The organism is Duganella sp. Dugasp56, assembly GCF_047304105.1.
GTDB classification, from domain to species: Bacteria; Pseudomonadota; Gammaproteobacteria; order Burkholderiales; family Burkholderiaceae_D; genus Rugamonas; species Rugamonas hordei.
Genome location: NZ_JBGLYQ010000023.1, coordinates 1 through 113,685 on the forward strand (window position 1 = coordinate 1; position 113,685 = coordinate 113,685).

The following is a 113,685-nucleotide window of genomic DNA, read 5'->3' on the forward strand; positions in this document are numbered from 1 at the left end:
GTGGGGGGGGGGGGGGGCGCGGGGGGGGGGGGGGGGGGGGGGGGGGGGGGGGGGGGGGGGGGGGGCGCCCCCCGCCCCGCCGGCGCCGCGCAGGCCGCGGCGCCGCTGCCGCCGCCGCTGCGCCTGGTGCTGGTCTTCTTCGTGCTGTCCTACCTGGGCTGGCAGGCGCTGTTCAGCATCTACCGCTACCTGGTGCCGCTGGAGCTGCTGGCGCCGCTGGTGCTGTGGCTGCTGGCGCACCGCTTGCTGGCGCCGCCGGCGGCCCGCCGCGTGGCCGGCGGCGCCGTGCTGCTGGCGGTGCTGCTGGCGCTGCCGACCCCGCACTGGGGCCGCGCGCGCTGGAACGCCGAGGCGTTCCGCGTGCAGACGCCGGTGCTGGCTCAGCCGGAACGCAATATGGTGTTGACCACGCAGGCGCCGGTGGGCTGGTACACGGCCGGCTTCCCGGCCACGCTGGCGTTCGCGTCGGTGGGTGGGGGCTTCCCGGCGTCGCCGGCCTACGATGAAAAAGTGGCGGCCATGCTGGCCGCGCGCGACGGCGCGCACTACGTGCTGCTGACCTCGGCGCAGCAGGATCCGGCCGAGAAGCCGCGCGCCGAGCGCCGGCGCCAGGGCGAGCAGGCCGACAGCGCGGCGCGCGCCGAAGCGGCCGAGCCGCTGGCCCGCCACGGCCTCAAGCTCGACGAGGCGGCCGGCTGCCGCATCTACGCGGCCTACATCGGCCGCAATTACCTGCCTTACCAGCTCTGCGTCATCACCAGCAAATAAGCCTCAGGGCTTGGCGGCCGCGTCGATCACTTCCAGGCTGTACAGGCCGAGACCGAGCTGGCGCTGGTCGTCGCCGGCGCCCATCTGTTTTGGCGAGGTCGGCTGCGGCACCTTGATGACGATGGCGTCGACGCTGCCGTCGGTGTCGAAGCGCAGCTCGCGCAGCTCGTGCCGGGCGGCGGCGCGCAGCGGCAGCGTCTGGCCGCCGGCGCTGACCTGGAAGTCCAGGCCGGTGTTCGGGCCGTAGCCGGCCACGTCCAGGCGCAGCAGCAGCTGGCGCGGCAGCGGCTGGTCGAACTTCAGCGTCACGGTGCCGCCCTCGGACCAGCGGCCCCAGTCCTCGATGGCCGACAGGCCGCTGCTGTGCAGGCCGTCGTCCTCGATGTCGGAGAACTGGTGGCGCCGGCTGCCCGGCTGCTTCAGGCGGGCCAGCGTGTACTCGCGCTGGCCGCTGTGGCGCACCGCGCCGTCCGGCAGCGGATAGTCGCCGACCACCAGCAGCCAGCCGTTCGGATACGGCAGCTTGGCGCGGTCGATGGCCTGGCCCGGCGCCAGCTGCAGCACCTCGGTGCCGACGTTGTCGAGGAAGTAGCGGGTCTTGAACAGGCTGATGATGTCGCCGCCGACCACGGTCAGGTGCGCCGCTTCCTTGTCGCTCAGGTACTGGTGCGCGTAGATGCCGGCCTTGACGTAGGCGTCCGCCCGCTGCGAATGGCGGGCGTGGATGTTGACGATGGTGCCGCCGACGGCCAGCAGCGCCGGCACGTAGACGAACATGAACAGGCGCGCGCCCCAGCGGCCGCGCACTATCCAGGCCAGCACCGACAGCGCGCCCAGCGCCGCCAGCAGCGGGTAGGCGGTGTCGTTGCTGCTCATGCCGAACAGCGTCGGGCTGTCGATGTGGTTGGCGGTGTAGGCCGCAGGAATGGTGAAGTAGGCCGCCGCCATCATCAGCAGCAGCGGCGCGCCGACCACCAGCTTGCGGCGCCAGCCGGGGCCCGGGCGCGACGGCATCAGCTGGGCGCCGGCCAGGATCAGCAGCAGCGGCAGCGCGAAATGGTAGTAGCGCATGTGCAGGCGCAGGTTGCTCTCGGTGCCGGCGCCGGATACCAGCGCGGTGAAGATCGCCGTCATCGCCACCAGCGCCGGCAAGGTCAGCGCCGCGTAGGCCAGCAGCGTGCCGCTGCCGGGCGCCTCGACGCCGCGCTGGCGGCGGCTGGTGCATTGCAGCGCGGCCGCCGCCAGCGGCAGGCCGAACAGCAGCGCCAGCGTCAGCAGGTGGCCCTGCAGGTTGAACAGCGCCAGCTTGATCAGCTCGGAGACGGCGGGCCGGGTCTGGGCCTGGTTGGCGTAGACGGTGCCGAGCAGGTACAGGCCGTTGCGGCCGGCGTACAGGTAGCCGACCGCGAAGCGCGCGGCGGCGGCGGCCAGCAGCGCCACCGCCACCAGCGTCAGCGCCTGGCGCAGCCAGCCGCCGGCGCCGGTCGCGCCACGGCGGGAGAACGCGCAGTACACCAGGTAGACCAGGTAGCCGGGCAGCAGGAACAGCGCGTGCACCTTGACCATGGCCAGCAGCCCCAGCAGGGCGGCGCTGAGCGCCACCGAGCGCGGCGTGGCGCGGCCGCGCGCGCGCAGCACGCTCCAGCTGAACAGCCAGAAGCCCCAGTAGTACATGGCCTCGGGCATGAAGTAGGCGGTGTAGGTGTTGCACGGCATCAGCACGGCCAGCACGGCGACCACCATCGCCAGCCGGCGCGCCATGTACTGGCGGGCGATCAGGTAGATGAACGGCGCGGCGCCGACCAGGAACACGGCGTTGAGCAGCCGCGCGCATTCGAGGAAGCCGTCGCCGCAACTGCTGGTGAGCCGGTACGCGGTGTAGTACAGGTAGGACGGCACCGGCGCGTCGCGGAAGCTGGTCAGCCGGGTGTAGGTGCTGTACGACCATTCGTCGCCGAACACGCTGGGGTACTGGCCGGTGTTGCGCAAGGCCAGGTAGGCCAGCACCAGCAGCAGGGCGCTCAGGAACAGCGTGGCGGGCGAGGGGCGCGGCAGGCGGCGGGGACGCAGGGACTCAAGCACGGCGGCTCCCCGGCAGGCCGCGCTTTTGCAGCGGGCGGCGCGGCACCGAACTGATGTCGTAGGCGAGGAAGGCCAGCAGCAGCTGGGTGCCCATCAGGATCGGCATGGCCGACAGCATGACGGTGCCGGCGGCGGTCGGCACGCCGGCGCGCGCCGAGTCGATCCAGTGCAGGCCGCCGTACACGGTGCCGGCCACCAGCAGCAGCGCGCCCAGCGGCAGCTCGATCGAGGCCAGCGACATATTGCGCAGATAGTAGTTGTAGAACACGCGCTTGAAGAAGTTGCGCACGTGCTTGGCCATGAACTCGGTGATGATCTTGGAAATCTTCAGGTTGCTGACCTCGTCGCCGTAGACCGCGTCCATCGGCACGTCCTGCACCACGGCGCCCAGCGTGTTGAGGCGGAACAGCATGTCGGTCTCGAAGAAGTAGCGCCGGCTGATCTTGCTGAACGGCAGGTGGCGCGCGGCGTCGCGGTGGATCGCGGTGTAGCCGTTGGTCGGGTCGAACAGGTCCCAGTAGCCGGACGACAGCTTGGTCAGCAGCGACAGCATGGCGTTGCCGAACAGGCGCATCGGCGGCATGCTGCCGATCTGCTCCAGGTCGAAGAAGCGGTTGCCCTTGGTGTAGTCGGCCTCGCCCGCCAGGATGGGCGCGATGAAGGCCGGGATCAGCGACGGATCCATCTGGCCGTCGCCGTCGACCTTGACGATGACGGTGGCGCCGTCGCCGATGGCGGCCTGGTAGCCGCTCATCACGGCGCCGCCCACACCCTGGTTCTCGGCATGGCGCAGCACCGTCACGCGCGGGTCGAGGTTGTTGGCTTCGACGAAGTCGCCGGAACTGTCGGGGCAGCGGTCATCGACCACGTAGATGCGCTGCACTTCGGGGCCGATCCGGGCCAGCACGCCGAGGATGTGGCGGGTCACCTTGTAGCTGGGGATGACGACGGCAACGATGGGGTCTTGGGTCTGAAGCATAGGGTCCGATGGGATAGGTGTTGATGTATAAGGCGGATAAGGCAGGTCAGGCCTGCGGCGCTGCCAGCAGCGCCAGCAGCGCCGCCGCGTTCTGTTCCCAGCTCATCCAGCGCATGCCGGTCGAGGCCGGCGCGCGGCCGGCGCGCTGCAAGTCCAGCCAGTCGCGCAGCGCGGCGGCCAGCGCGGCGCCGTCCATGCCGCTGAAGTAGTGCGCGTGCTGCTGCGCCACCTCGCGGAACACCGGCAGGTCGCGCGCCAGCACCGGCAGGCCGTAGCGCGCCGCCTCGATCAGCGGCAGGCCGTAGCCTTCGCCCTCGCTGGCGAACAGCAGGCAGTCGCTGGACTGGTAAACCTGCAGCAGCTGGGCGTCGTCTATGCCCTTGAGCCAGAACAGGCGGCGGCCCAGCTGCGGGTGCTGCTGCAGCCGGCGCACGATCTGCGGGATGGTGCGGCGCTCGTGCTGGGCCAGCGGGGTCCAGCCCTCGTGGCCGACGATCACCAGGTTGACGGCCACGCCGTCGCGCCACAGCTGCTCGAACGCGTCCAGCGCCTGCAGGTGGCCCTTGCGCGGCTCGATCGTGCCCACCATCAGGAAGGTCGGCGCGTCGTCGGCGCCCGGCACCGCCGGGGCGGCCTCGGAAGGCTGGGGTACGGCCTTGGCCGCCAAGGCGCCGTCGATGTCGGCGCCCAGGTGCAGCACCTCCAGCGCCGGCACGCGGCCGGACGGCACCGGGTGCTGCGCCAGCCAGGCGCGCAGGTCCTGGCGCACGGCGTCGGAAATGCTGATCAGGCGGTCGGCGTTGGCGGCCGCGACGGCCAGCCAGGCGGCATGGCCGGCGTCGGCGCCGGCGGGGAAAAATTCCGGATGCAGCACTGGCAGCAGGTCGTACACCGCGAAGTTGACGCTGATGCCGCGCGCGCGCCAGTGGCCGTACAGGCCTTGGGCGGCGGCCGCCATCATCGCGGCCGGCGACGAGTCGCCGCTGTAGAAGACGTCGCCGGCGCCGGCGTCGGCCACCGGGTCGCTGGCGTGGGCGGCCTCGATGCCGAGCAGGCCGAAGGCGTAGCGGCGGGCGTAGCGGTAGTGCCAGTGGCCGCCCTCGTCGCTGAGGTAGACCGGCTCGACGCGCCAGCCCGGGCGCGGCCGGCGCAGCAGTTCCAGCAGCTGGGTGCGCACCACGCGCTCGATGCCGGTCTTCAGGTCGTGGCGGGCGATCGCCGTCACGTCGACCAGCAGCTGGCGCGGCGCCAGCAGGTCCGGCAGGCGCGCCATGGTGGCGGCCAGCTGCTGCAGGTAGGCGTCGTCGGTGGGCAGTTGCGGCAGCGCCGCCAGCGCCGGCGCCAGCGCGCGCGGGCTGGACGCTTGCTCGGCCCAGGCCAGGTCGGCCGCCTCGGCGTACAGCGCGGCGCAGCGTTCCGGGCTGTAGTCGCGCGCCAGCAGCGCGCGGCCGGCCTGGCCCAGCGCCGCGCGGCGCGCCGGATCGCGGCGCAGCGTTTCCAGCGCGTCGACCAGCGCGGCCTGGCTGAACTGGTCGTCCAGCATCCAGACGGCATCGTCCGGCAGCTCGGCCAGCGAGCCGTTGGCGTTGACGATGGTCGGCACGCCGTAGCTCATGCAGTACAGCACCGCGCCCGAGGTCTCGCCGCGCGAGGTGCTGCGCAGCTGCACGCCGGCGTCGGCCGCCTGCAGGTACAGGTGGTAGACCGGATCGTCGGTCCAGCCGGCGATGCGGATGCGGCCGCCGGCGTCGGCGGCCTCGATCAGCGCGCTCAGTTCGGCGCCGTAGCCGCCGCCGTGGTTGGCGCCGACCAGCACCAGCTCGCAGTCGCGGTCGGCGTGCAGCGCCGACGCGGTCCAGGCCCGCACCAGCTCCTGCGTCAGCTTGGTCGGCGCGATGAAGCCGAAGCTGCACACGACGAAGGCGTCGGCGGCGATGCCCAGCGCGGCGCGGGCGGCGGCGCGGTCATGCCGCTGCGCCAGCGCGCGCGCGTGCGGCACCACGCTCCAGTCGCCGCCCGCCTGCGGGTGGTACCAGTGGCGCGCCAGCGTGCGCGAGTATTCGGAATGGACGATCACGCGGGTGGCGTTTTCCAGCACCGCCAGGTTGCACGGATAGCTGTCCTTGGCCTGCTCGACGCCGTCCGGCGCCTGGCCGGCCAGCAGCGCCGCGTAGCCGTGCGAATGGAACAGCGCCTCGGCCCAGGCGCCCGGCACGGCGCCGCTGAGCTGGTCGTACGAGACCACGCCGCTGAGGAAGAAATCGTGCAGCACCACCACCCCCGGATGCTCGGCCAGCAGCGGGAACATGTGGCTGTGGAAGGGGCTGTTGCCGAACTGGTACATGACCTGGTCGTAGTGGCCGGCGTTCTGGCGGAACCAGTCGACGCTGCGCTGCGGCAGGTGGGCCAGCGCCGGCGGCAGCGTGCAGCGGCTTTGCGCCAGGATCAGCTCGATGTCGAAATGGGCCGTCAGCGCCGGCAGGATTTCCAGCGCGTAGTCGGCGATGCCGGTGCGCTCGGGCGGCAGCGGCGAGACGAAGGCCAGCCGGCGCTTCGGCCTGGCGGCCGGCGCCGCCGCGGCGGCGGCGGCCAGCCGTTCGGCGTGCGCCTCCAGCGCGGCCAGCGCCTTTTGCGCGCTGGCGTCCCACGAGAAGCGCGCGGCCTGGCGCGCGCCGTGCTCGCGCAGCGCCTGCAGCCGCGCCGGATCGCCCAGCACGGCGGCGATCTTGTCGGCGATCGCCTGCGGCGAGCCGGCGTCGAACAGCGCGTCGGCGCTGCCGATCACTTCCGGGATGCTGGTGTTGTCGGCGCCGATCACCGGCGCGCCGCAGGCCATCGCCTCCAGCGCCGGCAGGCCGAAGCCCTCGTGCAGCGACGGGAACACGAACAGCGCGGCGGCGCGGTACAGCGCGATCAGCGTATCGTCGCTGACATAGCCGGTCAGGATCAGCTCGTCCGGCGCGAGGCCGGCGCGGCGCGCGCAGTCGAGCAGCGCGGCGCGGTCCTGCTCGCCGATCTTGCTGGCCACCAGCAGCTGGTGGCCGCCGCGCAGCGCGGCCGGCAGCAGCGCGTAGGCCTGGATCAGGCCGTCGATGTTCTTGCGCGCGTCGAAGCCGCCCGGCGCGTACATCACCAGCTCGCGCACGATGCCGAAGCGGGCCCGCAGCGCCGCCAGCGCGGCCGCGTCGGGCGGCGCGGGCCGGAAGCAGGCGTCGACGGCGGTCGAGATCGACACCACGCGCGCGGCGTCGAAGCCCAGCGCGTCGATGCCTTCCCGGCGCGAGTAGTCGGAGATGGCCAGCACCAGGCCGGCCCGCCGCAGCGAGGCGATCTTGCGTTCGTAGTGGGCGCGCTGGGCCGGCGAGCCCAGGTAGCGCGCCGGGTTCAGGTGCGGGATCAGGTCGTACAGGATGACGGCGGTGCGCTCGGCGCCGGCGTAGCTGCCGACCGAGGTGACGGCGTCGTCGACATAGCCTTCGAACAGGCTGGTGACCAGCACCGCGTCCGGCCGCAGCGCGGCGATGGCCGCCTCGCGCACCAGTTCGGCGGCGCGCGCGCGGCCGCCGTTGCCCGTGTCGTGCTCGGCCACGGGGCCGGCCACGTCGAACACGCGGATGCGCTGCTGCGGGATCAGGCCGTCGAAGGCGGCGCGCAGGTCGGCGATCGAATCGCCCAGCGCGCCGTTGAGCACCAGCCACAGCTCGTGGCGGCCGGGGTCGGCATTGCGGGCCAGGCCCAGCGCCAGCGCCAGCGAATAGCGGCCGATGCCGCGGAAACGGCTCTCCGACTGGGCCCCCTGCAAATCGATGACTATGCGCATCAGTGTTTTCTCGTCTCTAGCGATGATTTCAGATTCCGGTAGTGGCGCAGCGTGCGCGGCGACATGTCGCCCGGCGGCTGCGGCGGCTCGGCCGGCAGCACGGTCTGGGCGGCGGCCGACTGCTGCAGCAGGCCGGCCAGGCGCGCCTGCAGCGAGGGGCTGAAGCGCAGCAGCGCGCGCGCGGCGCGCTTGACGCGCGGCCGGCGCAGCGCGGCGCGCATCAGCGCCAGCAGCGGGCCGCGCAGGCGGCGCTTGACGCCGCTGAGCACGCGGCCCTCGCGCAGCGCGCCGCGCAGCCGGTGCGCGTAGTGGCCGGCCATGCGCCACGGCGCGGTGATGCGCCACGAGCTGCTGGCCAGCAGCTCGGCCACGTGGCGGGCGTGGGCGTCGGCGCGCGCGTCGGCGGCCTCGGCGCGCGCCTGCGCCTGGTCCAGCCGCGCCGCCAGCGCGTCCAGCGCGGCCTCGCCGCGGCCGGCGCGCTGTTCGAGCTGCGCCAGTTCGGCGTCGATGCCGGGCAGCCGCGCGCGCAGCGCGGCGGTGTGGCCGGCCAGCCCGGTCAGGCCGTCGCTGAGCCCGGCCAGACCGTCGTTGAGGCCGGCCAGGCCCTGGTTCAGGCCGTGCAGCTCGGCGTCATGGCGCGCCAGCGCGCCGTGCAGCTCGGCGTGCCGGCGCGCCTGCAGCTGTTCGTAGCGCTGCGCCATGTCGCCCAGCGCAAAGCCGTAGGGGCGGGCGAAGGCCGCGTCGAACGGCGCCAGCAGCGGCGCCGGCCCCGCCTTCTGCGCCACGATGGCGTAGTCGGGGCTGACCCCTTCGAGCACGTCGATCAGGCCGACGTCGGCGTCGCCGTGCAGCCGCGGCGCCTCCTGCAGGCGCACGGTGCGCTGGCGCGCGTAGCCGGAATACTCGGCCAGGAAGCCCAGCAGCAGCGGCGGCAGCGGGCGCTCGTGCGAGGGATCGAGGTAGAAGCTGGTCGCGCCCACCGACAGGTTTTCCGGATTGGGCGTCTCCATGATCAGCAGGCCGCCCGGGCGCAGCACCCGGCGCGCCTCGGCGATCAGCGTCTGCAGCACGTCGAACGGGATGTGCTCGACCAGGTGGAAGGCCGACACCAGGTCCAGGCTGTCGTCCGGCCGCGCGCGCAGGCTGGCCACGGCGTCGGCGTGCTCGGCGGCCAGGCCGCGCTCGCGGCAGGCCGCCAGCATGCCGTCGTCGAGGTCGACGCCGCGGGCGTCGACACCCTGTTCGCCCAGCAGTTCCAGCCACTCGCCGCGGCCGCAGCCGAGGTCGAGCGCGGTGGCGGGGCGGGCGGCGGCCGCGGCCTGCGCGGCCACGATGGCCAGGAACGGCTGGTAGGCCGCCAGGCGCTGCTTGATCACCTCGCGCGTGCCGCGGTAGCGGTCCTCGAAGGCGCGGTAGAAGCCGGCGCTCACCGCAGCACCTGCACGGCCGGTTCCAGCCAGCTGCTGCCGACAAATTCGTTGCGGTTCATATTCATCACGATAAACAGGAAGGCCAGGTCGCGCCATTCGTAGTTGTTGGCCAGGTGGGTTTCGCTGCTGGTGAGCGCGGTGGTCACCGAGTAGCTGCCGGGGCCGAGGTTGAGCGGGAAGCTGAAGCGGAATTCCAGCTGTTCGCCGGCGCGCACGTGCTCGAGCACCTGGCGCATGTGGTGGGTGTTGGTGCCGAACATGGGCTGGCCGAGCCGGTCCTTGATCATATAGCCCAGCACCAGGCGCGGCAGGTCGGCGTGCACCTGCACCCGGATCCGCAGCGTGACGGCGGCGCCGACGTTGGCCATCTCCAGCGGCGCGCCGTGCTCATCCTCGAGCGCGATGGCCGACACCACCGCCTCGCGGCTGCCCGAGGTGGTCTGCGTGCGGCCGTCGGCGGTCACCGTCTGGTCGATGGTCGAGCTCGCGCCCTCGCGTTCGGCGATCAGCGCGTTGTAGTAGTCCATCACCTGTTCCGGCGTGCCCTGGTAGGCCAGGCGGCCGCCGTCGAGCAGCAGCGCGCGGTCGCAGATCGACTGGATCGCGCCGCGGTCGTGGCTGACGATCAGCAAGGTCGTGCCCTGGCGGCGGAATTCGCGGATGCGTTCAAAGCTCTTGTGCTGGAAATAGGCGTCGCCCACCGACAGCGCCTCGTCGACGATCAGCACGTCGGGGCGCCTGGCGGTGGCCACGCTGAACGCCAGCCGCATCTGCATGCCGGACGAATACACGCGCACCGGCTGGTCGATGTAGTCGCCGATGTCGGCGAAGGCTTCGATCTCCGGCATCAGCGCGTCGATCTCGGCCATGGTCAGGCCCAGCAGCTGGCCGGCCATGTAGGCGTTCTGGCGGCCGCTGAAGTCCGGATGGAAGCCCATGCCCAGCTCCAGCAGCGCGGCCACGCGGCCGCCCAGGTGGACGCTGCCGGTGGTGGGCGTGGTGGTGCCGGTGATGAGTTTGAGCAGCGTGCTCTTGCCGGCGCCGTTGACGCCGAGGATGCCGACCGCCTCGCCCGGCGCCAGCTGGAAGCTGACGTCCTCGATCACCCACTTGAGGCGGTGGCGCGCGCCGAGTCCCGGCAGCGCCCATTCCGCCAGCCGGCCCCAGCGGTTGCCGTACTGCTTGTAGGCCTTGCCCAATCCCTTGACGAGGATGGCGCCCATCAGAGCTCGTCCACCATTTCGCCGGCGCGCTTGCGGAACAGCTGCAGGCCGAGCGCGCAGCAGCCCAGGCCCAGCACGGTGACCGGCAGCAGGCTGCCCCAGACGGGCGCCTGGCCGCGCACCAGGATGTCCTGGTAGGCGACGACGACGGCCGCCATCGGGTTCCACACCAGCAGCTCGCGCACCGATGCCGGCAGCGTGGCGACCGGGTAGACGATGGGCGTGAACCAGAACCAGAACTGCAGCAGGATGGTGAAGAACTGGCCGACGTCGCGGAAGAACACGTTGAGCACGCCCAATATCATGCCCAGGCCGATGGCGAACAGGATCTGCAGCAGCAGCACCGGCAGCAGCGCGGCGTAGATCCAGCCGGGGAAGTTGCCCGACAAGACCAGGAACACGCTGAACAGGCCGAAGATGATGGCGAAGTTGATCAGCGCGTTGAGCACGACGATCAGCGGCAGGCACAGGCGCGGGAACTGCAGTTTCTTGATCAGATTGGCGTGTTCGAGGAAGACCGACTGGCTGCGGCTGGTGATCTCGGCGAACAGGCCCCAGGTCAGCACGCCGGCGCACAGGTAGATGCTGTAGGCGAACGGCGAGCCGGAGCCGGGCAGGCGGTTGCCCATCACCTGCGAGAAAATCACCGTGTAGACCACGATCATGGCCAGCGGGTTGAGGACGGTCCAGGCCGCACCCAGCAGCGAGTTGCGGTATTTGCTCTGGAATTCGCGCTTGATGCTGCCGAGGACGAAGCCGCGGTAGCGCCAGACGCTGCTGAACATGGTCAGGGAAATCATGCGCGGGCGCTCACGGCCGCACACGGCGAAAACAGGGAAATCTTCATAGGGAATGCGGGACGGCGGCGCGATCGGCCGCCGGCGCCGGATCAGGCAATTGGCAATGGCGGCAGTATATCACGGCCCCCTTGTCGATATTGCTATCCTGCTAATCAGAAAATGTTTCCAGTTGTAAGGACGGCACGACGCTTTCCGGTTAGTCCAGCGTCGGCGGCCGCGGCGTGAAGCGCAGCGCGGCCTGGGCCGGGGCCGGCGCGCGGCCGGCCAGCGCGCCGGCCAGGCGCTGCCACAGCGACGGCTCGCGCAGGCCGAAGCCGGCCGGCAGCTGCATCAGGTCCAGCACCAGGCCCTCGTTGTCGAGCGTGATCTGGTGGCGCGGCGTCCAGTCGCGCGCGGTGACCAGCACCTTGCAGCTGCTGAAGTCGCGCGCCTTGCGTTCGAGCAGGCCGGATACGCCGATGCAGCGGCTGGCCGCGTCGAAGGCCACGCCGCGCGGGAAGCCGCCGGTTTCCAGCACGAAGCCGCGCTCGCCCAGCAGCCGGCTCTCGGCCGACGAGCAGGTCAGCAGTTCGCCATCCTCGCGCCACATGTTGTGGCCGCAGTTGCCCAGCATCTGGCGCCGCACCAGCTCGCGCGTCTCGAGCGAAAACGCCAGCAGTTCGCTGGGGCCGCGGTTGTGCGCCAGGATCCACACCAGGCCGTCCTCGAACATGAAGGAGTTCAGGTGGTTCTGGTCGCCGACGCCGGGGCCGCCCAGCGGATACCATTGCTCCCAGTTGCTGCCGTCGTAGACGGCGATCAGGTTGTCGTGCGAGGCGGTGGCCCACAGCTTGCCGCCGTGCCAGGCGATCTCGTGCAGGTCGCGCAGCGGGAAGGGCGCGCGCAGGCTGCCGCAGGGCTGCAAGTGGCGGTCGAAGATCAGGATTTCGCCGCGCTCGTCGGCCGGGGGCACGTCGGACGATACCAGCCGGTTGCGGGCCGCGACATACAAATGGTCACCCTCGCGCGCCAGGCCGTAGTACAGGCCGCGGCCGGAATCGAGCCTGGTCGCCAGGCCGCTGTCGGTGTCGAGCAGCAGCAGGGACTGGGAGGTGGTGAGCAGTAAGTCCATACGTAGGGTCTGAGAGGGGCCGCGGCAGTGCGGCAAACCGGCGATTATAGCGCGAACGGCCGCGGCGGCCGGACTTCGCTGTGTGCGATTTACACGTATTTACAAAGCGGGCGCCTGGCGCTGCAGTTCGCAGATCGGATCCAGGTTGCACACGCCGCTCCAGACGATGGCGTCCAGGTTGCGCAGCACGGTGAAGGCGCCGGCATCCTGCTGGCGGGTCAGCGTCTGGCGGAAGTCGCCGTCGCCGGCGCCGCCCTCGGCCACGCCGGCGGTGATGGTGTAGTCGCCGGGCGCCAGGCTGGCCTTGAACGAGAACTCGGCGCGCACCGATTCGCCGGCGCGCACCGGGCCGATGGTCTGGCGCATGCAATAGGTGTTGGTCATGAACACCGCCTCGCCGCGCGCGTTGCGGATCTGGAAGCCGATGTGGGGGTCGGCGTAGGCCTGGGCGAAGCGGCTGTCGACCCGCACCGTGGCGACGCGGTCGCTGATGACGGTGGCGGCCTGCTGGTCGTCGACGTACAGGCCGACCGCGTCGATGCGGGCGCCGCCGTGTTCGAACGAGCCGGCGACCGGCGCCGGCGCTGCCGGTGCCGCTAGCGCCGCTGCCGCCTCAGGCGCCGCTTCCGCCACCGCCGCCGGCGCGGGCGCCGGCGCGCCGACCGCCGCGCCGGCCGCCAGGTGGCCGTCGCGCAGCGCCAGCACGTGGGCGTTGTACAGGTCGATGACGGCGCGCGGCGTGCCGTCGAGGGCGATGCCGCCGTTGCTGATCAGGATGGCGCGGTTGCACAGCGAGTAGACGGCGTTCATCGCGTGCGAGACGAACAGCAGCGTGGTGCCGGCCTGGCAGTAGCCGCGGATGCGGTCGAAGCATTTCTGCTGGAAGAACACGTCGCCGACGGCCAGCGCCTCGTCGATGATCAGGATGTCCGGCCGCACGGCGGTGGCGACGCTGAACGCCAGGCGCACCTGCATGCCCGACGAATACACGCGCACCGGCTGGTCGATATAGTCGCCGATCTCGGCGAAGGCTTCGATCTGCGGCATCAGCGCGGTGACTTCCTCGACGCTCAGGCCGATCAGTTGGCCGGCCATCAGGGCGTTCTGGCGGCCGGTGAAGTCCGGGTGGAAGCCCATGCCCAGTTCCAGCAGCGCGGCCACGCGGCCGGCGCTGCTGACGGTGCCGGTGGTCGGCTGGGCGGTGCCGGTGATCAGCTTGAGCAGCGTGCTCTTGCCGGCGCCGTTGACGCCGATCAGCGCCACCGACTCGCCGGCGGCGATGTGGAAGTTAATGTCGCGCAGCACCCACTTGAGCCGGTGGCGCTGGCCGAGGAAGGGCGTCACCCATTCCAGCAGCCGCGACCAGCGGGTCGGGTATTGTTTGTAGGCCTTGCCCAGTTGCGCGACGTTTATGCTACCCATGTTGATCTGTCCTGTAGAAGCCGAGGCGCCCGATGCCGCGCCCGTCGGCGGCGGATTATAGCACCGGCGCCAACCGTGCCGAACTTGCGCGGGAGGGGGGCAGGTTGTATCATGCGGCGCTGCCATCTGGCCAGTGCGCTGAGGAAAAAATGGAAAAAGTACAAGTGTATTTGCGGTTTAACACCCGTAACGACAACGACAATCCGCTGCCGTGGCGTGTGATGCTGAGCCAGGGCGTGAAGGAAGGCATCCTGCAATACACGCAGGAGTACGCCGCCGAAGTGCGCTTCGAAACGCCGGTGCAGACCTCGCAGGACGAGATCGAACCGGGCGTGGTCAAATGGCATATCAAGTCGCTGGGCTACATCCACTGGCAGGGCGATGTCTGCCTGGTGACCGACCAGCCGCAGGCCTGAAAGTCCCTATGAGCAGCAACGTCGTCTGGCAGCAAATGAAGATAGACCGGGCCAGCCGCGCGCAGCACAAGCGCCAGCGCCCGTGCCTGCTGTGGTTTACCGGCTTGAGCGGCTCGGGCAAGACCACCGTCGCCGGCCTGGTCGAGCAGCGCCTGGCCGGCCTGGGCCTGCACACCTACCTGCTGGACGGCGACAATGTGCGGCACGGCCTGTGCCGCGACCTCGGCTTCAGCGCCGAGGACCGCGTGGAGAACATCCGCCGCGTCGGCGAGGTCGGGCGGCTGATGACGGACGCCGGCCTGATCGTGCTGAGCGCCTTCATCTCGCCGTTCCGCTCGGACCGCGCGCTGGTGCGCCAGCTGATGCCCGAAGGCGAATTCATCGAGGTGTTCATGGACACGCCGCTGCAGGAGTGCGAGCGGCGCGATCCGAAGGGCTTGTACAAGAAGGCCCGCGCCGGCGAAATCCGCAACTTCACCGGCCTCGACTCGCCCTACGAGCGGCCGGTGTCGCCGGACGTGCGGCTCGATACCGTGGCCTACACCCCCGAGCAATGCGCCGAGCAGGTGATCGCCTTGCTGGCGCAGCGCCAACTGCTGTCGCCGGCGCCTTGAAGCCGCCGCGGGCGCCCGCGCTGCACGGCGTCGAACTGCTGCGCTTTGTCTGCGCGTTCGCGGTGCTGATGTGGCACTACCAGCACTTTGCCTTCGTCGCCTACCAGGCCCACGACTTCGACCCGGCGCGCCAGCCCTTCCATGCGCTGCTGGGATTTTTCTACCGCTACGGCCTGTACGGCGTGCGGGTGTTCTGGTGCATCTCCGGCTGCATCTTCTTCTGGCAGTATGGCGCCGCCATCGCCGCGCGCGGGGTGACGGCCGGCCGCTTTTTCGTGCTGCGCTTTTCGCGCCTGTATCCGCTGCACCTGGCCACGCTGCTGCTGGTGGCGCTGCTGCAGGCGCTGTATTTCGGCGTCCACCAGTATTACTTCGTCTACCGCGACAACGGCGCCGCCAGCTTCCTGCTGCAGCTGCCGATCGCCAGCAACTGGTTCGACGGCGAACGCGCGGCCTCGTTCAACGGGCCGATCTGGAGCGTGTCGCTGGAGCTGCTGGCCTACCTGTTCTTCTTTGCCTGGACCCGGCTGGCCGGCGCCGGCGCGGCCGCCACCGCCGCGGTGGCGCTGGCGGCCGGCCTGGCCTGGCAGCTGGCCGGCTGGCCGGTGCTCGAATGCCTGCTGTATTTCTACCTGGGCGGGCTGGTGGCGCTGGGCCACGGCGCGTTGCAGTCGGCGCCGCGGCGCCGCGCGCTGAGGGCGGCGCTGGTGCTGTTGGCGACTCTGCTGGCGCTGGTGCTGGCGGCAGCCTGGCGCGGCGCGCTGGGCGTCACCGCCGTGCTGTTGCTGGGCACGCCGCTGGTGCTGGCGTTGCTGCTGGCGCTGCGGCCGCGCGGCGAGGCCGGGGCGCGCGGACTGGAAACACTGGGCAACCTGACCTATTCCAGCTACCTGCTGCATTTCCCGCTGCAGCTGGGCATCGCGCTGGCCTGCGGCTTGATCGGCGTGGCCGTGCCGTGGAGCTCGCCGTGGCTGTGGCTGCTGTTTGTGGGCGCCACGCTGGCGCTGGCCCACCTGTGCTACCGCTGGTTTGAAATGCCGGCGCAGCGCTGGCTGCGCGGCCGCTAGGAAAGTCTTCCGCCGTGCAGCCCTCCGGCCGAATCCGCAAGTCCGCGCCTTCTCTGCGCGAAGAAACGTACAATGCCGCCTTTACCATCTTTGATCTCATTCCATCATGCATGTAGTACCGCGCTACAAGCTGAAGCGCATGCCGGCGCTTATGTTGGTCTCCTGCGCGAGCCCATATGAACTCTAACGGTCAGCAACGCCTGCTGCTGGGCGACGCGCTGGACCGCCTCGCCGTCAACCCGACCGCCAACCATCTCTGGCTGCATCTGATGCAGCTGATGCGGGGCATTGCCGATGCAGAGTTGCTGGCGGAAGTGGTGCACGTGCTCACCACCCTGGTGCCGGACGAAGGTCTGGTGGGCTTTTACCGCGCCACCGTTCTCGATCTCGTCACCGGCGACCCGGTGTTCCTGCCGCAAGCCTGCGCCTGCCTGCAAACCATCGCACCGCCCGACCTGGACCGCTATGGCGCGTTCTACGACATGGCCTGGCAACGCGTGCTGCTGCATGCAAATAGCCGGACGGAATACATCCGACGACTGAAGGCGGTAGGCTTGCCTCAGCTTTCGCTGCTGACCGGCAGGCAACTGGCGCGCTACCTGCCGGCCGCGCCAGCGCAGGTTTCCGCCGAACCACAGCTTCGGCGCGTGGCGCTGGTGGCGCCGCATCTGGCTACGCCTCGGCATCCGCCGACGCAGATGGCGCTGGACCAGGCGCGTACGCTGATCCAGCAGGGCGTCGAGGTCAGCCTGTTCAGCTGCCAGGAAGCGATGGCCCCGGACCTGCGCCATTTGCTCGGCTCCGGCACCGACACGCCGCCGTTGCAAGCCGACCTGCAGGCCTGGCTGGATAGCGCTGGTGCCCCCGTAAAGCTGTATCTGGCCGACCAACGCATGTCGCTGTTGCGCCGCTGGCTGGACATGCAGGGCCAGATCGAGGCATGGGCCCCCGATCTGGTGTTGTTTGTCGGCCTGCACTCCGGGCTGGTTTCAGCGCTGTATCGGCGCTACCCTGTGCTGGGCATGTCGATCAATTCGATCGCGCCCATGGTGCCCGCCGATGCGTGGCTGACCGCGCAGAATGTGCTGGCCGATACCGTGTCGAGACCCTGGCATGAAGAATTTCCGGAAAGTCTGGCGTGTTTCCACCCGTTTCGCGTGCGACGCCAAGCGGCCGCCGCGGCGCTGCCGCGCAGCAGCCTCGGCATCGATGACGACGCCCTGCTGTGCATCACGATGGGAACGCACCTGGAGGTCAAAATCGGTGGTGAATGGGCGCAACGCATGGTCACCGCCATGCAGCGCCACCCCAAGCTGATATGGCTGCTGGTGGGCGGCGGCGGCAGTTTGCCGCCCGCGCTGGTCGAACTGGCGCCGGCACGGCTGCGCCTGCAAGCCTACACGCCGCAAGCTGCCCGATGGCTGGCCGCCAGCGACATCTATCTGCATCCCCCTATCATGGGGGGCGGTTTTTCGGTGGCGGAAGCGATGGCGCGGGGCATGCCTGTGCTGGCGCTGGCCGATGCGGATGGCGGCGACAAGGCGGGCGACGAGGCGGTCGCCGACCTCGACGACTACTTTACGCGCCTCGACGCGCTGGCCACCGATCCGACATTGCGCCGCGCCAGCGGCGAACGGATGCGTGCCCGTTTCGACCACGCGCTGGACCTGGCGGCGTCCGGCCCCAGCTTGCTGGCCGCGTGCCGGCAAGCGATGCAGCGCCACCGGCGGAGGATCAAACCACCTGACGCTTGAACTTGGCCGGTACCCCGACCACCAGCGCGCCGGCCGCCACGTCGCCGACCGCCACGGCGCCGGCCCCGACGAAGGCATCGTCGCCGATGACCAGGCGCTCCAGTGTGGTGGCGCCGATCGCCACCGTCACGCGGCAGCCGATGTTCGACAGCCCGCCGACATTGGCGCCCGGCTGCACGCGGGAATAAGCGCCGATCCGCGTGTCATGCCCGATGGTCACGCCGCGATTGACGAACACATGGTCCTCCAGCACCGCGCCCGGCCCGACCACGCTGTTGGCGCCGACAAACACGCCCTGGCCCAGCGTCGCCAGCGGCGACACGTAGGCGGTGGGGTGGATCAGCGTGGTGAACCGCAGCCCGAAGCGCTGCGTCAGTTCCAGCGCCAGTTGCTCGCGCGCCGGCGTGGTCGGGCCGAGCAGATAGACTTCTTCCGCGCCCGGCGCGAACTGCGCCAGCGTCTGTACCTGCGGCGGCGTGCAATGCTGGCTCAGCGCCTGCAGACGCTGAGCCAGGCTCAGGCTGCGCTCGTCAAGCACCTCGGCATGGTGCTCCACCACCTTGCCCAGCTGCAGTCCGTTGGCCAGGGCGCAGTCGAACAGGTCCGACAGGATATTGCTGATGCCGAAAATGACCAGCGACGCGCGTGGCGCCGCTGCTGCGGCTGCGGCCGTCATCGCGTAGGCTCCAGCCCCAGCAGGTCGCGGGTCTGGCTGGCGCTCGCCAGCGGACGCCCCAGCGCCGCCGCCTGCGCCGCGACCCGCCGCACCAGCTGGAGGTTGTCGGCCAGTTGCGTGCGCGCATCGTCGAGCCACAAATTGTCTTCCAGTCCGACCCGCACGCCATGGCCCATCACCACGCCCAGCGCGTTGGCCTGGGTCTGGAAGCGGCCGATGCCGCCCAGCGACCATACCGAGTCCGGCGGCAAGGAGCCGACGATGGCGGACAAATGCAGCAGCGTGGCCTGGGCCGTGCCCGGATTGCCGAGCAGGATGTTGAAATAATACGGCGCCTGGATCAGCCCTTTGTCGATCAGCATGTGGGCGACATTGACCATGCCCAGGTCGAACACCTCGAGCTCCGGCTTGATGCCGCGTTCCCGCATGATCTCCGCCAGCCGCATGATGGTCTGGGGCGCATTGACGCTGGCGTCGCGCGCAAAATTCATCGATCCCAGCGTCAGGCTGGCCATGTCCGGCTTCAGCCCGTCTTTCAGGTAGAGCGTGGCGGCACGCTTCTCGACGTCGGCAACCAGGCGGCCGCTGGTGGTGGTGACGATGACGGTCTCCGGCGCCCGCGCGCGAATGGCGCCGATGATTTCGGCGTACACGCCCGGGTCGTCCGTGGGCAAGCCATCGGCCGCGCGCGCATGCAGATGCGCCATCGACACGCCTTGTCCGACGCAGCGCGCCACATCGTCGGCAATTTCCCCCGGCGTCAGCGGGACGAAGGGTGATTGCGCGCGCGTTGGCATCATACCGGTGGGGGCAAGATTGACGATCAGCGGCGTTTGCAACAGTGTCATTGTGGATCAGGGATGGCTGAAAAAAATGGTCCACCCGGGCGGCTGGAGGATGCCGACGATGGAACACAGACGGAATTTTACTTGATTTACCTGGCCGCACGGGAGGCGACGTCACCGTCGCGTGTAATTTGCTCTGCCGCGCAGACGCCTAGCCCTGAGCCAGCTTCTGCAGGGCCTCGGGATTGACGATGATCAGGCGGTGCGTCCCCTTTTTGATGATGCCCTGCTGCACCAGAGTCAGCAGCGTGCGCGTCACCGTCTCGCGGCTGGTGTTGATCATGTTGGCGATATCCTGGTGGGTCGGCAGGTTCTCCACCACCTCCTGCTCGTCGCCCGGCTTCTTTTCCTTCAGCAGTTCGAGGAATGTGTAGATGCGCTTGGAGGTGTTGTGAATGCTGAGCAGTGCGCGGAATTCGGAATCGCGCTGCACCTTCTCGGCCAGGAAGCGCAACATCTGGTTGGCCACTGACGGCGAGTGCGAGAACAGGTGCAGCGCGGTGGCGCGCGGCAGCAGGGCCACCAGCACCGGCGTCAGCGCCACCACCGAGGCCGAGCGCATCGAACCGTTGATGACGGCGATCTCGCCGAAGAAGTCGCCCGGCGCCAGCATGCGCAGGCCGATTGCGCGGCCGTCCTCGGTCACATCGATCACCTGCAGCTGGCCGGTCAGCAGGAACAGCAGGCTGTCGCCGGTGGCACCCTTCTGCAGCACCACGTCGCGCTTGTTGTACTGGCGAATGCGGATGTCGGTGCGCACGCGCAGGATGTCCTCTTCACTCAGGTTGGCCAGCAAGGGAATCTTGCGCAAATGAATCTGGATATTCATTTGCTGGTTCGGATCGCTCGGATCGCGCTGCTCCGTCGCTGGCGTGGCCACGGCAATATCGCTGAGCACTGTGGTCGATGTCAGTGGCGCGGCGTCGGCCGGGACCGGAACGTCGGCGGTATCGGCAGCTGTCGGTTTACTGGTCGTCATGCAGGCTTTCAAAATCCGTCAAAAATTATCCCAGCGCCAGATCAGCTGAATGGTCCGGCTATTATATTGAAACAGCGAAATATTTTCCCGGTTGTGGACGTTACGCCATTCCAGTTGCAGAGTTTGATGTTCGCCCATTTCCATGGTCACTCCGGCGTTCAGCTGTCGGGTATCCTGGCGCCGTACCAGGTCGATCACGCCCGGGGAGTACAAGGTGCTGCCGCGCCACACCTGCCGCGCCCAGCCGCCTTGCAGACTGTAGCGGTCGCCGATGTTGGCGAACATCAAAAGATTACCATACCAGCCGTCGCGGTTGCCGCCGAGCCTGCCGGTCTGGCCGTGGTCGGACAGCACTCCCAGTCCGCCCAGCGCCTGCACCGGACCGGCACGCCAGGTCAGCGAGTTGCCCAGTTCGACCGTGTTGCCGTCGTACTTGGTGCGGGTCGGGTAAGTCACGTGGCTGAGGCCAGCCGTCAGCGCCCAGTCCAGCTTGTCGGACAGCTGCAGCGGCGGCGTCGCCCGCAGTTGCAGCTGCGCCTGGCGTTGGTAGTAGTGGCTGTCCAGCTGCAGCGCGCTGACGGCCGCGGTCGCCCGGCCGCGCCAGCCGCCGAGTTGCCATTGCTGTTCCACGCCCAGCAGCAGCGAACTGGTGTCTTGCTCATGGACATCATCGTGGCGTCGCGCGCGCAGCTGGACAAAGCCGAGCAGGCCCTTGTCATTCAGGTTGCGGCTGTAATCGCCCGACAGCATGGTGTAGCGGTCGGCCTTCGGCAGGTATTCCGGCCCCAACGTCCATTCATTGTAATTGGCGCCACTGCCGGTGCTGAAGAAGGCACTGCTGGCGCCCTGGTTGACGTTGGTATCGTAGCCGCGGGTGACGGAGAACGACATGCGCTCCTGCCTGCCCTTGGTTGGAATGCAGCCGCGTTTGCGGTAGCCGCTGATCACCTCGACGATGCCGGCCGGTGGCGCGAAGCGCTGCTCGATCTCGCTGAACAGCCGTTCGGCCTCGGCCGCATGGCCCAGTTCGCACTGGCTGATGGCCAGGTCCAGCCAGGCGCCCGCATGCTGCGGTTCCCGTTCCAGGAAGCGCATCAGCAGGTCGGTGGCTTGCTCGGGGTGGCCCTCGGCCAGCGCCCGCATCGCCTGCAGGTACAGCTCTTCCTGCTGCACCGGAGCATAGCCCGGACCGGGATCGTCGTCGGTGGCGCGGGCGGCCGGCACCTGGCCGGCCAGCAGCAGCGCGACCAGCAGCAGGCCCGGCGCCAGAGCGTGGCGGCGGGCCGTCATGCGGTCTCCTCCAGCGTGTACAGATGCGCGGTCTTTTCCTTGCCGCGCAGGCGTTGCTCGCCCAGCGACAGGAAACGGTGCCGCGTGGCGCGTTCGACCGTGCCGGCGCCGATGATGACGTCGTGCGGGAAGTCGCGCGCCGCCTGTTCCAGCCGCGACGCCGTGTTGACGCTGTCGCCGACGGCGGTATAGATGCTGCGGAACGAAGTGCCGTAGTCGCCGGCCATGGCCAGCCCGCTCTCGATGCCGATGCGCACCCGCAGCGGCGCCTTGCCCTGGCTGACGCGCAGCGCGCTCATGGCCCGCACTTCGCGCACGATCATCCGCGCCGCGTCCAGCGCCAGGTCGGCGTGGTCGGCGATCGGCAGCGGCGCGCCCCAGAACGCCACCAGGCCGTCGCCGGTGTACTTGTCCAGCGTGCCGTGCTTTTCCAACACCGGCCGCGTCAGGCAATCGAGGAAGTCGGTGGTCAGCTTGGCCGCTTCCTCCACCGGCAGCGACTCGACCTGGGTGGTGTAGCCCTCCATGTCGGCGATCAGCGTGGTCACCTGCAGCTGCTTGGGCCGCAACGGATCCTTCAGGTCGCTGCGCAGCAATTCGTCGACCACCTCCTTGGCCACGTACTGGCGCAAGGTGCCGAGCAGCTGGCGCGACTTCTGCTGCGCCAGCTGCCAGTGGAAGGGCACGGCCACCGCCAGCAGGAACAGGTTGGACAGCAGCGGGCCGGCCGGCGAGAAGCGGTCGTCGTGCGGGGCGATGGCGTAGGCCAGCGTCAGCCACAAGGCGGAACAGGCCGCCAGCAGCAGCACGTTGACCGCGGCCGAACGGCGCGCCAGCGTGTAGCTCACCAGCATCACCGTGGCGCCACAGCACAGCAGCGCCAGCCAGCGGCCCGGCCACGGCGCCGGCGCGCGGCCAGCCTGACGCTCCAGCAGCGTGTCCAGTACCGCCGCGTGCACCAGCAGGCCGGCGGTCGAGGCGCCCAGCGGCGTGGCCAGGCGGTCGCCGATGCTCAGCGCGGACGAGCCGATCAGCACCAGCTTGCCGGCCATCTGGTCGGGCGCCAGGTTTTGCTCCAGCACGTCGGCGGCGCTGGCGGCGCTGTAGGCCGACCAGTCGCGGCGGTAGGGCACCCGCAGCGGACCGGAGCCGAGCGCCAGCGGCGGGCCGCCGGCGCAGCAGTCGAACAGCGCGCGCGCCAGCGTGGGGTAATTCTTGCCGTCGAAAGTCGCGTACATCGGCACCCAGCGCAGCGTGCCGTCGGCGTCCGGCACGACGCCGATGTTGCCGGTGTGGGCCGCGCGCGCCAGGCCGGCGTGGTTGGCCAGGTAGCCGTGCGCCGCCACGCCGGGCGCGGCGCCGGCGGCGACGCCGCCGACCAGCTGGCCGCCCTCCAGCGGGCGCGGCTGTTGCGCGAAGTCGAACAATTGCGCCAGCACCACCGGGCCGTGCTGCGCCAGCATCGCCATGCGGGCATCGCCGTCGGCGTCGGCGGGCTTTTCCTGCAGGATGTCGAGCGCGACGCCGCGCGCGCCGCCGGCCAGCAGCGTCTCGATCAGGTCGGCCAGGCGGGTGCGCGGCCATGGCCACGGGTATTTGGCCAGGCTGCCCTCGTCGATGTCGACCACCAGGATGCGCGATTCCGGCGTGGGCTCCGCGCGCAGCGCGATGTAGCGGTCGCGCAACCACTCGTCCCCGGAGCGCACGGTGGCCGGTGCCGCCAGCCATTGCGACCACGCGGTCAGCAGGACGGCCGCGAGGGCGATGCCGGCGCGTAGCAGGGGAGTGGAAGGTATCAGGTGGCGCAAAATTAACTTCTGTTCAGTGTTCACCCGGCCAGTTGCCGAGTGCGGCTTTCCGGTTGGGGCGGGGTGTAAAATAGGCGCAAGTATAGCGCTTTGCCCTCTGTAGCACTATGTCTGGGGAAATATTTATTTTGCAACTATGCACTGTTGCGGCCGCGCCGCCCAATTTGTATCCAATTGAAATAATGTGACGCCAATCACATACTTTACCTCCAGAATGCGGAGAATGCTAGCTGAGGAGGAATTTATTATGTTGCGTCGTTTTTTAGTCTTGCTGGGTGCCTGCGCCAGTTTGTTCTGGTCCACAGGTGCGGCCGCCGGCGAGGCGGGAAAAATCGTGTTCGTCACCGGGCAGGTGCAGTTGGCCTCGCGTGCGGCGACGCTGGACGCGGCAGTGCTCGAGGGTGACGAGCTGACCACCGGTGCCGACGGCTATATATATGTCAAGACCGTCGACGAAGGTTTCCTGATCCTGCGCCCTAACAGCAAGGCGCGCGTGACCACTTACCATGTCGACCTGGCCAATCCGGGCAACACCCGCGTCAAGCTGGAATTGCTGGGCGGCGTAGCGCGTAGCATTTCCGGTAACGCTGTCAAGAAGGCACGCCAGAACTTCCGCTTCAATACGCCGGTGGCGGCGATCGGCGTGCGCGGCACCGACTTCATCGTCTTCACCGACCGCGAAACTTCGCGGGTGGCGGTGGTCTCGGGCGGCATCATCGTCAGCGGCTTTGCCGGCGCCTGCGGCCCCGAAGGCGGCGGCCCGTGCGAAGGCAACAACAGCCGCGAACTGTTCGCCGGCCAGGCCGACGTGCTGTTGCAGGTGCAGCGTGGCCAGAAGGCGCCGCAGTTGCTGCATGGCCCGAGCGTATCGCCGGACCAGGCATCGCCGCCGCGCAGTGACGAGCCGGTTGGCAAGCCGACCGCGGCCGTCAGCCCGGTGCCGGTGCAGGATGTCATCCTGGACGCCAAAAAGGAGCCTAGCTTGATCGGCGCCGGCAAGAGTTCGCTGGTAAACAATAACGGCGGTAATAGCGGCAGTGGTAGCGGCACTGACACCACGACCACCACGCCTCCGCTGGTGATCACGGACCCAGTGACCCCTGTGACCCCGGTGACTCCTGTGACGCCACCACCGGTTGTCGTACCGGTGGTGCCAAGTCCGCCTGAAATTCAGTGGGGGCGTTGGCAGCCGGTTGCCGGCGTGGTAGTCGACGCGGAGGCATTGGCCAAAATGCGTAATGGCTCATATGAGAATGGCTATACCATCGGCTCATACACGATCACCCGACTTAAGAACACCGAATTGGTACTGCCGAAAGAAGGTACAGCTTCGTTTGTACTGACCGGCAGCGAGGCATCTTTGCAGGAAACCGGCAAGGATGCGGTAACGGCTGCGGTTAAGGATGCGCAATTGAGCATGGATTTTGGCGCGCGACGATTTACCACCGGTTTGACGGTTTATACATCGGATGCATCGCTTAAAATGAATTCGCAAGGTTCGATTGGCGAAAAGGGCGTACTCACCAGTGATGGCAGTTCCGATGCGATGATCAAGGGCTACGTGGGCGGGAATCAGGCGGAGCAAGCCGGCTATGTATTCCGCAGTCTGAATAGTGCTAAATACACCGCCGAAGGGGCGACTAGCTGGAAGCGTTAATGACGGTTTCCGGGATTGAATGAAATGTGCCGCCTAGTGCGGCACATTTCATTTTTGATCATTACACAGGCATACCTAATATAGCGGCTGCTCCTATTAAATATGGTATCCGGATTTGCCTATAAAAGCGGCATTGAGGTTAAAACAACACCTTCGGCGTTTTAATTCGGTGTTTTCCGCAAAAAAAAACACAAAATATTACAAAAAAACGCAAATTTTGCCTGCGTTTGTGATGGCGGTCACAACATTGGTTCCCCCATCTGGCAATATACTCCCTGTTCTGCGAAAAAACGTCCATAGGCATGCAGCGCTGTGTGTCGTGGATGCAGAAATTCGGTTTAAACCAATCAACTAAAGGATACATATCATGGCCGTAGCAGCAGATTACATCGCAGTAGCTGAGCAACTTTACATTGCTTACTTTGGCCGTCCAGCAGACCGCACCGGTCTGGCTAACATGACCGCCACCCTGGCAGCTGCCAGCGCACCGACCGACATCGGCGGTTTCGCAGCAGCTTACCAAACCAACGCGACGGTTAAATCGATTCTGGACAGCTTCGGCAACAGCACCGAGTCCGCAGCTCTGTACACCGGCACCGATGCTCAGTTCATCGTTGCTATCTACCAGAACGTACTGAACCGTGACCCACTGCTGGCAGGCCTGGACTTCTGGACCGGCGCACTGGCAAACCACACGATGACCCGTGCTGAAGCAGCTACCCAGATCATGGCTGCTGCAACCAAAGACGGCGGCAGCGCAGCTGACGCAGCAACCGTGCTGGCTAAGACCACCGTTTCTTCGAACTTCACCGCTGCTATCGACACCGCAGCTGAAGTTATCGCTTACACCGGCAAAGCCGCAGCGCAAACCGCTCGCGACATGCTGCACACCGTTGACGGCACCACCGACACCACCGCGTTCAACGCCACCGTGACCGCAACCTTGGCTACCCTGGTAACCGGCAACTCGACCGGCACCACCTACACCTTGGCAACCACGACCGACCTGATCCCTGGTACCTCGGTCAATGACACCATCATTGCTGACAACACCACCCTGACCGCAGGCGATCAGATCAATGGCGGCGCTGGCGTTGACACCCTGAACTTCACCTATGCTGGCGCTGGCGCTGCTCTGCCTGCTGCTAACATCACCAACGTTGAAGTGCTGAACCTGCGTAACGTCGGTACCGGCGCCCTGACCCTGGACGCATCGACCATCACCGGCGTGACCGAAATCAGCGCCGACCGTTCGACCAACGACATCACCTTGACCAACGTCGATGGCGCCACTTCTGTCAGCATCATCGGCAACGGCACGGTTGTGAACGGCGCAGTCAGCGTCGGCTACGCTTCGACCTCGTCGACCGCGACCATCAACCTGAAAAATGGCGTGAACGACCCAGCTGGCGCTGCAACCGTGACCATCAGCACCGCTAACACCAAAGCTGTCGTGAACTCGACCGGCGCCGATAACACAATTGAATCGCTGGCTCTGGGCGGCGCCAATACCTCGCTGACCATCAACGCCACCACCGGCTTCGATGCATCGAGCACCGGCATCAGCGGTTTTGCTGCTAACGCTGCTGTCACCGTCACCGGCGCTGGCGCTGTTGCTCTGGGTACCCTGGACGCCAACATCGTTACCGTTGACGCTTCGACCGCCACTGGCGGCCTGAGCGCAGTTCTGGACGCTGGCATCACCTCGTTCAAAGGCACCACCGGCGCCGACACCGTGACTACCGCTGCTACCACCGCATCCGGCGCATCTATCGCCGGCGGCGCTGGTACTGACACTCTGATCCTGGCTGCAGTCAACGATATCACCACCTCCGCTAAAGGTGCTCTGTACACCGGCTTCGAAACCCTGCAAAGCAAGCAGACTTCGACCTTCGACGCATCGTTCATCGCTGGCGTGACCACCGTTCAGTCGGCAGCTAACGGCGCTGGTTTCTCGAACCTGACCGCTGGCCAGTCGGCTGCAGTGGCACTGAAAACCACCCAGACCACCGTTACCTACAGCCTGAAAGACGCAACCGGCACCGCTGACGTGCTGGGTCTGGTGGCCAAAGGCGGTTCCGCCTCGACGGTTGTGAACATCGGCACCGGCACCATCGCTGGTTACGAAACCCTGAACCTGACCGTGTCGAGCGGCCTGAATAACGTCAATTTCCTGGCTGACGGTACGACCGCTGCTGTTGCTAGCACCAACTACGACAGCTTCGCGTTCGCTGCTTCGACCGATCTGAAGACCGTCAAAGTCTCCGGTGCATACGGTGCTGCTGTGACCATCGCTGGCCAGACCAAGGTAACCAGCCTGGACGCTTCGACCAACACCGCAGGCGTTGACCTGACCACCGGCGGCCAAACCGGCGCCCTGGTTGTGACCGCAACCGCTGCCGCCGACAAGATCGTTGTTGGCGCTGTTGGTGCAGGTGGCACGCAGTCGATCGACGCTGGCGCTGGCAACGACAAGATCTCGGGCACCCAGGCTAACATTGCTGCCGCTACCATCAAAGGCGGCGCTGGCACCGATACCCTGACCCTGACCGACACCGGCACCGTTGTTATCGCTGACAACTCGTTCGTCAACCTGACCGGCGTTGAGAAGATCGCTCTGGGCGCTACCACCGGTCTGACCTGGACCGTTGGCGGCTACGCTAACGCCATCGCTACGGCTAACGCCGGCGTGCTGGACATCACCGCAACCTCGCTGGCTACCACCGCAGCTGTTGCTATCGATGGTTCGGGCCTGGGTGGCACGAACTCGCTGAAACTGACCCTGAAAGACACGGCAGGTACCGGCGCGTTCACCATCACCGAATCGGCTGGCGCTGACAACATCAAGATCACCACGGTTACCAGCGGTACCGGCGCGATCACCATCGGTGGCGGCACTGCTGCTCTGACCAGCACCGCAGTGAAAACCATCGACCTGTCGGGCGTTGCCTTCTCGGGCGCCGTATCGGTCACCACCGGTGCCGGTAACGACATCATCAAAGGCGGCGCAACCGCTGAAACCATCACCGCCGGTAAGGGCGCCGACGTTATCACCCTGCTGGCCGGTCACGCTGTTGTGAACGCACTGGTAGTGGCTGCTGGCGATTCGACCCAAACCTCGATGGATCTGGTTTCGAACTTCGGCATCGCTGCTGCTGGCGGTAGCGACACCCTGGCTCTGGGCACCACCGCCGTCCTGACCACCGCTCAAATGGGTGGTTCGGGCTGGACCCTGACCGCTGGTATCGCCACCAAAACCGGCGCGACCGTTGCTGACTTCCTGGCAGCAGCTACCACCTCCGGCACCGCTGGCGTAGTGGCCTTCACCGACGGCACCAACACCTACGTTGTTGCTTCGGAAGGTACTTCGGCTACCACCGATACCGTAGTTGAGCTGGTTGGCGTGACCACTGCAACGGCTGTGGCCAATGCTGCTGGTGCTACCACCATCCACATCGTTTAATATTCACGATGTCATCAGGGACGACAACGCATCGTTGTCCCTGTCGAAGGGCCAGACGCAAGTCTGGCTTTTTTTATTTCCGCAACAGATGTTACAAAGTGCTTGTGCTGTTTGGAATTTTTTGCTGGAAATGACTATTTTCATGTGTTAGAGTAGCGAATATGTGATTTGCATCACATTTTCGATAAAAGTCGGATTCGCCCAGCGCTTTCTTCACCCGGAGGCGACTGCTCAACGCTCCGCGCTATATCGCTGTAATCGTGCGATCTCCGAGCCGCTTGTCGTTGACCGGGTACCGCTTTTTGCATCTTCACGCCGTCGTGCATGCACACCAAATGAAAAACAAATTATTCAATTCCAAGAACGAGCTGGAGCAGGCGCTGCTTTCGTTCAAGAGCACCTTCTTCACCGTCGGTGCGTTCAGCGCCATCAGCAACCTGCTGATGCTGGTGCCGTCCCTTTATATGTTGCAGGTGTACGACCGTGTGCTGGGCAGCCATAACGAAACCACCCTGTGGATGCTGACGCTGATGATGCTGGGCGCCTACATGCTGATGTCGGGCCTGGAACTGATACGCAGCTTCGTGCTGGTGCGCGTCGGCGCCAAGTTTGATATGCAGCTCAACAAGCGCGTATACACAGCGGCGTTCGAACAAAACCTGAAGCGCGCCGGCGTCAACGCCGGCCAAGCTCTGTCCGACCTGACCAATGTGCGTCAGTTCCTGACTGGCAATGCACTGTTCGCCTTCTTCGATGCGCCATGGTTCCCGGTGTATCTGATCGTCATTTTTGTCTTCGAGCCGTCACTGGGCCTGTTCGCACTGGCGGGCACCATCGTGCTGGTGATCCTGGCTTACGTGAATGAGCGCGTCTCCAAGGGGCCGCTGGCTGAAGCCAACGCGATGGCTATCGCCTCGACCAACCTGGCCACCAACAACCTGCGCAATGCCGAAGTGATCGAGTCGATGGGCATGCTGCCGAATCTGATGGCGCGCTGGTACAAAATGCACGGCCGTTTCCTGCACCTGCAGGCCAAGGCCAGCGAGCGCGCGGGAACCGTCGGCGCGGTCACCAAATTCGTCCAGGTGTCGTTGCAGTCGCTGGTGCTCGGTTTTGGCGCCTTGCTGGTATTGGAAGGCAAGATCACATCGGGCATGATGATCGCCGCGTCCATCCTGGTCGGCCGCGCGTTGGCGCCGGTGCAGCAGGTGATCGGCGTATGGAAATCCTTCAGCGGCACCCGCAGCGCCTACCAGCGCCTGTCGCTGCTGCTTAGCGAAAATCCGGCGCGCGATCCTGGCATGGAATTGCCTAAGCCACTGGGCAACTTGGCCGTCGAAGGCGTCACTGCCGCGCCGCCGGGCAGCCAGCAACTGGTGATCAAGGGTCTGAGTTTCGCGATCGCCGCGGGCGATGTGCTGGGCGTGATCGGCGCCAGCGGCTCCGGCAAGTCGACGCTGGCCCGCCTGCTGGTCGGCGTATGGCCGGCTGCCATGGGCAAGGTGCGCCTGGATGGTGCCGATATCTATCACTGGAACAAGGGCGAGCTGGGTCCGAATGTCGGCTACCTGCCGCAGGATATCGAGCTGTTCGGCGGCACCATCAGCGAGAACATCGCGCGCTTTGGCGATATCGATCCGGAAAAAGTGGTGCTCGCGGCCAAGCGTGCCGGCGTCCACGAATTGATACTGCACTTCCCGGACGGCTATGACACCAAGCTGGGCGACGGCGGCGCAGGCCTGTCCGGCGGTCAAAAGCAGCGCCTCGGCCTGGCACGCGCCATGTACGGCGACCCATCGTTCCTGGTGCTGGACGAACCGAATTCCAACCTGGATGACGTTGGCGAGGCGGCGCTGCTGCAGGCTGTCAGCGATCTGCAGAAGCGTGGCAAGACCATCGTGCTGATCACGCACCGCACCAGCATCATTGGCGCCACCACCAAGCTGTTGCTGCTGGCCGACGGTGCGTTGCAGATGTTCGGCCCGACTCAGTTGGTGCTCAATGCGCTGCAGGAGAATGCCCAGAAAAACCAGCAGGCGCAGCAGGCTGCGCAACAGCAGGTGGCGCAACAACAAGCTGCGGCCCAGCAGCAGGCGCAGGCCGCCGCGCAGGCGGCTCCAGCCGCCGAGGCCGAACAGCAGGTCGCCGGCATGCAGGCCGCCACTGGCGCCACCACGGCAACAGAACAGGAATAATCATGGCTATTATCGTTAAGAAAAACTCCGAGCCGGCAACCGAGGTCATCTCGCATGACGTCACGCCGCTGACCGTCAATACCGATGCCGGCGCCTATGCCAGGGTCGGCTGGTTCATCGTCGTGTTCGGCGTGCTGGCGTTCCTGGTCTGGGCCGCGTTCGCGCCGCTGGACAAGGGCGTGCCGATGAGCGGAACTGTCGCCAAGGAAGGCAACCGCAAAGCGATCCAGTACCAGACTGTGGGCATCATCCAGGACATCCTGGTGCACGATGGCGACGTCGTCAAGGCCGGCCAAGTATTGGTGCGGATGAATAGCATACAGGCCAAGTCCGCGCTCGACACCTCCAAGGCGCAGTACTTCACGTCGCGTTCGATGGAAGCACGGCTGCTGACCGAGCTGAAAGGCGGAAAGTCGGTGCCGTTCCCGCCTACGCTGGAGCAATATAAGAACGACCCGCGCGTCGATGCGACCCTGGCCTTGCAACGACAGTTGTTTGACACGCGCCAGATGGCGATGTCCAGCGAGTTGTCGGCGATCGACCTGGGCTCGGCGGGATTGCGCGCGCAACTGCAGGGATTGACGGAATCGGTCGCCAGCAAGAAAGAGCAGGTAGTAATTCTGAAAGAACAGCTAGACAACCTGCGCGACCTGGCCAAGGACGGTTATGTAGCCCGCTCGCGCCTGCTGGACCAGGAACGCGCTTACGTGCAGTTGACCGGCTCGATCTCCGAGGACATCGGCAATATCGGCCGTGTCCGTTCGCAGATCGCCGAGACCGCCATGCGCCGCACGCTGCGCATGCAGGAATATCAGAAAGAAGTGCGTAGCCAGTTGTCCGACTCGCAACGCGAGGCTGAGGCATTGCAGAGTCGGATCGATGCCCAGGCCTTCGAGCTGGAGACGGTGGAAATCAAATCGCCAGTGGACGGCACGGTGGTCGGCAGCGCGGTCTTCACCAAGGGCGGCGTGGTTGGCGCCGGCGCTCACCTGATGGAAATCGTGCCGGCCGACGACGCGCTGGTAGTGGAGGGCAACCTGCCGGTGAACCTGATCGACAAGGTGCATCCTGGCCTGCCAGTCGAATTGATCTTCTCTGCGTTCAACGTCAACAGCACGCCGCACATTCCGGGCGAACTGACCACCGTTGCCGCCGACCGCATGATCGACGAGAAAACGGGTGTGCCGTACTACAAGGTACGCGTCAAGGTGACCAAGGAAGGCGCCAAGATCATCGCTGCCAAGAAACTGCATATCATCGCCGGTATGCCGGTGGAACTGTTTGTGAAGACCGGTGAGCGCACGATGATGAATTATCTGTTGAAGCCTGTGTTCGACCGCTCCAAGTCGTCGATGACGGAGGAATAAGTGAGAATCCCAACCATGTCATCGGCCGCTGCCAAGCGTCCCTTGCTGAAACTGCTGGCTGTGGCCTGCTGCGCCGGCACGCTGTTCCACAGCGGCAGCGCTTCGGCCATCGGCCTGCTGCAAGCCTATCAGGCTGCACTGGTGAACGACCCGACTTACCGCTCGGCGTTCTTCGACGCCGAATCCGGCAAGGAATACAAGGCGCTGGGCCGTTCCGGATTGCTGCCCAACATCTCGGGCAACTATTCGTTCAGCAAGAACCGCGCGGACCAGACCACCGAGACCGTCCTCGGGCCGGATTTGACCCACCCGCGATACCTGAGCCGTTCGGCATCGATCCAGTTGCGCCAGGTATTGTTCAGCCTGGACGCGCTGGCACGCTACAAGCAAGGTGTGGCGCAGAGCCAATACAGTGAGGCCCAGTTCTCCAGCCAGGGCCAGGACTTGATCCTGCGCCTTACTGGCGCCTACCTGGAAGCGGCATTGGGTACCGAGCAGGTGCGCCTGGCGACGGCCCAGCGCGACGCCCAGCGCGAGCAGATGGCTTCCAACAACAAGATGTTTGAAAAAGGCGAGGGTACCCGCACAGACATGCTGGAAACGCAAGCCCGGCTGGAACTGTCTGAAGCTCAGGTGCTTGAGGCGAAGGATGCCCAGCTGACTTCGATGAACACGCTGGAATCGCTGGTGGGCGAGCCGATCGAATCGTTGGATGAACTGGGCGCTACCTTCCGTCTGCGTCCGGTGCTGCCGGAGAGTTTCGAGGACTGGAAAGCGATGGCGCTGAAGAACAACCCTGACCTTGATGCGCAGCGCTTTGCGATCGAGTCAAGCCGGCAAGAGGTGAACAAGAACCGCGCCGGCCACACCCCGCGCGTGGATTTCGTCTCGTCCTATAGCAAGAGCACGGCGGAGTCCCTGAATACCTATAATCAGGAATCGACCAACCGCAGCATCGGTGTGCAGATCAACATTCCGCTGTACGCCGGCGGCGCGGTGAGTGCGTCGACTCGTCAGGCGGTGGCCAACTTCGAAAAAAACAAGTCGGATCTGGAGTTGAAAACCGGCAAGGTGATGGTTGAGCTGCGCAAGCAGTACAACGGCGTCATCAGCAGCGCGGCACGCATCGCAGCGCTCGATAAGGCGCTGGCGTCTGCCGAGTTGCTGCTCACAGCGACAGCCCAGAGCATCAAAGGTGGTGTGCGTGTCAACCTGGACTTGCTCAACGCGCAGCAGCAGTTCTATACGACCAAGCGCGACTTGACCCAGGCCCGGTATAACTACCTGATCGGCATGCTGCGATTGCGCGCGGCCGCCGGTGTGCTGGGTCTCGACGATGTGCGCGAAGCAGCCAACTACTTCAACTGATAACTATGGACGATGAAGTCGAAGTGACGGTAGACGGCGTCACCCACAAGTTGAGCGACCTGAGTCCTGCGGCGCAGGAGCAGGTCGCCAACCTGCAGTTTGTCGACAAGGAAATGGCGGAACTGAACGCCAGGCTGGCGGTGTACCAGACCGCCCGCAACGCCTACCAGGCCGCCCTGCAACAACTGGTGCCACGCACCACGCAATAAACATCTATCCGCCTTCAGCTCGATCGGGCCGCGCGCCAAGAGTCCACTGCCCATCCGTCCGATCCTTCGCGAGCCTGCGAAGGTGCAGTGCCTGCGGCTCAACATAGGTCTCCAATGAAATTGACATGTACGGCCATTGGCCGTACTATCGACATAAGCTTGCATCCGGCTGATAGCCGTATCGCTTTGCGGGCAACCGCCATGGAGGCAACCAAATGACTACAGCTACTTTGAAACGAGCGCGTGCCCAGTCAGGCATCACTGAGGTCTCTTCATTGGGCGCACCATTGAAGCGTGCGCGGATGGAGCTCAAGACTACTGAGGCGGCAAAGGAGTTGCTTAGCCTGGCCGCAGCACTTAATGGAACGGATTTGACCGCATTCATCCTGAATACTGCTGTGGAAAAGGCCCGTAAAGTTGTGGCTGAACATAATGCCATCATGCTCAGTAGAGACGGGCAGGAGGCGCTTGCTGGCTTGCTGCAATCAGCGCCTGGCCGGCCTACGAAGGCGATGCGCGAGCTGATGTCCTTGCCGGATTTGAATAAGGCATGACCATCGTCTTTTCGAAATACGATCCAAGCCTTACTTATTCCGGTCAAAAGAAGTTTGATTGCGGACATGCAGTTGTAAACAAGTTCGTGCATGACTCACTGAAATCACAAGTTAAAAAAGGCGTCTGTGTGGCCTATGTGCTTACAGATCAATCGCAAGCCGGTCAATTCGTTGGTTTCTTCACGATTGGGCAACACTCAATTGGTTTGTCCTCGCTCACGGCACTTTCGCTTGGCTCGTTGCCTAAACAAATTCCGTGTACCCGACTCATCATGCTGGGAGTCGGCCGCCAGTACAAAGGACGGGACCTGGGAAAGCAGCTAATGAAAGAAGCTTTCAAGGCAACCAAGCTGGCTGCCCAAGCTGTAGGGTCGTTCGGCATGTATCTTGATGCCGATGCTGGAGCGGTCAGTTTCTATACGAAGTTGGGTTTTAGTCTATTGGAGGGGGACAAAAGCCCTGATCCATCGCCGATGTTTCTTCCAATGACGAGTATTCCATAACGAGTTTGGACGAATAATCTTGTGTTAGCCTAAGCGCAGTTCGAGGAACAGCTCCAGCTCGGCCGGCGTGCCCAGCACGTGCACGCTGTCCGGCGCCAAGTCGCTGATCGAGATCTTGCCGCCGTCTCGCAACAGCTGGCGGTACAGCGGCGCGATGTAGCGCTCGCCCCGCACCAGGTTGGCCGGATCGGCGAAGAAGCGTTCGTAGGCGTCGGCATAGCCGGCGCCGTCGGCGAACCAGTACAGGCCGATCGACGCGTACTCGGAAATCCGCTGCTTCTCCGCCAGGTCCACGGCCCAGCCGTCGGCGCCCAGGCGCACGAAGCTCCAGTGCTCGCCCGGCACCTGGAAGCACGGCACCCAGCCGTCCGATCCTTCCCGAATCTGCGACGGTTGCAGCGCCTGCGGCTCGACATAGGTGTCGATGTTGTAGACCAGCAGCGGCGCGTCCGCCAGCCACAGCGCGCGCGACAGGTAGGCGCTGGTGGCCTGGCCGTCGGTCAGCTCGTCCAGCTCGAGGATGCGGATGTCGGCGATGCCCAGCGCGGCGCAGCGCGCCCGCACGTACGGCGCCGAATCGTTCTCTTTCAGGCAGACGAAAATCACCCGGCTGCCGGCCGTCAGGAAGTGCTGCAGCGAACGCATCGACCAGTCGAACAGGCTGGCGCCGTGTGCCATGATTTCGTATTTCGGCATGGTGTAGCCGGCCGCCGTGAAGCGCGAGCCGCGTCCGGCCATGGTGATGACGATGTTTTGCTTCATTGATTTTCCACCAGATCCAGTATGGCGTCGGCCTTCAGCAGGAAGGCCATGACCTTGTTCGGCATATCCAGGTGCAGCGGCAGCATCGACAGGAACAGCGAGGCCTCGCCCAGCCGCACGATGCGCTCGTCGTGCCCGGCCGCCTTCAGCTGGCGCTGGAACACCGGCTTCAGCGACGCGTGGTTGCTGTGCTCCAGGTGCAGCTGCAGCGCGTTGCCGTCGTCGAAGCCGATGCGGTACAGGTTGTTGTTGATGAAGTCGTAGTCGCCCAGCGCGCTGTGCGACAGCTTGCAGATGTCGTACAGCGGGTGGGTCCATAGCGCCTCCTCGCTGACGGCGCCGCGCGGATCGATCAGCCGCAGCAGGTAGCGCTGCTGGTCGTACAGCACGTTCGAGAAGCACGGGTCGCCGTGGCCGATCGCCATGTGGTCGAAGGCGAAGCTTTTCTCATGGCGCTGGTACAGCCGGCGGAAGCGCTCGACCTGCGCCGCCAGCGCCAGGTGGGGCGAGGCGCTGGCGGCCAGCGCGTCGATGCGGCGGCCGGCGTCGGTGGCCAGGAATTGTTCGGCGCGCTGCTCCAGCTTGGTGACGAACAGCGCGCGCGCGGCGGCGGCCGATTCGGCCTTGCCGCAGGCGCGGCGCGGCCGCTCGGCCATGAAGAACAGCAGGCGCTCGACGAAGCTGTCGAAGGCGTCGGCGTCGAAGGCGCCGTGCACCCATTGCAGCGCGGCGTCGGCCAGGTAGTAGCGCAAGGTGCGGTAGGAGGCGCGGCCGTCGCGCTCCTGGTAGTCGAACGGTTGCACCAGCCATGGCCGCATGGCTTCCGGCACCAGGCCGTAGAACGCGTATTCGGCGCGCATCTTGGCCACGTCGGCCGAGCTCTTGGTGTAGTAATAGGCGTCCAGCTTGACCTGATTGAAGTGGCGCGCGGCGGTGGCGCCGCTGATGAAGGACAGGAAGTCGCGCATGCGCGCCAGGTCCAGCGGCTGCACCGAGGCGATGCGCTGGCAGCCGTGCCACGCCAGTTCCCAGCGGTGCAGCGGTGCGGCGCTGAATTCCTGCCATTGCTCGACCAGCCGGTGGGCGTTGCGCAGGAATACCAGCAGCGGCTGGTACAGGCGGTCGGTGAAGTCTTCCTCGGCATAGGGCAGGCGCTCGGCCAGCTGCAGCAGCCGCTCGGCCTCGGCAAAGCCGGCGCGGCCGGCGATGACGCAGACGCCGCATTCCTCGCCGCTGGCTTCGAGCGCGGCGCGCAGCGCCGGCAGGTCGTCGGCGCCGCGCAGGTGAATCAGGCGGCTGGCGGCCCAGGCCGGCAGGCCGGCGCGGAAGTGGTCGACCAGGCGGCGGCGCTGGAACATGATGTCGCCGAAGCGGCGCGCGCCGACCACGCCGCGCACGTCGCCGGCGGCGATTTCGCGGTCGTCCAGTATCAGCAGTATGTTGTCGTGCAGGGTGGACATATCAGGGCCTTGTGTGTCGGATGCGGGCGGCCAGCGCCAGGCCGGCCAGGAACAGCAGGGTCAGGGCGACCAGCGCCAGCGAGCGGTACAGGCCATACGCGGCCGAGCCGCTGCCGGCCAGGCTGGCCATGACGCCGCTGGCGAACAGGCCGGCGAAGCCGGACCAGCCGTCGGCCATCAGCTGGATGAACAGTGCCAGCGCGGCGATCTCCAGCACCCAGATCAGCAGCGACACCAGCAGGAAGCCGGCCAGCCGGCCCTCGACCGCGCGGTAGATGGCCAGCTCCAGCTGGCGCAGCGCATGGCTGGCGCGCAGCAGGCGCAGGCCGCGCGCGCTGTGGCTGCTCAGCACCAGGTGCCGGTTCAGGTAGACGAAAGTCTTGGCCACGGCGAACAGCGCGGTCAGCGCGAAGGCGCTGACGACGACGAACAGCACGAACACCAGCCGCATCGCCGGCGGCACGTCGACCCGCAGCAGATACAGGCCGAGGATCAGCGTGGCCAGCACCAGCACGTCGCCGAAGCGTTCGGCCAGCCACACGGCCAGCGCCTCGCGCCGGTAGTCGTAGACGTGGAACAGCGCGGCCAGCCGCAGCACCTCGCCGATCTTGAACGGCAGCAGGCTGCTGGGGAAGGCGGTCAGCGCGTGGGCGGCGGCCAGCGCCGGCGCCTTGTCGCGCTGGTTCAAGGTCAGCAGCGCCAGCCGCAGCATGCGCGACAGATGGGCCGCGCCATACAGCGCGCAGACGGCCAGCAGCAGCGGCGTGTCGCCGTGGTGCAGCAGCTCGGCCACCGGCGTCCAGTGCATCAGCAGCCACAGCGGCACCAGCAGCGCCAGCGCGGTGCAGTAGGCCGGGACCAGGCGGGGCGCCGCGCGTATCATGGATGCGAGCCTGCGGCGGACGGGTTGGCCTGTGCCGGCGCCTGGTTGTGGACGATCTGGCCGGTATAGGCGTCGATGGCGCGGGCGCGCAGGTCGCGCCGCAGGAAGCCGCCGCGTCCCAGCAGGAAGCCGCCCAGCAGCGACAGCACCTTGAAGGCCTGGCGGAACAGCCGCACGTTCGAGACCTGGTCTTCCTCGCGCCAGCTGATCGGGAAGAAGCGCACGCGCTGGCCGCGGTGATAGCTGGCCAGCAGCATCACGTAGTTGAAGGTCAGGTCGTCGGGGAAGCCGCGATAGTAGAACTCGCGCAGCGCCGCCAGCTTGTACAGGTTCAGACCCGAGCCCAGGTCGCTGATGCGGCGCCAGGCCACCAGCGAGAACAGCTTGTTGTACACCACGTTGCCGACCGTGCGCAGCGTCGAGTAACCCTGCAGGCGGCTGCCGCGCATGAAGCGCGCGCCCAGCAGGCAGTCGGCGTCCAGGTGCGCGCCTTGCTCCAGCTGCGGGATCAGGTCGGCGATGCTGGCCTGGTCGTCGCCGTGCAGCACCACCAGGTAGTCGTAGCCCTGCTCGATGGCGTAGCGCATGGCGGCCTTGTGCGAACCGCCCAAACCGTAGTTGTCGTCGTTGCGCCATGCGATGAAGTGGCAGCCGGTCAGCTTCTCGCGGCCGCGCTCGATGGCCGCTTCCAGCGTGCGGTCGGGCGAGCGGTTGTCGACCACCATCACGGTGTCGATCCAGCCTTGGACGCGCTGGTCGAACTGGTCGATGACGCGCACCAGCTGCGCCTCGCAGCGGTAGGCGGGAATGAAGACCAGGATGCGTGGACGGGGTGTGTTCATGGTTTTATGGTGCTCGCATGGTGCGGGTCAGCGTCTTCATGAAGATGAAGTTGGTGACCAGGTTGAATGGGGTGATGAAGATCTTGGCGACCAGCGGGTTGGGCAGCGCGGCCGCGACCAGTCCCAGGATGTGGGAGTAGGCGAGGATGGACAGCAGCTGGTAGCCCCAGTAGATCAGCAGGTGGCGCCCGCCGCGCGGCCCGCTGTGCTGGAACACCGACTTGAGCGAGGTGAACCAGACGAAGGTGACGCCGGCGTACGACGACGCGATATTGGCCAGCGGCGCCGGGCAGCCGGCCAGCTTGACCAGCAGCGTGAAGGTGGCCATGTCGCACAGCCAGCCCAGGCCGGACAGCGCGACGAAGCGCAGCAGCATCGTCATTTCCTGGCTGCGCGGCGCGCGAGGTAGTCGGCCTTGACGCGGGCCATGGCGGTGTCGAGCTGGTCGCCGTCGTACAGCCAGATCTGCATGCGGTCGACCGGGCAGGCCTGGACGCGGCTGGGCGGCGGCAGCAGCTTGCCGATGGTGTCCGGCGTGTAGTCGAACTGGCCGCCGGCGCCGTTGTCGCGCAGCAGCGCGAAGTTGTAGTGCTGGTGCGCCGGATAGTTTTGCGGACGCAGCAGCGGACCCAGGGTGGTCACCCAGAACATCGGCACCGTGTCGTTGGTGGTGATCGTCACCGGATTGTGGCGCGGCAGGTAGTAGCTGATGGCGCTGCCGTTCCAGTAGTCGCCGATGCCGGCCTTGAGCGGGAAGCCGCCGGCCTCGATCGCCTTCAGGCAGTCGGCCACGCTGCTGGCCATGTCGACGTTGGGTTGTTGCTGGCGCGTGACCTGGACGGCGCCGGCGGCGATGACGGCCGCGCCGAGCACGGCGCCCACGTGCCAGGCCAGCGCGCGGCGGCGGTGATGGTGGTCCAGCAGGATCACGGCCAGCACGCAGGCCAGCGTCAGCGGGAAGGTGAAGTAGCGGTAGGAGTTCAGGTCGCCGAAGCCGGACGACAGCACCGAGCCGGTCACGGTGACCGGCAGCGCCACGCACAGCAGCGCGGCGGCGGCGCCGTAGCGCCAGCCGAGATCGCCGCCCAGGCGCGGCCAGCGCAGCGCCGGGCCGGCCGGATCCAGCTCCAGCCGGCGCAGCAGCGCCACCAGCAGGTAGCCCAGCACCAGCAGCAGCGCGATGGCCAGCGCCTGCACCCAGTGGTTGGACGGCGAGAACGCGGCGGCGGTGGCCTGCATGAACAGCTTGAGTGAGTTGCCGACCGTCTCGGGCGAGGCGTGCGCGTGGCCTTCGTAGGGGATGTTACGGATCAGCAGCGCTTCCAGCGCCGAGGCCAGCAGCTGCGAGGCGGCCAGCAGGCCGAGCAGGCGCCAGGCCTGGCGGCGCCAGCGCAGCGGCAGGTGCGACTGTTTCGGCAGCGCGATCAGCGCCAGCGCGGCCAGCACCACCAGCGGCGTGACGAAGGTCAGCGCGAACAGCCGGGTCGAGGCCTTGGCGGCGGCGATCAGCAACACCAGCAGCAGCGCTGTGCTCCAGCGCGGCGCGGCTAGGTGGCGCAGCAGCAGGCCCAGCCCGACCAGGCCGGCCATGGTGGCGCCGAGGTGGTTGTTGGTGCTGTAAAAATAAAACCACATGCCCGAGGCGGACGCGGTCAGCGTCACGTAGGCCAGCAACAGCAGCAGCGCGGCCTGCGCCGAGCGGCTCAGTTGCGGCGCGACCTGGCGCGCGCACCACAGCGCGGCGGCGCCCAGCAGCAGCACCTGCGCTGCCGACACCGCGAAGATGCGGCCGGGCGCGTCGGGCCACAGCGGATAGGCGATCAGGTACAGCAGCATGTCGGGCACGAAGGCGGGGGCCTGGACGAATTTCCATTCCGTCCAGCGTCCGCCGTGCTGGAACAGGTCGGTGAACAGGGAATCGAGGAACAGCGTATCGCTGTTCAGCGTGACTTTGAAGCGCAGCAGCGTGGCGGTGGCGGCAAGCAGCAGCCAGGCCGCCGCCAGTTTGATTTTTTCGATGGACATTGTTGTTGTGTTCGTTTCCGGCAGGGAATTGCCTGATTATAAAGCGTATCAGGCTTGCCGCAACGAACCGCAGCACGCCGGCCGCTCAGTGCTTGACCACCAGTTGACATGGCTTTGCGCGATGTCACCATATATTGGCTTGTCCGTTGCATCATCTTCATTTGAACCTCACTGGCGTGGGCGATGTCAAATGGATACTACTGAGGACTGGCAGATTGGGAGGGGGACAGCATGAGCAAAGCAGTTGAAATGTACGGTGACTTGATAGAGCGCTTTTTGGGGCACAAGCTATCCATCGAGGAGTTCAGTACTACTTTCATGGAACGTTTTCAAAGCGAGACAGAGCAACTGGATGAGCCGCTTTTTTTGTTACTGGATGAACTTTTTGGCGATGTCGATTCCACTACGGACAATCTTGAATTGTTGGCCGAAAATCCCGAGTTTTATATGGACAAAGAAGGGTTGGAAGTCAAAGCGAGAGATATCCTGCAACGGATGCGGGCGTGGCGCACCCATCGTGTGACAGCCTAGCCATGGTGGCGAATCAGAGCCGCGCATCACATAGCAATCAGCCATACAGCAACGGCGCCCTCGGGCGCCGTTTTCCTTATTCCTTGCTGTAGCAGTGCGGGCACGACTTCTCGTAGACATACTCCGGCGACAGCTGCTGGCGCGGGGTGACCACGGCGCGGCAGACGAAGCATTGCACGGTCTCGGTCGGTTCCAGTTTCGGGTTCAACGCGGTGCGGTAGTCGAACACGAAGCAGTCGCCGGTGTAGTGGGCGCCGCCGACTTCCTCGAAGTACTTGAGGATGCCGCCTTCGAGCTGGTAGACGTTTTCGTAGCCGATGTTCTGCATGTGGATCGCGGCTTTTTCGCAGCGGATGCCGCCGGTGCAGAAGGTGACCACGGTCTTGCCTTCGAAGTCGCCCTTGTGGGCGGCGATCACTTCCGGGAACTCGGTGAACTTCTTGATGCGGTAGTCGACCGTGTTGTCGAAGGTGCCGACGTCGACCTCGAAATCGTTGCGGGTGTCGACCATGACCACCGGCTTGCCGTGGTCGTCGACGCCGTTGTCGAGCCAGCGCTTGAGCGTGTGCGCCTCGACGAACGGCGCGCGGCCTTCCTCAGGCTTGATCAGCGGCATGCGCATGGTGATGATTTCTTTTTTGATCTTGACCAGCATGCGCTTGTGCGACTGCTCGACCGAATAGCTTTCCTTCACTTCCAGGTCGGCGAAGCGGGCGTCCGCGCGCACCCAGGCCAGGTACTCGTCGATGTGCGAGCGCGGGCCGGACAGGAACATATTGATGCCTTCCGGCGTCAGCAGGATGGTGCCCTTGAGGCCGAGCCGCTTGCAGATGTCCTGGTACAGCGGACGCATCTCTTCGGTGTTGTCGAAGGTAACGAACTTGTAGGCGGCAATGTTGACGTGAGCGGCAGCGGCAGCGATGGCGGCGGCATGCGCTTCAGCTTGTAAAGCAGTATTAGCGTGCATGATGGAATGAGATCAAATTGAAGAGCCGACATTATACGCGTTAGTGTGGCATTTTATCGAGGGTCTGCACAAAAAATGAGCACCGCAACGCATTGAACAAGCGTAAAATCAAACTAGGTCGTGAACTAGGTTGAGGTCGCCATGTACAAAGAGATCGGCGCATTTGATGCGAAGGCAAAACTTTCTGAATTGCTGCGCGAAGTGCGCGGGGGGCAGCGCTATACCATCACGGTTCGCGGCGAGCCGGTGGCGGATCTGGTGCCGTTTGGCAGTGCCACGGCTGGCAGCAGTCATGCCGCAGTGGAGGCGATGCGGCAACTCAAGAAAATCACGGGCGTCGATGGACATCAGGTGCTGGAATGGATAGGCGAGGGGCGCCGATGATGTTGGTGCTGGATGCGTCCATGGTGCTGTCCTGGATCTTTGAGCGGGCGGACGCCGCAGAGCGGGATCTCGCCGACCGGGCGCTGCAGGCTTTGTCCGGGGCGTCGGCCAGCGTGCCTGCGCTGTGGCATGTTGAAGTTGCCAATGCCTTGCTGGTCGGAGAGCGCCGCCGCGTCATCACCCCCGTCCAGGGCGCCGATTTCCTGCGGCGGCTGGATCGGCTGTCTATCCGCGTCGACGTCGCCGAAACCGCGGCGCATCGGGACGCGATCATGGCATTGGCCAGGCTATACGACCTGACCGCGTACGATGCGTGCTATCTGGAATTGGCGTTGCGCAGCAGCGGCGCACTCGCCAGCTTCGATGCCAAGCTGATCAAAGCTGCGGGCGCGGCGGGCATCGCCGTATTTCAATAGCCCGCCGGCCGTCAGCCGGGGCCAAGCGCCGCCAGCGCAGCCCTTGCTTGCGCGACGCAGTCGGGTGGCAGCCAGGCTTGCGACAGGCATCTCAGCGGCTCGCGCTGAAGGGCGGGCGGCATTTCCTGCGCCAGCTTCAGCAGGGCCGCATGGCCGCGCCGCTGATCGCGCTCCAGAGGGATGTGGCCCACACTCATCAGACGCAACAGGTCGGTTAGCCGGGCGAACGCGTCTGCGCGATGGGGCGGCGAAAGTTCCGTCAGGTCTGCGACCAGGTGCTGGAAAGCGGCCACAGGCCGGTCGCCGCTGTGCTGGATCTTGTTGGTCAGCGCAGCGATGCGTTCGGCGCGCAGCGGCTCCCGCACGCGGCGCACTGCCGCGCGCGCCGTGGCATATTGCTCCGGGTTGGCTATGTTGGGTATCAGGGCGTCGGCGCGGACCGTGCGCATCTGCGCGTCCAGCGCGGCACGCTGGACGGATCCGGTAAGGCTGAGGGCCAGCAGGTCGCGTGGATCTTGCAAGTACACACCGACGTCGGCAATCAATTCGTCTGGCAGATTTCCCATGCGTAGCACCGCCTTGGAGATGCCGTGGCGGTTGGTTGTCGTCACCTGCGTCACGCCGGCTTGCGCCTGGGCTGTCCCGGCTTCGCCGGGGCGCAGATACTGCGCGCCGGCGTCGGCCGGCGGCAAGGGGGGAAGACTGGTCGGGAAGCTGGGCATGGTTGTCGTGGATGGCTGGGCCCGGCGGTGGGCGTATGCCCATGAGTAGCCATGCCCGCCATATTGTTCCATCGCACCAGGCCGCCGCACGGTAAAATAGCCGGATATCGAACCAGCAACGAGCGGCATATGAACATGGTAGCAAACGAACAAGAAGTGGTGGCCAACCCGGCGGTAACTTCAGCGGTAGCCCCGGTCGGACCGGCTTTCGTCCATCTGCGGGTGCACTCGGAGTATTCCATCGTCGACGGCCTGGTCCGCATCGACGACCTGGTCGGCGCCGCCGCCAAGGACAAGCAGGCCGCGCTGGCCGTCACCGACCTGGCCAATATGTTCGGCATGGTCAAGTTCTACAAGGCCGCGCGCGGCAAGGGCATCAAGCCGGTGGTCGGCGTCGACGTCTGGATCACCAACGACGACAACCGGGAAAAGCCGTCGCGCCTGATGCTGTTCGCGAAAAACCGCATGGGCTATCTGCAGCTGTGCGAACTGCTGTCGCAAGCCTGGCTGACCAACCAGTACAAGGGCCGCGCCGAGATCCGCACCGAGTGGCTGGCCGAGCTGACTTCCAAGACCTATGCGCTGCTGCCCGACGACAGTCCGGCCAACGGCCTGATCGTGCTGTCCGGCGCGCACTTCGGCGACGTCGGCCAGGCCATCGAGAACGGCAACCCGGCGCTGGCCGAAAAGAACGCCGAGAAGTGGGCCAAGCTCTTCCCCGGTCATTTCTACGTCGAGATCCAGCGCGCCGGCCAGGCCAACCAGGAAACCCAGGTGCGCCACGCGGTCGCGCTGGCGGCCAAGCTGGGCCTGCCGGTGGTGGCCACCCATCCGGTGCAGTTCATTTCCAAGGACGAGTTCATCGCCCATGAAGCCCGCACCTGTATCGCCGAAGGCGAGATGCTGGCCAATAACAAGCGGGTGCGCAGGTTCAACGAGCAGATGCGCTTCCTGTCGCAGGCGGAAATGCGCGAGCTGTTCCACGACCTGCCGGCCGCGCTGCAGAACTCGGTGGAGATCGCCAAGCGCTGCAACCTGACGCTGACCCTGGGCAAGCCGCAGCTGCCGAACTTCCCCACGCCGGGCATGACCATCGACGACTTCCTGCGCGCGGAAACCAAGAAGGGCCTGGAGGAGCGCCTGGTGCAGCTGTACCCGGACCCGGAAAAGCGCGAGGCCAACCGCAAGCGCTACGAGGACCGGCTGGAGTTCGAGAACAACACCATCATCAACATGAAGTTCCCCGGCTACTTCCTGATCGTGGCGGAGTTTATCCAGTGGGGCAAGAACAACGACGTGCCGATCGGGCCCGGCCGCGGTTCGGGCGCCGGTTCGCTGGTGGCGTACGCGCTGAAGATCACCGACCTCGATCCGCTCAAGTACAACCTGCTGTTCGAGCGTTTCCTCAATCCCGAACGCGTCTCGATGCCCGACTTCGACATCGACTTCTGCCAGGAGAAGCGCGACCTGGTGATCCAGCACGTCAAGGACCTGTACGGCCGCGACGCGGTGTCGCAGATCGCCACCTTCGGTACCATGGCGGCCAAGGGCGCGATCCGCGACGTCGGCCGCGTGATGGACTTCGGCTACAACTTCTGCGACGGCGTGTCCAAGCTGATTCCGTTCAAGCCGGGCAAGCCGGTGTCGATCGCCGAGGCGATCGAGGAAGAGCCGATGCTCAAGGAGCGCCAGCAAAATGAAGAGGAAGTGGCGCAGCTGCTGGACCTGGCGCAGCAGGTCGAAGGCATCACCCGCAACATCGGCATGCACGCCGGCGGCGTGCTGATCGCGCCGGGCAAGCTGACCGACTTCTGCCCGCTGTACACGCAGGGCGGCGACGGCGGCGTGGTGTCGCAGTACGACAAGGACGACGTCGAAGCCGTGGGCCTGGTCAAGTTCGACTTTTTGGGCCTGACCACGCTGACCATTCTCGACCGCGCGGTGCGCTACATCAAGGCGCTCGATCCGAAGGAGGCCGACTTCGACCTGGCCAAGCTGCCGCTGAACGACCGCCCGTCCTACGAGCTGCTGACCAAGGCCAAGACGGTGGCCGTGTTCCAGCTGGAGTCGCGCGGCATGCAGGGCATGCTGAAGGACGCGCGTCCCGACCGCTTCGAGGACATCATCGCGCTGGTGGCGCTGTACCGTCCGGGCCCGATGGACCTGATCCCGGACTTCTGCAAGCGCAAGCACGGCGAGAAATTCGATTATCCCGATCCGCGCACCGAATCCATCTTGTCCGAAACCTACGGCATCATGGTGTACCAGGAGCAGGTGATGCAGATGGCGCAGATCGTCGGCGGCTACTCGCTGGGCGGCGCCGACATGCTGCGCCGCGCGATGGGCAAGAAAAAAGCCGAGGAGATGGCGGAACACCGCGAGATCTTCCGCGCCGGCGCGGCCAAGGACGGCCTGTCCGCGCAGAAGGCCGACGAGATCTTCGACTTGATGGAAAAGTTCGCTGGCTACGGCTTCAACAAGTCGCACGCCGCCGCCTACGCGCTGCTGTCCTACCACACCGCCTACCTGAAGGCGCACCATCCGGCCGCGTTCATGGCGGCCAATATGTCGCTGGCGATGGAGGACACGGAGAAGGTCAAGATCCTGGTCGAGGACTCGATCGACATCTGCGGCCTGACCATCCTGCCGCCGGACATCAACAAGTCCGACTTCCGCTTCATGCCGGACGGCCCGCCGCCGTCGGTGACCGGCAAGAAGGTCACGCAGATTCGCTACGGCCTGGGCGCCTGCAAGGGCGCCGGCCAGAACGCGATCGAGGCCATCATCGCCGCGCGCACCGCCGGCGGCCCGTTCACCAGCCTGTTCGACTTCTGCAAGCGGGTCGACAAGAAGCAGATCAACCGCCGCACCATCGAATCGCTGATACGCGCCGGCGCCTTCGATTGCCTGAACATCGACCGCGCCATCCTGCTGGCCTCGGTCAGCTTCGCGATGGAGTGCGCCGACCAGGAAGCCAAGGCGGCCAACCAGGTCAGCCTGTTCGGCGGCGACGATTCCGACCTGGTGGCGCCGCCGGAATACGTCAAGGCCGCGCCGTTCACCGACCGCCAGAAGCTGGCCGAGGAAAAGATCGCGCTGGGCTTCTACCTGTCCGGCCACATGTTCGACTCGTTCGCGCCGGAAGCGCGCCGCTTCGCTCGCACCAAGCTGTCCGAGCTGGAGCCGTCGCGCGAGCCGCGCATGCTGTGCGGCGTGATCACCGGCATCCGTCCGCAGATGACGCAGCGGGGCAAAATCCTGATCGTCACCTTGGACGACAAGACCGCGGTGGTCGAGGTGACCGTGTATGCCGAGGTGTTCGAAGAGAACAAGCGCATGTTCAAGGACGACGAGTTCCTGGCCGTGGTGGGCAAGGTGTCGGAAGACCGCTTCTCGGGCGGCTTGCGCATCTCGGCCGAGAAGGTGTTCGACATCGTCACCGCGCGCGTCAACTACGGCAAGCAGCTGGGCATGGCCTTGCCGACCACGGTCGACGTGCGCAAGGTGGCCGAGGTACTGGCGCCGCACCGCCACGCGGACGGCCTGCCGGTGTCGGCGCGCATCACGCCGCAAGGCGTCAGCTGCGTGCTGCAGCTGGGCGAGGGCTGGCGCGTGGCGCCGTCGGACGAACTGCAACTGGCGCTGCAGCAGGTGCTGGGCGCCAGGGACGTCGCGATCGAGTATTGATCAGTGATCAGAGCTGCTGGTTCACGCCGGTGATGGCGTATCCCTTGGCTCCGATCTGCTGCAGCGGGTGAACGATATGGTAGCGGGACAGGTCGTCCTGGTTGTCGTCGACTTCCACCTGCTGGGCTTCGGGGTGCCAGTCGGTATTGGTGGCTTCCTCGGGGATGGGCTTTCCTTCCGGCACAGCCAGATAGCTGTGCTTGCCCTTCGCTTCATCTCGGCAATAAATATCCACTCGCATGGCTTCCTCCCTGGACGAAAGTACCCATAGTACCGGAAATTTATGTCCCGCTTCACGCTGCCGCCAACCGTGCGCCGCGTTACAAAGGGAGATATTTTTACTCGTTAATGTTGTTAATATTAAACTCCGAAATTCTTGAAGAGATCCAGCCATGTCTGTTGTCAGGCCGAACTGTAGATTTTGCGGCGCTCCCGGCGTTTATTGCAAAACCACGTATCAGTATCTCGACCTGTGCGCAAAGCACGAAGAGTTTGGTAAGGACGTGGCTGACGCTGTGGAGGTCCAGCCTATCGATTGGGATGTGCTGGTAACGGAGACGCCTCACGCAGTGTTCCAGCCCATAAGCGACTTAAGCGGCCTGCCGCAAATTCCCGGCTGGAGCGACATGACCTGGCGTTATCTGGTCGAAGAAATATATGGGTTTTCTGTGTCGGACACCGGAGTCGATTCTGCGGATCCGACGAATTTGATGAGATTTACAGTGGGACTATGCACGATGCCCGTTGGCCGGCCCGCCAATATACAGACGATTGCTGCCGACGAGAGTCACAACAAGACCGCCGGATGTCATGAGGCTGATTTTTTTGGCCGTGCTCACGTTATACACGATGAAGGCATCTTGCTGATCATGCAGACCCACGGTCCGTGCGGCAGTTGTTGCAATGCGTTCGGAGCATGGGCGCGTCGCCGGGGGGCGCCGATTGTGGTCAGCTTTCAATATGCCAAGAACGTCAGGAACATCAAGGACAAGAAGCCTGGCACTTTTGTGTTCATGCCGAAACTGACAATGCCGGGCACAGGGACTGAAGCTGCAAGGCGTTTCTACTCGTTCCCGTATAAGATACTTCCATATGTCGCCCCCAAGGGCGAGGAAAAAAAGGCGCATGCGAGTTCGAGCTCAAGTTCGAGCTCGAGTTCGTCTGTATCCTCCACTACGACCACAGGCGCCACCGCTTCTACCTCATCGGGCGGCTCCTCCGGCGGCACGGTTTCTGGTGGAACCGCGCCGGCAAAAAAATAATCAACGACAGGCAGCCGGGCGCGGCTTGCCTACGCCAGCGCGTATTCGTCGCCATCGCGTGCGCCGGGTGCCAAGGTGGAATAATTCTGGCTCAGCGGCGTCGGCACGGCCTCGAAACGCGGCGCCTGCAGGCCGCCGCGGATGGCTTCGGCCAGCGCGATCAGCGTGTCGTGGCGCTTGCGCGCCTCCGAGCGTTTCTTCGACGCGATGGCGGCCAGGTCCGGCGGATTGATCGCCTCGCAGTCCAGCTGGTAGTCGCCGTCGGCGCGCGGGCGCGCTTCCATTTCCTGCCACAGCGTATCGTAGTCGGCGTGCACCTTGCCCTGGCGGGTGGCGCCGCACACGGCGCGATTGGCGTTGCCGACCAGTCGCAGCTCGGCGCAGCCGTAGTCGTGGCCGATCTGGCCCAGCAGCTTGACCATCATGTTCTTCGGCCGCAGGCCGTGCAGTTCGCGGGTCGCGTCCTTGATCAGCTGCAAGCCCTGCTCGCCCCTCGGCCCCTGCATGCAGCCTATGCCCAGCACCGTGCCCCGCTCGCCCTGGAAGAACGAGAACGCGCAGCTATAGACCAGCTCGGCATCCTGCATCAGTTGCAGCACCAGCTCGCCTTCGCGCTCCATCGGTTCGATCGCCCGCAGCCGGATCTGGTAGGGCAGGCCGGACTTGCCGCTCACGCCGCCCAGCACCACCGGGCCGCGCGCGGCGCGCACCGTCAGCGGCCCCAGGCCGTGGCGGAACACGAAGCGGTAGTGCTGCCGCAACAGTTCTACGCGCTGCGTGCAGTCCATCGTATTGCTCAGGTAGGGGCGGTAAATCTTGTAGACCAGGCGCGGACGGGCCTTGACCAGCTCGGCGAACAGCGGATGGGAATTGAGCAGCTGCAGCCAGCCATAGGTGGCTTGGCGGTGCAGGGCGGCGCGCAGCGACAGCTTGAGCGTTTCGCGCAGGTGCTTCAGACCTTGAAAATCTGCTGCGCCGGAATGGATGGTGATTAAGTGCGACATCGTGACGTCTCTCTTGAAAACGGGCTGCAAAGGGCTGTAGTGCGGCAGCTGCACGAGAGACACGACCTGCGGCGCTAGGGTGGGGCGCGGCGATCTGACAGGTTGAAACCTGTGTCTTCAAGTCAATGGGAGGTGCCATTACGATAAGTAACGAGTGTATCCATCGTGTAACGTAATGTAAATTGGGGTAAAGGCGTACGCATTCCACTTAATAATTGCGGCGCGCAATTCACTGCTGTGCTATAGAGGGAATGCCAAACCCTTAAGGGTTACACGTAGGTGGAAAAAGCAATGCGCGATGGGTTTTGCCCATGCATAATGCTACATTACGATACATCACACGCTACCGAACGCACTATCGCCCGATGGCCCACTCCCGTCTCCGCTACCTCGAATTTCCAGCGTTTATCGCGCTGTACCTGCTGTTCGACTGGGCCACCTATATCGATCCGCTGTACGGGCTGAACATCACGCCGTGGAATCCGGATCCGGCGCTGGGGCTGGTGTTCTGGCTGCGCCATGGCTGGCGCGCGGCGCTGCCCTGGTTCCTCGCGCTGGTCGGCGGCGACCTGCTGGTGCGCGGCATGCCGGCCGGCATGCTGGTGACCTTGCTGTCGTCGCTGTGGCTGACCGTGGGCTACGGTCTGATCGGCGTGGCGCTGCGGCGCCAGTTCGGCGGCGGCGGCGTGTTCGACAACCGCGACCGGCTGTTCCGCTGGGTGCTGATCGTGGCGCTCGGCACGCTGGTCAACGACCTGGTCTATATTTCGCTGCTGTCGGCGGCGGGGCTGATCCCGGCCGGGCAGTGGGGCATGGCGGTGCTGCGCTTCGGCATCGGCGACATGGTGGGCGTGCTGGTGTCGATGCCGCTGATCTGGATGCTGTCGACCGCGCCGGGCCGCCAGCGGCTGCGCACCATCGTCTGGCGCGCCGAGACGGTGAGCTACCTGGCGCTGGCGCTGTTCGTGCTCTGGATGGTGTTCGGCACCATCGCCACGTCCGAGTTCAAGCATTTTTACTTCCTGTTCCTGCCGGTGATCTGGGCCGCGTTCCGCCAGGGCCTGTACGGCACGGCGCTGATGGTGTTCGCGCTGCAGGCCGGCATCGGCGCGCTGGTCAAGTGGAACCACGCGGTCGATATCGCCGTGCCGGAGCTGCAGATGCTCGACGCGATGCTGGCGCTGGTGGGCTTTTCGATCGGCATCGCGGTCGATGAGCTGCGCAAGGTCGCGGCCGACCTGAAGCAAACGCTGCGGCTGGCGGCGGCGGGCGAGATGGCCGCCGCGCTGGCGCATGAGCTGAACCAGCCGCTGACGGCGCTGGCCACCTACGGCAAGGCGTGCGAATACCTGCTCGAGCGGGGCGAGGCAGGCAGCAGCGAGATGCTGAAGAGCGCGATCCAGCGCATGATCGCCGAGTCGGGCCGGGCCGCCGAAGTGGTGCGGCGGCTGCGCGACTTCTTCCGCACCGGCGCGATGAAGCTGGAGCCGGTCGAGGCCGGCCAGCTGGTGTCGGGCATCAGCCAGCAGTTCTTCAGCCAGCTGCGCGAGCAGGGCGTCGAGCTGCAGGTGCGCGAGATACCGCAGCTGTCGGTGCTGGCCGACCGCCTGCAGCTGGAACTGGTGCTGCGCAACCTGATCGCCAACGCGATCGAGGCGGTGCAGGAGCAGCCGGCCGGCGCGCGCCGCATCACGCTGTCGGCCGAAAAGCTCGACAGCCAGCGCGGCTGCCTGCAGCTGTCGGTCGAGGACAGCGGCAAGGGCGTGTCGGCGGCGCTGGCCGCGCGCCTGTTCGAGCCGTTCGTGTCGTCCAAGGCCAGCGGCCTGGGCCTGGGACTGGTGCTGAGCCGCGCGATCATGGAGGCGCACGGCGGTTCGCTGTGGGCCGAGGTGGGCGACCACGGGATTTTCAGGATGGCGCTGCCGTTGGCGCGCAGCGGGGAACACAAGCCCGAACAAGATGGAGAACAGGTGAGCTATGCAGCATGATTTGACCGTATTCATCGTCGACGACGACCCTTCCGTGCGCGACGCCCTGAGCCTGCTGCTGGGCGTGCGCGGCTACCGCACGGCGATGTTCGCCAGCGGCGAGGCCTTCCTGCAGGCGTGGCAGGCCTCGTGGTCCGGCTGCCTGCTGATCGATATCCGCATGTCCGGCATGGACGGCCTGAGCCTGCAGCAGGAGCTGACCGCGCGCGGCTGCCGCATACCGGTGATCATCATGAGCGGACACGGCGACGTCAGCATGGCGCGCGCGGCGTTCAAGGCCGACGCGGTGGACTTCCTGGAAAAGCCGTTCGACGACGCCAAGCTGATCGCCGCCATCGACGAGGCGCTGGGCCGCGCCCGCGCCGACTACAGCGAGCGGCAGCGCCGCAGCCGCAGCCGGGACCTGCTGGACGAGCTGACGCCGCGCGAGCGGGAAGTGATGCAGCTGGTGGTGCTGGGCCGCCACAACCGCGAGATCGGCCCGGCGCTGGGCATCAGCGTGCGCACGGTGGAGGTGCACAAGGCGCGCCTGATGAGCAAGCTGGGGGTCGACAACGTGGCCGACCTGGTGCGCATCAGCATGCTCGACGGCGAAGCCTGAGCCGGTCCATCGACCCTTCAGTCTTTCAATCCCTTGACCGCCAGCACGGTGCGCTCCCTGGCCCGCTGCAGCACGGTGGCGCGGTTGCTGGTTTCCTGGTCGCGCGCGTTTTCGCGGTGCCACAGGTGCAATACCTCGGTGGCATAGGCGCCGTCCTTGCGCATCACCCCCGCATTGAACAGCCGTAGCACCAGGTCGGAATCCTCGTGGCCCCAGCCGAGGAAGCTTTCGTCGAAGCCGTTGACCAGGTCCAGGTCCGAGCGCCACACGGCCAGGTTGCAGCTCTTGATGCGGCGCCAGGTGAAGCGGCGGCTGGTGCGGCCCACATCCGGCAAGGTCAGCAGCAGCGGCAGCACCTTGTTCAGCGCGCCGCTGCGGCGCCAGGCCAGCTTTTCGGCCGTGCCCAGCGCCTGCAGGTCCAGGTGCTGCGCCAGCACGCGCGCGGTGGCCGCTTCGCTGAGCAGGATGCGGCTGCCCTGGACCAGATAGCCGCGCTGCGCCAGCTTGCGGTGCTGGCTGATAAAATTACGCTGCGGCACGCAATCGCCGTCGAGGAAGACGATGTAGTCGCCGCGGGCGTCCAAGGTGCCGAGGTTGCGGGCGCGGGCGGCGCGGAAGCCCAGGTCTTCCTGCCACACATGGCGCAGCGGCACCGGCGAGCGCGCCTGCAGCGCCGCCACCGCCTGCTGCGTGTTGTGGCCGGAGCCGTCATCAGCGATAATGATTTCGAATCCGGCATCGTCCTGTGCGAAGCAGGCCTCGACCACGGCGGTCAGGGCGTCTGGACGGTTGTAGGTGGTGATGACGACGGAAATGGTAGAGGATGGCATAGAGGATGTTTGCGCTTGCAGGGCATGGCGATGTCGATACATTGCCGTCTTGCAATATAAAACTATAAAAATGAATGAATAATACCTTACCAAAGAATTCCGCCAGCTCAGTCTTTATCCACAGCCTGATTTTCATGCTGCCCTTCCTGGCGCTGATCAGCAGTTTCGGGGTCGGCCTCTGCAGTTTCGCCTTTTTGCTGGCGGCCATCGTCTGCCGGCGCCGCGCCTGGCCGGCGCTGCAGCACCACCTGCCGTCGGTGCGCGGCGTGCTGATCGCCTTCGGCCTGGCGCTGGGGCTGGCCTTGCTCAACTTCTGGTTCAGCGCCGGCGCGCTGCTGCGCGACCTGGAAAAACCCAGCCGCATGCTGGCCGCCGCCACCGTCATGCTGACGGTGCTGGCGCTGCGTCCCAGCCGCAAGGCCCTGTGGTGGGGCCTGATCGCCGGCTCCATGGCCGGCGCCGCCTTCATCGCCTACCAGCGCTGGGGCATGGGCGTCGAGCGTCCCGGCGGCCTGATCAACTCGATCACCTTCGGCGACATCGTCCTGTGCATGGGCCTGCTGTGCCTGGCCGGCATGCTCGATTTCGCCGGCCGCGCCGCGATCTGGCCCGGGCTGGGCGCGCTGGCCGGCCTGACCGGCTCGATCGCTTCCGGCACGCGCGGCGGCTGGGTGGCCATCATTTGCGCCATCGTCGTGCTGGTGCGCTATGGCCACGTGCTGCGCGGCCGCCTGCGCAAGGGGCTGGCGCTGCTGGCGCTGGCGCTCATGGTGAGCACTTACTTTATCCCGCAGACGGGCGCCCGCATGCGCATCGACCAGGGCATCAGCGACATCCAGCAATACATGAACGGCGGCGAGACCTACACCAACGTCGGCGTCCGCCTGGAGCTGTGGCGCAGCGCGCTGCGGCTGATCGAGCGCCGTCCGCTGCTGGGCGCCAACGCGGCCACCGAGCGCGAGGAACTGGCGGCGCTGGTGGCGGCGCACAAGGTCCATCCTTACGTGCTGGAGTTCCCGCACTATCATAACGACATCCTGCAGGCGCTGGTGTTCGGCGGCGTGGTGGGCCTGCTGGTATGGGGCGCGACGCTGGTGGCGCCCTTCCTGTTCTTCGTGCGCCTGCTGAACCGTCCGGAATCGGCGGCGGCCGGCGTCACCGCGCCGGCGCTGGCCGGCCTGCTGCTGGTGCTGAGCTACTTCAGCTTCGGCCTGACGGAAGTGATCTTCTGGTCGGTGCGCAGCTGCATGTTCTACGCGCTGATGCTGTTCCTGCTGATCGGCTTGTGCCTGAACGCGCAGGAAAGGACGACCCCATGACCCATGATTCCTCGTCACCGCGCACGCTGGTGATCTCGCCCAACTGGATCGGCGACGCGGTGATGGCGCAGCCCTTGCTGCAGCTGCTGCGGGCCGCCCATCCCGAGCGGCCGATCGACGTGCTGGCGCCGCCGGCGGTGTCGCCGGTGTGGCGGCAGATGGCCGAAGTCGACGAGGTGCTGGAGACGCCGTTCCGCCACGGCGCTCTGCAGCTCAAGGAGCGCTGGAAATATGCGCGCATGCTGCGCCGGCGCGGCTATGCCGACGCCTATGTGCTGCCGAACACCATCAAGTACGCGCTGATCCCCTGGCTGGCTGGCATCAGGCGCCGCGTCGGCTACAAGGGCGAGAGCCGCCATGGCCTGATCAACGTGATGCATTTCGACGAAGCGCCGCCGCGGCCGATGACGGCGTTCTACGCGGCGCTGGCGGCGCCGCCGGTGACGGTGCAGGGCGCGGCCATGCGCGCGGCGCTGCCGCGGCCGCGGATGGCGGCCAGCGCGGCGCAGATCGCCGCCGTCTGCGTCCGCACCGGCATCGATGAGGCGCGGCCGCTGGTGGCGTTTGCGCCGGGAGCGGAATTCGGCGGTGCCAAGCGCTGGCCGGCGCGCCACTTCGCCGGCCTGGCGCAAGCCATCCTGGCGCGCGACCCGGCCACGCAGATCGCCCTGCTCGGATCGCCGAAGGACAAGGAGGCCTGCGCCGAGGTGGCGCAAGATCTGCCGGCGCAGGCGGTGTTCAACCTGGCCGGCGCCACCAGCCTGGCCGAAGCGATCGCGCTGATCGCGCGCGCCGCCGCCGTGGTCAGCAACGACTCCGGCCTGCTGCATATCGCCTCGGCGCTGAACCGCCCGGTGGTGGCGCTGTACGGCCCCACCGATCCCGATCATGCGCCGCCGTTTTCCGACCTCGCCGCCTCGATTTCGCTGCGCCTCGATTGCGGGCCCTGCAAGCAGCGCGAATGCCCGCTCGGCCACCAGGATTGCATGGTCAAGATGACGCCGGACCTGGTCTGGCACCGTTTGCAGCCGATGCTGTCGGCGCCCTAGGGCGGCCATGCAACAGCGCCGTCCAAAACGGCGCAGTTGCTCCGATTTGCTGTATAAAGCAGAAATACCCTCGCCCCGCGATCACGGGCCACTTCGCCATGTTTAAACGATTTTCCATCACTTTCTGGGCCACCGTATTCGTCGGCGCCGTGTGCGTGTCGCTGGTGGCCGTCGACATCTGGCGCAGCCTGTCCGCCCGCGACGCCCAGTTGCAGGAGATGGAGCGCCTGACGTCCAACGTCGCGCGCGCGATGGCGCAGCACGCGGACGACACCATCAAGGCCGCCGACACCGCGCTGGCCGACATCGTCGAGCGCATCGAGCATGACGGCCTCGCCGCGCCGCAACGGGCGCGCGTGTACGCCCAGATGATGGTGCACGTGGCCAACCTGCCGCAGCTGGCCGGCCTGTTTGTCTATGACGAAAACGGCGCGTGGGTGGTCAACTCGCGCAACATGCTGGCGCCGACCAACAACAACGCGGACCGCGAGTATTTCGTCTATCACCGCACCCATGCCGGCAGCGAGGCGCACGTGGGCGAGCCGGTGGTCAGCCGCAGCAGCGGCAAGTGGGTGATTCCGGTGTCGCGCCGGCTGGACAAGCCTGACGGCAGTTTCGGCGGCGTGGCGCTGGCGACGCTGGACATCGACTATTTCCGCCGCTACTACCAAAGCTTCGACATCGGCGCGCGCGGCGCGGTGGCGCTGATCTCCGACAGCGGCGTGCTGCTGCTGCGCCGCCCCTTCGACGAGAAGCGGGTCGGCATGAACCTGCGCGGCACCGAGGTGTTCCACGCGATCCACGACCTGCGCGCCGGCGAGGTAAGCGGCAGCGGCTTCTTCGCCTCGCCCAACGACGGCGAGCTGCGCCTGAATAACTTCCGCAGGCTCGAATACTATCCGCTGTTCGTGACGGCGGCGCTGTCGAAGCAGGAGATGCTGGAGCACTGGCGGCACGACAGTTTCACCCGCTCGATCGGCGCGGTGGTGCTGGCGGCGCTGCTGGGCTTTTTCGGCAAGCGGCTGGTGGGGCAGATCAATCTGCGGGCGCAGGCCGAGACCGAGTTGCGCCAGGCGCGCGACGCGCTGGAAAGCGCCAACCGCACGCTGGAGCGGCTGGCGATGCAGGACGGCCTGACCGGGCTGGCCAACCGCCGCCAGTTCGACGTCACGCTGGGCAATGAGTTCAGCCGCGCGATGCGGCACCAGCACGTGCTGGCCTTCGTGATGATCGACGTCGACTACTTCAAGCAGTACAACGACGTCTACGGCCACAGCACCGGCGACGACTGCCTGCGTTCGCTGAGCAAGTTGATACGCGCGCTGACCCCCAAGCGTCCGGGCGACGTGGTGGCGCGCTACGGCGGCGAGGAGATCGGCATCCTGATGCCGGACACCGGCATGGACGGCGCGCTGGCGGTGGCCGAGCGCATCCGGCAGGCGATCGTGGCGCAGAACACGCCGCACAGCGGCAGCCCGTTCGGCATGGTGACGATCAGCGCCGGCGTGGCCACGCTGTCGCCGCAGCGCGGCGTGCACTTGCCGGGGATGCTGGTGGAGGCGGCCGACAAGGCGCTGTACGCCGCCAAGTCGGCCGGCCGCAACCGCGTGCTTGCCGCGCCGCCTATCGTGCCGTCGGCGTCCCCGCCGCCGCCCGGCGCCTAGCCTCGTCGTCTGGCGCCTAGCGCTGCTGCGCCAGCAGCCGCAAGGCCTCGCGCGCGACCGGCGGCGAGACGACGTGGGCGCCGTCGAACTCCGCATACCTGACCTCATAGCCTTCGCCGGCCAGGCGCAGCGCGATGCCTTTGCCGCGTTCGACCAGCAGCACCTTGTCCGCCACGCCGTGCGCGACGAACACGCGCGGCTGGCCGGTGCGCCGCAGCGGCGCCATGAAGCCGGGCGAAAAGGCCAGGATGTCGCCGAACAGGTCGCCGTTCATCAGGCCGACCGACAGCGCGTACGAGGCGCCGTCGGAAAAGCCGCCGATGGCGACGGCGCTCGCGTCGACCTCGTAGCGGCGCATGATCCAGCCCAGCGCGCGGTCGACGAAGGCCAGGTCCGGCCCGTAGCCGCCGCGCAGCACGTCCCAGCTGGTCGACAGCGCATCGGGGATCAGCAGCAGCGAGCCTTGGCGCGCCGCGTGCGCCAGCGCGATGGCGTCGCCACCGCCGTGCTGGCCGCCGGCGCCGTGCAGCAGCACCAGCAGCGGCAGCGGCTTCGGCGGCTGGAGCGGATCCTGTGTCGGCACATGCAGGCGCGCGTGGCGGCCGTCCGGGAAGGCCAGCTTGTGGGTGCCCGCCGGCAGCGGCGGCGCGGCCGGCAGGCCGGCATGCAGCAGGGCGGGACGGGCGTGCAGGCGGCCGTCGCTGTAGGGCGGTGGCGGCGATGCGTCGGGCGGAGCGGTTGCCATCACGCCTCCTGCGTGGCGGTTTTTTGGGACTAGTTTACTCCGTCCCCGCCGCGCCGGCGCTCATTTGCGCACGTAGGCGGTCAGCTCCCAGTTGTCGCGGTTGTAGATCCGGCCCATCCAGTCGGTATCGTGATAGTCCATCTTGACGAAGTTGTTGACCGCCGGCGCGAACCACACGGTTTCGGTCAGCTGGCCGTTGCCGCCGTTGCTGCCGGGCTCTTCGCCGCGATACAGCGCCTCGACCTCGATCTTCAAGGCGTCGAATTCACCGGCCGCCACCTTGATTTTTTCCCAGTTCAGCACCTTGCCCTTGACGTAGTAGCGCCAGCGCTTGCCGGATTTCGGATTGTCGCCGTCGACTTCGCTGCTCCACTCCTTGCCCGGCGCCAGCGGAAAGGCGTAGCGCGTGAACGACGGCGCGAAGTGCATGGCGCCGCGATCGATGGGATTCATTTCGACGCTGAGCAGCTGCTTGCTCAGCAGCGCTCCGCTGGCGGCGCGCTTGATGTCGATGTGGATGCCGGCGTTGTCGATGCTGGCCACCTCCAGCCGGTTGAGGCCGCCCTTCACGCCTTTCCACACGTCGGTGTACTGGTAGGTCCAGGAATCGCCGACGGCGGGCGTGGGCGCGGCCACCGGCGCGTTGTTGTCGGCCAGCGCGAAAGGCGCGGCGGCTGCGATGGTGAGGGCGAGAGCGGCAAGCGTCCGCTGGATCGAAGTCATGCTGTCTCCTTGGTATTATGATAAGATTATATTATCACAACATCGCCCGCGCGTAACTGCGCGGCGGCTGGCCAACGTGGCGACAGAAGGCGGTGCTGAAGGTGCTGGCCGAGCTGTAGCCGACCCGCCCGGCGACCTCCTCGATACCGAGCTCCTGGCCGCGCAGCAGATCCTTGGCCAGCGCCATGCGCCAGGACAGCAGGTAGGCCATCGGCGCCAGGCCCACCTCGCGCAGGAAGCGGGCGCAGAACGCTGAGCGCGACAACGCGGCCGATTTGGCCAGCTCGGCCACCGTCCATGGGCGCGACGGCGCATCGTGCATGTGCCGCATCGCGGCCGCCAGGCGGCTGTCGGCCAGGCCGCGCAGCAATCCCGGACTGGCGCCCGTTTCCGACGTCGAGCGCAGCGCCTCGATCAGCAGCACCTCCACCAGCCGCGTGAGCACCAGCTCGCGCCCCGCCAGTTGCGCGCCCGCCTCCTCGCCGACCATCCCGACCAATGCCGACAGGCGCTGCGCGCCGCGCACGTGCACCAGCGCCGGCAGCAGCGACACCATCAGGGCCGCGTCGGGCGAGTCGAACATGAAGTAGCCGCCCAGCAGGCGCACGTCGGGCGCTCCGGCCTGGACGCCGTGGCGGACGTCGCCGCTCTGCGCCGCCATGGCGTTGGGGTCGTAGTATTCGGGCGTCACCGGGTCGAAGCCGGACAGCGTGAAGCCGGGCGTGGCCGGCAGCAGCACGAAGTCGCCCGCCGCCAGGTCGATGGCCGGCTCGCCGTCGACCGCCAGCCGGCAGCTGCCTTCCAGCACCGCGCAGAAGCTGGGCTGGCCGAAGTCCGAATAGCGCACGCCCCAGCGGCCGGCGCCGCTGATGCCTTTCGACAGCACAGACCGCGGCCGCAGCAGCGCGATGACCTCGGACAGTGGATCGTTCATGATTGGACGCTCGCAAATGAAATCTGGACGCCTCATTGTAGTCAATCCTGCACGGCTCCACTATCGTTTCATCATCGAAACCACAAGGGAGTATCACCATGAAAACCGTCCTCATCACCGGCTGTTCTTCGGGCTACGGCCGCGAGACGGCGTCCTATTTCCTGCTGCAGGGCTGGAACGTGATCGCCACGATGCGCACGCCGCGCGCGGACGTGCTGCCGCGCTCGGACCGGCTGCGCGTGCTGGCGCTGGACGTCACCAGCGCGGACAGCATCGCCGCCGCGGTCGCCGCCTGCGGCCCGGTCGATGTGCTCGTCAACAACGCCGGCATCGGCCTGTTCGGCGCCTTCGAGGCGACGCCGATGGCGACGGTGCGCGAGGTGTTCGAGACCAACACCTTCGGCGTGATGGCGGTGACGCAGGCGCTGCTGCCGCAATTTCGCGAACGCCGCGCGGGCGTCGTGGTCAACGTGACTTCCAGCGCGACGCTTGCGCCGCTGCCGATGGTGGCCGTGTACACCGCCAGCAAGATGGCGATCGAAGGCTTCACGGCGTCGCTGGCCCACGAGCTGGCCGCGTTTGACGTGCGGGTCAAGCTGGTGGAGCCGGGCTATGGGCCGACGACCGCGTTTTCCAGCAACACCGGTCCGCGCCTGGAGGGCTTGATACCGCCGGCCTACGCGCCGTTCGCGCAGTCGGTGTTTGCCGCCTTCACCAGTCCGGCGGCGGTGACCACCGAGGCCGACGTGGCCGAAGCGGTGTGGCGCGCGGCGAGCGATGCGACGGGGCAGCTGCGCTTCCCGGCCGGCGCCGACGCGGTGGCGCTGGCGGCGGCATAGCGGTGTTGGTTCTTTGTGGGGATTTTGGCGCCGGCGGTGGCGGCATCGACGCGCAACAGGTAACATTGCGTTAAGCCCCACAGGATGAGAAGTACCGATGCCTATACCCAGCGTGCGAAAACTGATGGTCCTGAGCGTGCTCGGGCTAGGCATCCTTCGCGCCGGCGCCGAGCAGGCCGCCGCGCCGGCGAAATTCGCGCCGATACCGGTGCTGTCGATTTTCCGCCCGCTGCAGGCCAACGGCTCGGCCGACGATGCGCTGGCCAGCGGCCGCGTCGTGCCCGGCCATTATGCGATGGCGCCGCGGGCCGGCAAGCGCTGGCGCATCGCCTTTCTGTTCCCGCACCTGAAAGACCCGTACTGGACCGGATGCGCCTACGCCGTCGTCAGCGAAGCGCGCCGGCTGGGCGTCGCGGCCGACATCCTGCCGGCCACGGGCTACGACGATCTGCGGGGCCAGTTGCGGCTGATGGACCAGGCCATCGCGGCCAAATACGACGCCATCGTCATCTCGCCGATCGGCATGACGGCCAACAACGCCTCGATCGCCAAGGCGCGCGCGGCCGGCATCGCGGTATTCGAGCTGGCCAACGACAGCCGCAGCGACGACCTGAACATCAAGGTCACCACCTCGCTGCGCGGCATGGGTCAGGAGGCGACCCGCTGGGTGGTGCGCGACGCCCAGCAGCGCGGCCTGAAGTCGGTCAACATCGCGCTGCTGCCGGGGCCGATGGGGGCGGGCTGGGTCAAGGGCGAGGTGGACGGCACGCGGATCGCCGCGCAGGAAGCGCCTATCGCCGTCAACATCATCGACATCCGCTACGGCGACAGCGACTTCGCGCTGCAGGCGCAGCTGGCGACGCAAATGCTGGCCAGGCATGGCGCCAAGCTCGATTACCTGATCGGCTGCACCGGCTGCGCGCCGGCCGCGCTGGCGCCGCTCAAAAAGGCCGGCCTGGACGGCAAGATCCGGCTGGTGGCCTACGACCTGACGGGCGACATCGCGCACCTGATCCGCAACAAGGAAATCTACGCCGCTGCCGACACCAAGGGCGTCAGCCAGGGCAGGGTGGTGATCAACGCCGCCGTCAACCTGCTCGAAGGGCGCGGCAAGGAGCTGCCGCATACCATCCTGGTGCAGCTCGGCGTGGTCGACCAGTCGAATTTTTCCACCTACCCGTTCGACACCTCGATCGCGCCGGACGGCTACAAGCCGGTGCTGTCCTACGACCCGGCGCGCAACTAGGCTACATCAGGATGACGTCGTACTGCTCCTGATGGTAGGCCGTCTCCACCTGCAGCGAGATTTTCTTGCCGATGAAGTCGCCCAGCATCGCCAGGTGTTGCGACTCTTCTTCCAGGAACATGTCCACCACTTCCTGCGAGGCCAGGATGCGGAATTCGCGCGGGTTGAACTGCTTGGCTTCGCGCAGCAGTTCGCGCAGGATTTCGTAGCAGATGGTGCGCGAGGTCTTCACCTGGCCCTTGCCGCTGCAGGCCGGGCACGGCTCGCACAGGATGTGCGCCAGCGATTCGCGGGTGCGCTTGCGCGTCATTTCCACCAGCCCCAGCGCCGAGAAGCCCGACACCGACACCTTGGTGCGGTCGCGCGACAGGGTCTTCTTCAGCTCCAGCAGCACCGCGTTGCGGTGCTCGGTGTTTTCCATGTCGATGAAGTCGAGGATGATGATGCCGCCCAGGTTGCGCAGCCGCAGCTGGCGGGCGATCGCGTGCGCCGCCTCCAGGTTGGTCTTGAAGATGGTGTCGGCGAAGTTGCGTCCGCCGACGAAGCCGCCGGTGTTGACGTCGATGGTGGTCATCGCCTCGGTCTGGTCGACGATCAGGTAGCCGCCGGACTTGAGGTCGACGCGCCGCCCCAGCGCGCGCAGGATCTCTTCCTCCACGCCGTACAGGTCGAACAGCGGCCGCTCGCCGGTGTAGTGCTGCAAGCGGGGCAGCACGCCCGGCGTGTAGGCCTGGCCGAATTCGACCAGGTTCAGGTAGTTCTCGCGCGAGTCGACCTGGATGGTGGCGGTGTCGTCGTGGACGAAGTCGCGCAGCACGCGCTGGGCCAGGCTCAAGTCCTGGTGCAGCAGGGTGGTGGCGGGCTTGGTCTTGGCGCCGTGGACGATGGCGCCCCAGGTCTTGCGCAGGTATTCGACGTCGGCGGCGATGTCGGAGTCCGACGCGTCTTCCGCCTGGGTGCGCACGATGTAGCCGCCCTTTTCCTCGGCCGGCAACAGGCCTTGCAGCCGCGCGCGCAGCGCTTCGCGCTCCGCTTCCTTTTCGATCTTCTGCGAGATGCCGATGTGGGAGTCCTGCGGCAGGTAGACCAGCATGCGGCCGGCGATCGAGATCTGCGTCGACAGGCGCGCGCCCTTGGTGCCGATCGGGTCCTTGATCACCTGCACCGTCAGCACCTGGCCGTCGAACAGGATCTTTTCGATCGGCGTCGGCGCGGCGTTCTGGCTGCCGTCGTGTGGGCGGGCTTCCCAGATGTCGGCCACGTGCAGGAAGGCGGCGCGTTCGAGGCCGATGTCGATGAAGGCCGACTGCATGCCGGGCAGCACCCGCACCACCTTGCCCGAATAGACGTTGCCGGCCAGGCCGCGCGTCAGGGTGCGCTCGATGTGCAGCTCCTGCACGGCGCCCTGCAGGATGAGGGCGACCCGGGTTTCCTGCGGGGTGATGTTGATCAGGATGTCTTCGTTCATTTGTCTCTACGGCCGGTTAGGTGAAAATCGGCTTCTGTATTCCCTGTTGACTGAACGACGATCATACACGCCGCTCAGGGTAGCGGCAAACCGGCCTGTCTGAGCAGCTGTACCGTCTCGTACACCGGCAGGCCCATGATGCCGGAATGGCTGCCGGCGATGTGTTCGATGAACTGGGCGGCCGGGCCCTGGATGCCGTAGCCGCCGGCCTTATCGTAGGGTTCCTGGGTGGCGCAGTAGGCGGCGATGGCGGCCGGCGTCAGCACGCCGAAGCGCACTTCCGACACCTGCGTGAGCTGGCCGGCGAAGTCCGCCGACTGCACGGCGACCGCGGTCAGCACCTGGTGCGTACGGCCCGACAGCTGGCCCAGCATGGCGATCGCTTCGTTGGCGTTGGCCGGCTTGCCGAGGATGGCGCCGTCGATGGTGACGGTGGTGTCGGCCGACAGCACCACGCGCGGCGCCATGCGGCGCTTGACCACCAGGTCGGCCGCGAAAGCGGCTTTTTCGCGCGCCACGCGGGCCACGTAGTCCATCGGCGCCTCGCCGGGCAGCACGTCTTCGGTGACGTCGGGGCCGCGCGGGCCGTCGCTGCGCAGCAGCAGCAGTTCGAAATCGATGCCCACCTGGCGCAGCAGTTCGCGCCGGCGCGGGCTTTTGGAGGCGAGGTAAATCTTTTTGTCGACCGGCTTCATATAGTTATGTTTTAAACGCGGTGATAAGGATGGTTCTGTGTAATCGACCAGGCCCGGTAGAGCTGCTCGGCCAGCATCACGCGCACCATGCCGTGCGGCAGCGTCATGCTGGAGATGCGTATCAAACCTTCGGCGCGCGCCTTCAGCTCGGGATCGAGTCCGTCGGCGCCGCCGATCAGGAAGGCCGTGTCGCGGCCGTCCTGCTGCCAGGCTTCCAGCTGCTGCGACAGGCCGACCGAGGTCAGGTCCTTGCCGCGTTCGTCGAGCGCGATGATGCGCACCGATTTCGGCAGCGCCGCCTCGATGCGCTCGCGTTCGAGCGCCATCGCGGTGGCGGCGGTCTTGCTGCCCGAACGGTCGACCGGCTTGATCTCCTTCAGCACGATCTTCAGTTCCGGCGGCATGCGCTTCGCGTATTCGGCGAAGCCGGTTTCGATCCAGGCCGGCATCTTGTGGCCGACCGCAGCGATGATCAGCTGCATGGCGGTTTACTCTGCGACTTTTTTGATGCGCTTGATGACGGTCTTGGCCGGCGCTGCGGCGGAGGCGAGCGCCGAATCTCCTTTTGGCTTGGCTACTTTACGTTTAGGCGGCAGCGCTTTCAGCACTTCGGCGGCGGCGACAGCCGACTTGGTCTTGCCGACCTTGATGGTCTTGCCGGCCGGGACGGCGGCTGCCTTCTTGGCGGCAGGCTTTTTCGCTGCGGCCGGTTTGGCGGCGGCGGCTTTGCGGGCCGGGGTCTTCTTCTCGATCACCGGCGACGCGTCGACGGCCTTCTTGCCTGCGGCCAGGTGGCTGCTGACTTTCTTCGGCGCGTCGGCTTCCTCGCCTTCCTTGGTCGACTTGCGCTTGGCCGCGCCCATCTTGACCGGCTTGTCGCCCCAGATCTCTTCCAGGCGGTAGTAGGCGCGGATCGGCGCCTGCATGATGTGGACGATCATGTCGCCCAGGTCGACCAGCACCCATTCGCCGGTGTCCTCGCCTTCCATGCCGTAGACGTCGCCGCCGGCGGCCTTGACCTTGTCGCGCACCGAGGCGGCCAGCGCCTTGGTCTGGCGGTTGGAGGTACCGGAGGCGATGGCGATGCGGTCGAACAGGCTGGTCAGGTGGGTGGTATCGAACAGGGCGATATCTTGGGCCTTGACGTCTTCGAGTGCGTCAACGACGAGGGATTGCAGTTTTTTGATGTCCATTTAGCTTTTGTATAGATTGTGTTGTTCAATATAGTCTAGCACTAGCGGCGGGATAAGCGAGTTTGCCGATTCCCCCCGTTGTAATGCCGCACGTATTTCGGTGGCGGAGATATCCACCGCGAAGTCTTGTGCCAGATAAGTCAGACCGTGCGGCGTGTTGCGGATTTGTTCAGGCGTTCCCAGTCGGCTGGAAAACGCCTCGGCCACAGCCGGCGGCAGGCCGGCGGTGGCAATGCTGAAACCAGGGCGGGCGGCCACGCAGATATGGGCGTAGTCGAACAGCGCCTGCCATTCATGCCAGGTGTCGAGCCGCTGCAGCTGGTCGGCGCCCATCAAAAAGGCGATGGAGGCCGACGGCCCCAGCTCGGCGCGCACCTGGCGCAGCGTGTCGATCGTGTAGGTGGCAAGCCCCTGTTCGCCGCGCTCGATCTCCTGCAGATCGACCACGACGCTGTATGGCTGGCCGGCAAAGGCCAGTGCCACCATGTCGGCGCGCTGCCGGGGCGTCGCTTTCAGCGTGGATTTCTGCCATGGCAGGCCGGCTGGGATCACGCGCAACTGGTCCACCTGCAGCAGGCCCGCGAAGTGCGTGCCCAATGCGATGTGGCCCTGATGCACCGGATCGTAGCTGCCTCCCAGCAGTGCGGTTCGGTAGACCATCAGCAGGCCATCGTCACGCCGCGAGCCAGTCGCGATGCGGCAGGAAGTCGGTGTAGAGCGCCGCTTCCGGCGTGCCGGCCTCGGGCTCCCAGCGATAGCGCCATTTGACGATGGGCGGCATCGACATCAGGATCGCCTCGGTGCGTCCGCCCGACTGCAGGCCGAACAGCGTGCCGCGGTCGAACACCAGGTTGAACTCGACGTAGCGCCCGCGGCGATAGGCCTGGAAGTCGCGTTCGCGTTCACCGTACGGCGTGTCCTTGCGCGCTTCCAGTATCGGCTGGTAGGCCTTGAGGAAGGCGTCGCCGACGCTCTGCATCATGGCGAAGCTCCGCTCGAAGCCCGCTTCGTTGAAGTCATCGAAGAAGATGCCGCCGACACCGCGCGCTTCCTGGCGGTGTTTCAGGTAAAAATACTCGTCGCACCATTTCTTGAAGCGCGGATGCAGTTCGTCGCCGAACGGCGCCAGCGCGTCGGCGCAGCTCTGATGGAAGTGCCTGACGTCTTCCCTGTTGCCGTAGTACGGCGTCAGGTCCATGCCGCCGCCGAACCACCACGCCGGTTCGCCGTCGGCGGTGGTCGTGGTGAAGAAGCGCACGTTCATGTGCACCGTCGGCGCGTACGGGTTGCGTGGGTGGATCACCAGCGACACGCCCATCGCCTCCCACGGCTTGCCGCCCAGGTCGGGCCGGTGCGCCGACGCCGATGGCGGCAGCCTGGCGCCCATCACGTGCGAGAAGTTGACGCCGCCGCGCTCGATGACGTTGCCTTCCTCGACCAGCCGCGAAATGCCGCCGCCGCCTTCGGGCCGATCCCACGCGTCGCGCAGGAAGGACTTGCCGTCCACGGCCTCCAGCGCCTGCACGATGCGGTCCTGCAGGCCGAGCAGGTAGGCCTTGACGGCTTCGGGGTTCGGAAAGGACGACATCTTATCCTAATGCTTCAGGCCGCGCCAGCCAATATCGCGGCGGCACTGCATGCCGTCGAACGCGATCTGGTCGACCACGTCGTAGGCCTGCTTCTGCGCCATCTTGATGCTGTCGCCCAGGCCGACCACGCACAGCACGCGGCCGCCGGTGACCTGCAGCTGGCCGTTGACGTCGGCGGTGCCGGCGTGGAAGGTCACCGATTCCGGCGTTTCGGCCGGGATGCCTTCGATGACGGCGCCTTTTTGCGGCGTGTCCGGGTAGCCGGCGGCTGCCAGCACCACGCCGACGGCGGTGCGGCGGTCCCATTCCAGCTCGATCTGGTCCAGCGTGCCGTTGACGGCGTGTTCCATCACCGCCACCAGGTCGGTCTTCAGGCGCGACATGATCGGCTGCGTCTCGGGATCGCCCATGCGGCAGTTGAATTCCAGGGTGCGCGGATTGCCCTGGGCGTCGATCATCAGGCCGGCGTACAGGAAGCCGGTGAAGACGATGCCGTCCTTGGCCATGCCGGCGATGGTCGGGTTGATAATCTCGCGCATCACGCGGGCGTGCATGGCCGGCGTGACGATGGGGGCAGGGGAGTAGGCGCCCATGCCGCCGGTGTTCGGGCCTTCGTCGTTGTCCTTCAGGCGCTTGTGATCCTGGCTGGTGGCCAGCGGCAGCACGTGCTTGCCGTCGCACATGACGATGAAGCTCGCTTCCTCGCCGGCCAGGAATTCCTCGATGACGATGCGCGCGCCGGCGTCGCCGAAGCGGTTGTCGGCCAGCATGTCGTCCACCGCGCGGTGCGCTTCTTCCAGCGACATCGCCACCACCACGCCCTTGCCGGCGGCCAGGCCGTCGGCCTTGATGACGATCGGTGCGCCGTTGGCGTCGATGTAGGCGTGCGCCTGCGCCACGTCCGAGAAGGTCTGGTATTTGGCGGTCGGGATGCCGTGGCGCTGCATGAAGGCCTTGGCGAAGTCCTTCGACGATTCCAGCTGCGCCGCTTCCTTGGTCGGGCCGAACACCTTCAGGCCGCGCGCGCGGAACAGGTTGACGATGCCGCCGGCCAGCGGCGTCTCGGGACCGACGACGGTCAGGCCGATGTGCTCCTGCTCGACGAAGTTGGCCAGTTCATGCAGGTCCGTGATGTTGACGTTGACCAGGCGCGAATCGCGCGCGGTGCCGCCATTGCCCGGAGCGACATACACCATCTGGATACGTTCCGATTGCGCCAATTTCCAGGCCAGCGCGTGTTCACGGCCGCCGGAGCCGACTACCAATATTTTCATAAATCCTCAGTCTTCGATCAGCGTGTTGGAATAGACTTCCTGGACATCGTCCAGTGCTTCCAGCGCGTCCAGCAGTTTTTGCATCTTGACGGCGTTATCGCCGGTGAATACGGTCTCGGTGGCCGGCTTCATGATGATCTCGGCCACTTCGGCCTTGAAGCCCGCCGCTTCCAGCGCATCCTTGACGGTCGCGAAGTCGTGCGGGCCGCACAGCACTTCGAAGCCGCCTTCTTCATCGGCCACCACGTCTTCGGCGCCCGCTTCGAGCGCCACTTCCATCAGCGCGTCCTCGTTGGTGCCGGGCGCGAACAGGAACTGGCCGCAGTGCTTGAACATGAAGGCCACCGAGCCCTCGTTGCCCATGTTGCCGCCGTTTTTGTTGAACGCATTGCGTACTTCCGCCACGGTGCGCACGCGGTTGTCGGTCATGCAGTCGACGATGACGGCCGCGCCGCCGACGCCGTAGCCTTCGTAGCGGACTTCCTCGTAGGCCGCGCCGTCCTCGCCGCCGGTGCCGCGGGTGATCGCGCGCTGCACGTTATCCTTCGGCATATTGGCGTCGGCCGCCTTGTCCACGGCCAGGCGCAGGCGCGGATTCGAGGTCAGGTCGCCGCCGCCCATGCGCGCAGCCACGGTGATTTCCTTGATGAGACGGGTCCAGATCTTGCCGCGTTTAGCGTCGGTGGCAGCCTTTTTGTGCTTGATGTTGGCCCATTTGCTGTGTCCAGCCATGTTCGGTCTTCCTTCGGCGGTGTTCGTTGGTATGCGGTGAGGGCAGTATTTTACCATAGGCTGGCCCTCAGAAACCGCCGCTGGGGCGGCGTCGGCCATCGGCCCGGATACTAGAGGGCCACCTCGACTTTTTGTAGGGCGCCTGTCACATGCCGATGCTAACATTTATTTTTTAAACATTATTATAAAAACCACGGAGACGACATGGACAGAAGGCAGTTTCTCAAGTACGGCAGCTTCATCACGGTATCGGTGGCGTCGGGCGCCGGCCTGAGTGCCTGCGGCGGCAGCAGTTCCGCCCCCGCCGACGGCGCGGCGGGCGACCTGCCGCTGGCCAGCGGTCCGTGGAAGTTCCCGCAGAGCGTGGCCTCGGGCGACCCCAAAGCCGACAGCATCATGCTGTGGACCCGCGCCGTGCCGTCCGGCGCCGACAGCGTGGCCGCCGCGCCGAGCGCCGCCGACAGCGCGATCCGCCTGGTGATGACGGCCGCCGACAACAGCGCCGCCCTGGGCGGCAACACGGCGCTCAGCGGCGCCACCGTGGTCGATGTCAAGCTGCCGTTGCAGTCGCAATACGACAACACGGTGCGCCACAAGGTGACCGGGCTGTCCGCCAATACGGTCTACTATTACCAGTTCGTGGCCGGCGACACGCGTTCCAACGTCGGCCGCTGCAAGACCGCGCCGGCCGCCGACGCCGACGTCGCGCAGCTGCAGTTCGCCTACATGACCTGCCAGGACTGGAGCGTCAACCACTGGGGCGCGATGAGCAGCATCGCCGGCGAAAACCTGGACTTCATCGTCCACCTGGGCGACTACATCTACGAAACCGTCGGCGAGGACTTCCAGCTGGGCGCGGTCGAGTCGCGCCACGACGCGCTGAAGCTGCCGGACGGCGCCTTCAAGAGCGGCACCTCGGGCGCCAAGTACGCCACCACGCTGGCCGACTACCGCTACCTGTACAAGAAGTACCGCACCGATACGCGCCTGCAGGCGCTGCACGAGCGCTTCGCCTTCATCGCCATCTGGGACGACCACGAATTCACCGACGACGCCTGGCAGGACGCGCAGACCTACGACGGCTCCTTTAGCACCACCGACGGCTCGGACCTGCACCAGACCGGCCGCCGCCGCAACGCCAACCAGGCCTGGTTCGAATACATGCCGGCCGACGTCAGCCTCGACACGGCCACCACCAGCTTCCAGAACATCAAGATCTACCGCGACTTCCAGTTCGGCAAGCTGATGCAGCTGGTGATGACCGACGAGCGCCTGTACCGCTCCGACCACGTGATCCCGGAATCGTCGATCAATCCGGCCACCGGCCTGCCGCTGGGCCGCATCGGCGCGCGCTACCTGGTGCCGCAGGATATCTTCAACACCGTGGAGGCGCAGAAGATGGCCGGCGCCACCGCCATCGGCCTGGCTTCGCCGCTGGATACCGTGTCGATGCTGGGCTCGACCCAGCGCCAGTGGTGGATGGACAAGATGAAGGCCGCCACCTCGACCTGGAAATTGTGGGGCAACGAGGTATCGCTGCTGCGCATGGGATTGAACGGCGTCGACGCCATCGCCACCTTGCTGGCGCTGAACGCGGTGCCGACCATCGCCGCGTCGATCCTGACCACGTCGGCGGCGGCGGGGAACAACCTGCCGCTGGCCGGCGCCATCGTGGCGGCGGCCACCGCCGGCGCATCTTCAGCGCTGGCGCAACGCGGCGCCGGCGCGATCATGCAGACCTACGGCACGCCGGGCAGCAGCGCAACCACGCAGGCCGCGGCCGCCGTGGCGGCCGGCCTGACGGCGCCGCAAGCGGCGATCGCGGTGGCGACTTACGGCGCGGTGTATATCGCCATCAGCGGCATCGTCGCCACGCCGCCGGCCACGGCCGCCGGCATTGGCGCGCAGACCATCGCCTTCGGCTACATCAAGCCGGACGTGCAGGCCAATAAGGCCGAGTCGCCGTTTGTCGCCGCATCGGGCAAGAAGGCCGCGCTGGCGCCGTTCTTCGCGCGCTTCCTGCTCAACTGCGACCAGTGGGACGGCTACAACAGCGAGCGCAAGGCGCTGATGGCGCACTTGAAGACCAACAGCGTCAGCAACGTGGTCGCGATCACCGGCGACATCCACGCCTTCTTCGCCGGCACCGTCAGCGACGACTACGACGCGGCCAACGGCGGCACGCCGGTGATGGTGGACCTGGTATCGGCGGGCATCAGCTCCGACTCCTTCTTCACCTACCTGCGCGACGCGGCGGCCGCGCTGGGCGACATCAGCACGCTGGTGTCGTACCCGCTGGCGATACCGGTGCCGGGCGTGGGCACCTTGAGTTTGTCGTTCAACCTGCTGGACTACACGATGGGCAAGGCCGCGCCGACCGTGGCGTCGCTGCTGGAGCAGATGCGCGTGCAGCTGCATGGCGCGCTGGGCGCCAAGGGCTTGCCGGAAGCTCAATTGGATGCGACCACCAGCGCGGTGCTGGCCGGCCTGCAGGCCAGCAGCGATTTCAGCGTCAGCCTGCTGGCGCTGGCGCAGCAGCTGGCGAGCCTGGGCAACAACCAGTGGATCAAGCATCTGAACAATGATGCGCAAGGCTATACGCTGGTCACGCTGACCCCGGGCAAGCTGGTGGCGCAGTTCAAGCAGGTCAACAAGCTGGTGGGTGGCAACGCGCCGACGACCGTGGTGGCGCGCATCGCCACTGCGACCGTGGCGGCGGGGGCGCCTTCGGTGACGATCAGCTAGCGGCTACACCCAGCTCCCGCTTGAGTGCGCTGAAAATGGCACTCAAGCTGGGGCTGGTAGCAAGAGAGTCTGTCAAAAGGGCGCACCGTAAAGCTTCGCCCGTCATAGCCAGCGGACGGGACAGCACGTCAAATCCCGTCGTGCCCGCTACCACAACGCGGAGCGTTCCACGTGCGGCGGCCTCTTCCCCAGCCAGCAGCAGCTCGCCGATCTCATCCAACATGGCGTTTGCGAATGCAGGATCGGCGGCGATTCGTTCGATCAAGCCGGTTTCAACATCCTGAGTCAGTTCCATTGCACTACTCCCGCTAATCGCAAATCGGTACTTATGCAGCCTATCACGGCTGGATTGAGCCGGCTCACCTGATTCGCTGCCCAGCCGAAAAATCGCCTCGTCAAGCGAGGCGAAGCGTTTGCCTTTACAATTTGGGCATGACTAAAAGCATCACGGACAGCGCCCCGGCGCGTGCCGCCTATCTTGGCGGCTTGGGCATCGCCATCGGCGGCGCGGTTCTCTTCTCGACCAAGGCCATCGTCGCCAAGCTGCTGTACCGCTATCACATCGACGCCGTCACGCTGATCGCTTTCCGCATGCTGTTCTCGCTGCCGGTGTTCGCCGCCGTCGCGATCTGGAAGATGCGCACCGAGGCGCCGCTGACCAATTCCGACCGCTGGCGCCTGATTGGCCTGGGCCTGGTCGGCTACTACCTGTCCAGCTTTCTCGACTTCCTCGGCCTGCAATACATCTCGGTCGGCCTCGAACGCCTGATCCTGTTCCTGACGCCGACCTTCGTGCTGCTGATCTCCTCCACGCTGCTCAAGCAGCACATCAAGCGCAAGCAGTGGCTGGCGCTGCTGACCTCCTACTGCGGCATCGTCTTCGTGTTCCTGCACGACCTGCAGAGCGGCAGCAAGAACGTCGTGCTCGGCGCCACGCTGGTGACCGGATCGGCCGCCGCCTACGCCGTCTACCTGCTGCTGTCGGGCGAAATGGTCAAGCGGCTGGGGGCGCTGCGGCTGGTGTCGTACGCGATGTGCGTCTCCAGCGCCGCCTGCATCGGCCAGTTTTTCCTGCTGCGGCCCGCGTCCGGCCTGATCCAGCCGCTGCCGGTGTACGGCCTGTCGCTGGTCAACGGCATCCTGTGCACGGTGATGCCGGTGTTCATGACGATGGCCGCCGTCGAACGCATCGGCGCCGGTACCGCCTCGCAGGCTGGTATGATCGGACCCGTTTCAACGCTGTTCCTGGGCGCGCTGATGTTGGGCGAGCCCGTCACCTCCTGGCAACTAGGCGGTACCGCGCTGGTGCTGGCCGGGATTTACCTGCTGTCGAAAAAATAGAGGATCACGAAATGAAGACCCGCATTGCCCTGATTGCACACGACAAGAAAAAAGACGACATGATCGCGCTGGCCGGCGAATACAAGGCCTTCCTCTCCACCTGCACGCTGACCGCGACCGGCACCACCGGCGGACGCCTGGCCAACGAGCTGGGCCTGACGGTGGACCGCAAGCACTCCGGCCCCTTCGGCGGCGACTTGCAAATCGGCTCGATGCTGGTCGAAGGCGAGATCGACTGCGTGATCTTCCTGCGCGACCCGATGACGCCGCAGCCGCACGAACCGGACATCAACGCGCTGGTGCGCGCCTGCGACGTGCACAACACGCCGTGCGCGACCAACATGTCGTCGGCACATCTGGTACTGTCTCAGCTTCAGCAGCTCGCCGCTGCAAACTGACACGGAGGCAGGCATGACCAAGGCAATCCGCATCAACCGCGTGGGCGGTCCGGAAGTGATGGAACTGGTGGACGTGGATTTGGGTCCGCCGGGGCCGGGCGAGGCGCAGGTGCGGCATGAGGCGATCGGCCTCAACTTCATCGACGTCTATTTCCGCACCGGGCTGTATCCGCAGGCGCTGCCGGGCGCGCTGGGCATGGAAGGCGCCGGCATCGTCGAGGCGGTGGGCGAGGGCGTGACGGAAGTGCAGGTGGGCGACCGCGTGGCCTATGCCGGACGGCCGATCGGCGCGTATGCCGAGGCGCGCAACATGCCGGCCGCGCAGCTGCTGGTGCTGCCGGAAAAAATCGGCTTCGACACGGCGGCGGCGATGATGCTGCAGGGCTTGACGGTGCAGTACCTGTTCCACCGCACGGTGCCGCTGAAGGCCGGCGACACCATCCTGTTCCACGCGGCGGCCGGCGGCGTCGGGCTGATCGCCTGCCAGTGGGCCAAGGTGATGGGCGTGACCCTGATCGGCACGGTCGGCTCGGAAGAGAAAGCCGCGCTGGCCACCGAGAACGGCGCGCACCACGTCATCAACTACAACAAGGAAAACTTCACCGAGCGGGTGAAGGAGATCACCGGTGGCAAGGGTGTGTCGGCGGTGTACGACTCGATCGGCAAGGACACCTTCATCGGTTCGCTGGACTGCCTGCAGCCGCTGGGCACTATGGTCAGCTTCGGCAATGCGTCCGGGCCGGTGCCGCCGTTCAGCCTGAGCGAGCTGGCCAATCGCGGTTCGCTGTTCATCACCCGGCCGTCGCTGATGGCCTACATGGCCAGGCGCGAGGATCTGGAAGCGGCGGCCAGGTCGCTGTTCGGCGTGGTCGCCAGCGGCGAAGTCAAGATCGACATCCGCCAGCGCTACAGCCTGGCCGACGTCGCCCAGGCCCACATCGACCTGGAAGCCCGCAAAACCACCGGCTCCTCGATCCTGCTGCCCTAAAGCAAACCCGGGGTCAGATCCGACATTTGGACACAAGCTCTACCGTAGCGTGCGCTACGGTAGAGCTTGTGTCCAAATGTCGGATCTGACCCCGGGTTTTTAACCGGCCTTGGTCGAGGTGGCTTCGACGGTTTCGGTTTTTGGTTCGATCTTCAGGTCGACCTTGCGCGGCACGCCGCTCGGGCCGGGGAAGCCGGTGAAGGCGCTTTGCACCAGGGCCGGCATCACGTGCGGCGTGGCCTGCACGCGGCTGGTGTTTTGCACCGTGACGTCATACAGCTTGCGACCATCGATGCCGTTGATCGTCACGCGCAGCTGGCGCTGGTATTCGTGCTTGACGCGCTCTTCCAGCACCACCGGGCCATAACGGAACGGATCGTAGAAGTACGGGCGATAGTAGCCCCAGCGCGAATAACCCCAGCCGCCCCAGCCATAACGGCCCCAGTACGGCCCCGTCATGAACGGATCATCGGCCTCCAGCACCCGCACCGCATGGTCCACGGTATTGAATTTCATGCCAACGAGCAACTTCGGCTGCTGGTTGTCGGCCACCTGGTGGAAGCCCAGCTTGGCCAGTTCGTTGCTCACCAGTACTTGATAATTGCGGTATTCCAGCGTGTCGTCGGCGCCCTGCGGGGCCACGAAGGCATAGGACTTGTCGCCGATGTCGGCCGGCCAGTCGTTGAAGGCGGTCACGTCGCTGTGGATGGTGGTGGCGCAGCCGCCCAGCAGCATGACGGCGGCGGTCGCCAAAATGGCGAGATATTTCATGATGTTGCCCCTCTCTTGTAAGACGGTATTTTCCAGTACTAAGTCTACGACGCACGCGCCGGCCCGGCACGATTATTACAGATTGTTACGGCGGCGTGGAAACCAGCAACTTGTTGGAGCTTATTTGTCCTATAACAGGCGATTCGCGCATGGTCCCCGCGCTGGTATTGGTAAAATAGGCTTTTGCCTACGTCATTCAAAGTCCCCATGCGCACAGACAGCAGCCCCAAGACGATATTCCGCAAAGATTACACCCCGCCATCCTATCTGGTCGATACCGTGGAAATCGGTTTCGACCTCGATCCGGACCGCACCGTGGTCGCCAACCGCATCACCATGCGGCAGAACCCGGCGGCCAAGAGCCGCGGCAGCCACGATATCGTGCTGCACGGCGAAGAAATCGAGCTGGTGCAGCTGCGCATGAACGGCAAGCCGCTGGCGCCGACCGAATACAAGATCGACGGCTCGACGCTGACCATCGCCAAGGCCCCGGCCAAGGTGGTGCTGGAAATCGAAACGCTGTGCGCGCCGGTGCAGAACACCTCGCTGTCCGGACTGTACGTCTCGAACGGCAACTTCTTCACGCAGTGCGAGGCCGAGGGCTTCCGCCGCATCACCTATTTCCCCGACCGCCCGGACGTGATGGCCAAGTACACCGTCATGCTGCGCGCCGACAAGGCCGCTTATCCGGTGCTGCTGTCGAACGGCAACCTGATCGAGCAGGGCGACCTGGGCGACGGCCGCCACTACGCCAAGTGGGAAGACCCGTTCAAGAAGCCGTCCTACCTGTTCGCGCTGGTGGCCGCGCGCCTGGTCTGCCAGGAGGAGAAATACACGCTGCAATCGGGCCGCGAGGTGCTGCTGCAGGTGTGGGTTGAAGACGGCAACCTCGACAAGACCGACTACGCGATGCAGTCGCTGAAGAACTCGATCCGCTGGGACGAGGAGCGCTTCGGCCTGGAGCTGGACCTGGACCGCTTCATGATCGTCGCCGTGGGCGACTTCAACATGGGCGCGATGGAGAACAAGGGCCTGAACATCTTCAACACCAAGTTCGTGCTGGCCAACCCGCGCGTGGCGACCGACATCGACTACGCCGGCATCGAAGCGGTGGTCGGCCACGAATACTTCCACAACTGGACCGGCAACCGCGTGACCTGCCGGGACTGGTTCCAGCTGTCGCTGAAGGAAGGCCTGACCGTGTTCCGCGACCAGGAGTTCAGCGCCGACATGATCGGCACCGACAGCGGCCGCGCCGTCACCCGCATCGACCAGGTGCGCACCCTGCGCCAGGCCCAGTTCCCGGAGGACGCCGGCCCGATGTCGCACCCCGTGCGCCCCGACTCCTTCGTCGAGATCAACAACTTCTACACCGTCACCGTGTATGAAAAGGGCGCCGAAGTGGTGCGCATGTACCAGACCCTGGTGGGCCGCGACGGCTTCCGCAAGGGCATGGACCTGTACTTCAAACGCCACGACGGCCAAGCCGTCGAATGCGACGACTTCCGCGCCGCCATGGCCGACGCCAACGGCCGCGACCTGCGCCAGTTCGAGCGCTGGTACTCGCAGGCCGGCACACCCGTCGTCACCGCGCGCACGCGCTACGACGCCGTCAAGCGCAACTTCGACATCATCCTGAGCCAGCGCTGCCCGGCCTCCGCCGGCCAGCCGGAAAAGCTGCCGTTCCACATTCCGGTGGCGGTCGGCCTGCTGAGCGCCAGCGGCAAGGACCTGGCGCTGAACCTGGAAGGCGGCACGCACGCCAAGGGCGCCACCACGGTGGTGCTGGAGCTGACCGGGCAGGAGCAGATCTTCCGCTTCCGCCATGTCGACGAGCGTCCGACGCCGTCGATTCTGCGTGACTTCTCGGCGCCGGTGATCCTCGAATACGACTACACCGACGCCGAACTGCTGCACCTGTTCAGCCATGACAGCGACCCGGTCAACCGCTGGGAAGCGGGCCAGCGGCTGGCGATGGAACGCCTGCTGAAGCTGACCGCGCAGGTGGCCGTCGCCGGCGGCAGCGACGCCAACTTGAAACTGGACCCCACCTTCATCAACGCCATGCGCTCCGTGCTGATCAGCGAGTCGCTCGACCCGGCCTTCCGCGAACTGGCGCTGATTTTGCCGTCGGAGACCATCATCGCCGAGCAGATGGACGTGGTCGATCCGCAAGCGATCCACACCGCGCGCCAGTTCATGCGCCGCACCATCGGCACGGCCTTGAAGAGCGAGCTGCTGGAGCAGTACCACGCCAACCAGACGCCGGGCGACTACAGCCCGGACGCCCTGTCGGCCGGCAAGCGAGCGTTGAAGAACCTGTGCCTGTCCTACCTGATGGCGACGCCGGACATGGCCGAACTGAAGCTCGCGCAGCAGCAGTTCGAAAAAGCCGGCAACATGACCGACCGTTCCGCCGCGCTGGTGGCGATGATCCAAAGCGGCGCCGAAGCGGGCCCGTACCTGAAGAACTTCTACGAAGACTTCGAAAGCGAAGCGCTGGTCATCGACAAATGGTTCGCCATGCAGGCCGCCGCGCCGAGCACCAACGTGGCGGCGGTGCGCAAGCTGATGCAGCACCCGGCCTTCACGCTGAAGAATCCGAACCGCGCGCGCAGCCTGATCTTCAACTTCACCAGCGCCAACCCGTCGCAGTTCCATGCGGCCGATGGCAGCGCCTATGAATTCTGGGCCGAGCATGTGATCAAGCTCGACGCGATCAATCCGCAGGTAGCAGCCCGCCTGGCGCGTGGCCTGGACCGCTGGCGCCGTTACGCGCCGGCGCTGCAGGCCAAGATGAAACGCGCCCTGGAAAAAGTCGCCGCCCGCTCCAAGCTGTCGAACGACGTGCTGGAAGTGGTGACCAAGGCGCTCGCCAACTAGCGCTCAAAAACGTCATCCCCGCGAAAGCGGGGATCCATGCCGAGCCTCCGCCAGCCGGAAAAGAACAATTTAAACGATTTATATTCACCTCAAGGGAAGCCATGAAACGCATCAGCCTCACACAATACCTGGTCGAGGAACAGCGCCAGAACAACTCGATCCCGGCCGAACTGCGCCTGCTGATCGAAGTGGTCGCGCGCGCCTGCAAAACCATCAGCCACTCGGTAGGCAAGGGCGCATTGGGCGAAGTGCTCGGCACCGCCGACACTGAGAACATCCAGGGCGAAGTGCAGAAAAAGCTCGACATCATCTCCAACGAGATCCTGCTCGAAGCGAACGAATGGGGCGGCCACCTGGCAGCGATGGCATCGGAAGAAATGGAATCGATCCACCCGATCCCAAACCGCTATCCAAAAGGCGAATACATGCTGCTGTTCGACCCACTGGACGGCTCCTCCAACATCGACGTCAACGTCTCCATCGGCACCATCTTCTCGGTGCTGAAGGCGCCGGACGGCATGGGCCAGCCGACCGAGGCCGACTTCATGCAGGCCGGCACCAAGCAGGTGGCAGCAGGCTACGCCGTGTATGGCCCGCAGACCATGCTGGTGCTCACCACCGGCAATGGCGTCAACTGCTTCACGCTGGACCGCGAAATGGGCTCGTGGGTGCTCACGCAGCGCAACATGCAGATCCCGGCCAAGACCAAGGAATTCGCGATCAACATGTCGAACCAGCGCCACTGGCATCCACCGGTGCAGCGCTACATCAGCGAACTGCTGGCCGGCGACACCGGCCCGCGCGGCACCAACTTCAACATGCGCTGGATCGCCTCGATGGTGGCTGACGTGCACCGCATCCTGAACCGCGGCGGCATCTTCATGTACCCGGCCGACACGCGCGACACGTCGATGCCGGGCAAACTGCGTTTGATGTATGAAGCGAACCCGATGGCCTTCATCGTCGAACAGGCGGGCGGCGCGGCCACCGACGGCCAGCAGCGCATCATGGACATCCAGCCGCACAAGCTGCACCAGCGCGTGCCGGTGTTCCTGGGATCGCGCGACGAAGTGGCGGTGGTGACGGGCTACCACGCAGGCTGAGAAGCCTGAAAACCGCACAAAGCAATGACATTTTTGCAGCATGGCCAAAATTTATCGGTTTGGGACTAGCGTGCAGCAAGAAATATTTGTTAGAATGTGCGACTTCGCCGCTTTAGCTCAGTTGGTAGAGCAGTTCATTCGTAATGAAAAGGTCGCCAGTTCGATTCCGGCAAGCGGCACCAGAACACAGCAGTAAAAAGTATTAAGAAGTCGAAAAACCCGCTCTCCTCATAGGAGAAGCGGGTTTTTTGTTGTCTTCGAAAATCCGGCGGCGTATCATGAAATCTACGGCCCGTGAGGGACAAATGGCGCTGGTCCCTCACGCGAAAAAAATGTCCCTCATTTGGCGCCACATCCGGAGTGTGATTGCGCCATGGCACTTACCGATCTTTTTATCCGGAAACTCAAGCATTCCGGCAAACCCAGCGGTGACAAATACAGCGACGGTCGCTCGCTGTATATACTTGTTAAAGAATCAAATAAATACTGGCGGATGAATTACCGCTTCGATGGCAAGCATAAAACGCTGGCCCTCGGCATCTATCCCGAAGTCTCGTTGGCGGAGGCACGGGAGCTGAGCGCCGATGCGCGTAAGCTTTTGCGGGCTGGCGTCGATCCAAATCCGAGGAAGGAGAAGGAGCGAGAGCAGCCGCTTGAAGAAAGCCTGCAGACCTTCGAACCGCTGGCGCGCCAATGGCTAACCAAGATGGCCATCAGCCGCAGTGCAAGAACCCAGGACAAAGTCCTGGCCTGGCTTGAACATGACCTGTTTCCCTTCATCGGCAGCATGCCTGTGTCGACGATCAAGGCGCGCGACATCCTCGGCGTGATTCAGCGCGTTGAGGCACGCGGCGCGGTCGACTCGGCGCATCGCATCAAACAGATGTGCGGCCAAGTCCTGCGCTACGGTGTGGCGATCGGCTGGGCGGAGCGCGATGTGACGCCAGATCTGAAAGGCGCGCTGGTCGCCGTACCGCGAACGAACTTCGCCGCCATCACCGAGCCGAAAGAATTGGCGGTCCTGCTACGCTCCATGTACGCCTACGACGGCCATTTCGTGGTCGTGGCGGCGTTAAAGCTCACGCCCTTGCTGTTTGTACGTCCAGGCGAATTGCGCGCCGCAGAATGGGCGGAATTCGATCTGGACGCCGCCGAGTGGCGCATCCCTGCGGCGAAGATGAAAATGAAGATGGAGCATATGGTGCCGCTGCCCACGCAGGCAGTGGAGATTCTGCGCGAGCTGTATCGCGTGACGGGACATGGGAAGTACGTGTTTCCCAACCTGCGTACCGAGCAGGCCTGCATGAGCGATAACACCATCAACGCGGCCTTGCGTGGCATGGGCTTCTCGAAAGAGGTGATGACAGCGCATGGATTTCGCGCGACCGCGCGAACGATCCTGGATGAAGTGTTGAATGAGCGAGTGGATCTGATTGAGCACCAGCTGGCGCACCGTGTCATCGATCCGAACGGGCGGGCCTACAATCGCACCGCGCATCTGCCGGCACGCAGGCTGATGATGCAGCGCTGGGCCGACTATCTTGATAAGCTGCGCGTTGGTGCCGACGTTATTTCGATTCGTCCCGCGCCTGGCGGTGGACAGGGCTGATTGCCGATCCCTTCATGGTGTCGCGCGGTTCGATCTGGCGGATTGCCTGAAAAGCCGGGCCTCGCTGCGCGACACGCGAGTCCAGCCACTGCATCACATCATCCTGCAGCCATCCCACCGAGCGTGCCGACAGCTTCACTGGCGCGGGGAACGAGCGCAGTTTGATTTCGCGGTACAGCGTTGCGCGCGACAGGCCGCACAGCTGCAGAACTTCGCGAATCTGCATCAGGCGACATGTGCCTGGTATGGTTTTATTGGTGTCCATATTTTCCTCTCTCGTCTCTAAAAGCCTTTAGGTAAAGTAGCCCTTTCGAGTAGGCTTGTGCTTGCGGCAGCGCTATAGATATTGCGGACGGGGAGAGTAGGTGCTGTTATTTTTTTCGCTCCTCGGAGCTGAGAAGTTTGTGTCCGCGTTGTGCAATGTGGAGGAATTCGATGATGCGAATTAGCTGGAAGGCCTTATGGAACTTGATATTATCAAGCGAAATGCAGCGGCGGCAGTTAGTGCAGGATAGGCTCGCGCCGGTAAATGTGCTCCACTCGTCATGATTAATTTGGCCTGACCGCACATGCCATCGATCCAGATCACACCCAGGCGAATCGAGATCCTCTGCATGCTGACGCGGGCAGGGTTCGCCTCAACGCGTCACCTGGCGGAGTCGGGGCTCATCGGGAACGCGATGAGCTATAGCCAGTCGGCGTTCTTCAAGCCGATGCTCGACCAACAGCTGGTTGGTTCAATTGCGGTCGTATCCCTCTACGGAATCGGCAAGCGGGTCATGTACTACCTGACCCGGATGGGGGCGGAGCTCGTCGCAGAAGTCGACGGACTCGACATCGAAGACGTCCGGTATGCCCCGCTGCGGGGCGGCATCGCGAAAGCGGCGGACGGCACGAGCGAGGAAAGCCTCGTGCGCGCGGACTTTCCGCACAAGGAAGCCTATGTGTCCGTCCTGATCGCGCTGGAACGCCGCCTGGACCGGACCGACTACCAGGTCACTGTGTGCAAGCACTACTACCACAAGAAGCGCGGCGTTCCGACCTTCGAGCTCGGCGGCAAGCGCTTCCGGCTGAACGGGCTAATAAGGGTGAATTCCCATGTAGAGGGGACGCTGCAGTACGCTTTTGCCATCGAGGTCCACTGCCACAGCGACCGCAGGAAGACCGCGGAGCAGCTGCTCCACCACGCGCAAACCATCAGGGACGGGGACATGAGCCCGCACTTCGGCATGGACAACCCGCACTTCGTCCTGTCGGTCTAGGCGGCCGAAAACGTCGCCGCGATGCGCCAGGTCATCGAGACGCTGAAACAGGACCGTGTCATTTGGCCGTATTTCGAGCGCTTCTTCTTCGCTGAGCTGTCCGAGCTCACGACGGATTTATACGGCGCTTGCGGTTACTTCGGAGGCCAGAAGACACCGCTGCCGTCGCTCTCAGAGCGCGGGGCATGTCTGCGGTTCTCGATGCACTTTCGGTACGCCTGCTGGCGGCAGACCTGCGGCGTCTAGGCAGAACGGGATGCAAAGAAAGTTGCGAAGGCCGCAGCCAAACAGCCTGGAAAAATAGGCTAATGGGTTAGTGGTTTGCCCGATATTCATTGTGCTGACGTCAACAGGTAGGGGTTGTTTGTCCCCAGGCAATACAGCATAATTGGCTACTGATTGGGCGACCATCAGAAAAGACTCGAAACCGAAAAGTTCACGCAGGCATCTCTATACCATGATCGATAATCCATCAGTTGTGCGCTTCGGTGAAGCAATTACCGAACTTTTTTCGGATAATCGAATGGTCGTATTTCTGTGTGGCCCATCGTTAAAGATGGAAACACCTGGGGCTCAGTTACGTGAACGCCTAAAAAAAGCTTTAGAAGACCAAGATTTCGAGGTTGTGCTTGGTGAGGATGACGGTCTTGAGGATGTTCGCTTAACCGTGTCTAAAAGTTATGCTCATCTCAACGAATTAGCGTTTATAAAAAAAGAATGCGCTGCGATTGTTTTGGTTGCTGATAGCGTCGGTTCATTTTGCGAACTAGGATTATTTGCTCACGAACAAGCGGTTGGCGGTGCAAATAATAGAGATTTCGTTCTTTTAGTAAATAAAGATTATGAAAAAGATAGATCTTATTTTAGTGAAGGCCCCGCTAAAGCAATCGGAGATTTTGGAATGGTTCGATACGTAGATTTTGCGACAGCAGAAATAACAGATATCGTTTCGCGGTTGGAGCGTAGGCGATCGGTTTATTTTTACGATGGACGTGGAAGGCCTGCTAAATAATGGCTGTTCGATTAAATCCTCAAGCTTCTCTTTTATCTTTGGGGATTGTTCAACCTGCGAGCCCAGCTGAGGTGGCGCATTTCATTGAACAGTCTTTGCTGAAGGGGAAATCTAAAGTTGATCTGAACGAACTAACACTTTTGTTCGAACGTTGGAAAACAGATGGCCTTATTCAACGCGTACATTCCCGGGAAAATCTATATTCTTTGAGTGCAAGCGGAAACCATAGTCTGTCAAAAGAAATGCGCCATTTGCGCGACAGAACTAGACTTTTCTTGCTTAAAGATCTCCGTAATGGTAGCATTATCGAGCCAGAAGAAGCGAAATCAGAGTTGGCTGATGTTTCGTCAGCTAGTTTACATGACCTCGTTTCACAAGAAGAGCAGCGGCCAATAAGCGCGCTCACTCCTCTTCGCTCCACTCATCGTCGCGAGCCCGCTTATTGGCCGCTTCTCGGAAAGCAACTTCTCGTTGGCTCTACAATTCGCTCTTCTGGCACCCGATTCCGATTCGGTTCATTCCCTTCCCTTAAAGCTTGCCATGCCGCCCACAAAAATGGGGCGGATGGAACTGACTTCAACATATCTGATTTGGCGCTAGGTATTGGTATAAGCGCTAGGCTAGTGTCATCCTTCACCCACAATGCACGTAAGCACTATAGGGAATTTGAAATTCCTAAAAAGTCTGGTGGTGTGCGGAAAATTTGTGCGCCTCGGACGATGTTGAAAGTAGTTCAGTATTGGATATTGGACCATATCCTTTACAAATTGCCTGTTCATTCCGCTTGCTATTCCTTTAAGGAAGGAATATCAATTTATGATAATGCGGCTGTTCACTTAAAATCAAATTATGTTGCCAATTTTGACATTAAGGATTATTTCCCTTCTATAACAATCGAAATGCTAAAAGAATTTCTTCTTGCTAAGGAGTACGGTCAATATGCGAGTACTATCATTGCGCGTTTGACGACTTTTGAAGGAGTTTTACCCCAAGGAGCACCAACAAGCCCATTACTCTCTAATGCATTTTTATTCGGCTTTGATGAAGAGATTAGTGTGTATGTGGCAAAAAATGGGTTGCGATATACTAGGTATGCTGATGACATCACAATTAGTGGTGAGGATCGCGGTCAAATTCTTTCTGCAATTGAATTTGCTACTGATAAATTAAAAGATTTGAAATTTTCGCTTAATGAAAAGAAGACTAGAATTGCTGGAAAAGCATCGCGACAAGTAGTAACAGGTTTAGTTGTAAATCAAGTTGTCCAACCAACTCGCAGTTATCGCCGTCAGGTGCGTGCAATGTTTCATCATGCCTCAAAATATCCTGAAGAATTTCAGGCCCGAACCAAGCAACTAGGTGGGCATTTGGCATACTTAATGTCATTTGAAAACATTCGTGAAACAGCTGCCATTTCGAAATATAAGGGGATTCTTGTTTCGATAAGGAATCCTGCCCCCTAAGTTTCTTTCTAGTGGTTGGGGGGAGCTGGACAGCTCAAGATGGACACCAACTGGTCGCCTGGCGCAATGATTGGCTTGCCATGCTTCCACCGCCACCGTGATCGGCGACAGCTTCCGCTTGCACCGGTCATGCTGGCTACGCTTTCCGAAAAATGCAGTCTGAATAGTTTGCCTTTCTTCAACCCGGAATCGACACGGCTACCGTGGGCGTGGAAGACTTCTATTCCGAACGCACCGACTACCGGTGCCAAGACTGTACCGCTTATGTCTTGGCGGAGATAATGCCGTTGTTGGGGTGCGGACCTGATACGGCTTGCACTGCCCCGAAGCTGTCCAGTCGACTGCGCGCGTGGTTCGACGCGTGCCAGAGCTCGCGACGATACGAAACAGATTCACGAGCTTTCTTGGCTAGCTGTTCACTTAGCGGCGCGGCCAGGCTCACCAGCACCCGCAGTGCAGAATGGTTGGCACGCGGGAAGTGCAGCAAACCGCACATTTTGCTTTCAGGCCTGTGATGTGTGCAGTACGCCGGAACATTCCAGTTGCTTACGCACAGATTTTCCAGAAATATCCCACCCTTTGATTATAGAATCTCCATCAATCAATTTTTTACGGTGGGAATGGACGATGAAGATATGGGCCGAAGTTTAGCAGTTGACTGAGGGCTAAGCACAATTTTCCATACTCCGATTAGTAGTCCCAGAACATCAACAAATAGTGCGGCACCAGCGGCGGTAACGACATCTTTCGGAAAATCCGCGTTCTTGAACAGGATGTAGGCTGAAACAATCATGATTGCTCCCAAGAGAACAATTGAGGCAAAGCCCATAGATAAACGAAGGATAAACCAAAGATGTTCTTGTTTTTTTTGCTGGTCGAACGTTTCTCTCTCCTGACGTAGTTGCTCAGCAGCTCGTTCAACCATCACGGGGGTGAGGGAGGTTGCATTACTCATCAAGTCCTCCCTTTATGAGACGGCGCTCAAGGTCGGCCAAGAGAGACTCTAGACGTCGTTTCTCGGGCTCTTCCTTCCTCATATATAAATATGAACCGATCATTGCCGATGCTGCGCCGAGAAGCGTAGACAGTAGCCAGCCAAATTCTTCGAATCGGACATTTGCGAAGCTCGTGAGTAGAAAGATGATGACTCCGGTCATCGAAAACAAAGCAGCAATAGTGGTTAGAAAAAACAACTGGCGAGCCCGATGTTTTTCCAGTTCTTCTTGCTGAATTTTTTTCACGAGAAGAAACTGGCGTTCCAGCTCAATTTCGCGCTGACGTTGCATCAGATCAGTTTCTGGTGCTCCTTTTATTTCAATTTTTTTTAATGAAGATACGAGAGAAGAAATTTTTTCATCAAAGTCACTTTCCGATTCAGCAGAGCTTAGATCGAGACATACGTAATCGCTAAGGAAGAAAGGAGCTTGCACTTCTTTGTCAAGAATGATCGGAATTATTCTAGTCTGAAGTTCGGAATAACGATTACTAACGGCTATTCCCAATTCTCTATTAAACCAACTGCTTTCCAGGGCCTTCTTCGACAGAAAGAAAATTACAATATCTGCAGAATTTATTTCTTCTGACAATGCGGCAGAAAAAGAGGCTCCGAGTTGAAGGTCGGAGGCGTCGAAGAAAACGTCATAGCCTTCTGCTTCTAGGCGTTCGGCAAATTTTGCCACAATTAGGCTATCATCGCGAGCATAACTTAAAAATATTCGCATAATGCTATTCTATAAAATGTGCATCGAATTTAGACTATATTTGATAGTCCGCCGCTCGCAGCTCTTTTTTAAGCTGTTCTTGCCAAACATTGTTTGAGTCAAGAGAAATATAAACAACACCGCTGATATCATTTGGTGTCTCTATGCCATCTTTCACAACTGCGACTACTCGCGATCTTCCAAGCTTGCCGATGAGATAACCGTGTTCAAACACCACATTCTGTCTGGCACGATATGAAGACGTCATCCCACCTACTTTGTAGCCTATATCACAAGGTGTGTACAGAACGATTCCAAAGCCAACATTTGAATAATGTTCTATTTTTTCTATGATCGTCCGCCCAGAACTTGCTTGGAGGTGAAGGATTATTGGTTCTAAACCTAAACCTTTAACAAAGGCGGCCATTTCAAGTTTTGCGATGTCGTCGTGCCCGTGCACAATAAAAATTTGTTTTGCATTCAAAACACCTTGAGGCGTAGGTATTAATTGAGGATCTGGATAATTTGGCAATCGCTTCTTTTGCGATTCGTTAACCTGATCTGCTGTGATGCATCCTTTTTTTATTAAAATATCAAAAATAGGCTCGTCTTTTATAGCCCAGTGAGTGCGCGACAACTCCCATCGTCCTAAATCAATACTTCGCCGAATGCTTTCAATAGTCCCTCTGGGTAATGAAGGGAAAACTGAATCAATCTCAAATTCGATTACAACCGTCGACAACCTAGTCCTTATAGAGGTAATGTTGCCAATACGGGATTCAACAGCCTCATTTTCTATAACGAAAAGGGTCGGAAATCTCTTCAACTCCTCAATTGCGGTTGCATCTAACGACCTATAGCGCTCACTAATTTCATCAACGGTGTACTCAATTGCGACCCGGTCGCGATCGAATTCAGCCGGACTTGAATGCCATTCTCCAGGGTCCGATGAAATTAAAAGATTAAACATATTTAATAGCCCCGGTTGGCGCAGACAGAGTGTCGCCCGAAATGATTATTAAAAAAATTCGAGAATACGCGAAGCAATAGCTTCAGTTTCCTCAATGGAAATTTCTGGAACGAAACCGCGTTCCGTTCCTCCGGCCTCAAGGGTTCCGGCGATATGGAAATGTACATGAGAAATTGCCTGACCAGCAGGCACTCCGTTATTTTGCCAAACAGAAATTCCGGGCCTGCCATAAGCAAGATCAATGGCTTTCGCAACATTTCGAATAGTTATCAATAACTCCGCAGCTTCTTCATCTTTAATATCAAGTATGGACTCTACATGCCTGACGGGTAAAATCAAGACATGCCCCACACCACGTTGCTCACGAGTAACTAGTGCTGCGACTCTTTCATTCTTATATAAAATTGTATACTGTCGCTTCCCAGACAAATAGTCACAGAAAGCACAGCCATTATTTTTTGGAATTTCAATACTCGATTTTATTTTCATGATGGCCGTAGTGATGAAATAAATGATTGTATTTCAAGCCGATCAAGTTTTTGATAATCATCACTACGCACAATAATACGTAGTTCGTCGCATATTCTCTCTCGCCTTGACGCCATCATAAAAGACAATGCAATAAAGCGAATCGAATCTTGCGCTGGCATGACACTAGATAACCGTGCCTGTCCTCCACCGATCACAGGAATCGAAATCGTTGTTCCATTTCCGTGTACGGAGACTGAACTCCATAATGCCTGGAGGCTTTTCCATACGGTATCTGGGGTTGCTCTAGATTCATTAAGATCATTCATTTCACTATAAGCTGAAAAGAATAGCTTTCTCGGTCCATTTGTAACGACGGCGACCGTTCCAATATTGTATTTTGTATTTTTCCCCGCCTTCTGAATACTACCTATACTCTGATACCCGCGAAGAGCCTCATCTATGTGCTGATCAAGTAGGGCCAAGTTTCCTCCATATAGCCTATCCAAGACTTGTCCTTGCAAACTTTGTCGCGCGATGATATTCGGAGGTTCAGTATCAAATGTATCGGATGCGCCAATTACAATATGTCCCTTTTCTTCTAACAAATCGCCTTTTACAATGGTGATCTTTGTTTTGGGAGAACTGTACTCAGCCATAATTGGTCGAGGCCATGCAAGCAGGATTCCTACTACAAAGGATATTGCGATAACAGTCCAGAGAACGTTATTTCCTGTCCATGCGGTAGATGGAAAAACTGCATTATTGAATTGTATCAGCCCAGATAACCCACCTGCGACTGCAAATGCTTTGACTAGAAAATGGCGCCAAAAACGAGATGTTTTAAGGTCGTTAATTATTTCCATCTTATATACCAAGTGAGCTATAAACATTTTCTTTGTAAACTTGGCATCCTTTTTTAATCCCGTCTGCAAATTCTGCCGTGTACTTATCTAAGGCATGTTTTATTATTGCTGGCTGAAAAGAAACTGCTACCATATAATGATTTGCATCCAGCAGAGGTTGTGGAATCAGAGTTTTTTCGACATGTCGTGATCCACCAATATTTGCTATAACCACTGGCAAATTAAACTCAAGTATTAGTTCAATTTCATATCCCAAAAAAGTGTATGAGTCACCACCTTTTTTTCGTCCTTCGGTTGTACCGATTAGCACTATTTGTTTAGCATTCTTCATTCTTTCACGAAGATTTTTTTTTATCGTTTCACGTTGGCTGGTATCTCGTGAAATAAATAAATCATGAGCATCGTAGAAACTAAAGTCGATGTGCTCGTTCTCGCGCCAAGCTTCCATTAATCGGTAACAGTGAATATTTTCGCTAGCGAATGCAACATAAGTTTTGTTTTTATAGCTCATCGACTGCTCCTGGAAACATTAGTTGTCACAAGAGAATAGCACGGCAAATGGAAGTTTTGGTACTGCATATGGCAATTTTATTTTTTCTAACGCCTGTCACACCTCATGCGCGCAGCATTGAAGATTGATTGAACTTTTGCATACCGCGCTAGCCAAATGCAGGGTGATGGAAAATTGGATTTAATTAATCCGAAGAAAGTTTGGAACCGAACAGGCGAACATGAGCCTGCTTGAGGGACCAGTGAGGGACAAACCTGGTCCTGCGGGGCTTTTCCCATAGGGTATTCGATTCCGGCAAGCACCAGAACATCGCAGTAGGGGTAGTGCCAAGAAGTCTAAAAACCCGCTTCTCCTCTTGGAAGTGGGTTTTTTGTTACCTCTTCAAACCCAGGGGCCCTGACTGAGTTGTAGTGATCAGAATGCTGTTAGCATTTCCCTCGTTTGGATGCGTTGGTTCAAGCGCCGCCCAGACCAAGCTGCCAAAACCAGGAGAAATGATGACGATGAATTTTCGTGCGTGCGCCTTGCTCGCATTGTGCCTTGTAGCGCTTTCGGCCGGTCTTGGACATGCCGCCGAGCTAAGCCCGGTAAAAGTCACCGGCGGCGAAGTCGTCGGCTCGCGAGTGGGCTCGCTGACGACCTATCTCGGCATTCCCTTCGCCGCGCCCCCTGTCGGCAATCTGCGTTGGCGTGCGCCGCAACCCGTTGTGCCTTGGACCGGCGTCAAGGAGGCGCGCAGCTTCTCTGCTGCTTGCGCCCAGACCGCCGTGTGGATCACGATGCCCAAAAGCGAAGACTGCCTCTATCTCAACATCTGGGCGCCTGAAAAAGCCAAGAAACTTCCCGTCATCGTTTGGATTTATGGAGGCGGATATTACGGCGGCACCGCCGCGCAGCCAAGGTACGACGGCGCCAATCTGGCGAAGCGCGGCGCGATCATCGTCACGATCAACTATCGCCTCGGAATATGGGGCTTCTTTGCGCACCCGGAACTGACGGCGGAGTCGCCGGACCATGTCTCCGGCAACCAGGGCATCCTGGACCAGATCGCTGCCTTGCGCTGGGTGAAAAGCAATATCGCAGCCTTTGGCGGCGATGCCGACCGCGTGACGATCATGGGCGAGTCCGCCGGCGCTGGATCTGTTGCGATCCTGATCGCTTCGCCTCTGGCGAAAGGGTTGTTCCAGCGCGCCATCGCCGAGAGTGGCAGCGATATCTTCAACAGTCAGTACGACCGCAAGAGCGCCGAGGCAAAAGCGGAGGTATTCACCAAGACCGTGGGCGCGCACAATCTGGCGGAGCTGCGCGGCATGAGTGTCGAGGCCTTGCACAAGTCGGCATGGTCGCCGCGCGCGATTATCGACGGTTATGTATTGCGCGAAGACTTGCCCACGGCATACCGCAATCACCGTCAAAATGACGTCCCCTTGCTGGCGGGATGGAACGCGGAGGAGGGCAACGACCTGGCACCGGAAATCCTGGGCACCGGCGATTTCAAGGTGGCCAACCATCGCGAACTGATGGGGCAGATGCTGGGCTATTCGCCTTCCGATGCTTTGCTGGCGGCCTATCCCGCTTCCACCAATGCCGAGGCCCAGGCCTCAATGCTTCAATTCACCAGCGACTGGTGGGGCTGGCGCACGTGGTATTGGTCGGGACTTCAGGCGAAATACGGGCGATCCAAACCGTATGTCTATTTCTTTGCTCACCGGCCGGTGCAGCCGCTGACGCCTTGCGGTTATGGCTGTGGCGCAGGCCATGGCGCCGAGCTGCCGTACGTGTTCGACAATATCGATCAGGACCAGCGCCCGTGGAGTAAGGCGGACCGCCAATTGTCGACCAGACTTGCCGATACCTGGGTTAATTTCGCCCGCACGGGAAATCCGAACGGAAAAGGCTTGCCGGCCTGGCCGGCATTCGATGGATCGAATGCGTCCATCTTCCGCATCGGCGACCAGGACCGGCTGCCGGATTTCCCGTTATTTCAGCGGGCCGGCAAGGATTAGTCATCCGCGCGAGCGGAAAATATTTTTCGCAAGCGTGTCGATTTTGTCTGTCGTCACCCGTCGTAGGGATGAAGTACCGATTGCCCATTCCACCCTAACCAAGGAATCGCCATGAACAAACAGATCATCCTCAACCTGCCTGTGAAGAACCTGGACAAATCCAAGGCCTTCTTTTCCGCTCTCGGCTTTACCTTCGATCCCCGATTTAGCGGAGAGAAAGCGGCGTTCATGAACATCGTCGATGACACCATCCGGGCCATGCTGACGACCGAACCCTTCTTCCAGTCCCTGATCGACAAGCCCGTCGTCAATGCAAAGGAAGCGAATGAAGTCGTCATTTGCCTGACTTGCGAAAGCCGGGAAGAGGTGGACAGCCTGATCGCCAAGGCCCTTGCCGCTGGTGGCCGCATACCGCATCCGCCCGAGGACCATGGTTTTATGTATGACCAGGGCTTCGAGGATATCGATGGCCACCTGTGGAATCTGGTCTGGTCGGCGCCGGAAGCCTGATTATTCCTCGGGGCGCACGTCTAGCGGATTGCAGAGGAAAGCAAATGAATTTTCCGGCTGCTTTTGCGATCCGCATCCAGGTTCTTCACCGGCGCCGGCACAAGCTTGAACACACTGACCAGTTGTGCAAGATGCGTGGCTTGATTGCGCATCGATTCAGCGGTAGAGGCGGTTTCCTCCACAAGCGCGGCGTTTTGCTGCGTGACTTGATCCATCTGCGCGACGGCGGTATTGATTTGCTCAATGCCGGCAGTTTGTTCCCGGCCCGCTACCGTGATGTCACGCATGATATCGGTCACGCGTTTGACGCTCTCGACAATTTCCTGCATGGAGGCTCCGGCCTGATCGACGAGTCTGGTACCAATGTCGATTTTCTCGACCGACGTGTCTATCAGCGTCTTGACTTCCCTCGCCGCACTTGCCGAGCGTTGCGCCAGATTGCGCACCTCACCTGCGACGACGGCAAAGCCTCTTCCTTGCTCTCCGGCCCGAGCCGCCTCAACGGCGGCGTTCAACGCCAGGATATTGGTCTGGAACGCAATGCTGTCGATCACCCCGATGATGTCGACAATCTTCTTCGCAGACTCATTGATCGAGCCCATCGTCTCCACCACCTGCATCACGACGGTCCCACCCTTGCTGGCGATATCCGATGCCGATACCGCCAATTGATTGGCTTGACTGGCGTTATCCGCATTTTGTTTCACTGTACTTGTCAGCTCTTCCATGGAAGCAGCGGTTTCTTCAAGGGAGCTGGCTTGCGCTTCGGTACGGGCGGACAAGTCCGTCGTTCCGCTGGCAATCTGGCTTGACTCGGTGGCGATGGCTTCAGTGCCGGCGCGAACTTCGCTGACAATCTTGGCCAGGCTGTCATGCATGGATTTAATCGCAAACAGCAGGCTCGCCTTGTCAGCCGTTTCCAGGTCGATATGCACGGCAAGATCGCCTTGGGCGATTCTTGCTGCGATTTCCGCGGCATAACTGGGCTCGCCACCTAACTGCTCAAGCAGTCCGCGCGTGATCACCCACGCTAAAAAGGATCCTGCTGCGATGGCGAGCAGCACGGCGATAATCAGAAATCTCACCGCCAGAGCGTATTCGTGGTTCATTTCATTGATGGAATCCTGATCTTCCTTTTCCTGCAGATCGGTCATGCCCTGGACTGCCGCAAACCACTTTTCTTGCGGCCCCTGCAATGATAGATGCAAAAACTCCGTCGCCTCCTCGGCTTTTCCTCCATCAACCAGCGCAATAACGTTGCTGAAGAGTGGACGCGTTTCGCTACGGCCTGCCTTCATATCGGAAAATAACTGCACAGCTTTCCCATTATTTTCGCGCCGCACAATTTCGCCAAGGCGGTCGTAGGCATCGTCCATGTCTTTGCGGACATCGACGATGCGCTTCATCATTTGCTGTCTCGTGCCCGCATCCTTGTACAAGATGTAGCTGTAAATTGATCGCGCAACGATGTCCAGATCTTTGCGAATCTTATTGGCATACATTGTTTCGGCATTATTCTGGGTCGTAATAAGGTCCAGTCTGGCCTTGGTCGAACTCAAGGCTGACCAACCGATATAGGCGATACCCGCAAGGAAAAAAAGAATCACGCTAAATGCCAGGCTGAGGCGGACGGCGACCTTCAGATTTACCAATTTCATTTTTTTCACCTTAGACACAAAATTCATCACGAAAACCATGTCGAAACGACAGGGTTGCGAGATGAAGATTGCATCAAAGTATCCCGCGCTATAGGAGACTCAAAAAGGTGCTCATTTATTCCTGAGCTGCAAAATCCCGGTGGTGCGCTGATAAAATACAGAATCAAGCCGACACCGCGAGAGACCATGAACGACTACATCATCCTCATGCTTGACGATACCGCCCACCCTGATGCAGCCAGCAGCGCGCTGTGGGAAGCCTATATCACCGGCCTGCGGCGAAGCGGCCAGTTCGACGGCGGCAGTTCCATCGGCCAGGGGGCGCTGTACCGCAAAGGCGCCCCCACCGATTCCGCTAGCCTGGACGTCACCGGTTTCCTGCGCGTGCGTGCGACGAGCATCGACGATGCCGCGCGCTTCCTGGTCGGCAATCCGCATTACGAAGCCGGCGGTGGCGTGGAGATCCGCGAGCTGCCGCAGGATTAATTCGGCGGCTGCGCCGCCAGTTGCTCTCGCACGTAGCGCGCCGGTGGCAGTCCGACATGGCGGGTGAAGGCGACGCTGAACGCGCTGGCGGACCCGTAGCCGACGCGCTCGGCAACCTCGGCGATGCCGACCTCTTGCCGCTGCAGTAGGTTCTTCGCCAATGCCATGCGCCAGGCGAGCAGGTACTCCATCGGCGCGACGCCCAATGCGCGGCTGAAGCGCTCGAAGAACGTCGAGCGCGACAGGGCGGCCTCTTTCGCCAGTTGCGCGACGGTCCAGGGCTTGGTCATGTTTTCGTGGATGCGCCGTAGCGCGACGGCGAGGCGTTCGTCGGCAAGGCCGCGCAGCAAGCCCGGCGACGCGGCAGTTCCCGCTGCGGAGCGCAGCGCTTCGATCAACAGAACCTCCAGCAGCCGCGCCAGGATCACCTCGCGCGCGGGCCGGGCCGACCGCGATTCTTCTCCCACCAGCTGCACGATCGTGGCCAGCCGCTTCTCGCCGCGTACGTGCACCAGTTGCGGCAGCAGCGAAACCAGCAAGGCCGCATCGGGCGAGCCGAAGGTGCAGTGGCCCACCAGCAGCTGCGTGTCGGCCGGTATGTCCTGAGGGCCGTGCCTGAACTCGCCATCCGGCAGCAGGACAGGCGGGCTATCCAGATACTCCAATGCCGGCGGCTCCAGGCTGGTCATCGTGAATGCGTATGCCGACGGAACCAGGACAAAGTCGCCTTGCTGCAGCTGGATCGGCTCGTGACCAACGACTTCAAGCCGGGACGAGCCTTCAAGGATCACGCAGTAGAACGGCTGCCCGGACTCCGTGCGCCGCACCCGCCACGAACCTGCGGCGCTAACGACTTTCGAGAACCGGGCCTGCGGTTGCAGCAGCGTGACAACCTCGGCGAGCGGATCGATCATATCTGGACTATTGCTAATTAAAAGTGGACTCTTGATTGTAGCAAGTCCGGAGGCTGCGCACTATAGTTTGGCTACTGCAAACCACTCAACAGGAGTCGCCATGAAAACCGTCCTCATCACCGGATGCTCATCCGGTTTCGGCCTCGAAACCGCCCGATACTTCCTCGACCGCGAATGGAAGGTCGTCGCCACCATGCGCACGCCGCGCGAGGACGTGCTGCCGCGTTCCGAGCACCTGCGCGTGATCGCGCTCGATGTCACCGATGCCGACAGCATCCGCCGCGCGGTGGAGGAGGCCGGGCCGATCGACGTGCTGGTCAACAACGCGGGCATAGGCGCGCTGGGCGCGTTGGAGGGCATCTCGATGGCAACCGCGCGCGAGGTCTTCGAGACGAACACTTTTGGCACGATCGCGATGACGCAGGCGGTGCTGCCGCAGTTCCGGCTGCGGCGGGCGGGTGTCGTCGTGAACGTGACGTCGAGCGTGACGTTGATGCCGTTGCCTCTACTGTCTGTGTACACGGCAAGCAAGGCGGCGGTCAATGCGTTCACCGAGTCTCTTGCGCTGGAGCTGCAGCAGTTCAACGTGCGCGTGAACCTGGTGCTGCCGGGACGTTCGACGACGACCAGGTTCGGCGAGAACGCGCGGTCACGCATGGAGGGCGCGATCCCCGAGGCCTATGCCGGCTTGGCGCAGAGCGTGTTCGAGGCGTGGGGGCAGTCGACTGCGGTCACTTACGCGGCGGATGTGGCGGAAGCGGTGTGGCGTGCGGCGAACGATCCGTCATGCCCGCTTCGTCAGGCGGCTGGTGCCGATGCTGTTGCACTGTCGGAGCCAAGTTGATAGCCAGGCGTGAGCTTGTGGACCAATTATATTTAAATAATATTAGTTATCTGAAATATAATTGACTTTTCATTACTAGAGAAGATCAATGTCTACTAAAAAATTATTGCTTTCGTTGTCTTGCTTGGCTGCGCTCGGTGTGTCTCAGCAATCCGTGGCGCAGACCTGGGTACCGATCACCGATAACGACCTGAAGATCACACCAGGCAGTCCACTGGATTTCAGTCAGTTGACGCTGCCGGGGCAGGCCGGTGACTACGGCCGGCTGATCAAAGGCGCCAACGGCAACCTGGTGTTTTACGCGCAGCAGGACAAGAAAGCGGCGCTGAACTGCGGCACGGTCACCTGGATGAGCGTGGCTGGCGGATATCCCGACCATGCCACCGCCGATATCTACGTCCAGCAACTCAAGCTGCATGGCTACAACCTGGTGCGCTTCCACTTCCTCGACATCACGCTGATGGAAAACCAGCCGTTGACGAATACCTTCAACCCGGTGCAGCTCGACCGCTTCTATTACTTCATCTCCGCACTGAAAAAAGCCGGCATCTACTGGGTGCTGGACATGATGACGTCCGATAACGGAACCGTCGGCAACGTTTCCCAACGCTGGTTGAATCAGTTGGACCTGAAGCTGCGCGTCAACCTGGATGACGACGCCGCCGCCAAACAAAGCTGGAAAGACAGCGTGGACGCGATCTTCAACCGCGCCACGCCGTACGGCGGTCCGATCCTCCAGGATCCCGCACTGGTTGGTGTGATATTGGTGAACGAAGGTGGCATCAACTATCTTGCCCAGGTCAACGGCGTGCAATTCAGCGCCAAGCTGAAAGCACCGTTCAATGCTTACCTGAAAGCGCAATACGGCACGCACGCTGCTCTGGCAGCCAAGTGGGGCACGATGACCAACGATCCGCTGACTTCGGCGGAAAATCTCGACAACGGCACCATCATCCTGCCGACCGGCCTGCTCAAGCCGTCTGAGCGGATGAAAGACTTCCAGCGTTTCCTCACGCAGCAGGAAGGCAAGACCGTTGCCTGGATGACGGACTACGTGCGTGGTCTCGGCTTCGAGGGGCAGGTGACGTCGCTCAGCAGCTGGTACTCGCTGCAAGCGAGCCGTTCCCGCTCGGCGCTGGACGCGGTCGACATCCACGGCTACTTCAACGAGGTGGGAGGCTACCAGCCCGGCCTCACCACCACGCAGGCCAGCGCTGCCGGCTTCAATCCCCAGGACTCCAATTTCTACCTCAACAACATGACCACGGCGCGCCACGCCGGCAAGCCGTTCTCCGTCAGCGAATACGGACAAGTCTTCTTCAACCAATACCGGTTTGAAGCCTCGGCCATGGTGCCGTCCATCGCCGCGCTGCAGGGATGGGACTTCAACTGCGTCCACGCGGAAGGTCCGATCGACCTGTCGCTGGCGCAGACGGCGTCACACAAGATCGGTATCCAGCCCTACAACCCCGGAATGGATCCCGTGTTGCGCGCCGGCGAAACCTTGTCGGTGTTGCTGTTCCTGCGCGGCGACGTCACGCCGTCGCCGAACCGCGTCACCATCAGCTATCCCGACCCTGACTATGTCCCGAGTTCCTCCGGCGTCTACACGGTGCCTGCGGATCTCAGGGTGCTGGGCCTGGTCACGGGCGTGGAACTGGCATACGGCAATCAAGCGTTGCCGCCGGTCGCCGGCACGCGCCTGACCATCGAACAGTCGGAAGCTTTCCCGTCCGTTTCAACGGTCTATCCGGCCGACCGGCTGAAGAGCTTGCGCGACGCCGGCATCCTGCCGACCGCAGCGAGCAACCTGAATGCCACCGACGGCTGGCACAACGTCTACCAGAGCGACACCGGCGAGTTGTTGCTGGAAACCGAGAAGCAGCGCTTCACCGTTAAAACCGCGCGTACCGAGGCATTGACCACCGCCCAGGCCATCAGCAACGTGCCGCTGAAGGTCCTCAAGATCAACAGTCTGGACAGCGCGGCCCTGCTCTCGGCCAGCACCTTGAGCGAGGGCAGCCTGGCAAGCAGCGAGAAAATCCTGCTGATCTTCGCCACCGACGCCCTCAACTCGGGCATGACGTTCCAGGACACCGCCCGCACCAAACTGGCGACCGCAGGCAAGCTGCCGGTGCTGGTGCGTTCCGGTCTGGCCAACGTCACGCTGTCGCTGACGCACAAGACGCCGATGCGATTGGTCGCACTGGACCTGAAGGGCAACCGCCAGGATGAAATTCCGTTGACTTCGACGGACACGGCGGCAGGCACGGATTGGCAGTTCAATCTGAATAACGTCAGCACGTCGTTTGGCCCTACCACTTTCTTCCTGTTGGAGAAAAAGGTAACGACGCCGTAAAGTCACCAGGCCGCGTACCTTGCGTGCGCGGCCTCGTGTCCTGTTATTTTTTCGACGCCGGCGTAATAATCGGCGTGATCGTGCAGATCGGGTTCTTCGGATCGTCGCAGCAGGTCATGATCTTCTGCAGCGATTCCAAGTTGGCCTTGGTCCAGAACGCCTTGGTCTGATCGTTATTGACCGGCATCCAGTGGCTGAGCGGATAACTCATCGCCATCGCGTCGCCGCCTTTCGGGCTGATCTTGCCGGTGGCCATGGGGATATACACCGAGCAGCTGGCCTGGTCGCCGATGCGGTGGCAGCCGACGCAGGTGTTGTCGCGCGTGCTGATGCTGTTCGAATGCCACGACGCGAAATCCTTGCCGATGTTGCTGTAGCGGCCCAGCGGATCGGTCGGCACCTTGTGCCACACCTGGCCCAGCCACGGGCTGTACATGAACGGATCGGCGTCGTGGCAGCTGGCGCAGTTCTTCTGCGCGGTGCGGCCGGGCGTCCACCAGAAGTCCTTGGCGGAGACGCGCTTGGGCGGGGCCACCTTCTCGTTCGGCGGCGGCACGCGCGAGGCGTCGAAGCCGCCGCGTTGGCCCGGCTTGTCTTCCGCATGGAACCAGCAGGTTTTGCCGCTGTTGGCGTTGTGCGCGATGATGTCGACCTCGTCGAACATCACGCTCTTCGGATCGCGCAATTGCTCGCGCCGGCAGAAGGCCGAGATCTGCACCTTGTCGCGGGAAAAATTCAGGATGCGCGAATACGGCGTGCACTGGCCGAACGAGTCCGGCTTGTACGGCAGCAGGGCGGGGCGGTCGCAGGTCATGCCGGACGTGTATTCGGACGGCGTCTTGCCGTCGACGGTGATCGGCACGATGGTGCCGTCGAGGCAGTCGAAGGCCGGAATCTGTCCGATCATCTCGGCGCATTCCTGGCCATATTCCTGCAGGCTTTGGGTGACGATCTTGGGCGTAGCCGCGTGCGCGCCGCCGACGGCCGCGGCCAGGCACAGGGCGGACAGCAATGACGTGATTTTCATTTCTCCTCCTCGCGCGCGGCTTTGGTATAAGGCAGCGCCACCTGGCGTATCGCCTCCATGTAGCGCACGTAGCCCGTGCAGCGGCAAAGGTTGCCGCCGACCCAGGTGTTGATGACCTCGTCGAGGTGCTCGGCATAGACCGGCGCGTCCTTCAGGTGTGACAGCATGGCCGTCGCCGCCATCAGGAATCCCGGTGCGCAGTAGCCGCATTGGAAGGAGAAGTTCTCCAGGAAGGCGAGCTGCAACGGCGCCAGCGCTTCCTGCGTGCCCAGGCTTTCCACCGTATAGATCCGCATGTCCTGCACCGCGCTGACCGGCGTGGAGCAGGAGAGCGTCTTCTCCATCAGCGCGCCTTTCTCGTTGCGCGTGGCGACGGTGCAGGCGCGGCAGACGCCGATGCCGCAGCAGAACTTGGTGCCGGTGAGGTTCTGGCGCTCGTGCAGGAAGTCGATCAGGGCCATGTCGCTGTCGGCCGCATCGGCCTGCACCGGTTTGTCATTGATATGGAAGTGGATGGGCTGTCTCATTTCAATGACTCCAGGACGTTGTGCGCCGTCACCGGCAACATGGTGTAGCGCTGGCCGCCGGTGGCCATGGCCAGCGCATTCAGGATGGACGGCGCGATCGGACACATGACCGCTTCGGCGATGCCGCGCGCCGTGGTCTCGCCGGGCGCCGGCGGCAGTATCACCAGGTCCTGTTTTGGGATATCGGTGGAGCGCGCGATGGCGTATTTGTTCAGGTTCCAGGTGCCGTTGCCAGGGCCTGATTCGTTGTTCGGGCAATGCTCAAGCAGCACGTTGCCGATGGCCATGGCGATTGCGCCCTGGGATTGTCCGGACACCATCTGCGGGCAATGCAGCACGCCCGCGCATAGCACCGACACCACCGATTCGATCGCGATCTGGCCGCTCTGCGGATTGATGGTGGCGGCAACCAGCGAGCCGCACGGCGCATACGTGGTGCGGCCGAATTTGCTGTTGATCGCCGGCGGGTTGTTCAACTGGCTGCGGGTCAGGGGCTGCAGCGTGTCGACCGTGGCGCCCATCGCGATATAGTCGAGCGGCACCGTGGCGGCGCCGCTGGTGAACGCATATTGCGCCGTGGCGAACGCGCCGACATAGCTGGCATGCACCACCGCCACCATCGGCAATTTCATCCGCATCGCCTGCTTGATCAGCGCCGACCATGGCAGCGATGGCAGGTCGCCGGCATGCAGCCGGTTGTCCTTCCAGCTCAGTGCGGAGGCGGGCGGCGACGCTTTCCACAAGGCCTGCGCGGCAGGCAGCAGGCTTTGCAAGATCAGCGCCAGCCCTGCCTGCTCGACCACGTGGTACTGATAGAAGGCGCCCAGGCAGGCGCTAGACGAGCCGGAACTCTTCAGCACGTAATTGGGCGGCGTCGGCGTGGCGGGTTTGGTCGTCAGGTTCAGGGCATCGAACAACTGGGTTTCGCCCATGTTGATGCTGTTGGCGTTGCGCCCCAAATAGGCGGCCGGCGCGAGGCCGAGCGCGGTGGCCGCGCCGTTGCCCATGTCGACATACGGCGTGTAGACCGTGATGGTGCCGGTCGGCTCGATTTGCACCGCGCCGAACATGCCGTCGCCGGAAGTGCCGTAGGCTTCGTTGGACATCGCGAAGCCCACGCCGTACAACAAGCCCTCGCGCTTCTTGGCCTGCTGCACGGCCGCGCGGTTTTGCCACAGCGGATGCTGCTCCAGTCGCTTCAGCATGTCGTCCAGTTGCAGGTCCTGCAGTATCGGCGCGCCCGTCACGGTGGCGCCGCGATTTTTTGCCAGCAGGTTTTTCCGGCGCAGCGCAAACGGATCGATCTTCAGCGCCTGAGCCGCTTCGTCGAGCAGGGTTTCAATGGCGATGAAGGCCTGCGGCCCGCCGAAGCCGCGCTGCGAACCGCCCAGCAATTGCGGCGTCTGCATCGCGCTGGCGGTGGCGACGGCGCGCGGGATGTTGTAGCAGCTCATGGAACTCAGCGCGGCCAGCTGCGCGACATACGGGCTGAGGTTTTTCTGGTCGCCGCCGTTCAGCGTGAAATTGCAATCGATCGCCTGGATCATGCCGCTGCTGTCCACGGCGAGCGTTTCGCGGAAGTGGGTCTCGCAGCGCTTCAAGCCGATCTGGAATTGTTCGAAGCGGTTCTGCGCCCAGCGCAAGGGCTTGGCCGAAAACGGCGCCGCCATCGACAGGTACATCGAGAAGTACGACTGGTCGCGCCCGCCGAATCCGCCGCCGGGGTAGCACGACACCAGGTCGATATCCTTCACCGGGTAGGCGCTGTTTTCGAAGATACCTGCGGCGTCATACGCGTCGCCGGTCGGCGATTGCGTGCCCAGCACCAGGTTCAGCTGCTGCGGCCCGGGGTCGTACCACGCCAGGCCGGACTCCGGTTCCATGAACATCGGGTCGATGGTCTGCGTGTAGAAGGTGCGCGCAAAAGTCGGCCAGGTCTGGCTGTCGATGCTGGCCTTGATCTGCTTGGCCACCTCGGCCTGGCGCGTCTGGTAGTCGGCGCTGTACACGTAGTTGAAGTTCTGCGTGTCGTCGCGCACGTAGCTGGTGGCGGGAGAATAGACGGTGCGCCTGGTGCTTTCCTTGGCGCCGTAGGAGATAACGTCGGGATTGAATTGCAGGATCTTTACGGCGTGGCGATAGATGTCGAAACTGGCGAAGATCAGCATCACCACCGGCTGCCCGAAGAAGTCCGCCGGCTTGCCGATCGTCGCCAGGAACGGGCTGTTCATGTTGCTGGCCAGGTTCATCTTCTTGGCGACCAGCGCTGCCGCATCGATGACGGCCACCGGCTGCAGCTCCTTCGGCAGCATGCTCAGGTCGTAGCTGTTGATGACCTGATCGTAGCGGTCGCAGCGCACGGCGTACAGGAAGTACTCGCCGTCCTGGGGCCAATCCTTGAAGTCGCGGGCCTTGAAGTCGCGCGCGTAGATTTTCTGCCCCAGCACCTTTTGCATGCCGTCGATGCGCCAGCGCGCCTTGCCCGGTTCGGGCGCCCATTCCGGCACCTCCGTCATCCTGGGCCTTGAGGCGTTCATGGCCAGCGCGGTCAGGCTGGTCACGGACAGGCTGACCGTGGCGCCGCTGGCCAGCACTTTCAAGAAGGTACGACGCGTGACTTCCGAAGAAATATCCATATTCGTCCACCGGTAAAAAGCCGTTCGTGGACCGATTATAGATAAGTTGACAATTGGAAAACTCTCCAATTGTTGCGCTGTGGCAGCAATGGCGATGGCCGAATTGATGGCCGTTACCGCCAGTGAAACGTTTTATAATTGGTCTCAATTGCCCAACTACGCTAGTCAATGAAAAAAAATGTTTCCACTATCCGCGACGTGGCCGCCGCGACGAGCGTATCGACGGCAACGGAGCCGGCCCGTCCGGGCCGCCGCAACAAGACCGGCGGATTGACGCTGCGCGACGTGGCCCTGGTGGCCGGCGTGGCGCCGATCACCGCATCGCGCGCGCTCAACACGCCCGACGCCGTGTCGGCCAAGGTGCTGAAAAAAGTGCGCGCCGCCGTCGCCAAGACCGGCTATGTGCCTAACCTGCTTGCCGGCGCCCTGGCCTCGAAGAAAAGCCGGTTGGTGGCGGCGGTGGTGCCTAACCTGTCTGGTCCGGTGTTCCTGGAAACCATACAGTCGCTGACGCGCACGCTGGAGGAGTCGGGCTACCAGCTGATGCTGGGCCAGAGCGGCTATGAAAACTCGCGCGAGGACGCGCTGCTGGACGCCATCATCGGCCGCCGTCCGGACGGCATCGTGCTGACCGGCGCCCTGCATACGGAAGAGGCGCGGCGCAAGCTGAAGGCCAGCGGCATCCCGGTGGTGGAAACCTGGGACCTGACGCCGACCCCGATCGACATGCTGGTCGGCTTCTCGCACGAACAAATCGGCATCGCCGTGGCGCGCTACCTGCATGCCGCCGGCCGCCGGCGGGTCGCCACCATCAGCGGCGACGACGACCGCAGCCTGCGTCGCGCGGGCGCGTTCCGCAAGGCCGCCGCCGAACTGGGCATGGGGCAGGCCGACGGCGAGGTGCCGTGCTGCTCCGTACCGGCGCCGACCACGCTGGGCGGCGGGCGCAGCGGCCTGTGCGAACTGCTGAGCCGCGGCCTGGAGATCGACGCCTTGTTCTGCAGCTCCGACATGATGGCGATCGGCGTGATGATCGAAGCGGCCGCGCGCGGCATCGCCATCCCGTCGCAGCTGGCGCTGATCAGCTTTGGCGACCTGGGTTTCGCCCGCGACCTGCAGCCGGCGCTGACCACGGTGCGCGTCGACGGCACCGCCATCGGCCGCACGGCCGCCCAATTCATCATGGACCGGGCCGCAGGCCGCATTGTGGCCGAGCCATGCTGCGACATCGGCTTCACCATCATCGAACGCGACAGCGTGTGATGCAATTTGAGCAATTCCACGCAATTATCGGTTGACACACTAAAACGGTACCGCTACCATTAAATTTGGTAGCGGTACCGTTTTGCGTGAAAAATTGGGCGCGTCGCTATCTTTACCTTGAAGAACATCAACATGAATCAATCAATTCAGGCGGGCACTCCCACCGTCGTCAAGCTGCAGGTGATCCCGGTCGCCGGCCATGACAGCATGCTGCTCAACCTCAGCGGCGCCCATGGCCCTTACTTCACCCGCAACATCGTGATCCTGACCGACAGCGCCGGCAACACCGGCGCCGGCGAAGTGCCGGGCGGCGAGCGCATACGGCAAACCATCGCCGACGCCGCCGAGCTGGTGGTCGGCCAGCCCATCGGCCATTACCAGCGCATCCTCAACCGCATGCGCACCGCGTTCGCCGGGCGCGACGCGGGCGGCCGCGGCCAGCAAACCTTCGACCTGCGGGTGGCGGTGCACGCCGTCACGGCGGTGGAGTCTGCGCTGCTCGATTTGCTGGGCAAGTTCCTCGGCGTGCCGGTCGCAGCGCTGCTGGGCAACGGCCAGCAGCGCGACCAGGTCGAGGCGCTGGGCTACCTGTTCTTCGTCGGCGATCGCAAGGCCACCGACCTGCCTTACCTGGATGGCGCCGGCGAGCAGGACGACTGGCTGCGCCTGCGTCACGAAACGGCGATGACGCCGGACGCCATCGTGCGCCTGGCCGAGGCGGCCTATGCCCGCTACGGCTTCAACGACTTCAAGCTCAAGGGCGGCGTGCTGCGTGGCGAGGAAGAAATGGAAGCGGTGACGGCGCTGGCCGAGCGCTTCCCGAACGCCCGCATCACGCTCGATCCGAACGGCGGCTGGCTGCTGAAGGATGCGATCCGGCTGTGCCGCGACCAGGGCCACGTGCTGGCCTACGCGGAAGATCCGTGCGGCGCGGAGGACGGCTACTCGGGCCGCGAGGTGATGGCCGAGTTCCGCCGCAGCACGGGCCTGCGCACGGCGACCAATATGGTGGCCACCGACTGGCGCGAGATGGGCCACGCGATCCAGCTGCAATCGGTCGACATTCCGCTGGCCGATCCGCATTTCTGGACCATGCAGGGCTCGGTGCGCGTGGCGCAGATGTGCCAGGAGTGGGGCCTGACCTGGGGTTCGCATTCGAACAACCACTTCGATATTTCGCTGGCGATGTTCACCCAGGTCGCGGCAGCCGCGCCGGGCGACATCACCGCCATCGATACCCACTGGATCTGGCAGGACGGCCAGCAGCTGACCAAGCAACCGCTGCGCATCGTCGGCGGGCTGATCGACGTGCCGGCCGCGCCTGGCCTGGGTGTCGAGCTGGACATGGAGCGGATCGAGGCGGCGCACCAGCTGTACCGCGGCATGGGCCTGGGCGCGCGCGACGACGCGGTCGCCATGCAGTTCCTGATCCCCGGCTGGAAGTTCAACAACAAAAAGCCCTGCCTGGTGCGCTAGCCCCGTCAGTAATCGGCCAGCCTGGCGCCGTCGACTTCGATGAGCTGGTCGAGACGCAAGGTTTCGCCGGTGCTCATGGCCAGGTAGTCGGCGCCGGCTTTCGCGTACACGTCGGTAATGACCGCGTTGCGCAACTGCTCGGCGCCGTCCGCGTCGCGGAAGGCGATCCGCGCCGGCTTGCGCCTGGTCGCGTGCACTTCCAGCAGGTCGTGAAACTCGCAGTTGATCGGCTGGTAGCTGGATGGCGTGGCGGTCATGTGAAACTCCGATGGTATGCGCACGCTATTATATCGCATGCGCTTTTAATGATCAAAAATTAAGCGACGACAGCTGTCAACACCACGTCGATATTGCCCCGGGTGGCTTTCGAATACGGGCAGATCTGGTCGGCGGCGTGGGCGATCGCGGTGGCGACTTCCTGGTCCAGGCCGGGCGCGTTGAGGTTGACGCGCGCCTGCAGGAAGTATTCATTGCCGGCCACGCCCAGGTCGACTTCGATGTCCACCGAGGTGTCGGCCGGCAGTTCCACTTTCTTTTCCTTGGCCACGATGCCGACGGCTGCGCTGTAGCAGGCCGACCAGGCGCCGGCAAACAGTTGCTCGGCGGTCGGATGCGGCTGGATGTCGGCAAACACGTGTTCGCGCACCGCGCTGTTGCCCGGCGCCGTCAGGTGAATGTTAAGGTTGCCATTGTGGCTGCGCGAAAGACCGCCGGCGTCGCTCGAGGTGGTGTGGGTTTTGCCTGTGGTCAGGACTTTTTGAATTTTGCTCATGATGTTTTCCTTTGATTGCTATGATTGGTTTAAGCTTCGCATCCGCTTGTATCGTATGCGATGGAATGCATCATGAGCCACAAATCAAGCACTGTCAAGCGCTTTCTGAACGATGGTGGAGCCGAGCTGGGGCAGCAGCCAGGCGCGGAAGCGGCGCACCTTGGCGGCCTTGGCCAGGGTCTGGGTGGACACCAGAAAATACGAGCGCGGACTACGCACGCTGATCTGAAACAGCCGCACCAGCGCGCCGCTGGCGATGTCGTCCTGCACCAGCGAATGCCGCGCCAGCGCGATTCCCTGCCGCTCCCTGGCCGCCTGCAGCAGATTGACGGCGTCGCTGTAGGTGGTGCCGCGCGGTTCGCTGATATCGTGCAGCCCGGCCGCCTGCAACCATGGCGACCACGGCTCGTCATGGCACAGCAACAGCGGAAACCGCCGCAGCGCGGCCGGCTCCGGCGGCAGCGCCGCCGGCCAGTAACCGGGCGCGCACACCGGATAGTATTCATCGTCCAGTATCCGCTCGCACGCCAGCCCCTCCCATGGTCCGACGCCAAAGCGGATGCACAGGTCGACGTCGCCGCAGCGCAGGTCGGCCAGCTGCGTCGACGTCTCGATGATCAGTTCCAGATCGGGGTTGGCGTCGATGAACGCGCCGACCCGCTTGACCAGCCAGCGCGCCGCGAACGATGGCAGCACGCTGAGCGTCAGGCGGTTGGCGGCGTCGGCGCGGGCCATCTCGGCGGTCGCGGCGGCCAGCTCCAGCAGCAGGGCGCGCGTGCGCCTGGCGTAGCGGGCGCCGGCCTCGGTCAACATCACGCCGCGCCCGACACGGTCGAACAGCGGCACGCCCAGCATGCCTTCGAGCGCGCGCACCTGCTGCCCGATCGCGCCGTAGGTCAGGCTCAATTCCAGCGCGGCCTGGGCAAAGCTGCCCAGCCGGGCCGCGCTCTCGAATGCGCGCAACGCCTGCAACGGCGGCGTGCGCGGTAGGGCTCCTTCGTATTTCATCTGCATCGTGTAGGCGGCTAACTTTGAACATGGTTCAGCATAGTCGCGCCGCAGCGCGATTAACTTACAATTTGGTAATCATTGGTGCGGCAAGATTGCTGTCGCAGCAAGTCGCCAAACTGGCCGGCCGACAGGGGCTTGCTGAAGTAGTAGCCTTGCGCCGCGTCGCAGCCCAGTCCCGCCAGTTCCTCCAGCTGGCGGCCGGTTTCCACGCCCTCGGCGATCACCGACAACTGCAGCGTGTGGCCGAGCTGGATGATGGCCTTGACGATGGCGCTGTTGCCGGCATCCTCGCCCAGCCCGCGCACGAACGATTGATCGATCTTGAGCTTGTCCACCGCCAGGCTTTTCAGGTACGACAAATTCGAATAGCCGGTGCCGAAGTCGTCGATCGACAGCGCCACGCCCATTGTCTTGAGTGCCTGCAGCGAGCGGTTGACGCTGTCGCTGTCGTGCAGCAGGATCGATTCGGTCAGCTCCAGTTCCAGCTGCGCCGGCGCCAGCCCGGAGCGCCGCAACGCCGCCGCGACGGTGGCCACGATGTCGCCGTGGCGGAACTGCAGCGCCGACAGATTGACCGCGACCGTCAGCGGCGCATGGCCCTGGTCCTGCCCGGCGCGCGCCTGGCGGCAGGCTTCGTTCAGCACCCATTCGCCGATGGGGACGATCATGCCGCTGCGTTCGGCCAGCGGAATGAAGCTGCCGGGATATTCCATGCCGCCGCCCGTGCGCTGCCAGCGCAGCAGCGCTTCCATGCCGATCATGCGGCCGCTGCCGACCGACAGCTGCGGCTGATAATGCAGCAGCAACTCGTCGCGGCCGATGGCGTTGCGCAGCTGTCCGTGCAGCCGCATCCGATGATCGGTGTCGTCTCGCATCTGCCCGGTGCAAAAGGTGCAGCCGCCGCGCGTGCCGTCGGCGGCGTGGGCCAAGGCGATGCCGGCGGCTTTCTGCACCTCGTCGTAGGTGCGGCCGTCGGCCGGGAACAGTGCGATGCCGATGCTCAGCGATAGCGCCAGCATCAAGCCGTCCAGCTCGAACGGTTCGACAAACGCGGCATGCAGCGCCTGGCCGATCTGCCGGGCGTCGCCGGCGTCGCCGGTCAGCAGGATGGTGAATTCGCCGCCGCCGTGATGGCTCAGCAGGGCGTCCGGCTGCAGGCAGGCAAGTAGCCGGTGCGCCGCCTGCAGCAGCAAGGCGTCGCCGTCGGCATGGCCGAGATTGTCGCGCATGTGCTTGAAGTCGCAAAGGTCGACCGCCATCAGCGTCAACGCAGCGCCCGGCGCGGCGGCGCGTTCGAAACGCTGGCGCAGTTGCAGGCGGTTGGGCAGCAGCGTCAGCGCGTCGTGGCGCAGCAGGAAGTCCAGCCGGCGCCGCAGCTCGGCCACCTCTTCCCGGGCCTGCTGGGCTGGCGCGCAGCCGGCCGGGGAGAACGGTGCGCTTCCGGACAACGGCTCGGCAGCGGCTGCGATGCTGGCTCCTGGCGGCATGGTTCATCTCCTGTCGGTGGTTCGTGCCGGTATTGCGCGCGAAACAGCGCAACCAGTCGCTATCATAGGGAGAGGAATAGTTGTGGACCAGTCATTAGTTTTGCCTGACTGGATAGTTTTGAAGTTGAATGATGAGTGCGCGCCGCAGCGGGGCGGCGGCACCGGACAGCCGCCGCTAGCGCAAGTCTTCGGCGCGGCGCTTTTCCGGCTCGCTCAACACGCGGGCGATGACCGGCAGCGGCACGCCGGCGTCTTCCAGGAATGTGGCGGCAGCCTCGCGGCCGTCTTTTTGCGCCATGGCGATGCCGGCATTGACCGCAGTGGCCTTGACCCGGTCTGGGCGCGAACGTCGTTCGAATTGCATATTGATGCCTCCCCGTTTTTTTATTAACGGTAGCACAAAAATTATTTCAACGGGGCACGGCCTGGCGCTTTATGCAATCTTGCGCTCGAAACTGTCGCGCATCGCGCAAGCCGCGCCGATGCCCTTGACGATTTCATCCAGGCTGGCCGGCTTGGTGATGTGCTGGTCGAAGCCGACGCTGCGCGTGCGCTGCCGGGTGGCCACGTCGCCCCAGGCGGTGAACGCGACCAGCGCCAGGTTGCGATTTTCCGGCAGCGCGCGCAAGGCGCTGGCCACCTCGTAGCCGTCCATGCCCGGCATGCCCAGGTCGAGCAGGATCACGTCCGGCGCGAAGGCCGCGGCCGTCCGCAATCCGTCGGCGCCGGAATAGGCGACCGTCGTCTGATGGCCGTACAGGGCGAGCAATTCCGCAGCGATATCGGCCGCCTGATGATTGTCGTCGACGATTAAAATACGTTTGGCAGGGATGGTCTGGTCCATGATGTTGAACGAAAGAGGGGCAACAAAGACTGTTGCGGTCGTTCGGCTGGGTCCAGGCCGGGCAAGAGATACGGAATGTGTTTGGGATTTCCGTTAATAAATTATATCCCAGTAAGGACGGTGTGAGTAACCTTGAAGAAAGGGATAACGTCACTAAATCATGGAGAGACCAATGCGATACAACAAAGGATAGATAATGACTACAGTAACGGAAAAGGCCATCCTGGCCGGCGGATGCTTCTGGGGCATGCAGGATCTGGTGCGCAAATATCCCGGCGTGCTGGCCACGCGCGTCGGCTACAGCGGCGGCGATGTGGCGAACGCAACCTATCGCAACCACGGCACCCATGCCGAGGCGATCGAGATTGTCTTTGATCCGGCGGTCATCAGCTATCGCAAGATCCTGGAATTTTTCTTCCAGATCCACGACCCGACTACCCGCAACCGCCAGGGCAACGACATCGGCACCAGTTACCGGTCGGCGATTTACTATACCAGCGAGCAACAAAAGGCGACGGCGGAAGACACCATCGCGGACGTCGACGCGTCCGGTTTGTGGCCGGGCAAAGTGGTGACCGAAGTGGCGCCCGCCGGCCCATTCTGGGAAGCGGAACCCGAACATCAGGACTATCTGGAACGTCTTCCAAACGGCTATACCTGCCATTTCGTCCGCCCGGACTGGCAACTGCCGAAGCGTTGATGTTGTTTTTTTGATTTGAAATATAGTTTATAAACAATCACTTAGCTCTCGGAAGGTATTCGGAAGGCAAACTTGGCTCACCATCCCTACAGTGGACTCATGTTTTCATCATCACCGTCAGGAATCACCATGAGTCAATTATTTACCGCAGTCTACGAAGTCACCACCGAGCGCCAGGATCACCCCACTTTGCGCCTGAACCTGATCGTCAACCGGCAAACCGACAGTGTGCTCGGGCATGCCCACCTCGCGTTCAGCGACGGCGAAAGTGTCGGCATTTCGGTCCGTGGCCACTACACGGAAATCGGCGGCGAGCGTCCGTTGCAGGCCATCGTACTGGCCGGCTTGCCGGCGATTTTTCCCGGCGTCGAAGAGGTGCCCAGCGGATTCCAGATGCTGATGGTACTGCCGACCGCCTCCCGCGACGGCCAGGTTTGCTACAAGATGAGCTTTGGCACCGATCGCCGGCGCATCGTGGAAATCCGTGACGGCGTCGGCCGTGCCTTGCTGCCTGAAATGGTCCACTGACCGTTTTTGTGCGCGGGTGGCGCACTACCACTTTTCCCGCCCCAAAAATTGGTACTAGCCGTTTAACGGAATGTTCATTTTCAAACATTCCGCCAAGCGGCATGCTAGTCGCTTGATCTGTAGCGCCAACGAAGTTGGTGGGCGCTCACACTCCGTGTATCGGTTGATATCTATTCTTTCCCGCGTAGCTCTTACCTCCTTGCAACTGGTATTGGATTGGATGCTATTTAATAAAACCACTTGACTACCACTTATTTCGGTTTCATCCTGAAAAGATAATAAAAAAGAAAACCACCCACCACACCAAGGAGAGACCATGGAACGTGCAGTCAAGGGGAATGCGGCCGTATTAGGCCTGATCGCCGGCATGCTTGCGGCTTGCGGCGGGGGCAGCGACAGCCCCGCTACCGATACACAAAAAATGAAGCTGCTCGGAGGGACGCAAACCGTAGCAGCCGATACATGTCCGGCGTGGTCGTCCAGCGCGATCTACACGCTGGGCATGTGTGTGACCTACAACGGCGCCACCTACAAAGCCAAGTGGTGGACGCAGAATAATATTCCGGGCACCGAGGAATGGGGACCATGGGAGCTGCAAGCGACTACGCCGACCCCGACCCCAACGCCAACTCCGACGCCTACCCCGACGCCGACTCCGACTCCAACTCCGACTCCAACTCCAACGCCAACTCCGACACCCACCCCGACGCCTACTCCAACGCCAACACCGACCGGCGGTCGTGAAATCGGCTCCTACTTCGCGCAGTGGGGCGTCTATGGCCGTAACTACGAAGTGGCCGACATCCACACCACCAAGACCCCGGTCAACGGCGTGCAGACCAGCATCGCCGACCAGCTCACCTTCATCAACTACGCCTTCGGCAACACCTACGCCAAGAACGGCGGCTACGAATGCGACATGCAGACCCGCGCCGAAGTCGGCAACGACAGCCCGACGTCGCCCGCGGCCGGCACCGGCGGCGACGCCTACGCCGACTATCAACGCTCGCCGGCGCGCACCGTCAACGGCCAGGCTGTCGCATGGGATGCTCCATTGAGCGGCAACTTCCTGCAACTGAAGCTGCTGAAAGCCGCACACCCGAACCTGAAGATCTTCATCTCGCTGGGTGGTTGGAGCTGGTCGAAGAATTTCTCGGCCGCCGCCAAGACCGACGCGCTACGCAAGCAGCTGGCCAAATCCTGCGTCAAGATGTTCATCGCCGGCGACCTGCCGGTACAGGATGGACGCGGCGGCGCGGGTTCCGCCAAAGGCGTGTTTGACGGCATCGACATCGACTGGGAATACCCGGGCGGCGGCGGACAACCGTACAACACCTTCGACACGGTCGCCGACAAGCATAACTTCACGCTGCTGATGGCCGAGTTCCGCGCGCAGCTCGATGCGCAAGGAGTCATCGACGGCAAGCGCTATGCGCTGACGGCCGCCATCGGCGCCGGCACCGAGAAGATCGCCCAAACCGAACCCAATCTGTATTCGCAGTACATGGACTGGGTCAACCTGATGAGCTATGACTTCCACGGCGGTTGGGAAAGCACCACCAACTTCCACGCGCCGCTGTACCACGACAGCGCCGATCCATCGACCGGCGTGCTTGCCAAGTACAACGCCAACGACGCCATCACGGCGCTGGTGGCCGCAGGTATGCCGCGCAATAAGATCCTGCTCGGCGTGCCGTTCTACGGACGCGGATGGAAGGGCGTCGCCGCCGGGCCTAACGCCAACGGCCTGTATCAATCCACCACGGGCGCCGCGGCCGGCACCTACGAGGCGGGCATAGACGACTACAAAGTCCTGGTCAACAAGACGGGATCGCGCTGGTACCACCCGACCACCAAACAGCTGTTCCTGTACACTGGCAGCGGAGAATGGTGGAGCTATGACGACCCGACGGTAATCGCGACCAAGATGCAGTATGTGCGCGACCAGAGTCTGCGTGGCGCCTTCTCGTGGGAGCTCGACGGCGACGCCAGCGGAGCTTTGACCAGCGCAGTGTGGAAAGGACGATAAGCGATGAACCGCCATGACGCCGTACAACAGATAGACGTTAACGACTCATGGCGGGGATGGATCGCCGAGAACCTTATTCTCGGCGGCCATCCGGAAGCGCTCATCGGCATCATGATCCAGTCTGGCATCGTCGAGGCCTCGGCGCGCGCGGAGATGGACGCCGCGCTGCGCAGCCCATACCTGCGGGGCGTATCGCGACTGCACAACCGGCTGGCCAAGCGCGACTGGGTGCTGCGCATCCAGCAGCGCCTGAACCGGCTGGGGCCCAATGAAGTGCCGCGCCGGGAGCGCCTGTCCGGCGCCGCTTTCCTCGACGAGCACTATCGCCGCAACGAGCCGGTGATCATCACCGGCATGCTGGACGATTGCGTCGCGCGCGAAAAGTGGACTTACGACCACCTGATCGGGCAACTGGGCGGGCGGGAAGTCGAGGTGCAGTTCGGCCGCGAGGCCGATCCGAACTACGAAATGAACAGCAACTCGCACAAGCGCCGCATGCCTTTCGGCGAATACGTGGCAATGGTGCGGGATAGCGGCCCAACCAACGATTTCTACATGACCGCCAATAACGACGGCCGGAATCGCGAGGCGCTGCAGGAGCTGATGGCGGATCTGCCGCCGTTGGCGGAATACCTGGAGCAGGGGCGCGGCGGCTTTTTCTGGTTCGGACCGGCCGGCACGATCACGCCGTTCCATCACGACCTGACCAACAATTTCATGATCCAGATAGCGGGGCGCAAGCGGGTGCGGTTGATCGCACCGTGCGACACGCCCAACGTGTACAACCAGCGTCACTGTTATTCGCAGGTCGATGGACGCAACATCGATCTGCAGCGCTTCCCGATGATGGCCAACGTGCCGGTCATCGAATGCGTGCTGGAACCGGGCGAGATCCTGTTCCTGCCGGTGGGCTGGTGGCATTTTGTCGAGGCGCTCGATGTGACCATCACGGTCTCGACCACCCACTTCCTGTGGGATAACGACTTCTATACCCATTACCCGAGCAATCAAGACTTCTAATCACGGGATCTAAAAATGAGACAAAATATTTTGATGCTGACGCTAGTCGGCAGTACTCTGGCCGCCTGTGGTGGCGGCAGCGACCCTCAAAACGCAGCTACTCCAGCGCCGAAATTATTGGGCGGCGCCGTGCGCATGGGCGCCGCGGCCGTCACCTGCGACGCGTGGAGTGCTTCGGCGGTCTACACCGTCGGCATGTGCGTGACGTACAACGGCATCACCTACACCGCCAAGTGGTGGACGCAGAATAACGTGCCCGGCACGGAAGAGTGGGGCCCTTGGGCGGCGCAGACGACCACGCCAACTCCGACCCCAACGCCAACTCCGACACCGACACCGACACCGACACCGACGCCAACTCCAACGCCAACGCCAACGCCAACGCCAACGCCGGTCGCATGCCGCCCGGACGGCCTGGCCACGCCGGTACCGAACGTGAACTACTGCGGCGTGTACGATGCCAACGGCCGCGAGAAGCTGGCCAATGGCCTGAATCGCCGCATCGTCGGTTACTTCACCAGCTGGCGCACAGGAGCGAACAACACGCCGTCCTACCTGGTCAACAACATCCCGTGGGACAAAATCACCCACGTCAACTACGCCTTCGCCGCAGTTGACGCCAACGCCAAAGTCCAACTGGGCACCGGCGCCAACAACCCGGACACCGGCATGACCTGGCCGACGATCCCCGCCGCCGCGATGGATCCGTCGTTGCCGTACAAAGGCCACTTCAACTTGCTGGCGCAGTACAAGAAGCGCTATCCCGGCGTGAAGGTGATGCTGTCGATCGGCGGCTGGGCGGGCAGCGGCGGCTATTACACCGCCACCACCAACGCCGACGGTTCGCTGAACACCGCCGGCATCAACACGCTGGCCGACTCGATGGTCGCCGTGCTGCGCCAGTACACCTTCTTCGACGGCATCGACATCGACTACGAGCACCCGACCACCAACAACGCGGCCGGCAATCCGCTCGATTTCGGCGTCTCCAAGCCGCGCCTCGCGGGGCTGATGACAGGCTACAACGCGCTGCTGAAAACCGTACGCCAGAAACTGGACACGGCCGCCGTCGCCGACAACAAGTACTACATGCTGACCATCGCCGGCTCCGCATCGGCATGGATACTGCGCGGCGAGGAAAACCTCTCCGGCCTGCAGTACCTCGACTACGCCAGCCTGATGTCCTATGACCTGCACGGAGGCTGGAACCAGTATGTCGGTCCGAACGCCGCGCTGTTCGACGACGGCAACGACGCCGAACTCA

100 protein-coding genes, 1 tRNA gene and 2 pseudogenes (1 of these 103 only partly in view) are annotated in these 113,685 nt (G+C 63.6%); 48 read left to right on the top strand and 55 right to left on the bottom strand.

Annotated elements, in window-relative coordinates:
* Positions 1–768, top strand: a pseudogene (locus tag ACCD07_RS17035) (hypothetical protein); the annotation flags it as partial.
* A gap of 3 nt (positions 769–771) precedes the next feature.
* Here the strand turns inward: ACCD07_RS17035 and ACCD07_RS17040 are convergent.
* The 8 genes from ACCD07_RS17040 to ACCD07_RS17075 all read right to left on the bottom strand — a co-directional run bounded on the left by ACCD07_RS17040 (position 772) and on the right by ACCD07_RS17075 (position 13,635).
* Positions 772–2,850, bottom strand: coding sequence for a DUF7024 domain-containing protein (locus tag ACCD07_RS17040; RefSeq protein WP_413448027.1), 2,079 nt, complete (start codon positions 2,848–2,850; stop codon positions 772–774).
* Positions 2,843–3,829: a glycosyltransferase family 2 protein gene (locus ACCD07_RS17045; protein WP_413448028.1), complete on the bottom strand. Its 987-nt coding sequence runs from the start codon at positions 3,827–3,829 to the stop codon at positions 2,843–2,845. Before ACCD07_RS17045 ends, ACCD07_RS17040 begins: the two co-directional genes overlap by 8 nt.
* A 46-nt stretch (positions 3,830–3,875) precedes the next feature.
* Positions 3,876–7,649: a glycosyltransferase gene (locus ACCD07_RS17050; RefSeq protein ID WP_413448029.1), complete on the bottom strand. Its 3,774-nt coding sequence runs from the start codon at positions 7,647–7,649 to the stop codon at positions 3,876–3,878.
* On the bottom strand, positions 7,649–9,079 hold the full coding sequence (locus ACCD07_RS17055; protein WP_413448030.1) for a class I SAM-dependent methyltransferase: 1,431 nt from the start codon (positions 9,077–9,079) through the stop codon (positions 7,649–7,651). Before ACCD07_RS17055 ends, ACCD07_RS17050 begins: the two co-directional genes overlap by 1 nt.
* Positions 9,076–10,302 carry an ABC transporter ATP-binding protein gene (locus ACCD07_RS17060; RefSeq protein WP_413448031.1) on the bottom strand — a complete coding sequence of 409 codons (1,227 nt, stop codon included), beginning with the start codon at positions 10,300–10,302 and terminating at the stop codon, positions 9,076–9,078. Before ACCD07_RS17060 ends, ACCD07_RS17055 begins: the two co-directional genes overlap by 4 nt.
* On the bottom strand, positions 10,302–11,102 hold the full coding sequence (locus tag ACCD07_RS17065; RefSeq protein WP_413448032.1) for an ABC transporter permease: 801 nt from the start codon (positions 11,100–11,102) through the stop codon (positions 10,302–10,304). Before ACCD07_RS17065 ends, ACCD07_RS17060 begins: the two co-directional genes overlap by 1 nt.
* A 196-nt stretch (positions 11,103–11,298) precedes the next feature.
* Complete coding sequence (locus tag ACCD07_RS17070) at positions 11,299–12,213, bottom strand: hypothetical protein (RefSeq protein WP_413448033.1); 915 nt, start codon at positions 12,211–12,213, stop codon at positions 11,299–11,301.
* A gap of 99 nt (positions 12,214–12,312) precedes the next feature.
* Positions 12,313–13,635: an ABC transporter ATP-binding protein gene (locus ACCD07_RS17075; protein WP_413448034.1), complete on the bottom strand. Its 1,323-nt coding sequence runs from the start codon at positions 13,633–13,635 to the stop codon at positions 12,313–12,315.
* A gap of 149 nt (positions 13,636–13,784) precedes the next feature.
* Here ACCD07_RS17075 and ACCD07_RS17080 point away from each other — a divergent pair, with 149 nt between their 5' ends.
* The 4 genes and pseudogenes from ACCD07_RS17080 (at position 13,785) to ACCD07_RS17095 (ending at position 17,486) form a co-directional block, all read left to right on the top strand.
* Positions 13,785–14,051, top strand: a complete 267-nt coding sequence (locus tag ACCD07_RS17080; RefSeq protein ID WP_413448035.1) for a hypothetical protein — start codon at positions 13,785–13,787, stop codon at positions 14,049–14,051.
* 17 nt (positions 14,052–14,068) lie between these two features.
* Positions 14,069–14,665 (top strand): annotated as a pseudogene (gene cysC, locus ACCD07_RS17085) (adenylyl-sulfate kinase); the annotation flags it as partial.
* Positions 14,662–15,732 (top strand): acyltransferase family protein, encoded by a 1,071-nt coding sequence (locus ACCD07_RS17090; protein WP_413448036.1) that lies wholly within the window; start codon positions 14,662–14,664, stop codon positions 15,730–15,732. The pseudogene cysC and the gene ACCD07_RS17090, both read left to right, overlap by 4 nt.
* A gap of 176 nt (positions 15,733–15,908) precedes the next feature.
* Positions 15,909–17,486, top strand: coding sequence for a hypothetical protein (locus ACCD07_RS17095; RefSeq protein WP_413448037.1), 1,578 nt, complete (start codon positions 15,909–15,911; stop codon positions 17,484–17,486).
* Here ACCD07_RS17095 and ACCD07_RS17100 read toward each other — a convergent pair.
* The 5 genes from ACCD07_RS17100 to ACCD07_RS17120 all read right to left on the bottom strand — a co-directional run bounded on the left by ACCD07_RS17100 (position 17,467) and on the right by ACCD07_RS17120 (position 23,084).
* Entirely contained in the window at positions 17,467–18,162 is a 696-nt protein-coding gene (locus tag ACCD07_RS17100; protein ID WP_413448038.1) for an acetyltransferase, read from the bottom strand. The two genes, ACCD07_RS17095 and ACCD07_RS17100, sit on opposite strands and share 20 nt — an antisense overlap.
* Positions 18,159–19,010: a 3-keto-5-aminohexanoate cleavage protein gene (locus ACCD07_RS17105; protein ID WP_413448039.1), complete on the bottom strand. Its 852-nt coding sequence runs from the start codon at positions 19,008–19,010 to the stop codon at positions 18,159–18,161. Before ACCD07_RS17105 ends, ACCD07_RS17100 begins: the two co-directional genes overlap by 4 nt.
* 148 nt (positions 19,011–19,158) lie before the next feature.
* The gene (locus ACCD07_RS17110) at positions 19,159–19,986 is read right to left on the bottom strand and encodes a Crp/Fnr family transcriptional regulator (protein ID WP_413448040.1); all 828 of its coding nucleotides are present in this window, start codon (positions 19,984–19,986) and stop codon (positions 19,159–19,161) included.
* An 18-nt stretch (positions 19,987–20,004) separates the two neighbouring features.
* Complete coding sequence (locus tag ACCD07_RS17115; protein WP_413448041.1) at positions 20,005–21,276, bottom strand: tetratricopeptide repeat protein; 1,272 nt, start codon at positions 21,274–21,276, stop codon at positions 20,005–20,007.
* Entirely contained in the window at positions 21,273–23,084 is a 1,812-nt protein-coding gene (locus ACCD07_RS17120; protein ID WP_413448042.1) for a CHASE2 domain-containing protein, read from the bottom strand. Before ACCD07_RS17120 ends, ACCD07_RS17115 begins: the two co-directional genes overlap by 4 nt.
* A 247-nt stretch (positions 23,085–23,331) precedes the next feature.
* On the opposite strand from ACCD07_RS17120, the gene ACCD07_RS17125 reads away from it, so the two are divergent.
* The 8 genes from ACCD07_RS17125 (at position 23,332) to ACCD07_RS17160 (ending at position 34,400) form a co-directional block, all read left to right on the top strand.
* Entirely contained in the window at positions 23,332–24,741 is a 1,410-nt protein-coding gene (locus ACCD07_RS17125; protein WP_413448043.1) for a FecR domain-containing protein, read from the top strand.
* 367 nt (positions 24,742–25,108) lie between these two features.
* The gene (locus ACCD07_RS17130; protein ID WP_413448044.1) at positions 25,109–28,204 is read left to right on the top strand and encodes a beta strand repeat-containing protein; all 3,096 of its coding nucleotides are present in this window, start codon (positions 25,109–25,111) and stop codon (positions 28,202–28,204) included.
* Between the two features lie 335 nt (positions 28,205–28,539).
* Positions 28,540–30,399 carry a type I secretion system permease/ATPase gene (locus tag ACCD07_RS17135; protein ID WP_413448045.1) on the top strand — a complete coding sequence of 620 codons (1,860 nt, stop codon included), beginning with the start codon at positions 28,540–28,542 and terminating at the stop codon, positions 30,397–30,399.
* A gap of 2 nt (positions 30,400–30,401) precedes the next feature.
* Positions 30,402–31,766 carry an HlyD family type I secretion periplasmic adaptor subunit gene (locus ACCD07_RS17140; protein WP_413448046.1) on the top strand — a complete coding sequence of 455 codons (1,365 nt, stop codon included), beginning with the start codon at positions 30,402–30,404 and terminating at the stop codon, positions 31,764–31,766.
* A 15-nt stretch (positions 31,767–31,781) separates the two neighbouring features.
* The gene (locus tag ACCD07_RS17145) at positions 31,782–33,134 is read left to right on the top strand and encodes a TolC family outer membrane protein (RefSeq protein WP_413448047.1); all 1,353 of its coding nucleotides are present in this window, start codon (positions 31,782–31,784) and stop codon (positions 33,132–33,134) included.
* 5 nt (positions 33,135–33,139) lie between these two features.
* Entirely contained in the window at positions 33,140–33,343 is a 204-nt protein-coding gene (locus ACCD07_RS17150; protein WP_413448048.1) for a hypothetical protein, read from the top strand.
* A 215-nt stretch (positions 33,344–33,558) separates the two neighbouring features.
* Entirely contained in the window at positions 33,559–33,897 is a 339-nt protein-coding gene (locus ACCD07_RS17155) for a DUF1778 domain-containing protein (protein WP_413448049.1), read from the top strand.
* Positions 33,894–34,400, top strand: coding sequence for a GNAT family N-acetyltransferase (locus ACCD07_RS17160; RefSeq protein ID WP_413448050.1), 507 nt, complete (start codon positions 33,894–33,896; stop codon positions 34,398–34,400). The genes ACCD07_RS17155 and ACCD07_RS17160 overlap by 4 nt, the downstream gene beginning before the upstream one ends.
* Before the next feature lie 24 nt (positions 34,401–34,424).
* Here the strand turns inward: ACCD07_RS17160 and ACCD07_RS17165 are convergent, their stop codons facing one another.
* From ACCD07_RS17165 to ACCD07_RS17190, 6 genes are read right to left on the bottom strand one after another with little or no spacing between them, the layout of a single operon-like run.
* Positions 34,425–35,162: a glycosyltransferase family 2 protein gene (locus tag ACCD07_RS17165; RefSeq protein ID WP_413448051.1), complete on the bottom strand. Its 738-nt coding sequence runs from the start codon at positions 35,160–35,162 to the stop codon at positions 34,425–34,427.
* The gene (locus tag ACCD07_RS17170; RefSeq protein ID WP_413448052.1) at positions 35,159–36,622 is read right to left on the bottom strand and encodes a hypothetical protein; all 1,464 of its coding nucleotides are present in this window, start codon (positions 36,620–36,622) and stop codon (positions 35,159–35,161) included. Before ACCD07_RS17170 ends, ACCD07_RS17165 begins: the two co-directional genes overlap by 4 nt.
* A gap of 1 nt (position 36,623) precedes the next feature.
* On the bottom strand, positions 36,624–37,505 hold the full coding sequence (locus ACCD07_RS17175) for a lysylphosphatidylglycerol synthase domain-containing protein (RefSeq protein ID WP_353405083.1): 882 nt from the start codon (positions 37,503–37,505) through the stop codon (positions 36,624–36,626).
* On the bottom strand, positions 37,502–38,347 hold the full coding sequence (locus ACCD07_RS17180; RefSeq protein WP_413448053.1) for a glycosyltransferase family 2 protein: 846 nt from the start codon (positions 38,345–38,347) through the stop codon (positions 37,502–37,504). Before ACCD07_RS17180 ends, ACCD07_RS17175 begins: the two co-directional genes overlap by 4 nt.
* 4 nt (positions 38,348–38,351) lie before the next feature.
* A complete protein-coding gene (locus ACCD07_RS17185; protein WP_353405086.1) occupies positions 38,352–38,729 on the bottom strand; it encodes a GtrA family protein in 378 nt (125 codons plus the stop codon).
* On the bottom strand, positions 38,726–40,372 hold the full coding sequence (locus ACCD07_RS17190; protein WP_413448054.1) for a hypothetical protein: 1,647 nt from the start codon (positions 40,370–40,372) through the stop codon (positions 38,726–38,728). The genes ACCD07_RS17185 and ACCD07_RS17190 overlap by 4 nt, the downstream gene beginning before the upstream one ends.
* A 231-nt stretch (positions 40,373–40,603) precedes the next feature.
* Here ACCD07_RS17190 and ACCD07_RS17195 point away from each other — a divergent pair, with 231 nt between their 5' ends.
* Positions 40,604–40,903 carry a colicin immunity domain-containing protein gene (locus ACCD07_RS17195; RefSeq protein ID WP_413448055.1) on the top strand — a complete coding sequence of 100 codons (300 nt, stop codon included), beginning with the start codon at positions 40,604–40,606 and terminating at the stop codon, positions 40,901–40,903.
* Positions 40,904–40,979: 76 nt separating this feature from the next.
* Here the strand turns inward: ACCD07_RS17195 and ACCD07_RS17200 are convergent, their stop codons facing one another.
* On the bottom strand, positions 40,980–41,870 hold the full coding sequence (locus ACCD07_RS17200; protein WP_413448056.1) for a sulfurtransferase: 891 nt from the start codon (positions 41,868–41,870) through the stop codon (positions 40,980–40,982).
* A gap of 141 nt (positions 41,871–42,011) precedes the next feature.
* On the opposite strand from ACCD07_RS17200, the gene ACCD07_RS17205 reads away from it, so the two are divergent.
* Positions 42,012–42,254 carry a type II toxin-antitoxin system Phd/YefM family antitoxin gene (locus ACCD07_RS17205; RefSeq protein WP_353405091.1) on the top strand — a complete coding sequence of 81 codons (243 nt, stop codon included), beginning with the start codon at positions 42,012–42,014 and terminating at the stop codon, positions 42,252–42,254.
* Positions 42,251–42,670: a type II toxin-antitoxin system VapC family toxin gene (locus ACCD07_RS17210; protein ID WP_353405093.1), complete on the top strand. Its 420-nt coding sequence runs from the start codon at positions 42,251–42,253 to the stop codon at positions 42,668–42,670. The genes ACCD07_RS17205 and ACCD07_RS17210 overlap by 4 nt, the downstream gene beginning before the upstream one ends.
* An 11-nt stretch (positions 42,671–42,681) precedes the next feature.
* Here ACCD07_RS17210 and ACCD07_RS17215 read toward each other — a convergent pair whose 3' ends face one another.
* Positions 42,682–43,392, bottom strand: a complete 711-nt coding sequence (locus tag ACCD07_RS17215) for a hypothetical protein (protein WP_353405095.1) — start codon at positions 43,390–43,392, stop codon at positions 42,682–42,684.
* A 129-nt stretch (positions 43,393–43,521) separates the two neighbouring features.
* Between ACCD07_RS17215 and dnaE the strand changes: the two genes are divergently transcribed.
* Positions 43,522–47,079, top strand: coding sequence for a DNA polymerase III subunit alpha (gene dnaE / locus ACCD07_RS17220; protein ID WP_353405096.1), 3,558 nt, complete (start codon positions 43,522–43,524; stop codon positions 47,077–47,079).
* Between the two features lie 7 nt (positions 47,080–47,086).
* Here the strand turns inward: dnaE and ACCD07_RS17225 are convergent, their stop codons facing one another.
* The gene (locus ACCD07_RS17225; protein WP_353405097.1) at positions 47,087–47,320 is read right to left on the bottom strand and encodes a DUF6139 family protein; all 234 of its coding nucleotides are present in this window, start codon (positions 47,318–47,320) and stop codon (positions 47,087–47,089) included.
* 151 nt (positions 47,321–47,471) lie between these two features.
* On the opposite strand from ACCD07_RS17225, the gene ACCD07_RS17230 reads away from it, so the two are divergent.
* Positions 47,472–48,341: a hypothetical protein gene (locus tag ACCD07_RS17230; RefSeq protein ID WP_413448057.1), complete on the top strand. Its 870-nt coding sequence runs from the start codon at positions 47,472–47,474 to the stop codon at positions 48,339–48,341.
* A gap of 29 nt (positions 48,342–48,370) precedes the next feature.
* Here the strand turns inward: ACCD07_RS17230 and ACCD07_RS17235 are convergent, their stop codons facing one another.
* Positions 48,371–49,345 carry a VirK/YbjX family protein gene (locus ACCD07_RS17235; protein ID WP_413448058.1) on the bottom strand — a complete coding sequence of 325 codons (975 nt, stop codon included), beginning with the start codon at positions 49,343–49,345 and terminating at the stop codon, positions 48,371–48,373.
* Between the two features lie 365 nt (positions 49,346–49,710).
* On the opposite strand from ACCD07_RS17235, the gene ACCD07_RS17240 reads away from it, so the two are divergent.
* Both ACCD07_RS17240 and ACCD07_RS17245 read left to right on the top strand, forming a co-directional pair.
* A complete protein-coding gene (locus tag ACCD07_RS17240; protein ID WP_413448059.1) occupies positions 49,711–51,333 on the top strand; it encodes an ATP-binding protein in 1,623 nt (540 codons plus the stop codon).
* Entirely contained in the window at positions 51,323–51,934 is a 612-nt protein-coding gene (locus tag ACCD07_RS17245; RefSeq protein WP_353405101.1) for a response regulator transcription factor, read from the top strand. Before ACCD07_RS17240 ends, ACCD07_RS17245 begins: the two co-directional genes overlap by 11 nt.
* Before the next feature lie 17 nt (positions 51,935–51,951).
* On the opposite strand, the gene ACCD07_RS17250 is transcribed toward ACCD07_RS17245, so the two are convergent.
* On the bottom strand, positions 51,952–52,764 hold the full coding sequence (locus ACCD07_RS17250; protein ID WP_413448060.1) for a glycosyltransferase family 2 protein: 813 nt from the start codon (positions 52,762–52,764) through the stop codon (positions 51,952–51,954).
* Between the two features lie 74 nt (positions 52,765–52,838).
* On the opposite strand from ACCD07_RS17250, the gene ACCD07_RS17255 reads away from it, so the two are divergent.
* The 3 genes from ACCD07_RS17255 (at position 52,839) to ACCD07_RS17265 (ending at position 56,796) form a co-directional block, all read left to right on the top strand.
* On the top strand, positions 52,839–54,083 hold the full coding sequence (locus tag ACCD07_RS17255; protein ID WP_413448061.1) for an O-antigen ligase family protein: 1,245 nt from the start codon (positions 52,839–52,841) through the stop codon (positions 54,081–54,083).
* Positions 54,080–55,132 (top strand): lipopolysaccharide heptosyltransferase II, encoded by a 1,053-nt coding sequence (gene waaF / locus ACCD07_RS17260; protein ID WP_413448062.1) that lies wholly within the window; start codon positions 54,080–54,082, stop codon positions 55,130–55,132. Before ACCD07_RS17255 ends, waaF begins: the two co-directional genes overlap by 4 nt.
* Positions 55,133–55,230: 98 nt before the next feature.
* On the top strand, positions 55,231–56,796 hold the full coding sequence (locus ACCD07_RS17265) for a sensor domain-containing diguanylate cyclase (RefSeq protein ID WP_353405105.1): 1,566 nt from the start codon (positions 55,231–55,233) through the stop codon (positions 56,794–56,796).
* A gap of 16 nt (positions 56,797–56,812) precedes the next feature.
* Here ACCD07_RS17265 and ACCD07_RS17270 read toward each other — a convergent pair whose 3' ends face one another.
* The 3 genes from ACCD07_RS17270 to ACCD07_RS17280 are packed head-to-tail and all read right to left on the bottom strand — an operon-like array spanning position 56,813 to position 59,198.
* A complete protein-coding gene (locus ACCD07_RS17270) occupies positions 56,813–57,541 on the bottom strand; it encodes an alpha/beta hydrolase (RefSeq protein WP_353405106.1) in 729 nt (242 codons plus the stop codon).
* 60 nt (positions 57,542–57,601) lie between these two features.
* Positions 57,602–58,264 carry a hypothetical protein gene (locus tag ACCD07_RS17275; RefSeq protein WP_413448063.1) on the bottom strand — a complete coding sequence of 221 codons (663 nt, stop codon included), beginning with the start codon at positions 58,262–58,264 and terminating at the stop codon, positions 57,602–57,604.
* Between the two features lie 34 nt (positions 58,265–58,298).
* Positions 58,299–59,198 (bottom strand): cupin domain-containing protein, encoded by a 900-nt coding sequence (locus tag ACCD07_RS17280; RefSeq protein ID WP_413448064.1) that lies wholly within the window; start codon positions 59,196–59,198, stop codon positions 58,299–58,301.
* Positions 59,199–59,296: 98 nt separating this feature from the next.
* Between ACCD07_RS17280 and ACCD07_RS17285 the strand changes: the two genes are divergently transcribed.
* Positions 59,297–60,037 (top strand): SDR family oxidoreductase, encoded by a 741-nt coding sequence (locus ACCD07_RS17285; RefSeq protein WP_176652650.1) that lies wholly within the window; start codon positions 59,297–59,299, stop codon positions 60,035–60,037.
* Positions 60,038–60,134: 97 nt separating this feature from the next.
* The gene (gene torT / locus ACCD07_RS17290; RefSeq protein WP_413448065.1) at positions 60,135–61,283 is read left to right on the top strand and encodes a TMAO reductase system periplasmic protein TorT; all 1,149 of its coding nucleotides are present in this window, start codon (positions 60,135–60,137) and stop codon (positions 61,281–61,283) included.
* Between the two features lies 1 nt (position 61,284).
* Here the strand turns inward: torT and rng are convergent, their stop codons facing one another.
* From rng to ACCD07_RS17330, 8 genes are all read right to left on the bottom strand, one after another.
* On the bottom strand, positions 61,285–62,751 hold the full coding sequence (gene rng / locus ACCD07_RS17295) for a ribonuclease G (protein ID WP_413448066.1): 1,467 nt from the start codon (positions 62,749–62,751) through the stop codon (positions 61,285–61,287).
* Between the two features lie 74 nt (positions 62,752–62,825).
* Positions 62,826–63,446 (bottom strand): Maf family nucleotide pyrophosphatase, encoded by a 621-nt coding sequence (locus ACCD07_RS17300; protein WP_176652653.1) that lies wholly within the window; start codon positions 63,444–63,446, stop codon positions 62,826–62,828.
* 11 nt (positions 63,447–63,457) lie between these two features.
* Positions 63,458–63,928, bottom strand: a complete 471-nt coding sequence (rlmH, locus tag ACCD07_RS17305) for a 23S rRNA (pseudouridine(1915)-N(3))-methyltransferase RlmH (RefSeq protein ID WP_008451768.1) — start codon at positions 63,926–63,928, stop codon at positions 63,458–63,460.
* Positions 63,929–63,934: 6 nt separating this feature from the next.
* A complete protein-coding gene (gene rsfS, locus ACCD07_RS17310) occupies positions 63,935–64,639 on the bottom strand; it encodes a ribosome silencing factor (protein WP_353405119.1) in 705 nt (234 codons plus the stop codon).
* Positions 64,640–65,299, bottom strand: a complete 660-nt coding sequence (locus ACCD07_RS17315) for a nicotinate-nucleotide adenylyltransferase (protein WP_413448067.1) — start codon at positions 65,297–65,299, stop codon at positions 64,640–64,642.
* A 13-nt stretch (positions 65,300–65,312) separates the two neighbouring features.
* Positions 65,313–66,227 (bottom strand): oxygen-dependent coproporphyrinogen oxidase, encoded by a 915-nt coding sequence (gene hemF / locus ACCD07_RS17320; protein WP_353405122.1) that lies wholly within the window; start codon positions 66,225–66,227, stop codon positions 65,313–65,315.
* A gap of 6 nt (positions 66,228–66,233) precedes the next feature.
* Complete coding sequence (purD, locus tag ACCD07_RS17325; protein ID WP_176652657.1) at positions 66,234–67,502, bottom strand: phosphoribosylamine--glycine ligase; 1,269 nt, start codon at positions 67,500–67,502, stop codon at positions 66,234–66,236.
* A 6-nt stretch (positions 67,503–67,508) separates the two neighbouring features.
* Positions 67,509–68,234, bottom strand: coding sequence for a YebC/PmpR family DNA-binding transcriptional regulator (locus ACCD07_RS17330; RefSeq protein WP_176652658.1), 726 nt, complete (start codon positions 68,232–68,234; stop codon positions 67,509–67,511).
* A 204-nt stretch (positions 68,235–68,438) separates the two neighbouring features.
* Here ACCD07_RS17330 and ACCD07_RS17335 point away from each other — a divergent pair, with 204 nt between their 5' ends.
* Positions 68,439–70,979 carry an alkaline phosphatase D family protein gene (locus tag ACCD07_RS17335; protein WP_413448068.1) on the top strand — a complete coding sequence of 847 codons (2,541 nt, stop codon included), beginning with the start codon at positions 68,439–68,441 and terminating at the stop codon, positions 70,977–70,979.
* Here the strand turns inward: ACCD07_RS17335 and ACCD07_RS17340 are convergent.
* Positions 70,972–71,274 carry a transcriptional regulator gene (locus tag ACCD07_RS17340; protein ID WP_413448069.1) on the bottom strand — a complete coding sequence of 101 codons (303 nt, stop codon included), beginning with the start codon at positions 71,272–71,274 and terminating at the stop codon, positions 70,972–70,974. The genes ACCD07_RS17335 and ACCD07_RS17340 overlap by 8 nt on opposite strands.
* A gap of 137 nt (positions 71,275–71,411) precedes the next feature.
* Here ACCD07_RS17340 and ACCD07_RS17345 point away from each other — a divergent pair, with 137 nt between their 5' ends.
* The 3 genes from ACCD07_RS17345 to ACCD07_RS17355 are packed head-to-tail and all read left to right on the top strand — an operon-like array spanning position 71,412 to position 73,706.
* Positions 71,412–72,320 carry a DMT family transporter gene (locus tag ACCD07_RS17345; protein WP_176652661.1) on the top strand — a complete coding sequence of 303 codons (909 nt, stop codon included), beginning with the start codon at positions 71,412–71,414 and terminating at the stop codon, positions 72,318–72,320.
* An 11-nt stretch (positions 72,321–72,331) separates the two neighbouring features.
* Complete coding sequence (locus tag ACCD07_RS17350) at positions 72,332–72,718, top strand: methylglyoxal synthase (RefSeq protein ID WP_176652662.1); 387 nt, start codon at positions 72,332–72,334, stop codon at positions 72,716–72,718.
* Positions 72,719–72,731: 13 nt separating this feature from the next.
* The gene (locus ACCD07_RS17355; RefSeq protein WP_413448070.1) at positions 72,732–73,706 is read left to right on the top strand and encodes a quinone oxidoreductase family protein; all 975 of its coding nucleotides are present in this window, start codon (positions 72,732–72,734) and stop codon (positions 73,704–73,706) included.
* 99 nt (positions 73,707–73,805) lie between these two features.
* On the opposite strand, the gene ACCD07_RS17360 is transcribed toward ACCD07_RS17355, so the two are convergent.
* Positions 73,806–74,477: a DUF4136 domain-containing protein gene (locus ACCD07_RS17360; RefSeq protein WP_353405126.1), complete on the bottom strand. Its 672-nt coding sequence runs from the start codon at positions 74,475–74,477 to the stop codon at positions 73,806–73,808.
* 207 nt (positions 74,478–74,684) lie between these two features.
* Here ACCD07_RS17360 and pepN point away from each other — a divergent pair, with 207 nt between their 5' ends.
* From pepN to ACCD07_RS17380, 4 genes are all read left to right on the top strand, one after another.
* A complete protein-coding gene (gene pepN, locus ACCD07_RS17365; protein WP_413448071.1) occupies positions 74,685–77,360 on the top strand; it encodes an aminopeptidase N in 2,676 nt (891 codons plus the stop codon).
* A gap of 101 nt (positions 77,361–77,461) precedes the next feature.
* Positions 77,462–78,463, top strand: a complete 1,002-nt coding sequence (locus ACCD07_RS17370) for a class 1 fructose-bisphosphatase (protein WP_353405128.1) — start codon at positions 77,462–77,464, stop codon at positions 78,461–78,463.
* Positions 78,464–78,569: 106 nt separating this feature from the next.
* Positions 78,570–78,645 (top strand) — tRNA-Thr (locus tag ACCD07_RS17375).
* Positions 78,646–78,836: 191 nt separating this feature from the next.
* Positions 78,837–80,072, top strand: coding sequence for a tyrosine-type recombinase/integrase (locus ACCD07_RS17380; RefSeq protein ID WP_413448072.1), 1,236 nt, complete (start codon positions 78,837–78,839; stop codon positions 80,070–80,072).
* On the opposite strand, the gene ACCD07_RS17385 is transcribed toward ACCD07_RS17380, so the two are convergent.
* A complete protein-coding gene (locus tag ACCD07_RS17385; protein ID WP_413448073.1) occupies positions 80,032–80,337 on the bottom strand; it encodes a helix-turn-helix transcriptional regulator in 306 nt (101 codons plus the stop codon). The two genes, ACCD07_RS17380 and ACCD07_RS17385, sit on opposite strands and share 41 nt — an antisense overlap.
* A 304-nt stretch (positions 80,338–80,641) precedes the next feature.
* Here ACCD07_RS17385 and ACCD07_RS17390 point away from each other — a divergent pair, with 304 nt between their 5' ends.
* The 3 genes from ACCD07_RS17390 (at position 80,642) to ACCD07_RS17400 (ending at position 83,809) form a co-directional block, all read left to right on the top strand.
* Positions 80,642–81,334, top strand: a complete 693-nt coding sequence (locus ACCD07_RS17390; RefSeq protein WP_413448074.1) for a hypothetical protein — start codon at positions 80,642–80,644, stop codon at positions 81,332–81,334.
* A 457-nt stretch (positions 81,335–81,791) separates the two neighbouring features.
* Positions 81,792–82,346 carry a hypothetical protein gene (locus ACCD07_RS17395; protein WP_413448075.1) on the top strand — a complete coding sequence of 185 codons (555 nt, stop codon included), beginning with the start codon at positions 81,792–81,794 and terminating at the stop codon, positions 82,344–82,346.
* Complete coding sequence (locus ACCD07_RS17400; protein ID WP_413448076.1) at positions 82,346–83,809, top strand: retron St85 family RNA-directed DNA polymerase; 1,464 nt, start codon at positions 82,346–82,348, stop codon at positions 83,807–83,809. Before ACCD07_RS17395 ends, ACCD07_RS17400 begins: the two co-directional genes overlap by 1 nt.
* Positions 83,810–84,410: 601 nt before the next feature.
* Here the strand turns inward: ACCD07_RS17400 and ACCD07_RS17405 are convergent.
* Genes ACCD07_RS17405 through ACCD07_RS17430 form a run of 6 tightly spaced genes read right to left on the bottom strand, consistent with a single transcriptional unit; the run spans position 84,411 to position 88,324 of the window.
* Complete coding sequence (locus ACCD07_RS17405; RefSeq protein WP_413448077.1) at positions 84,411–84,764, bottom strand: hypothetical protein; 354 nt, start codon at positions 84,762–84,764, stop codon at positions 84,411–84,413.
* Positions 84,757–85,530, bottom strand: coding sequence for a toll/interleukin-1 receptor domain-containing protein (locus ACCD07_RS17410; RefSeq protein WP_413448078.1), 774 nt, complete (start codon positions 85,528–85,530; stop codon positions 84,757–84,759). The genes ACCD07_RS17405 and ACCD07_RS17410 overlap by 8 nt, the downstream gene beginning before the upstream one ends.
* Before the next feature lie 34 nt (positions 85,531–85,564).
* Entirely contained in the window at positions 85,565–86,479 is a 915-nt protein-coding gene (locus tag ACCD07_RS17415; protein WP_413448079.1) for a TIR domain-containing protein, read from the bottom strand.
* Between the two features lie 48 nt (positions 86,480–86,527).
* Positions 86,528–86,968, bottom strand: a complete 441-nt coding sequence (locus ACCD07_RS17420) for an HIT family protein (protein WP_413448080.1) — start codon at positions 86,966–86,968, stop codon at positions 86,528–86,530.
* Positions 86,965–87,813: a macro domain-containing protein gene (locus tag ACCD07_RS17425; protein WP_413448081.1), complete on the bottom strand. Its 849-nt coding sequence runs from the start codon at positions 87,811–87,813 to the stop codon at positions 86,965–86,967. Before ACCD07_RS17425 ends, ACCD07_RS17420 begins: the two co-directional genes overlap by 4 nt.
* 1 nt (position 87,814) lies before the next feature.
* Positions 87,815–88,324, bottom strand: a complete 510-nt coding sequence (locus tag ACCD07_RS17430; protein WP_413448082.1) for a TIR domain-containing protein — start codon at positions 88,322–88,324, stop codon at positions 87,815–87,817.
* Between the two features lie 494 nt (positions 88,325–88,818).
* Here ACCD07_RS17430 and ACCD07_RS17435 point away from each other — a divergent pair, with 494 nt between their 5' ends.
* On the top strand, positions 88,819–90,330 hold the full coding sequence (locus tag ACCD07_RS17435; RefSeq protein ID WP_413448083.1) for a carboxylesterase/lipase family protein: 1,512 nt from the start codon (positions 88,819–88,821) through the stop codon (positions 90,328–90,330).
* Positions 90,331–90,441: 111 nt separating this feature from the next.
* Positions 90,442–90,840, top strand: coding sequence for a VOC family protein (locus ACCD07_RS17440; protein ID WP_413448084.1), 399 nt, complete (start codon positions 90,442–90,444; stop codon positions 90,838–90,840).
* Between the two features lie 20 nt (positions 90,841–90,860).
* On the opposite strand, the gene ACCD07_RS17445 is transcribed toward ACCD07_RS17440, so the two are convergent.
* Positions 90,861–92,498: a methyl-accepting chemotaxis protein gene (locus ACCD07_RS17445; RefSeq protein ID WP_413448085.1), complete on the bottom strand. Its 1,638-nt coding sequence runs from the start codon at positions 92,496–92,498 to the stop codon at positions 90,861–90,863.
* Between the two features lie 186 nt (positions 92,499–92,684).
* Here ACCD07_RS17445 and ACCD07_RS17450 point away from each other — a divergent pair, with 186 nt between their 5' ends.
* The gene (locus ACCD07_RS17450; RefSeq protein ID WP_413448086.1) at positions 92,685–92,984 is read left to right on the top strand and encodes a hypothetical protein; all 300 of its coding nucleotides are present in this window, start codon (positions 92,685–92,687) and stop codon (positions 92,982–92,984) included.
* On the opposite strand, the gene ACCD07_RS17455 is transcribed toward ACCD07_RS17450, so the two are convergent.
* The gene (locus ACCD07_RS17455) at positions 92,981–93,898 is read right to left on the bottom strand and encodes a cupin domain-containing protein (RefSeq protein ID WP_413448087.1); all 918 of its coding nucleotides are present in this window, start codon (positions 93,896–93,898) and stop codon (positions 92,981–92,983) included. The genes ACCD07_RS17450 and ACCD07_RS17455 overlap by 4 nt on opposite strands.
* 100 nt (positions 93,899–93,998) lie before the next feature.
* Between ACCD07_RS17455 and ACCD07_RS17460 the strand changes: the two genes are divergently transcribed.
* A complete protein-coding gene (locus ACCD07_RS17460) occupies positions 93,999–94,742 on the top strand; it encodes an SDR family oxidoreductase (RefSeq protein ID WP_413448088.1) in 744 nt (247 codons plus the stop codon).
* A 139-nt stretch (positions 94,743–94,881) separates the two neighbouring features.
* Positions 94,882–97,101: a hypothetical protein gene (locus ACCD07_RS17465; RefSeq protein WP_413448089.1), complete on the top strand. Its 2,220-nt coding sequence runs from the start codon at positions 94,882–94,884 to the stop codon at positions 97,099–97,101.
* A 43-nt stretch (positions 97,102–97,144) separates the two neighbouring features.
* Here the strand turns inward: ACCD07_RS17465 and ACCD07_RS17470 are convergent, their stop codons facing one another.
* From ACCD07_RS17470 to ACCD07_RS17480, 3 genes are read right to left on the bottom strand one after another with little or no spacing between them, the layout of a single operon-like run.
* Positions 97,145–98,128, bottom strand: coding sequence for a hypothetical protein (locus ACCD07_RS17470; RefSeq protein ID WP_413448090.1), 984 nt, complete (start codon positions 98,126–98,128; stop codon positions 97,145–97,147).
* Positions 98,125–98,655 (bottom strand): (2Fe-2S)-binding protein, encoded by a 531-nt coding sequence (locus tag ACCD07_RS17475; protein WP_413448091.1) that lies wholly within the window; start codon positions 98,653–98,655, stop codon positions 98,125–98,127. Before ACCD07_RS17475 ends, ACCD07_RS17470 begins: the two co-directional genes overlap by 4 nt.
* A complete protein-coding gene (locus tag ACCD07_RS17480) occupies positions 98,652–101,291 on the bottom strand; it encodes a xanthine dehydrogenase family protein molybdopterin-binding subunit (RefSeq protein ID WP_413448092.1) in 2,640 nt (879 codons plus the stop codon). The genes ACCD07_RS17475 and ACCD07_RS17480 overlap by 4 nt, the downstream gene beginning before the upstream one ends.
* A gap of 168 nt (positions 101,292–101,459) precedes the next feature.
* Here ACCD07_RS17480 and ACCD07_RS17485 point away from each other — a divergent pair, with 168 nt between their 5' ends.
* Together ACCD07_RS17485 and gudD are read left to right on the top strand one after the other, a co-directional pair.
* A complete protein-coding gene (locus ACCD07_RS17485) occupies positions 101,460–102,554 on the top strand; it encodes a LacI family DNA-binding transcriptional regulator (RefSeq protein WP_413448093.1) in 1,095 nt (364 codons plus the stop codon).
* 132 nt (positions 102,555–102,686) lie between these two features.
* Positions 102,687–104,030 (top strand): glucarate dehydratase, encoded by a 1,344-nt coding sequence (gene gudD / locus ACCD07_RS17490; protein ID WP_413448094.1) that lies wholly within the window; start codon positions 102,687–102,689, stop codon positions 104,028–104,030.
* A 5-nt stretch (positions 104,031–104,035) separates the two neighbouring features.
* Here the strand turns inward: gudD and ACCD07_RS17495 are convergent, their stop codons facing one another.
* From ACCD07_RS17495 to ACCD07_RS17520, 6 genes are all read right to left on the bottom strand, one after another.
* Positions 104,036–104,287, bottom strand: coding sequence for a hypothetical protein (locus ACCD07_RS17495; RefSeq protein ID WP_413448095.1), 252 nt, complete (start codon positions 104,285–104,287; stop codon positions 104,036–104,038).
* A gap of 59 nt (positions 104,288–104,346) precedes the next feature.
* Positions 104,347–104,802, bottom strand: a complete 456-nt coding sequence (locus tag ACCD07_RS17500) for an Ohr family peroxiredoxin (RefSeq protein WP_413448096.1) — start codon at positions 104,800–104,802, stop codon at positions 104,347–104,349.
* A gap of 84 nt (positions 104,803–104,886) precedes the next feature.
* Entirely contained in the window at positions 104,887–105,810 is a 924-nt protein-coding gene (gene gcvA, locus ACCD07_RS17505) for a transcriptional regulator GcvA (RefSeq protein ID WP_413448097.1), read from the bottom strand.
* Positions 105,811–105,869: 59 nt separating this feature from the next.
* Positions 105,870–107,300 carry a putative bifunctional diguanylate cyclase/phosphodiesterase gene (locus ACCD07_RS17510; protein ID WP_413448098.1) on the bottom strand — a complete coding sequence of 477 codons (1,431 nt, stop codon included), beginning with the start codon at positions 107,298–107,300 and terminating at the stop codon, positions 105,870–105,872.
* A gap of 175 nt (positions 107,301–107,475) precedes the next feature.
* Positions 107,476–107,664, bottom strand: a complete 189-nt coding sequence (locus tag ACCD07_RS17515; protein WP_176652698.1) for a hypothetical protein — start codon at positions 107,662–107,664, stop codon at positions 107,476–107,478.
* Between the two features lie 69 nt (positions 107,665–107,733).
* Positions 107,734–108,144, bottom strand: coding sequence for a response regulator (locus ACCD07_RS17520; protein ID WP_413448099.1), 411 nt, complete (start codon positions 108,142–108,144; stop codon positions 107,734–107,736).
* Between the two features lie 196 nt (positions 108,145–108,340).
* On the opposite strand from ACCD07_RS17520, the gene msrA reads away from it, so the two are divergent.
* The 5 genes from msrA to ACCD07_RS17545 all read left to right on the top strand — a co-directional run.
* On the top strand, positions 108,341–108,844 hold the full coding sequence (gene msrA / locus ACCD07_RS17525) for a peptide-methionine (S)-S-oxide reductase MsrA (protein ID WP_176652700.1): 504 nt from the start codon (positions 108,341–108,343) through the stop codon (positions 108,842–108,844).
* A gap of 129 nt (positions 108,845–108,973) precedes the next feature.
* Positions 108,974–109,372 carry a DUF1842 domain-containing protein gene (locus ACCD07_RS17530; protein ID WP_176652701.1) on the top strand — a complete coding sequence of 133 codons (399 nt, stop codon included), beginning with the start codon at positions 108,974–108,976 and terminating at the stop codon, positions 109,370–109,372.
* A 316-nt stretch (positions 109,373–109,688) separates the two neighbouring features.
* Positions 109,689–111,401, top strand: coding sequence for a glycosyl hydrolase family 18 protein (locus ACCD07_RS17535; protein WP_413448100.1), 1,713 nt, complete (start codon positions 109,689–109,691; stop codon positions 111,399–111,401).
* Positions 111,402–111,404: 3 nt separating this feature from the next.
* Complete coding sequence (locus ACCD07_RS17540) at positions 111,405–112,421, top strand: cupin-like domain-containing protein (RefSeq protein ID WP_353403395.1); 1,017 nt, start codon at positions 111,405–111,407, stop codon at positions 112,419–112,421.
* Positions 112,422–112,436: 15 nt separating this feature from the next.
* Positions 112,437–113,685 carry the 5' portion of a chitinase C-terminal domain-containing protein gene (locus tag ACCD07_RS17545; protein WP_413448101.1) on the top strand. It continues 1,100 nt past the right edge of the window, so the window shows 1,249 of its 2,349 coding nt (coding positions 1–1,249); it begins with the start codon at positions 112,437–112,439; the stop codon falls past the right edge of the window.

Bases quoted from the DNA above. Each gene is read 5' to 3' on its own strand.
- ACCD07_RS17275 (WP_413448063.1), bottom strand. From the start codon at position 58,264: ATGACTTCGATCCAGCGGACGCTTGCCGCTCTCGCCCTCACCATCGCA.
- ACCD07_RS17315 (WP_413448067.1), bottom strand. From the start codon at position 65,299: ATGGTCTACCGAACCGCACTGCTGGGAGGCAGCTACGATCCGGTGCAT.
- ACCD07_RS17530 (WP_176652701.1), top strand. From the start codon at position 108,974: ATGAGTCAATTATTTACCGCAGTCTACGAAGTCACCACCGAGCGCCAG.
- ACCD07_RS17135 (WP_413448045.1), top strand. From the start codon at position 28,540: ATGAAAAACAAATTATTCAATTCCAAGAACGAGCTGGAGCAGGCGCTG.
- ACCD07_RS17215 (WP_353405095.1), bottom strand. From the start codon at position 43,392: ATGCCCAGCTTCCCGACCAGTCTTCCCCCCTTGCCGCCGGCCGACGCC.
- ACCD07_RS17460 (WP_413448088.1), top strand. From the start codon at position 93,999: ATGAAAACCGTCCTCATCACCGGATGCTCATCCGGTTTCGGCCTCGAA.
- ACCD07_RS17405 (WP_413448077.1), bottom strand. From the start codon at position 84,764: ATGAGTAATGCAACCTCCCTCACCCCCGTGATGGTTGAACGAGCTGCT.
- ACCD07_RS17540 (WP_353403395.1), top strand. From the start codon at position 111,405: ATGAACCGCCATGACGCCGTACAACAGATAGACGTTAACGACTCATGG.
- ACCD07_RS17270 (WP_353405106.1), bottom strand. From the start codon at position 57,541: ATGGCAACCGCTCCGCCCGACGCATCGCCGCCACCGCCCTACAGCGAC.
- waaF (WP_413448062.1), top strand. From the start codon at position 54,080: ATGACCCATGATTCCTCGTCACCGCGCACGCTGGTGATCTCGCCCAAC.
- ACCD07_RS17240 (WP_413448059.1), top strand. From the start codon at position 49,711: ATGGCCCACTCCCGTCTCCGCTACCTCGAATTTCCAGCGTTTATCGCG.
- ACCD07_RS17100 (WP_413448038.1), bottom strand. From the start codon at position 18,162: ATGACGGCCGCAGCCGCAGCAGCGGCGCCACGCGCGTCGCTGGTCATT.
- ACCD07_RS17230 (WP_413448057.1), top strand. From the start codon at position 47,472: ATGTCTGTTGTCAGGCCGAACTGTAGATTTTGCGGCGCTCCCGGCGTT.
- ACCD07_RS17300 (WP_176652653.1), bottom strand. From the start codon at position 63,446: ATGAAGCCGGTCGACAAAAAGATTTACCTCGCCTCCAAAAGCCCGCGC.
- purD (WP_176652657.1), bottom strand. From the start codon at position 67,502: ATGAAAATATTGGTAGTCGGCTCCGGCGGCCGTGAACACGCGCTGGCC.
- ACCD07_RS17190 (WP_413448054.1), bottom strand. From the start codon at position 40,372: ATGTCCATCGAAAAAATCAAACTGGCGGCGGCCTGGCTGCTGCTTGCC.
- ACCD07_RS17335 (WP_413448068.1), top strand. From the start codon at position 68,439: ATGGACAGAAGGCAGTTTCTCAAGTACGGCAGCTTCATCACGGTATCG.
- ACCD07_RS17065 (WP_413448032.1), bottom strand. From the start codon at position 11,102: ATGATTTCCCTGACCATGTTCAGCAGCGTCTGGCGCTACCGCGGCTTC.
- ACCD07_RS17045 (WP_413448028.1), bottom strand. From the start codon at position 3,829: ATGCTTCAGACCCAAGACCCCATCGTTGCCGTCGTCATCCCCAGCTAC.
- ACCD07_RS17140 (WP_413448046.1), top strand. From the start codon at position 30,402: ATGGCTATTATCGTTAAGAAAAACTCCGAGCCGGCAACCGAGGTCATC.
- ACCD07_RS17130 (WP_413448044.1), top strand. From the start codon at position 25,109: ATGGCCGTAGCAGCAGATTACATCGCAGTAGCTGAGCAACTTTACATT.
- ACCD07_RS17060 (WP_413448031.1), bottom strand. From the start codon at position 10,302: ATGGGCGCCATCCTCGTCAAGGGATTGGGCAAGGCCTACAAGCAGTAC.
- msrA (WP_176652700.1), top strand. From the start codon at position 108,341: ATGACTACAGTAACGGAAAAGGCCATCCTGGCCGGCGGATGCTTCTGG.
- ACCD07_RS17225 (WP_353405097.1), bottom strand. From the start codon at position 47,320: ATGCGAGTGGATATTTATTGCCGAGATGAAGCGAAGGGCAAGCACAGC.
- ACCD07_RS17205 (WP_353405091.1), top strand. From the start codon at position 42,012: ATGTACAAAGAGATCGGCGCATTTGATGCGAAGGCAAAACTTTCTGAA.
- ACCD07_RS17330 (WP_176652658.1), bottom strand. From the start codon at position 68,234: ATGGCTGGACACAGCAAATGGGCCAACATCAAGCACAAAAAGGCTGCC.
- ACCD07_RS17360 (WP_353405126.1), bottom strand. From the start codon at position 74,477: ATGAAATATCTCGCCATTTTGGCGACCGCCGCCGTCATGCTGCTGGGC.
- dnaE (WP_353405096.1), top strand. From the start codon at position 43,522: ATGAACATGGTAGCAAACGAACAAGAAGTGGTGGCCAACCCGGCGGTA.
- ACCD07_RS17455 (WP_413448087.1), bottom strand. From the start codon at position 93,898: ATGATCGATCCGCTCGCCGAGGTTGTCACGCTGCTGCAACCGCAGGCC.
- ACCD07_RS17510 (WP_413448098.1), bottom strand. From the start codon at position 107,300: ATGCCGCCAGGAGCCAGCATCGCAGCCGCTGCCGAGCCGTTGTCCGGA.
- pepN (WP_413448071.1), top strand. From the start codon at position 74,685: ATGCGCACAGACAGCAGCCCCAAGACGATATTCCGCAAAGATTACACC.
- ACCD07_RS17420 (WP_413448080.1), bottom strand. From the start codon at position 86,968: ATGAAAATAAAATCGAGTATTGAAATTCCAAAAAATAATGGCTGTGCT.
- rng (WP_413448066.1), bottom strand. From the start codon at position 62,751: ATGAACGAAGACATCCTGATCAACATCACCCCGCAGGAAACCCGGGTC.
- ACCD07_RS17355 (WP_413448070.1), top strand. From the start codon at position 72,732: ATGACCAAGGCAATCCGCATCAACCGCGTGGGCGGTCCGGAAGTGATG.
- ACCD07_RS17370 (WP_353405128.1), top strand. From the start codon at position 77,462: ATGAAACGCATCAGCCTCACACAATACCTGGTCGAGGAACAGCGCCAG.
- ACCD07_RS17345 (WP_176652661.1), top strand. From the start codon at position 71,412: ATGACTAAAAGCATCACGGACAGCGCCCCGGCGCGTGCCGCCTATCTT.
- ACCD07_RS17255 (WP_413448061.1), top strand. From the start codon at position 52,839: ATGAATAATACCTTACCAAAGAATTCCGCCAGCTCAGTCTTTATCCAC.
- ACCD07_RS17350 (WP_176652662.1), top strand. From the start codon at position 72,332: ATGAAGACCCGCATTGCCCTGATTGCACACGACAAGAAAAAAGACGAC.
- ACCD07_RS17095 (WP_413448037.1), top strand. From the start codon at position 15,909: ATGAACTCTAACGGTCAGCAACGCCTGCTGCTGGGCGACGCGCTGGAC.
- ACCD07_RS17475 (WP_413448091.1), bottom strand. From the start codon at position 98,655: ATGAGACAGCCCATCCACTTCCATATCAATGACAAACCGGTGCAGGCC.
- gcvA (WP_413448097.1), bottom strand. From the start codon at position 105,810: ATGAAATACGAAGGAGCCCTACCGCGCACGCCGCCGTTGCAGGCGTTG.
- ACCD07_RS17495 (WP_413448095.1), bottom strand. From the start codon at position 104,287: ATGACCGCCACGCCATCCAGCTACCAGCCGATCAACTGCGAGTTTCAC.
- ACCD07_RS17435 (WP_413448083.1), top strand. From the start codon at position 88,819: ATGATGACGATGAATTTTCGTGCGTGCGCCTTGCTCGCATTGTGCCTT.
- ACCD07_RS17520 (WP_413448099.1), bottom strand. From the start codon at position 108,144: ATGGACCAGACCATCCCTGCCAAACGTATTTTAATCGTCGACGACAAT.
- ACCD07_RS17150 (WP_413448048.1), top strand. From the start codon at position 33,140: ATGGACGATGAAGTCGAAGTGACGGTAGACGGCGTCACCCACAAGTTG.
- ACCD07_RS17445 (WP_413448085.1), bottom strand. From the start codon at position 92,498: ATGAAATTGGTAAATCTGAAGGTCGCCGTCCGCCTCAGCCTGGCATTT.
- ACCD07_RS17450 (WP_413448086.1), top strand. From the start codon at position 92,685: ATGAACGACTACATCATCCTCATGCTTGACGATACCGCCCACCCTGAT.
- ACCD07_RS17470 (WP_413448090.1), bottom strand. From the start codon at position 98,128: ATGAAAATCACGTCATTGCTGTCCGCCCTGTGCCTGGCCGCGGCCGTC.
- ACCD07_RS17440 (WP_413448084.1), top strand. From the start codon at position 90,442: ATGAACAAACAGATCATCCTCAACCTGCCTGTGAAGAACCTGGACAAA.
- ACCD07_RS17485 (WP_413448093.1), top strand. From the start codon at position 101,460: ATGAAAAAAAATGTTTCCACTATCCGCGACGTGGCCGCCGCGACGAGC.
- ACCD07_RS17500 (WP_413448096.1), bottom strand. From the start codon at position 104,802: ATGAGCAAAATTCAAAAAGTCCTGACCACAGGCAAAACCCACACCACC.
- gudD (WP_413448094.1), top strand. From the start codon at position 102,687: ATGAATCAATCAATTCAGGCGGGCACTCCCACCGTCGTCAAGCTGCAG.
- ACCD07_RS17155 (WP_413448049.1), top strand. From the start codon at position 33,559: ATGACTACAGCTACTTTGAAACGAGCGCGTGCCCAGTCAGGCATCACT.
- ACCD07_RS17390 (WP_413448074.1), top strand. From the start codon at position 80,642: ATGCCATCGATCCAGATCACACCCAGGCGAATCGAGATCCTCTGCATG.
- rlmH (WP_008451768.1), bottom strand. From the start codon at position 63,928: ATGCAGCTGATCATCGCTGCGGTCGGCCACAAGATGCCGGCCTGGATC.
- ACCD07_RS17080 (WP_413448035.1), top strand. From the start codon at position 13,785: ATGGAAAAAGTACAAGTGTATTTGCGGTTTAACACCCGTAACGACAAC.
- torT (WP_413448065.1), top strand. From the start codon at position 60,135: ATGCCTATACCCAGCGTGCGAAAACTGATGGTCCTGAGCGTGCTCGGG.
- ACCD07_RS17535 (WP_413448100.1), top strand. From the start codon at position 109,689: ATGGAACGTGCAGTCAAGGGGAATGCGGCCGTATTAGGCCTGATCGCC.
- ACCD07_RS17340 (WP_413448069.1), bottom strand. From the start codon at position 71,274: ATGGAACTGACTCAGGATGTTGAAACCGGCTTGATCGAACGAATCGCC.
- ACCD07_RS17200 (WP_413448056.1), bottom strand. From the start codon at position 41,870: ATGCACGCTAATACTGCTTTACAAGCTGAAGCGCATGCCGCCGCCATC.
- ACCD07_RS17160 (WP_413448050.1), top strand. From the start codon at position 33,894: ATGACCATCGTCTTTTCGAAATACGATCCAAGCCTTACTTATTCCGGT.
- ACCD07_RS17285 (WP_176652650.1), top strand. From the start codon at position 59,297: ATGAAAACCGTCCTCATCACCGGCTGTTCTTCGGGCTACGGCCGCGAG.
- ACCD07_RS17050 (WP_413448029.1), bottom strand. From the start codon at position 7,649: ATGCGCATAGTCATCGATTTGCAGGGGGCCCAGTCGGAGAGCCGTTTC.
- ACCD07_RS17380 (WP_413448072.1), top strand. From the start codon at position 78,837: ATGGCACTTACCGATCTTTTTATCCGGAAACTCAAGCATTCCGGCAAA.
- ACCD07_RS17185 (WP_353405086.1), bottom strand. From the start codon at position 38,729: ATGACGATGCTGCTGCGCTTCGTCGCGCTGTCCGGCCTGGGCTGGCTG.
- ACCD07_RS17180 (WP_413448053.1), bottom strand. From the start codon at position 38,347: ATGAACACACCCCGTCCACGCATCCTGGTCTTCATTCCCGCCTACCGC.
- ACCD07_RS17425 (WP_413448081.1), bottom strand. From the start codon at position 87,813: ATGGAAATAATTAACGACCTTAAAACATCTCGTTTTTGGCGCCATTTT.
- ACCD07_RS17480 (WP_413448092.1), bottom strand. From the start codon at position 101,291: ATGGATATTTCTTCGGAAGTCACGCGTCGTACCTTCTTGAAAGTGCTG.
- ACCD07_RS17170 (WP_413448052.1), bottom strand. From the start codon at position 36,622: ATGTCCACCCTGCACGACAACATACTGCTGATACTGGACGACCGCGAA.
- ACCD07_RS17125 (WP_413448043.1), top strand. From the start codon at position 23,332: ATGTTGCGTCGTTTTTTAGTCTTGCTGGGTGCCTGCGCCAGTTTGTTC.
- ACCD07_RS17145 (WP_413448047.1), top strand. From the start codon at position 31,782: ATGTCATCGGCCGCTGCCAAGCGTCCCTTGCTGAAACTGCTGGCTGTG.
- ACCD07_RS17075 (WP_413448034.1), bottom strand. From the start codon at position 13,635: ATGGGTAGCATAAACGTCGCGCAACTGGGCAAGGCCTACAAACAATAC.
- ACCD07_RS17515 (WP_176652698.1), bottom strand. From the start codon at position 107,664: ATGCAATTCGAACGACGTTCGCGCCCAGACCGGGTCAAGGCCACTGCG.
- ACCD07_RS17410 (WP_413448078.1), bottom strand. From the start codon at position 85,530: ATGCGAATATTTTTAAGTTATGCTCGCGATGATAGCCTAATTGTGGCA.
- ACCD07_RS17165 (WP_413448051.1), bottom strand. From the start codon at position 35,162: ATGAAGCAAAACATCGTCATCACCATGGCCGGACGCGGCTCGCGCTTC.
- ACCD07_RS17175 (WP_353405083.1), bottom strand. From the start codon at position 37,505: ATGATACGCGCGGCGCCCCGCCTGGTCCCGGCCTACTGCACCGCGCTG.
- ACCD07_RS17415 (WP_413448079.1), bottom strand. From the start codon at position 86,479: ATGTTTAATCTTTTAATTTCATCGGACCCTGGAGAATGGCATTCAAGT.
- ACCD07_RS17430 (WP_413448082.1), bottom strand. From the start codon at position 88,324: ATGAGCTATAAAAACAAAACTTATGTTGCATTCGCTAGCGAAAATATT.
- ACCD07_RS17195 (WP_413448055.1), top strand. From the start codon at position 40,604: ATGAGCAAAGCAGTTGAAATGTACGGTGACTTGATAGAGCGCTTTTTG.
- ACCD07_RS17400 (WP_413448076.1), top strand. From the start codon at position 82,346: ATGGCTGTTCGATTAAATCCTCAAGCTTCTCTTTTATCTTTGGGGATT.
- ACCD07_RS17070 (WP_413448033.1), bottom strand. From the start codon at position 12,213: ATGGACTTACTGCTCACCACCTCCCAGTCCCTGCTGCTGCTCGACACC.
- ACCD07_RS17115 (WP_413448041.1), bottom strand. From the start codon at position 21,276: ATGACGGCCCGCCGCCACGCTCTGGCGCCGGGCCTGCTGCTGGTCGCG.
- ACCD07_RS17395 (WP_413448075.1), top strand. From the start codon at position 81,792: ATGATCGATAATCCATCAGTTGTGCGCTTCGGTGAAGCAATTACCGAA.
- ACCD07_RS17110 (WP_413448040.1), bottom strand. From the start codon at position 19,986: ATGACGACCAGTAAACCGACAGCTGCCGATACCGCCGACGTTCCGGTC.
- rsfS (WP_353405119.1), bottom strand. From the start codon at position 64,639: ATGGACATCAAAAAACTGCAATCCCTCGTCGTTGACGCACTCGAAGAC.
- ACCD07_RS17250 (WP_413448060.1), bottom strand. From the start codon at position 52,764: ATGCCATCCTCTACCATTTCCGTCGTCATCACCACCTACAACCGTCCA.
- hemF (WP_353405122.1), bottom strand. From the start codon at position 66,227: ATGTCGTCCTTTCCGAACCCCGAAGCCGTCAAGGCCTACCTGCTCGGC.
- ACCD07_RS17105 (WP_413448039.1), bottom strand. From the start codon at position 19,010: ATGACACTGTTGCAAACGCCGCTGATCGTCAATCTTGCCCCCACCGGT.
- ACCD07_RS17210 (WP_353405093.1), top strand. From the start codon at position 42,251: ATGATGTTGGTGCTGGATGCGTCCATGGTGCTGTCCTGGATCTTTGAG.
- ACCD07_RS17245 (WP_353405101.1), top strand. From the start codon at position 51,323: ATGCAGCATGATTTGACCGTATTCATCGTCGACGACGACCCTTCCGTG.
- ACCD07_RS17385 (WP_413448073.1), bottom strand. From the start codon at position 80,337: ATGGACACCAATAAAACCATACCAGGCACATGTCGCCTGATGCAGATT.
- ACCD07_RS17280 (WP_413448064.1), bottom strand. From the start codon at position 59,198: ATGAACGATCCACTGTCCGAGGTCATCGCGCTGCTGCGGCCGCGGTCT.
- ACCD07_RS17235 (WP_413448058.1), bottom strand. From the start codon at position 49,345: ATGTCGCACTTAATCACCATCCATTCCGGCGCAGCAGATTTTCAAGGT.
- ACCD07_RS17265 (WP_353405105.1), top strand. From the start codon at position 55,231: ATGTTTAAACGATTTTCCATCACTTTCTGGGCCACCGTATTCGTCGGC.